The organism is Brevundimonas sp. D3-1P (genome assembly GCF_055809335.1).
The window spans coordinates 1,273,468-1,380,067 of the sequence record NZ_CM147908.1 but is presented as its reverse complement, the minus strand read 5'-3'; the positions used below and the strand labels follow the sequence as shown (position 1 = coordinate 1,380,067).

Sequence of the window (106,600 nt, the reverse complement as noted above, 5' to 3'; positions counted from 1 at the left end):
CGCCGTCGCCCTGGTGATCTTGGAGCCCGTCGGCTGCTCGAACTTGACCGGATAGCCCTTGAGCTTGTTCACCAGCGTCAGGACGTAGCCCTTACCGGCGGCGCCAGGATCCTGGGGCAGCCTGACCGTCACCTCTTGCGTGTCGGCGACCGCCGTCAGCCGGAGGTTGGCCTCGAACTGCGCCGGGCTCCACTGCCCGACCTTGGCGTCGGTGAAGTAGTAGGTCGCCTCTTCGCCGGTCCCGACCTGCGTGCAGCGAACCCCGGCGCTGGGGTCGCCTCCGCCTTCCGTGGCGCCCACGTCCCAGGCGCGAACGGTTCGCTTCGCTCCGGCGGGCAGGATCGACGCGGTCTTGAACCATTCCCGCTGGAAGATTCCGCCGTCGCGCGGGGAAGGGCGCTGCTGGTACTGACCGGCGTAGGCGTAGGAGCCGAGGCCTTTCTTCAGGTCGTCCACCACCTTGCGGGGGAAGCGGACAGGGTCTAGCAGTTCGCCATCTTCGGTGCGGGGGTCGGCCCAGCCAATCGATGTGGTGCAGCGACGCTGGGGTTCGAACTCCATCGGCAGCATCAGCAGGACGAAGCCGAGGCCCAACTTCATCAGGGCGCCGGTGACGTCCTGTTCATGGAGCCGCTGCATCACCACGACTATGGCATCGCGCTCCTGATCGTTCAGGCGGTTGAGGGAGCCTTCACGGAACTGACGGACAGTGCTGGCCCGTTCGGTGTCGCTCTCGGCTGTCTTGGTCGAGTGCGGGTCATCGATGATGAGGCGGTTGCCGCGTTTCGAGGTCAGCGACCCGAACGCCGTGCCCTCGCGCGTCCCGGTGTCCTGGTTGGCGAAGCTCATTTCGCCGGTACGGACGAGGACGACCTCGGGCCACAGCGACCGATACCACTCCGACAGGGTCAGGTCCCGGTGCTTCCGGGTGTCCCGCTTCACGCTGTCTTCGGCGAACGAGGTGGTGAGGTAGCGCATCGAGCGCAGGCCCCGTGGTCCCCATTCCCAGGCGGGCCACAGCACCGAGACGATCATCGACTTTGACGAACCGGGCGGGATGTTGACCGCCAAGCGATTGATTCGGCCGTCGGTCACGGCTTCGAGGTGAAGGCAGAGCGCGTCGAGGTGCCAGTTCCAGACCAGCGGCGTGTTCGGCTCCAGGACGCGCCAGGCCTCACGGACGAACCCGGCTAGGCTCTCGCAGCGCTCGCGGATGGCGAAGAAGTCGCGCTCCAGACGACGGCGCTCGGCTTCCCGGCCTTCCTCTGCCTCCCGATGCCTGACCAACTCGGCCCGGCGCTCCAGAAGGGCGAGAGCTTCAATCTTCTGGGGTAGGGGGAGCCGGCTCAGAGCCTCCGGCGAGAGCGGCGAGGCGAGCGTCAATCTCGGCCTCCGTCATGTTCGCGAACTGGACCGGACCGCCGTCGGGGCCGGTGTGTTTCAGGGTGGACGCGTCCCCGTAGACCTTGCGGTTCCACTTCCCGATCAGCCGAAGCCGGGTGTCGATGCGGATGCGCTTGTCGGCTGGGTCGCCTTGGCCATCCGCGATGTCGAGGCACTCGTCGGCCATGTAGTGGGTGCCGTCGACCTTGGCGCGTGCGGAAAGCGCCGAAAACGCCGGGTTCTCGCCTTCCCACTTCCTGACCGTCGAATAGGCCGGCATGTCATCGTCGAGACAAATCTTCGCCAGCGGCACGCCCATGGCCAGGCGGCGGCAGATTTCCTCAGCCAGGGCGTCGTTGAAGATGGTGGGGCGGGCCATTCGGGCTCCTAATCCACAGTTATGCGGAACTGTCCGCTGCCATCATCAACCAGCGTTCTCGAATCGTCCGACTATGACTGATCACAAAACCGAGGTAGCCGTGTACGAACTGAAAGACATCAACGACCTCATCCGCATCGCGAACGCCGGCGGCGGCTGGGAGATGGAGGCGGGTCTAAAATCGACGAACGACCTGATCCGATTGGCCAATGCAACTGGCGGGAAAGGGCGTCTGGTCCTGAGCGGGATGGCTATGCGCCCGACCGAGGATTTGATCCGCATCGCAAATGCCGGACAAGGGTCGGTATTCTTCAAGCCCTGAGCCTGAGCCAACCCTTGCCGCAGCGCCGGTATGGACGGGTTTCGGGCACGAAAAAGGGCTCCCGGCGGTGTGCTGGGAGCCACTTGGGGCGAAAAGCCCTATTTGCGCTCTGTCACGCAGTTACCGTTCCGTGTCAAGCGATCAGCCCGGAATGTCCTCGGCGCCCGGCAGGTCGGGAGCGATGCGCTGTCGATACTCGTCTATCCCCAGAAACGCCTGATGAGCCACCTCGGGATCAACCTTGTAGCCAAACACCAGCGTCTGCCAGTCGATGAACACCATGGCGATCTGCTGCCATTCAGGCATTTCACGACGCGCCACATAAGCGGCGCCGCCGGTCATGGTGAACCCTTGCGTCCAATCGGGCGTGTCAGCGTCCACGAGGGGGCCTACTCGAACCTGCCCTTTCGTCGGGTTGTCGTCCTCATGGTCAAAGTTCGGGGTCCAGGCGATCATCGCCTCAGATGCTTTCATGTCGATCACTCCAATCCGTAGGTGATAGCGCACGCGTCCAGCGCGAAGATCAAGTCCTCACGAATCCGCGCCTTCACCGATCCACTGGTGGTCATGTCGCCGAGGTTCGCTCCCTTTCCCGCGATCTCGACCAGCGCGTGGATCGCCCGCATCGCCGGGTGTCCGACCGGCAGACGAGGCATCGCCCTCCGCTCGGTCTCCGTCGGCGCATCGACGCCGCAGATCATGAGGTGGATGCCGAAGACGCGTTCCTCGATTTCCCGGCGCTTGTGGTCCCAGCCGTCGCCGCCTCTGACGACATTCAGCTTCTCCGGGTCCAGCTGGGGCGGGGTCAGCATCTTCTCCGGGTCGATCCGCTCATAGTCGGCGCGGTAGAGCAGGCCGGCGGCGTGCTGGGTCCGGCTGATTGAGTTGGCCGTCAGGAGGGTTTCGAGGCCGTCGCGGGCGATGCGCGGTGCGCCGACAGCGCCCTCGACGGTCGACTTTTCGATGACGATGCCGCGCAGGGCTTCGAGGCCCCGGCGCTCTTCCAGGGCGTCGCCGACACTATCCGCCAGCACCTTGGCGCCCAACTCGGAGTCCAGCAGTTCCAGAGCGCGGTGACCGGCACGGCGTGTCTCCAAGCTCTCGCTGGCCAGATCGTCCTGGGCCTTGGCGAAGCGATAGGCCTGGCCCTGTGTCAGCCGGACACCGCGGATCGTCACCGGCGCCGCATTGTCGTTCACCGCTGGGGGGTGGTTGTCGTTGGCCCCGATCATGCGGGGCTGGGATGGCTTGGCGTAGCGGCCCTTGCGGAGGCGCGATCTACTTTTTGAGAGCTTGCTCATGACTGTTTCCCCTATGTGCCGTGGCGGGCGGTAAACCCGTACTGATCATTGGCCGCTGACCTAGCGATCGCCGCTTCATCGACTGTCGCGAAGTAACCGAGACTGATGAGCTTGCCGTCGACGCTGATCATCGCTCGCCACTTGCAGTGGCGTTTGCTCCAGTAGACGCCGTTCACGCCGCTCGTGTTGTTCGCCTGCCGGCTCTTGTTCCGCAGATTTTGGCCGTGCGAGACCTCGCGGAGGTTTATCCAGCGATTGTCGCTGGTCACGCCGTTGATGTGGTCGATCTCGCCTTCGGGCCAATGTCCTGTTTGCATCAGCCAGATTATGCGGTGGGCCTTGCACCTGAGACCCAGCACCGTGCCGAATGGATACCCTCCACCTTCAACTGCCGTGAGCGCCTCCTTGCCTGCAAACCGCGTATTCCAACGCTGGCATTCTTGGTCGGATGCACAGTGCTCGCGACCACGCTCGCGCCAGAACAAAAGGCCGGTGTCGGCCTCGTAGCGAAGCAGATCTCGCGCCTGCTCGGCCGAAATGTGGTGCCTTGCGTTGGTCCGATTTCTCATGCCGCCGCTCCTTCTGCGAACAGGTCAGGCTTGGGGGTGTCGTTGGCTGGGGTCGGGCTGAACCCGAACTCAGCGAGGATGGCTTGCGGGACGCGGCAGCCGGGGGCACCGGGGCGGGGGCCGGCGTCATCCGTCGGCCAGAAGCGGTTCTGTCGGAACTCTCGGAGCCAGCGCCGCCAGCGGTCGGCTTCCGGCTGGGCTTGGGCTGTCCGGGCCGTCAGGGCAGCAACGGAGGTCTTCGGAGCCTTAGCGATGTCGCCCCTGCACCATTTCCGCCAGGCCGCTGGCCAATCGGCGTAGCGATGATCCTTGGCGATGCACTGGTCCCGGAAGTACGTGGCAAAGCGGCGGACGTCGAAGTTCGCCCCGGCTTCTCGGGCCTCGGTCTGCATGGCCTCGATCAGTTCCTCAGTCGGGAAGTCATCCGGCAGGGCGACCTTGGGCTTGCGTCTGCCCCCTTGGGGGGTAGGGGGGTTCTTCTCCTCTCCTCCTTCATCCTCCATCTGCGAGGACTTTCTTGTACCGGTACGCGACTGCTCTCCGACCGGTTTGGCATCGGTTGCAGACAAGCCCACATATTCCCCAATCTTTTCAGTGATGGGGTGGATGGCGTTCGGCTTTTGCGGGCGCTGGAACTTGCGGAAATCGCGGATCGCTCCGAACCGCTTTCCGTCAACTTCGTAGGGTTGGACGAGGTCCACGCCCTCGAGTTCGTTCAGCAGCGCGGCCGCGTCGGCGCCATCGCCGGGCAGTAGGCGCATCTTCAGCTGAAGCGGCTTCCACTCGAACAGGCCCTGGTCGTCGGCATCCGTCCAAAGGCCGATGTAGAGAATGCGAGCGAGCGGGCTGCACGAGACCCAAGCCTCATCCGTGAACAGGCTGGGGTGGACGGAACGGATTCTAGCCACGGTCGGCCTCGCGATTGATGGACACGACGGCGGGGAGAACCGGATCAGCGCAAATGCTGCCCTCCGGGTGGATCGCCAGATAGGTCAGGAAGCCGCCCGCCTTCAGTGCATGTAGCTCCGCGACGGCTTCCTCCTCGGAGCACATCCCGATCTCAGCCAAGCGGGACACGAAGGTCAGGCAAGGCACGTATTCGTCAGTTCCGGGGTAGTCGGTCGTGTCGGCTACGATCGCCGCCAGGAGCAGCTTCCCGAGCCGGGAGCGAGTGGGCGCTCGAAGCGCATAAGAGACAGCTTCCACCGGCATCAGCGGCTCTCCTTGTTGGTGATAAGGTCGATCTCGGCCCGATAGTCCTGGGGCTCGCTGCCCTCGGATCCGTGGCGGTTTTTGGCGATGATCACGTCCATGCGCGTGCGCAGGCCGGCGACCTCCATTTCCCATTCAAGATGGGCGTCGGTGTGTGCCTTCGGCTCAGCCTTCTGGAGGTAGTAGACCTCGCGGAAGGGGAAGAGGACGGCGTCGGCGTCCTGCTCGATGGAGCCGGATTCGCGAAGATCAGACAGCATCGGCCGCTTGTCGTCCCGGCTCTCGACGGAGCGGTTCAACTGGCTGAGCAGGATGATCGCGATTTTGGCTTCACGAGCCAGGGTCTTCAGGGCGCCGGTCATTTCAGCGATGGCGCTGGCCTCGTTGCGCCCGGCGAGGGCGGGGCGGCGCATCAGCTGGAGATAGTCGATGCCGATGGCCGCCAGATCGCCGCGGCGTTTCATGGCCCAGACGGCGCGGCTGACATCCTCGACGGACACGCCGGCGCGGTCGCGGAGCCAGAGGTTCTTGGGAATGGATTGTTTTGCGCGGTGAAGGGCTTGCAGGTCGAAGCTCGTCAACGGCTGGACCTTGGCGATGTCGGAGAAGCTGACTGGCTGGTCTTCCTCGACCGTCAGGCGCGACAGGGCGCGGTCGTTCAGCTGGTCGGTGTCCATTTCCAGCGAGAAGCCGGCGAAGAGCTTGCCCGGGTTCCGGAGGGCGGCGCCGTAGAGCACGTTGCCCAGCAGCGCCGTCTTGCCCATCCCGGGGCGCCCAGCCATGACGATGACCGAACCGGGCAGCAGGCCGCCGAGGCGCTTGTCGATCGACGACAGGCCGGTCTGTACGCCCTTGGGCTTGCCGGTGGCGACTTCCAGCTCCAGCCGGTCCATGCGGGCTTGGGCTGCGTCCCACGCGTTGACGAACAGAGCGTCTTCGGGGGCGGCTCCGCGCTCAGCCTCTTCAAGCTCAGCACGCGCCTTGGCGACAGCCGTATAGCCGCTGTGCTCCGGGTCACGGGCTGACGTCAGCGTCTCCGTCGCCATCTTGATCAGGCGGCGCCGCACAGCTGTGTCGGCGATCTGCTCGGCATAGGCGCGAATGGTGTTCGCGGGCGGGGCGGCGTCCCAGAGGCGACGCAGATAGGGCAGGCCGCCGAAGTGTTCAAAGGCAGGATCCGGCGCCAGATCGTTCTGGATCGTGGCGGGCTCAGCCAGCTTGCCGGCGGTGATCAGCCGACCGACCAGGGCGTAGATGCGCTGATGGTAAGGCTCAGAGAAATCCTCTGGCGTGACAAGGTCATGGACCTGCCTGTGCGCCTCGTTGCTGAAGAGCAGGATGCCCAGCAGCGCCTGTTCAGCCTCTAGGTTCAGAGGAAGGTTCGAACCCTCATCCTGGTCGCGCGGGTCCATCATGCCGCCTTCTCCGTGAAGAGAGGGCCGCAGCGGATGGTCTCAGCGCGGGCTACAGCAGCTTCGGCATGGCGAATGAGCAGCGCGGCCGCTTGCGGGTAGCGCTTGGCCCGAGCCTTGGCTTCTCGACGCAGGGTGTCGGCGTAGAACAGTTCGAACGCTACGAGGTCGCGCCTATTCATCGCGGCCCCCATCGTTGGCGGCCTTGGTCAGGCTGGCGAACGCCTGCTCAGCGGCGGCGCGCCGGATCGGCCCGGTGTAGATCGAGACATGGGCGAAGCGACCGAAAGTGGAGGCGGCGCCCTCGGCGTCCAGACGCGCGCACAGGGCGTCCTTCACGGCCGAGAGCACGCCCTCGCAATGCAGGACCAGATCGGCGTCGCTGATGCCTGCGATGGCGACGGCTGTGGCCATGCGCGCATCAGCCCTCACCTTGGCGTCACGCGCCTTCTGAGCGGCGGTGCGGCGGTCCTTGTCGATCTGGGTCAGGACGCGGTCGGAGAAGTCGCGGCGTTGGGGGCGAGACATCAGGCTGCCCACCGACGGTTTGCGCGCTCAAGGTTCTCCTTAGGCTTCGGCTGGGTGATGTCGCGGGCGAAGGCGCGCTGGGCGTGGTCGAGGCAATAAGAGCACTTCTCGATGCCCTGGTAGATTGGCGCCCCACAGGCCAGCTGGTCGGCCGCGCGGTCAGGCGTTCCAACGGGCCAGGCGCATTGACCGAAGCTGCGACCGATCATCGGGACCGAGTTGTCGTTCGCCGCGTCGATCGTCCGCTTGATGATCAGGCGGCCGGCGGCGGCTTTCTCGGCGCGCTGTTCGGCGGTGCTGTCGGTCTTGGACTTGGACAGGTCGAAGGGTTGGGGAGCGGCGGCCTTCGGCGGCTTTGGCGGCTTTGGCGGGCGAGGCTCGCGAACGGGCTTCACCTTCGCGGTCTTGGCAACGGCGCCGGGCTTTGCGTTCGTCTTCCGGCCTTCGCTCAAGCCGTGTCGGTGAACCATGCCGATCACCATGTTTCGGGTCCAAGTCGGACCCATCAGCCGGGCGATGTTGCTTGCCGACTTGTTCTCCAGCCACAGGCGTTTGACGTGCTCGACAGTCTCGGGCGTGTGGAGCGCATTGCCGCGCCGACGGTCCCCCAGGCCGAAACTCTTGCGGATGCTGCGGACGCTGGTCTCGGATATGCCGAGCCGGTCGCCGATCTGGGTGCCGCTCAGGCCGGCTTCCCACAGGCGGGTAAACTCGGCGCGGCTGACTTTGGCGAAGATGTTCATGCTGCGGCTCGGAGTTGGATGGGGTTGATCATGACGTCGACGCCGGGCGTCTCGGCGAAGGTCTTCTCGGCGACGAGGCGGACGACCAGGGCGTCATCGCGGAAGGCGACCTTGTTGCAGCCGTCGAGGATGGCCTTCACGACGTTGTCGAGGTCAGGCAGCTTCGTCGGCAGGATGGAGCCCGCGAGCTTCGCGGCGCGCTTCTTGCCGCTGTCGGAGGCTGCTGGCGTCATTCGAACCGTGACGATCATTGCCAGCGGCTCGTCGAAGGGCTGTCGCGAGCCCAGGGCCTGCGAAGCCGCCAGCTTTACAAGGTTCTCGTAGCTGGCGGTTTTGCTGTCGGTGAACATGCGGGCATGTCCGCCGATGGTGGTGGCGCGGGGCCGGCCCTTACCGCGAGGGTCGCCCGGAATGGTGAAGGCCAGCCCCGACATCAGGCCGCTTCCTGCGATTGGTCGCCATCGTCGTTGGCGGCGTTGACGGCATCCTCGATGTCGATCTGGTCGTCATCGTCCTCGGCACCCTCGCGCGCGGCGTCGGCGGTCGCCTTGGCCTGCTCCAGACGCGTTTGGAAGGCGCGGCGCACGGTCCCCTGACCTTCTTCGTGGCCTTCGCCATAGGATTGAGCGCAATCGAACGGGCAGTCTTCGGGCGGTTGGTTGGCCCAGCCGATGCCGGCGATGCCATGTTTGACGCCCAGCTGGCGCCACTTGAGCTGGATGCGAACCGGATCGGGCGTCGCGTCGGTGCCGTACAGTTCCAGCTGAGTTCCGACCGGCTGGGCCATGGCCTGGGCGTAGTGGTCGGAGGCTTCGCGGTCGGCCTTGTATTCCTCGGGAGTCCATTCGAGCTTGCGGACCTCGTCATCCAGCTTCCCGAGGATGTGGCCCTTGGCTTTCAGACCTTTGCGGAAGGCGCTGATCTGGTCGTTCAGCGCTTTGCGCTTCAGGTTCCACTGGACCTGGTCGTGCGCGGCCATGCGGATTTCGTCATGGCTTGGCAGGCCGTTGGTGTCCTGCGGTTCGTTCGGGATGCTCCCGACCGTGCCCTGGATGGGCTCGTACGCGTCGTTGTCGTTGGCCATCTGGCCCTCCATCAAGACCGCTCAACGGGGCGGTCTGTCCCGTTGGTCAGCGCTCTCGCGGGTGCGAGGCGAAGGTGTTGAGGGCGAGTTCGGCCCGAAGTTGAGCGGTGCGGGCACGGAAGACAGCGACCTCGGCCGCTGCCTGGGCCCGGGTGTCGCCACGGACCTTGGCGGCGCGGTAGGCGTCCTTGGCGTCAGAGACCGCTTGCAAGGCGGCGATGGCGCGGCGCTCGCGGAATGGGCGCGTCACAGCCTGGAAGGCGACGTGGGCGAGATAGAGGGCATCGCCGAACATCAGGCAGCCCTCCGGTCATCGGTGGCGTTCTCGGCGGCCCGGCGCACGGCGCGGACCCGCTCAAGCGCTTCCTCGGCATCTCGTTCGGCGCGGGCGATAGCGTCCAGATCGTTGGGGGACAGCCGGTCGTCAGCCAAGGCCTCACGAACGGCAGTGACTACGTCCATGCTTTCCTGGGCGAGGTCGAAGGCCAGTTCCTTGAGACAGCCCGTGACCTTCGTCGGGAACATCCGGCGTTCAGCGATGGCGCCGGAATAGACCGGGCCCTGACCCGCGTATTCCTCCAGCGCGTCCATGACGTCGGCCGGCATGGTCGAGGGGTCGGCGGCATTCTGATAGCCAGACAAGGCAGACTTGCGGACGCGGCAGGCCGTCGCCGCCTCTTCCAGCCCGCCGCAATGGTCGATCAGCTCGCGGGCGAGCCGGGCGTGTTCACGATGGCTGAGCTTGTTCATGTGCTGCGGATGTTCCGGGCGGGTTTCCAGATGACCGAGACGGCCGGTCAGGCGACGGATGGGCTTGGCTGTTCGGGAGAAGGCGATTGGGCTTCAGAATTCGCGGCGTGAGGATGTGGCTGGGCGACACCGATGCTCGCGAGGACACGGACTGTTGGCCTCTGCGTGAGATCGTAAGCCTGTGCGGCCTGACGCTCGGCGGCGAGGACGCCCCGGATGATGGGGCGGTGCGCCGCCATTCCCTCAGCAAGAAGCGCCAGCAAGGCCAGCGCGTCAGACTGGCGACCGTCGGTGGCCAGCCTCTGGATCTCGATCACGGTCCCATAGGCGGCGTCGGCAACGACCAGGGTTTCGACGACCAGAGGGAGGCGGGCCGGTGAGGGAGACACGTCAGGCCGCCTTCTCGGTGGCGGTGTCGTCGTTGGCGGCGCCTGGCACCGCGGGCATCGGCTCGGGGAAGAAGTCGTCCGGCCTGATGGTTACACCCATCGTCGGGCCGACGCGCATGATGCGGCGCATCTGGTCATGAGAGAGCGAGTTCGATTTCTTCCGCCCGGCGATGGTCGGCTGCGACACGCCTGCGGCTTCAGCCAGACGGGTCTGGTTTCCGAAGCGTCGGGTGAGATGGTCGATGACGTTGATATCGGGCATGAGGCGATAATATCGGATGATCCGATAATCGCAATCCCCGATTTACCGGGCGCGCATCGATATTCTCTGAGGCAGAAAATGGGGATGGCCGATTCCCTGACCCTCTCTGCCAAGCTGAAGAAGTCCCGCAAGGAAGTCGGGATGACCCAGGCCCAGCTGGGCGAACGCCTGGGCGTAGGGCAATCGACCGTCAGCGACTTGGAAAATGGCGGGCTGAAGAGCTGGCACGTCCATCGGGACGCGCTGGCCAAAATCTTCGGCAAGCCGCGCAGCTATTTTGAACCGGGGGAGGGTGAAACCTCCGAAGAGCCGGTCGAGATCGACGCAAACGCCGATGCGCCCGATTCTGTCGCGGTCCCTGAATACGATGTGAGGCTGTCCGCAGGAGGCGGCTTCGCGGTGGATCGAGAAACGACCCGTAGATACTGGACGCTGCCGCGCTTCTTAGTTGTGGACCGTCTCGGCGTGGCGCCGGCGCAGGCCACCGTTCAGGAGGTCATTGGCGACTCCATGGAGCCGACGCTTTCCAGTGGCGACTATGTCCTGATCGATCTATCCGACCAACGCCTAGGCCTGCCCGGAATCTTTGCGGTCTGGGACGGCGACGCCTTGGTCTGCAAGCGCTTGGAGCGCGTGCCCGGAAGCGAGCCAAGCGAAGTCCGGCTGAAGTCGGACAACCCGCTGCACGGCGAATATCGCGTGCCGGAAGATCGTGTGCGCATCATCGGCCGCGTTCGGTGGGTCACCCGAAGGATGTAATCGTATGGCCGGCCGGCTCGGTCTAGGTGACTGAGAGGTTGTTGCGGCGGCCTCGACGGAAGCCGCCGCTCACCCTGTTTTAGGCCGCTTTGCGGACGTTGGAGTTGTTCACCAGTTCAACCGTCTCGCGCGCGCGATCGACCAGGCGAAGCGTCAGATAGACATCGCCCTCAAGGCCATTGAGGATTGAACGGGGAACAGTCGCGGTGCTGCCAGTCCAGCGCGCGGGCATCGGCTCAAATTCGATGCCGTGGAAACCATTCTGCAGATCGTCATGATCGGCGCGAAGGATGTTCGTCTGGAACCCATCGGTTGCCTCGATGGCCAAAACCTTGACGCCAAGCTCCCGGCTATCGCGCACCCTCGGATCTAGAAGCGCCGGGATGAAGGTTCTAGCAGCGATGGCGATTTCAGATGCGTCTGCCGCGATGACGAATCGGACTGCCTCGCCCTTGTCCAGGCCAGTCACTCGATTGCCATCGACCATCAGGCATGGAGCTTCAGTAACGGCCTGACGTTGCCATCCCAGGGACAGGGCGCGCTCGTGTAGACGCTCTTTGATAGCCTCGACCAATGCACCTTCCGAAAGCCGTGGGAACGAGCCTTGCACATCCGACGGATCCAAAATGGTGTCGGATTGGTCGAGTTGAGCAATCTCGAAAGAGCCCCGATTTCCGACGTCGAGATAGCTTTCGCACGATAGGCCTTCAGCCTTGATCATGGCGTGACCCTCGACTTCGACATGCCAGTAGTCGATCCACTCAGGTGCCTCGGCCATGACAGTTGTGCCGTTCACCAGGACGCCGGCTGGCACCAAGACTGGGCCGAGAAGATCGAACCCAATCCCATGCCCGGGCGATACGACCAGATCGCGCGATGGAACAGCTTCGGCAATGGCGTTCGCCGAAATGCGAACAGGCGCCACGCTTGCTTCCCAAGGCGTATCAGCGCAGCGCAGGCGCATTGAGCCGGTCCACACGACTTTCGAGGTTCCTGCCGATGTCATCAGCTCATCGCCAACGGACAATAGCTCGATCGCGATTGGGCCGTTTGCCGTTTCGATCAGAGTGCCGGCAGCAAAGCAAACAGGCGTCGGCGTGGTGTAGGGGTTGTTGGTGTTGAAGTTTACGCTTCCGGCCGGAGCCGTGCCGCTGTTTGAGACAAGCAGGGCGGGGGACGTGGTCGTGAAACTCGAGCCACCGAAGGTTTCAGTCTTTGTGATGCCTAGCACCACGCTCTGTCCGTCGGTGGATGGCCCCATGATCTGGTAGTTCACGCCGCCGAAGGAGACGATGCCCTTCACGGAATCGATGATGGTGAAGACACCACCTTCCGCCTTTGCAGTGAACCCGGCGACCTGCCCAGAATAGATGATGTCATCGTTGACGCCGCTCGCGTTCGAGCTGGCCGCACCGATCCCATAGACGTAGTTTGCGGGGAAGGTCTTACCCGCCAAGGCTTCAGCGATCTTCGCGTAAGCGGGTATCGCTTGCGTGGAAATGTCTTCGTTCATTCGGCTCCCCGGAGTTGTCTTGGCCAATCGCATCACGCGAGGCTGTCGGGTGTCCTAACACAGCGCTGACGCAAGTCTAGGCGATGTCGTTGTTCTGGATGTTGAAACTGTGGGCGCGCTCGCCGCTCCCCGCCTGACGAGCCGAATATCGGGCGATATCGGAATATCCGATTGACAGTATCGGAGAGTCCGATAATATCACTCCATCGAAACGGAGTGACCCATGTCTATCCATCCCGCCAACCTCGACCGATCCGCCGCGCTTGAAACCGCGCGCTCGCTGATCGGTCGCGCCTACGTCTCGTCGCCGGTCCAGGCTGACTGCTTCAACGGCTGGTCCTTCATCGCCCAATGCTTCGGCGGCCGGGCTCCGTCGTTCGTGCCGGGCTGGGGTCCGCGTGATCGCTGGATGGCCATGGGCCAGTTCTTCAACCGAGGCATGAGGCTGACCACCCTCGCTACAGCTAAGCCCGGCGACGTGCTGGTCTTCGACATGGGCCGTGATGGCTTCCATGCCGGCGTCGTGTCCGAGACGGGCGGCGCCGAACCCAAGATGATCTCCTGCCAGTTCGGCAAGGCGGTCTCGCAATGCTGGGTCGGCCGGTTCTGGACGGATCGTTTGGTGGGCGTCTTCACCTATGTGATCCCGGCCGAGAACGACAACGCTCTCATCGAGGCTGCGGCCTGATGCGCCCGATCTCCGCAATCCTTCCCGGCGTCTTGGCGAACATCGCCGCCGCCGCCAATGTGGACCTGTCCTTGGTCCAACCCTCCCGCGTCCCTCTGTTCAAGGTCGAGGGGCCCAAGGTTCTGGACCGCCGCACCCGTCGCTGGATGACGGTCGATCAGGCGACCCAAGAACTTCTGCGCATGGCCGGTGAAATGGCCGTCGCGAAAGACCCTGGCCTGATCCTGCCGGTCGTCACCGAACTGACCTGGGCGATCCGCGACGCGCGGGAAAGCGAGAACGATCCGCTTCCTCCGGCGAGCATGGCGAGGGCGGCTTGATGGGAACTCCGATCACATTCCACGTTCCTGAGTTCTCGGACGTGCAGGTCGCATTCGGGGCAGACCACAGCGTCTACCTCACCCGCGAGCAGATGGGCGATGACTTTTACGGTGATCGCAACGAGTTCACCCGTCACGCCTCGGCCCTGTTCTTCCGTGGAGGCCAGGTCTTGCCCGCTGGACGCCGTTGGCGGTCTGACATCGACCGAGTGAAGGCGACCCGAGCCATCAAGGCGCTGCTCTGTTCGTTCGATCCCAAGCACGAGATCAAGATCGGAACGGTCGGATTTGCGTTGTCGCAATGGACCGAAGCCGGGGAGGCACCGGAAGCGCCCCGAACCGCCCATCAGGCCCAACGCAAGAAGCCGCGAAAGCCGAAGGGTAAGGGCCGCGCATTCGGACGGGCCGCATGATGGCCCTCCGTCACCCCATCACCGGCGCCTTATCCAATCCTGAATGGGATCGGGTCAGGGACCGCTGGAACGAGCGGTACTGCGCCGATGTGCTGGCCAAGGCGCGGCCCGCTCCCGCGCCCCGCCGCTACCTCGTCAACCTGATCCGCGCCTCGGCCGTCTTGCTGGTCGGCTGCGTCGTCCTCGGCGGCCTCTGGCTGCTGTGACGGCCTTTCAAATCCTCGCCGTGGCCGTGGGCCTGCTGGCGATCTTCTCCATCCCATTGAGGCGCAAGCCATGACCATCACCTATCACCCCGACGTCGTTCAAGGCTCCGATGAGTGGGTCTCGCTTCGCTGTGGTCGGCTGACGGCCTCCGAAATGAAGCTGATCCTGACGCCGACGCTGAAGGTTGCGTCGAACGATAAAGAGCGGGCGCACCTCTACACCCTGCTCGCCCAGCGCATGGCCGGTTATACGGAGATAGGCTTCCTCGGCGACGACATGCTCAGGGGCTATGAGGATGAAATCGACGCCAAGGCCGCCTACGCCGCGAACTATGCGCCGGTCGATGACTGCGGGTTCATCACGAATGACGACCTGGGCTTCACCATCGGATATTCGCCCGATGGCCTGGTCGGAGACGACGGCCTGATCGAGGTCAAGTCTCGCAAGCATAAGTTACAAATCGAGACAATCCTAGAGAACGTCGCGCACGGGACGGCGCCCTCTGACTTCGTGATCCAGATTCAGACCGGCCTGTGGGTCACGAAGCGGAAGTGGCTCGACTTCATCAGCTACAGCGCCGGCCTGCCGATGGCGACCGTCCGCATCTATCCCGACCCGGTTGTTCAGAAGGCCATTGTTGAGGCGGCGACCGCCTTTGAGGCCCGCATCAGCGAGAAGATGACCCAGCTTACCGGCGTCCTCCAGATGCCCGGCCTCCGCCTCCTCCGAACTGAACGCCGCGTCGATCAGGAGCTTGCCGCGTGACCAACCTTCTCCCCACCATCGCCCCGAAAAGCGATCAACTGAACGCTGACGACCTGATCGGCCGCTCGCTCACCGTCACGGTGACGAAGGTATCTCTCAGCGGCGACGCTGATCAGCCTATCGCCATCCACTACGAGGGCGACGACGGCAAACCGTACAAGCCCTGCAAGTCCATGCGGCGGGTCATGGTCCACGTGTGGGGGGCGGATGGCGCGAAGTTCGTCGGCAAGCGCATGACGCTCTACCGGGACGACTCCGTGCGGTTCGGCAATGCGCCGGTCGGCGGCATCCGCATCTCTCACATGTCGGGCATCGACCGCGAGGTGACGATGGCCCTGACGGCCACACGGGCCGCCCGAAAGCCCTACACAGTGAGCCCGCTTAAGGTGGAGCGCGGCGAGCCGGTCGAGAGCGTCGATCTTCTCTCCGTCTTGACTGAGGGACGCGCCGCCGCAGCGCGCGGTTCGGCCGCCTTGACCGCTTGGTGGTCTCGCTTGGACCGCGACGAGAAAGCCGCCGCAAAGCCGACCTTGGACGCCGAACTGAAGCCCGCAGCCGCGAAGGCGGATCAGGCGGCGCTCAATGAAGACACAGATTTCGAAGCGGAGCCCCCTCCCGCTTCGGAACAGCCCTCATCGGATGGGACTAGAGGCCCGCGTACCGATGAGGGCGACGATTTCCCTGGTGATGCCCCTCCGTTGACCAGGGAAGAGACGGCCGAACCCGCTGAGGCAGATCAAGCCAGCGAAGGGACGGGTTCGGCCGTCGATGTCGCTGATGGGGTTGATCGGTTCATTGCCGATCTGGCGTTCAAGTCCCTCGCCGAGCTGAAGACCGTCGAGGCCAGCAACAACTACAAGGCCCGCATCGCCCTGCTGAAGACCACGGCGCCGGAACAGGCCGAACGGGTCGAGAAGGCCATGCGGGATGCACTGGAGAGCTTCGGATGAAGACCCCCGATCTCTCCGAAGCCCTGTTCCGCCGTCGCATGGCGATGACCCAGGCCGACGCGCTGATACGTCAGGCAGAGGCAAACATCGTCACTCTGTTGACCGCCGACAAGAACCCGGACCTTCGCGGCTTCGGCGACCTGATCCGGGGCCAGTCGGTCACGCTGATGAGTGCCGCTGACCACATCCTCCGTCAGCAGGTGGTGGAGTCATGAAGCCCGATAAATCGATCATGCCCCAGCGCGCCCGTGTCGTCGTCCCGCCGCGCCCGAAGTTCACGGCGAAGCGGCGCCTCGCAATCTTCATGGCCCACGGCGGCCGGTGCGGCATCTGCGGGCTGAAGATCCACGGCGACGCCTATGACATCGAGCACCGCATAGCGCGGGCCATTAGCGCCAACGATGCGGACGACAACCTCTATCCCGCTCACCGGGGCTGTCACGCGACCAAGACGCCTCAGGACCGCAAGGACATCGCCAAGGCCCAGAGACTGGCCGGTGAGACTTGTACGGGCGAACCCGCCCGAAAGCTCAAGGGCCGGGGCTTCGGCTCCGTCTCTCGCGGCTTCGACGGCAAGATCAAGCTGACGAAGAAGGCCGCTCGGACCCAGGCTGCGAACGATGGCCCCGCCTCTTCCTCCAACAGGGAGGTCGGACAGTGAGCGACTACGGCGATATGTGCCGCGAAATCCGCGAGGCCCGCCGCGACGCGAGAGCCAAGCATGGCGTCCCTTGCCCGATCTGTGTGGAGAAGCTGCCCAAAGCGCAGCCATCCATCCTGCTGCCCGAACAGCGGTGCCGCATCCACGGCTACCGCGACCCCCGCCAGCGCACGCGCGACACCGAATATCTGTCTCGCGCCTCCAACAGGGAGGGCTAGAGGATGGGCGCCACCTATCAAGACCTGATCGCCGCGAAGAGGATTGCCTTCGTGCCGCGCGGCCTGGCGAATGTGCCGACGCTTAACCCGGCCATGAACCCGCACCAGGCGCACGTCGTGGACTTCGCGCTACGGGCTGGCTGCTCCGCGATGTTTCTGGACACGGGCCTCGGAAAGACGCTCTGCGCGCTGGAATGGGGCAGAGTGGTAGTCGAGTTCTCCAACCAACCCGTCCTGATGCTGGCACCGCTGGCTGTGGCTGCGCAGCACGAGCGCGAGGCCATCAAGTTCGGGATCGACGCCAAGGCGATCCGCGAGCCGTCAGAGATTACTGGCCCGCGCGTCTACATCACCAACTACGAGCGCCTCACCAAGTTCGATCTGTCGGTCTTCGCTGGCGTCGTGCTGGACGAAAGCTCCATCCTCAAGAGCTTCAACGGCAAGACGACTCGAGCGCTGATCGACTGCTTCGCGAAGACGCCGTTCCGTTTGGCCTGCACCGCGACGCCGGCGCCGAACGATCATGCGGAACTGGGGCAACACAGCGAGTTCCTGGGCGCCATGTCGCAAAGCCAGATGCTGACCCGCTGGTTCCTGCACGACAGCGCCGACACCGGCAACTGGCGAATGAAAGGCCATGCCGTGGAGGACTTCTGGAATTGGGTCGCCTCATGGGCGCGCTGCGTGTCCCGGCCCTCAGACCTAGGTTTCTCGGATGAAGGCTTCGTACTGCCGAAGCTGAACCTGCATCGCCATCTGGTCGCGGCGGATCGCTCCGTAGACACCGGCGCGGAGAAGGATGGCCAGGCCCGCCTGTTCCGCATGCCGGACACGTCCGCGACCGCGATCCACCGTGAGAAGCGTATGACGATCGAGGCGCGCGCGGATCTGATCGCCGAGAAGGTCGCCAGCGAAACGGGCGAGCCTTGGGTGATCTGGTGCGACACAGATTATGAGGCCGACGCCCTGACGGCGCGCATGCCGCATGCCGTCGAGGTTCGTGGGTCTATGACGCCGGACCAGAAGGAAGAGCGCCTGACAGCGTTTTCCGATGGCTCCGAGCGCATCATCATCACCAAGCCTTCGGTCGCCGGCTTTGGCCTGAACTGGCAGCACTGCGCCCGCATGGCTTTCGTCGGCCTCAGCTTCTCCTACGAGAGCTTCTACCAGGCCGTCCGCCGCTGCCATCGCTTCGGTCAGACCCGTTCCGTCAATGTCCATGTCGCCTGCGCCGACACCGAGGAAGCGATCTGGAACGTGGTGAGCCGAAAGGCCGGCGACCACGAGGGCATGAAGCGGGAGATGACCGCCGCCATGCGTCGCGCCGCCCTGATCGTCCACGAGCAGGCGCCCTACGCCCCCTCTGTTCCCCTCAATCTCCCATCATGGATCGCCGCATGACTGACGTGCTCGACACTGCCCAGGGCGAACGCTTCTACGCCGTCAATGCGGACTGCGTGGAGTTCGCCGCCAGCTTGCCGGACGCCTCGATCGGCTTCTCGGTCTACAGCCCGCCGTTCGCCAACCTGTTTGTCTATTCGGACAGCGAGCGCGACATGGGCAACGTCGCCGACGAGGCCGAGTTCGCAGCACTCTACGCCCATCTGGTTCGCGAGAAGCTTCGCATCACCAAGCCGGGCCGGCTGACTGCCGTCCATTGCTCCGACCTGCCCCGCACGAAGGGCAAGCATGGGACCGTCGGCCTCTATGATTTCCCGTCTGACATTCGCGCGGTCCATGAAGAGGCGGGCTGGACCTATCACAGCCGCATCACGGTCTGGAAAGACCCCGTCGTAGAGATGCAGCGGACGAAGGCCCTTGGCCTGCTCTACAAGCAGATCCAGACCGACAGCACCCGCAACCGCCAGGGCATGCCGGATTATGTGCTGGTATTCCGCAAGACGCCGGACGACGAGAGCCAGTCCGATAAGGTCGGGCAAGACCGCGAACTGTTCCCTGTCTCGATGTGGCAGCAGTGGGCGTCGCCGGTCTGGATGGACATCGACCAGACCAACGTCCTGAACGTGAAGGTCGCTCGCGAGGACAAGGACGAGCGCCACCTCTGCCCGCTGCAGCTCGACCTGATCGAGCGGTGCATCCGGCTCTGGACCAACCCCGGCGACACCGTGTTCTCGCCGTTCATGGGCATAGGGTCCGAAGGCTGGGCTGCGCTCAAGGCCGGCCGCCGCTTCACCGGGTCCGAGTTGAAGCCCGCCTATTTCCGCCAAGCCGTGAAGAACCTTTCGCAGATGGAGGCCGAAAGTAGCGCGCCCAATCTGCTCGCCCTCGCAGGAGCCGCCTGATGTCTGACCAGACCATCACATCGCTGATCGAGAAGCTGGAAGGGGCTGACCACAATGATGCGTGGGTCTTTGCCCGTGACGTGCATCTCGCCCTTTTTGGAGGATCGCTAGGCAAGGCGGCGAGGTGCCCGAAATACACCACCAGTCTAGACGCCGCTCTGGCGCTGGCCGCTCGCGTTCTTCCTCGTTGGGGCTGGGACATCGGTTATCCGGCGCGCCTTGGTGAGCATGGCGGTCGCCCTTGGGCTGATTGCTGGCCTCCGGTCGAGGATGGCGAAGTCGCTCCTTTCCGACTTGGCGGCCCGCGTCCGACGCCTCGTCACGTCAACGCAGCAACACCGGCTTTGGCTGTGGTCGCATCCTTGCTCCGCGCCCAATCGGAGGCCCGCGTCTGATGGGGGAGAAGCAGGGACATACGCCGGGGCTTCGCTATCGCTGGATTTCTGGCGGGGCGGCGTCTGCGGTCGCGGTCAAACTCGACCTCGCTCAATACGGGCCTGATGCTGGGCCGCTGATCTACATCGACACAGGTTCGGAGCACCCGGACACTGAGCGCTTCCTTGATGATTTGGAAGGCTGGTTTGGCGTCGCCATTCAGCGGGTGTTCTCGGCCCGCTATGCCGACACCTGGGCCGTGTGGGAGGGCGAGAGGTTTTTGCGCGGGCCTATGGGGGCCGCCTGCACAAAGATACTGAAGCGGCACGTCCGCGAAGGGCTGAAAATCCCGGCGTCAGCCCCTCAAATCTGGGGTTACACGGCTGAAGAGGGCAAGCGCGCAGAGACTTTCAGGAAGCACCATTTCGGCGAAGTCACCTGCGTGTTCCCGCTGATCGACCAACAGGTGAGCAAGGCTGATTGCTACGCGCTCATAACACGCGCCGGTATCAAACTGCCCGCGCCATACCTGCTGGGCTTCGACAACAACAACTGCCTGCCGTGCGTGAAGGCCGAGGGGGCGCGCTACTGGAACCGCATCCGCCGTCACTTCCCTGACCTGTTCAATCGGATGGCCGGTCTAGAGCGAGACCTGGGCTACGCCCTCGTTCGCATCAACAAAGTCGGCGTCTTCCTCGACGAACTGGACCCGGAAGCTGGCGCTGACGACGACACCCCCGAGCCGATCTCATGCGGGATCACCTGCTTCATCGCTGAGCAAAACATGGGAGAGGCGGCATGACCCTGACCGACTTCGCCTGGATCGTCTGCTCTGCAATCTTCTCCGCTGTCGCCGGGCTATTCATTGGCTCTGGGCTGGCCACCATCCGTGGGCCCGCCATTTCCCGCGCCACCGGAGAAGACAGCCCCGCAAACAGCAAAACACAGGATTCACGCGCATGACCGCGACCCAAGCCCCCACACCCGGCCCGCTGAGCGGGGATGACGTGAAGCTGCTCGTGAAGGGCGATTTGCTGCGCGTGCTTAAGGTCGGCCCTGGCATGGACGACAGCAACCTTTGCGTCGGTCAAATCGTCACGGTCCGGTCCCTCGACTTCGAAGGCGACCCGATCCTTGAGCATGAAAGCCCTAGCGAGACGCTGGGCTGGAGCAACACCCATTATGCCTTCATCGGCCGCCCTGACGCTGACAGCTGGGTCAAATGCCGGTTTGCCTCTGTGCCTGACTACCTTCGTGGCATCCAAGTCGAGGCCAAAACCTACAACGACCTGATCCGCAAGCCCCAGAAGGCTGAGAATGTCGCGTGGCCCAATATGATCGCCTTCCGCCTCGCCCCCACCGCTCCGGTCGAAGCGAGCGGGTCGGAGCTTCACCCAGCGACTGCCGATCTGGTTGACCGATTTGCCGCCGAACTGAAGTCGAAGCTGGCAAAGGCCGAGGCGAAATATGGCTATGCGGCGGATTGGCTGAATACCGACTGGCAAGACGAACTGAACGAAAGCCTAGCCGAGCACATTCAGAAAGGCGATCCGCGTGACGTTGCCGCTTATTGCGCCTTCGCGTGGCATCACGGCTGGTCGACCTCCGACGCGCTCGGGCATTTTGCGCCCAAACTCCACTTCCAATCGAGCCGGGAACGGATTGCGAAGTGCATTCGACGCGCTGTCGGTGACGCCTGGATCGGTGAGTGTCAGGCTGAGGTGGCGGCCGATGCGGTGCTGAACCTCCGCCCCCAACCGAGCGGAGAGACGCGGTGACTTGGTATCATGGCGCTCGCGGAGAAAAGACTATGTCGGATTTCGTCGCGGAGATTCCTCATCGCGTTCAGATGGAAGCTAACAGTGGGTGCTGGCTTTGGGAGGGGCAGAACTGCCGAGGCGGTTACGGCTCCGCCAAGATCAACGGGCGGAAAACCCTAGCCCATCGCCTGTCTTACATCGCGCACAACGGGCCTCTTCGCGACGACGAGCACGTTTTGCATTCCTGCGACACACCAGCCTGCATCAATCCAGATCATTTGCGTCCTGGAAGCAGAGGCGAGAACCAACAGGAAGCGCGGGAACGCGGGCGGTTCTCTGGTGAGGTGCGCCGCTACAGGCGGCTTAGCGAAACTGAGAACGAAGCAATCGTCGCTTTCGCCAAATCGGTCAGCGTCCGCGCCGCAGCGCGCAAGTTCGACATCGATCCAGCGACCGTCAGAAGGAAAATCAAAAATGCAAAATGACCTACGAGAGGCGCTAGACCGGCTGAAGATGGCGGCCCACGTCTATGAAGACGACGAAATGGCCGCCGACTGCGCGACACTGGAAGCCCTCCTATCCGCCCGCCCCCTCGCCTTGGGAGGCCAGCAGGGGGAGGATGCCGCGTGGTCTTGGCTCAATCAGCACGTTGAATGCGATCCGGCTGACAGGGACTATTCCGCTGACGAAATGGTCGATGCCTTCATGGCCGGCAATGGACGCTACGACCGCTTGGTGAAGGCGCTTGAGCGTATTGCTGGTGAGCATCAGTACCGCTCTGGCTACTGCCAAACCGACATCACCGTAGAGCCTGCTCTGACCGCCGAAGAGGCTCAAACAGTCGCGCGTGACGCCCTTTCCACCACCCCCGCCCGAGCCGAGGCCCAGGACGAAGGGGCGGCGGGGGAGCCTGTGGCGTGGCTGGTCCAGCGCGAAGGGAAGCGAGATCGTCTCGTCAACGCTCGCCAATACAACCCGACGAAGCCGGACTACTGGATCAGTACGGAGGCGATGGCCGAGCACAAGATCACCCCCCTCTACGCCCACCCATCCCCGACCCCCGCCGCCGATGCCGACAGGGTGCGGATCGCGGTGGAGGCGTTCAATGCCAAGATAAATGCGCCCCTCACCGGCCCGACGCATGGCGCGTGGGACCGAGGCCGCATTGCTGGCCTGAAAGAAGCCCTCGCCGCCCTGAAATCGACCGCCGCGAAGGAAGGGGGAGCGGCATGACGGACTTCACAAACGCGCAGCGCGAAATGATTCTCGCAAGCGACCCCGACGACCTGACTGGTGAGGAAGGGTGCGGCGTCGAGCTTTTTAACGGCGCGCATTACGCTACCGCCAAGAACCTTGAGCGGCGTGGATATGGTCACGTCCAAGGTCCGGGAGGCCCGCTTCCCGGCATGTATTGGAATAACTCGACCGGCCTGATCGCACGTCAAGACATTCTTGATGGTGACGCATGACCGACTCTAACGCGAACACGTCGGGGCTGGGAGACGTGGGTCTGAGCGAAACGTATCGCTTCGCCTACGAGAGCATCCGAAATGGCGCGCCCGGCCTGTCTGACGCGACCTGTGCGGCAATCGCGAGGTCGATCAACATGAAGGTGTCGCTCGCTGCCAACGACCGCGCCACCGCAGCCGAAGCCCGAGCGGATAGGCTGGCGAAGGCGTTGAAAGAAACCCGAAATCGAGTTCGGGAGTGGCCGATTGACGATCACGAAACGTGCATGTGCGGGTCTCCTGTCGCCTCGCACGGCATGGGCGATGGTCATTCGCCCGTCTCTCAGGGCGACCACGCCATTAGCATGATTGTCGAGGCCATAAATGAAGCCCTACAGCAGGAGACGCAGAAGTGAGTGATCCTGACGACTGCTTCGATTACGAGCCGAACGGCATTCCATGCCCGCGCTGCCATGGCGATGGAACGGTTGACTGCCACTGCGGTGGCGACCTGTGCGTCTGCGATAACTATGGCGAGCGCGATTGCCCGACCTGCCACGGCGAGGGTGAAGTTTCTGAAGAGCGTGAAGCCAAATACTTCGAAAATCAGCGCGCAGTTTTTGAAGCGATGCGGCGCGTTTTCAAGGACACGCCCCAATGACCCAGACCCCCACCGATGCGCTGCGCCTGGTGCCTGTGGAGCCGACGCGCGAACAGCAACTCGCCATGCAAAGCGCGCTCCTGAAAAACTACCCTGATGTCTTTGAGGGGGAGGCCTATGTGAACGGGAATATGTTGGGCGCGATCTATTCAGCAGCCCTAGCAGCCGCCCCCGCATCGCCGCTGCCGTTGCCGACAGAAAGCGACCCGATCCTGTCATCAACCGATCTTGCTGATAGTGGAGCATCGCCGCTGCCGGAAGGGGGCGGGTGGCGAACTGACTTTGAGAACGTGCCGAAAGACGGTTCCGTTTTCCTAATCGCCTATGACGACGAGGCCGCTCGCAAGGGTCGCCTGTATGACAACAGCGAGCGGGTTTACGAAGCGCGCTGGAACGAAGTGGGGGAAACGTGGTCAGCCCGAAACGGCTTCATCCGGCATCCCGCCGCGACCCACTGGATGCCGCTCCCCGCCGCCCCTACAGGTGACGCCCGCAATGGGAAGGGGGAGGGATGAGCGCCGTCGTCCTTATCTGCGCGACCCTGCTGATGTCCGATGGCGACAGCGGCCGTTGCGTCACGGCTGACGGCGAACGCCACCGCGTCCGCCTGGCCGGGATCGACGCCGGAGAAGTCGCACCGTTCACCCGCTGCCGCCAGCGGCCGGATGTCTGGGCCTGCTCGCCTGTCGCCCGCTCTTCGGGGCCGTCTTCGTCGGCCCGAGCCCGTCAGCTTGCCGTCCACGGCGCCCGCTGCACCATCACCAGTTCAGACCGTTATGGCCGGAACGTCGCCGTCCGCATGGCAGGCGGACGCGACATCGGCGCAACGCTCGTTCGCGAGGGGCTGGCCATCAGCGAGACCAACTTTGGCGATTCATACCGTCGCGAAGAGAACGCAGCCAGGAGAGAGCGAAGGGGGGTGTGGAGATGACGACGCAACGAACCTCCGTGAGCAAGATGGTGCGGTCGCTTCAGAAGTGCGGCCTGACCGTCACGGGCGTCGAGGTGGCGCCCGATGGGACTGTGAAGGTCTTGACCCAGGCCGCCAACGAGAGCGCAGATGACGAACTGGAACGGGCGAGGGAGCGCAGACGTGCGCGCAAGGCTGGTCGGACTGCACAAGGCGACGAAGCGGCTTAGCGACGGCCGTGTGGCCGTTTATGCCTATGCCTACCGTGGCGGCGACCTTATCGCCCGCGCCGCTGGCCGCGACTTGGCCGAAGCGAACCGGGCGCTGGAGGTGCTTCTCGGCAAGCGCGAGACCCTTGACCGCCTGGAGTCCGCGCGCCGTCCGGTGCGGGCGTCGGAGAGCAAGGCCTACATCAGGGGCCTGATCTCAGCGTTCAAGATGTCCCCGGAATGGGCGAAGCTGGGAGACACCAGCAAGGCCGAATACACCCGCTACCTGAACGCCTTTGACAACGAGTTTGGGGACTGGAAGGTCTCGCTATTCACTCGGCCGGAGACAAAGATCGACCTAATCGAGTGGCGCGACGAATGGGCTGATCGTCCTCGCGCCGCAGACTACGCGATGCAGACTGTCGGACGCCTGTTCAAATGGGCGCGGGGGCGGGGGCTGACCGATGCTCGACCCACCGATGATGTCGAACGGCTGCATGAGGTCGATCGGTCGGACATCATCTGGACCGAGGACGACATCGCCGCCCTGACGAAGGAGGCCACCACGGAAGTCGGATGGGCCGTCCGCTTGGCGGCTGAGACAGGTCTGCGCATGGGCGACCTGCTGGAACTTCCTAGGTCCGTCGTGACTGCGCACGCCATCATCTGGAAGACCAGTAAGCGAGGGCGGCAGGTCGTCGTCCCGCTGACGCCGGCGGCGAAGGCGCTGATCAAGCAGTTGCCGAAGCGCGCTCTCACGATCCTGACGAACAGTCGGGGCGACGCATGGACGCGGGACGGGTTCAAGACCATGTTCGCCAAGGCGAAGACAGCGGCCGGGATCACAGGGCTTCGCTTCCACGACCTGCGAGGAACAGCCGCCACGCGCCTGTTCCTGGCGGGCTCACCCAAGCGCGACATCGCCACTATCATGGGCTGGTCGGAGGCGGCCGTGGACGCCCTTCTGACGAAATATGTGTCCGGCGATGCGGTCGCCCTTGACCTCCTATCGCGAATGAACCAGAAACGCGCCTCGCAAACCGGCGACAAACCGGGTCTGGGGAATAACGACTAAGTAGTTGTTTTGAAAGTGTGCGTCCTTAGCTCAGTTGGTTAGAGCATCTGACTTTTAATCAGAGGGTCCTCGGTTCGAGCCCGAGAGGACGTACCATCTCGAGCCCGCTTCGGCGGGCTTCTTGCTGTCCGGGACGATACGCGGCCTTTGGCGCCCGTCGAAGGGCATGGTCTAAGGATCGGATGAGAACCGTTGTTTGCGTGATGTTGGCGATCGGCGGCCTGGCGGGTGGTCTGGCCGGGTGCAACGCCGGGCGTTCGGCCGTGGGCGGGGCCGAACAGGTCGGTGCGGGGTTCGCGGCGGCGGCGACTGCGCCGCTGGAGGATTTCAACCTGCGCCGCCAGATCATTCCGACCGTCCTGCTTCAGGCCGAGGCCAATCCCTACGACCTGCGCAACCTGAACCGGTGCTCCACCATCGGCGCAGAGGTCGCCCGGCTGGACGAGGCCCTGGGACCGGACACCGACGAGCCGCCGCGCCAGGACGGCCCCTATCTCAGCGAGCGCGCGGCCGATGCGGCGGCCAAGGCGACGCTGGACGCCATACGCGACACCGCCACGGACTTCATCCCCGGCCGCAGCTGGATTCGCCGCCTGAGCGGGGCCGACCAGCATTCCAAGCACGTCCAGTCCGCCATCCAGGCCGGCCGGATTCGCCGCGCCTTCCTGAAGGGCATGGGGATGCAGCGAAACTGTACGCCTCCGGCGGCCCCCAGCTGGTTCCGGCCGCACCGATAGGCGTCAGCCGTTCGACGCATGCCGGGCGTGGAAGTCGCGGCGGAACCGCTCGAATCGGCCTTCCGAAATCGCCGCCCGCATGGCCGCGGTCAGCGCCTGATAGAAGGCGATGTTGTGCCAGCTCAGCAGCACCTTGCCGAGGATTTCGTCCGCCCGGATCAGGTGGTGCAGATAGGCCTTCGAATAGCCGGAGGACGCCGGGCATCGGCTCGTCTCATCGAGCGGGTCCTGATCCTCTGCGAAGCGCGCGTTCTTCAGGTTCAGCGGCCCGTCCCATGTCCAGGCCTGGCCGTGGCGACCGGCCCGCGTCGGCAGGACGCAATCGAACATGTCCACCCCGCGCCACACCGCCTCGACCAGATCGACCGGCTTGCCCACCCCCATCAGATAGCGGGGACGGTCGGCGGGCAGGAATTCGGGGGCGTAGTCCAGCACCTCGCACATGGCCTGGTGGCCTTCGCCCACGGCCAGGCCGCCGATGGCGTAGCCGTCGAAGCCGATTTCCTGAAGCTGTTCCGACGACTGGCGGCGCAAATCCTCGAAGGTCGAGCCCTGCTGAATGCCGAACAGGGCCTGGGTTTCGCGTTCGCCGAACCGGGCCTTGGAGCGGGCGCCCCAGCGGATGGAAAGCTCCATCGCCTTTCTCGCGGCGTCCCTGTCGGCCGGATAGGCCACGCACTGGTCCAACTGCATGGAGATGTCGGCGCCGATGCGGTCGGCCTGGATCTCGATGGACCGTTCCGGCGTCAGGACATGTTTGGAACCGTCGATATGGGAGGCGAAGGTGACGGCCTCTTCCTTCACCTTGGAGATGCCGGCCAGGGACATGACCTGGAAGCCGCCGCTGTCGGTCAGGATCGGCTTGTCCCAGCCCATGAATTGGTGGAGCCCGCCCAGGCGCTCCATCCGCTCGGGTCCGGGGCGCAGCATCAGGTGATAGGTGTTGCCCAGGATGATGTCGGCGCCGGTCGCGGCGACCTGATCGACCGTCAGGGCCTTGACCGTGGCGGCGGTGCCGACGGGCATGAAGGCGGGGGTGCGGATCTCGCCGCGCGCGGTCTTCAGCACGCCGGCGCGGGCGCGGCCTTCAACAGCGGTGATCTGGTAGGGGAAGGGCATCAGGCGATCAGTCGTTCAAGCTGTTCGACCCGCGCCAGATCCTTGGGGCGGCCGAACAGGCGGTAAAGGGCGATGTGGTCCCGGATGTCGGGCACGAAGAGGGGCGTGTCCTCGACGAAGACCTGGCGGCGCGAAGAGAAGGCCGCCTCGGCCCAGTCGCCGCCGTCGCGCACCTCCAGCCCGGCCATGACCTCGATCAGGATCGGTTGGTCCGGCGCCCGGCCGAACACGGCCGAGCGGAACAGGCCCTCGCCCGGATCGGGCTCCACATGGCCGCCCAGCGCCGCCAGCAGGGCGCGGGCGTCGCGCGGCGCGCACAGCACGTCGACGTCGGGCACATGGAGGTCGGTCAGGCCGTAGAGCGCCATGGCCGCCCCGCCGAAGATCCACCACGGCGCCTTCAGATCGCGCGCGGCCTCGCCGACGGCGATCAGGCCGTCCTTGAGGTCGTCGGGCAGATGGTCGGCGGACACTGTTCGGGGCTCGTTTGTTGTCGGGGAGGCGGCATTTAGGGCGTCTGGCGGCGAATGACCACCCGGCTCACCACTCCAGCGCCGCCTCACCGCGCAGAATGGCCTCGGCCTGGGCGCTATGCTTGCCGCCCTCGCGGTCGTGCAGAACCAAGGGGGGCAACAGGCGCAGCGGCGCCCGGCCGGTCTTGACCGCATGGACCAGAACCCGCTTGGCCGGTTCGTCCGCGAAAGGATGAACGGGCCTGATGGCGAAGGACCCCGCCTTGTCGCCCAGCAAGGCCAGCAGGTCCGCCAGCCGGTCCGCCCGGTGGATCACGACGATCCGCCCCCCTTCGCGCACGGCCTTCAGCAGAAAGCCGGTCCAGGCCCGCAACCCGTCGTCGGCCATCCAGGCGCCCCGCTTGCCCTCGGACGGGGCGCGAAGCGCCTTGGCGTCGTCGAAGAAGGGCGGGTTCGACACCGCCCAGTCCGCAGGCGCCCTGCCCAGCGCGCGAAAGCCCGCCGCGACATCGCCCTGTCGGATCGTGGCCGTCGCCTCCATGCCGTTCAGCGCCGCGTTCTCCATCGCCAGGGCCGCCATGGCCGGATCGCGCTCGATCCCCGCCAGGATAGCGCCCGGCCGCCGCGCCGCGATCTGCATCAGCACCGCGCCCGCGCCGCATCCGGCCTCGATCACGGTCTGGCCCGGAAGGGCGGGAACGGCCGCCGCCAGCAGGGCCGCATCCATGCCGGCGCGATAGCCGCGCGCGGGCTGGCGCAGCCGCACCCGTCCGTTCAGCAGCCCGTTCTCCACGATCTGCGGCGGCGTCGTTTCGACCGCGTTCAAGCCTCAATCTCCTTGACCCTCAAGGGGGTGAACATCATTGTGCGCCGCAGTGCGCCGGGGCAAGCCGAACCGGCCGCCAAACCTTCGACGCGGTTCGCCGCGCCAGTGAAAGAGTATCTCTTGGAAGTCGCTCTCGCCGCCGCTCCCCGCCCCAAGGGGGACGTCAACGCCCTTGTCCGGCTGGCCGAGGGCGACATGGCCGCCGTGGACGCCCTGATCCTGGACCGGATGCAGTCGGACGTGCCGATCATTCCGAAGCTGGCCGAACATCTGGTGTCGGCGGGCGGCAAACGGCTACGTCCGCTGCTGACCGTCGCCGCCGCCCGGGCCGCAGGCGCGACCGGCGACATCGCCTCGCCCAAGAAACTGGCCGCGGCGGTCGAGTTCATCCACACCGCCACCCTGCTGCACGACGACATCGTCGATGCGTCCGAACTGCGCCGGGGCAAGGTCGCCGCCCATCTGATCTGGGGCGCGCCCACCAGCGTCCTGGTCGGCGACTTTTTGTTCGCGCGCGCCTTCGAACTGATGGTCGAGACCGATTCGATGCGGGCGCTGGGCATCCTCGCCGAGGCGTCGCGCGTGATCTCGGAAGGCGAGGTGTTGCAACTGACCCGCGCCCACGACCTGAACCTGGACCAGGCGACCTATCTGCAGATCATCTCGGCCAAGACCGCCGAACTGTTCGCCGCCGCCGCCGAGGCGGGCGCGGTCGGGGCCGGCGCGTCGACCGAGGCGGTCAAGGCGCTGCGCGACTATGGCATGGCCCTGGGGATCGCCTTCCAGTTGGCCGACGACGCCCTGGATTATGGCGCGACGGCCGAGGCCCTGGGCAAGAACGCCGGCGACGACTTCAACGAGGGCAAGGCCACCCTGCCGCTGCTGCTGGCCGTCGCCCGGACCCGGGGCCGCGAGGACGCCTTCTGGCAGCGGACCGTGACCAGGGGCGAGCGCACGCCCGACGACTTCGCCCGCGCCCGTGAACTGGTGGTCGGCTCCGGCGCCATCGGCGCGACCCTGGACCTGGCGGGCGATTACGCCGACGCCGCGAAGGCCGCCCTGGCGGTTCTGCCCGCTTCCGACTGGCGCGCGGCGCTGGAGGACTTGGCCGATTTCGCGGTGTCGCGCGCGGCCTGACCGTGACCGAGGCTGCGTCCCCGCTGGAAGCCCAGGTTCGCGGGGCCGACCTGGATCGCTGGCTGTCCAGCCGCCTGATCTCGGATCCGCAGGCGCGCGCCGATCTGATCGCCCTCTACGCCTTCGAGGCCGAACTGATGGCCATTCCGACGCGCGTCACCCAGCCCCTGCTGGCCGAGATGCGTTACACCTGGTGGGCGGAACAGATGGACGGGGTCTTCGCGGGCGTCCCCCGCAAGGGTCATCCGGTGCTGGAGGTCCTGACCGACCTGGTCGCGCGCCACGCCTTGGACCGTGCCCCCTTCGACGCCCTGATCGAGGCACATATCGGTCGCGTCCACGGCGAGGCTCACGACCTGGACGCCTTCTACGTCGGTCCGATGCAGGCGGCGGTGCAAGTGTTGGCCGGGCCGGGCCATGCGGACAGGGTGATCGAGGCCGGTCGGATGCGAGCCCTGGGCCAGGTTGGACGCGCCGACGAGGCGCGGGCGGCGCGGTCGGGCGCCAACGCCGCCCTGAAGGGACTTCCGATTTCCGCCTTTCCCGCCGTGGCCTCGGCGACCCTGATCCGTCAGGACGAGCCCGAGCCGCTCAAACGCCTGCGCCTGCTATGGGCGACGCTGCGGGGGCGGGTCTAGCCGGCGTCCCGCCACACCTTCAGGCTCTCCATCGCCCGCAGGCTCATCAGCCGCTTCTTGGCCCGGCCGCGTTCCTTGGGGTGGATGCGTTTGCCGTCTTCGTCGATCTTGGGCACCTCCAAAGGGGGCAAGAGGCCGTAGTTGATGTTCATCGGCTGGAACTTGGAGCCTTCCAGGTGTCCGCCGGTGATGTGTTCGACCAGCGCGCCCATGGCGGTCTCGGGCGGCGGGGCCGACAGATCGCGCCCCAGCGCCTGAGCCGCAGCCAGGCGGCCGGCCAGCAAACCCATGGACGCGCTCTCGACATAGCCTTCGACGCCCGTCACCTGACCGGCGAAGCGCAGGCGCGGCATGGCCTTCAGCCGCAACTGCTTGTCCAGCAACTTCGGACTGTTCAAAAAGGTGTTGCGGTGCAGACCGCCCAGGCGCGCGAACTGGGCGTTCTGCAAGCCGGGGATCATGCGGAAGGTCTCCGCCTGCGCCCCGTGCTTCAGCTTGGTCTGGAAGCCGACCAGGTTGAACAGCGTGCCCAGCGCATTGTCCTGGCGCAGTTGCACGACAGCGTAGGGCTTGACCGTCGGGTCGCGCGGATTTGTGAGGCCGACGGGCTTCATCGGGCCGTGCCGCAGGGTTTCGCGGCCCCGCTCGGCCATCACCTCGATGGGCAGGCAGCCGTCGAAATAGGGGACGTTTTCCCAGTCCTTGAACTCGGCCTTGGGGCCGTCCAGCAGGGCGTCGATGAAGGCGTCGTACTGGGCCTTGTCCATCGGGCAGTTGACGTAGGCGGCGGCGTCTCCGCCCGGCCCCTCCTTGTCGTAGCGCGACTGACGCCAGGCGATGTCGAAGTCGATCGAGTCGGCGTGGACGATGGGGGCGATGGCGTCGAAGAAGCTGAGGCTTTCCTCGCCGGTCGCCTTCAGCACGGCCTCGGCCAGGGCGGGCGACGTCAGGGGGCCGGTGGCGACGATGACGTTGTCCCAGTCTTCCGGCGGCAGGCCGGCGATCTCCTCGCGGACGACGGTGATCAGCGGATGGGCTTCCAGCCTGGCCGTGACCGCCTGGGAAAAACCCTCCCGATCCACAGCCAGGGCGCCGCCGGCCGGCACCTGATGGGCGTCGCCGCAGGCCATGATGATCGAATCCAGCGCCCGCATCTCGGCGTGCAGCAGGCCCACTGCATTGTATTCCCAGTCGTCCGACCGGAAGGAGTTGGAACAGACCAGTTCGGCCAGGCCGTCCGTGTGGTGGGCGTCGGTCTTTACGCCTGGCGCGCCGCGCATCTCGTGCAGGACGACGGGCACGCCGGCCTTTGCGATCTGCCAGGCGGCCTCTGAGCCGGCCAGGCCGCCGCCGATGACATGGACGGGCGAGGGGGATCGGGGGGAAGCGGTCATCGCGGCCTTCTAGCCATTGGCTGGCGCCGTGTCATGGTGCGCGGCTATATCGGACGATCGTATTTTGGGGGCGAGATGCGCGGACTGAGGCTGGGGGAGACGCTGACGGCGGCGGGGCGGACCTTGCCCCGGATGTGGCGGGGCGCCTGGGGCGCGATCCTGCTGGCGGCCGTGGCCTGGAGCGCGCAGCCGTTGGCGGCAGACGCGGCCGGGTTGATCTGGGCTATGTTGGCCTTGGCCGCGACGCTGGCGCTGGCCGGGGCGCTGGGACGGATCGCCATCACCGACGACCTGACACAGGCGCGCGGGTTGGGCCTGGGGCCGGTCGGGCTTCAGTTCGGACGGCCAGAACTGCTGCTGCTGGGGGCGGGCCTGCTGTGCGCGGTCTTCATGGCCATGATCCTGTCGGTTGTCGCCCTGGCGCTGCTGGCCGTCTTCGGCATGGCCGAACTGAACGCCCAGGCCATCGAACTGCGTCAGTGGAGCGCGGTCGGGCCGGCGTGGAAGCTGATCCTGCTGGCGGTCGTCACGGCCTTCGCCCTGTTCGCCGTCGTGGCCTTCAGCGTGCGGCTGTCCTTGTTCGCCCCGGCGACCTTGGGGCGCGGTCATATGGTGTCGCTGCACAGCATGGCCATCGCACGCGGCGCCTTCTGGCCTCTGCTGATCGGCCTGACCTTGACGGCGGCGCCGAAGATCGCCCTGGTGTTGCTGTGCGGCGCGGGGCTGCTGTCGGGAACGGTGGGCTGGGTGATCTCCGCGATCGTGCTGACGGGCCTTCAGGCGCCGCTGACGATGGCCTTTGTCGGCGGCGCCTATCGTAGGATGGACGTTCAAGACTGATCCTGGGGCCGCTTCTTCAACCCTTGACGGATCGGCAGGGATAAAGGCTAGCTGTAGCGCAACTGGAGATCGTCATGCTGTTTGCCGCCGTGATGGCCGGGATTCTTCTGCAGGACGCGCCGCTGGCGTATCCGCCAACCCCTCAACAGTTCGAAGGCCGGCGGTCCGGCTTTGTTCAAGGCACACTGAACGTCGCCGCAGGCGAGCGGGCGACCCTGCGGCGGAATGCGAATGGAACTTACGACCTGATCCAGGTGGACCGCATTGAGGTTCGCGATGTCCTGCCGCCTGCGGAAGGCTCGCGCGAGCCGCTTAACGAGGCGGCGCCTGGAACGATCCGGTTCGGACTGCACGCGCGCCGGGATGTGGGGTCGCTGTTGAAGGTCGAAAACAGCCAGGGCAAGGGGCTGAAGTATTCCGGCTTCATCGTGAGGTATGTAGGCGGACAGGCGCGCGGACCTGCCGAAACCTCGGTCTGCACGGTCCCCTCCGGGATGACGAGCTACGAGCATTGGAACGAGCCCGTCATTCAGATTGTGGTCGGCGGCCTGCAGACTTCGGCTGACACCGTGCCGACGTGCCCGCCTCATGTCGAGGGTTCATCAGGCACGCCGTCATCGTCGCCGACGGTCAGGCCGTCTTGAGATTCTCCGAAACCGTGTAGGCCGCCTCTGTCTTGGCCGCGACCTCGTCCAGGGCGACGCCGTCGGCGAGTTCAATCAGTTCGAGGCCCGCGCCGTCCGGCTTGACGTCGAAGGTCGCCAGGTCGGTGATGATGCGGCTGACCACGCCGGTGCCGGTCAGGGGCAGGGTGCAGGCTTTCAGCACCTTGGATTGGCCGTGCTTGTTGGCGTGTTCCATGACCACGACGACGCGCTTGACGCCCGCGACCAGGTCCATGGCGCCGCCCATGCCCTTCACCAGCTTGCCGGGGATCATCCAGTTGGCGATGTCGCCGTTCTGGGCCACTTCCATCGCGCCCAGGATCGACAGATTGATGTGGCCGCCGCGGATCATGGCGAAGCTGTCGGCGCTGCTGAAATAGCTGCTCTCGGGGATTTCGGTGATCGTCTGCTTGCCGGCGTTGATCAGGTCGGGATCTTCCTCGCCCTCATAGGGGAAGGGGCCCATGCCCAGCATGCCGTTCTCGGACTGAAGCGTGACGGTCATGCCTTCGGGGATGTAGTTGGCCACCAGGGTCGGAATGCCGATGCCCAGGTTCACGTAGAAACCGTCCTGAAGCTCTTGGGCGGCGCGTTCGGCCAGTTGTTCGCGATTACGAGCCATGATCACGCAGTCTCCCGCTTGCGGACGGTGCGCTGTTCGATGCGCTTTTCGGATACGGTCTGGACGATGCGATCCACGTAAATCCCCGGCGTGTGGATGTGGTCGGGATCGAGCGATCCGACGGGCACGATCTCTTCGACCTCCACCACCGTCACCTTGCCCGCCGTGGCCATCATCGGGTTGAAGTTGCGGGCCGTCTTGCGGAAGATCAGATTGCCGCGCTCGTCGCCCTTCCACGCCTTCACGATGGCCAGGTCCGCGACCAGGCCGGTCTCCATGATGTAGCGGCGGCCGTCGAACGTGCGCTCTTCCTTGCCCTCGGCGACCAGGGTGCCAACGCCGGTGGCGGTGAAGAAGGCGGGAATGCCCGCGCCGCCCGCGCGGATGCGCTCGGCTAGGGTGCCCTGGGGGTTGAACTCCAGCTCCAGCTCGCCGGCCAGGTACTGGCGCTCGAACTCCTTGTTCTCGCCGACGTAGGACGAGATCATCTTGGCGATCTGGCGCGTCTCCAGCAGCTGGCCCAGGCCGAAGCCGTCCACGCCCGCGTTGTTCGAGATGACGGTGAGACCCTTGACGCCGCTGTCGCGCAGGGCGGCGATCAGGTTCTCGGGAATGCCGCACAGGCCGAAGCCGCCGGACATGACCGTCATGCCGTCGAAGATCAGCCCCTCAAGCGCGGACCCGACGTCAGCGTAGATCTTTCCCATCGCTCTCCCTTTTCACCGTCTGATGAATATTGCGGCGTCGTCCCGCTCATAGTCGCCCCAAGACCTAGAAGGCAAGTCCGGTCCGGGCAATCGCCTTGCGCGCCGCAGGTTCGCGGCTTCGCGCCTTGCCGTTGCGCATACTGCGTGTGTAACGTCCCGCCCAGGTTGAGATGCGGGGGCGGCGAGTGGCGGATGATCGGCGGCGATTGCTGTCTGCGCCGGGCGTGGCCGCCGTCGGCTGGCTGTACGCGGCCCATGCCGCCCGCTACGCCGCGCCCCTGGTGCTCTATCCCGTTCTGACGCGCCGGCTGGGGGTCGACGGGTTCGGCGCCTATGCGGCCGGCCTTTCGCTGGCGCTGGCCGTCTCTGTGGTCGCGGATTACGGTCTGTCGGTTTCCGGGCCGCGCGACATCGCCGCGAACGTCTCGGCCAGGCCCGCCGTCGTCGGCCTGGCGGCGACCTCGCGGGCCTTGTTGGCCCTGCCCGCCATCGCGGTGGGGCTGAGCCTTTCGGTCATCACACCCGTTCTGCAGGGCCAGACGACGGTCACGGCGATGGCGATACTGCTGGGCATGGGGCAGGGCGCGGGCCTGCTATGGTATTTTCAGGGGATCGGACGACCGGCGCCGCTGGCGATGCTGGAAGTCGGCCTCATGCTGGCGGCGGCGGTCGCGATCGTGGCTTCGCCAGGGCTGGAGGTCGCCGGGGTCCTGGGGTGGCAGGCGGCGGGCGTCTGGGCCGGCGTGTTCGCAGGCGTGATCCTGCTTGGCCGAAACCAGCGGGTCCAGTGGCCGTCCCAGACATCTCTGGTCGGCGCCTTGAAGCAGGGGGCGCCCCTGTTGGTCAGCCGCGCGGTGATCGTCGCCTATACAGGGGCGGCGGTGCTGACGGTCGCCGCCCTGGCGGGACCGGCGCAGGCCGCGCTGTACGGCGCTGCGGATCGGCTGGTCGCCGCGGCCGGCTCGTCGATGCGGCCGCTGGCTGGCGTGATCGCGCCGAGAATCGCCGGACTTCTGGTTCATGACCCGGCCGCCGCCTTCCGCACCGCCCGCTGGACGCTGGCGAGCGCCTTTGTCGCGGCCGTCGCGGTCGCTGCGGTGATGGCGATCGGGGCGCCGACCATGGTGCGCGCCCTGTTCGGCCCGGCCTTCGCGGACGCCGAGGGGGTCTTGCGCCTGCTGGCCGCCATCCTGCCTCTCGTGGCGGTCAGCCAGGTTCTGGGACTGCATCTGATGACGTCGCTGCGCATGGACGGCCGGTTCGCCCTGATGACGGGCGCGGGATGCGCCGCGACCCTTTGCGCGGCCTGGATGCTGGCCCCCAGGTTCGGGGCCGTGGGCATGGCCTGGGCGCGGATCGTCGGCGAGGCGGCCGTCGTCCTGATCTGCCTCGTCAGCCTGAGAGGGCGTTGGGTTTCGCTGTTTCCGCCACGGAGCCGCCATGTCGCGGCGATGTGATGGATTGGTCGTCGGCGCAGGCTTCACCGGCGCCGTGGTCGCGGAAAGGCCGACGCCGGCCGAGCCGCGGTTTGCGGCATGAGGGCGCCCGTCGTCTTCGCCGTGGTCGTCACGTGGAACCGGCGCGCCCTGCTGGAACAGTGCCTGGCCCATCTGATGGCCCAGACGCGGCCGTGCGACGGCCTGATCGTGGTCGACAACGCCAGCGACGACGGCACCGCAGACATGCTGGCCGACGCCTGGGCGGGACGGGCGACAGTGGTGCGAATGGCGACCAACACCGGGGGCGCAGGCGGCTTCAACGCCGGGATCCGCGCCGCCGTCCAGGCTGGCGCAGAACGGCTGTGGCTGATGGACGACGACGTGCTGGCCGCGCCCGATGCGTTGCAGACCCTGCTGGCGGCCGATGACGGGCTGGCGTCGGAGGGCGTGACGTCCGCCTTTCTGTGCTCCAGCGTCCGTTCGCCGGACGGCCATCTGACCAATACGCCCGAGATCGACCGGCGCGAGAACGCCCTGGGCTATCCCGTCTGGGGGGAGCGGCTAGACCGGGGGCTGATCCCGGTGCGCCAGGCGACCTTCGTCTCCCTGATGGTCAGTCGGTCGGCGGTGACGCGGCACGGCCTGCCGCTGGCGCCGATGTTCGTCTGGGGCGACGATACGGAGTATACGCTGCGGCTTTCGCGGCAGGCGCCGGGGCATCTGGTCGCCGCCAGCCGTGTCGTGCATGTCCGCGCGACGCCCGGCCGTCTGAGCATCGAGACCGAGCCGGAGCCGGGACGCGAGCGGCTGCATCGCTATCTGACGCGCAACGTCATCCTGGCCAAACGGCGTCACGAGGGGAAGGGACCAGCGGCGCGTTACGCCCTGTCGCGACTGCGCATGGCGGTCGCCCTGGCCTTGAAGGGGCGGTGGCGCAAGGCCGGGGTGCTGGTCGCCGGCGTGATGGACGGGGCGCGGTTCAACCCCGAGGTCGAGCCTTGTCCGACGTCGTGACGGCGAGGCCGCGCGGCGGGCGGCGTGGACCGCATCTCGGCCGTCTCTATGGCCGGTCGGCGGTCGTGTTGCTGGGGCTGGGCGTGACCCTGCCGCTGTTCCTGACCCCGGGACGCCTCAGCGGTCCGCGCCTGGGCGATCTGGCCCTGGCGATCGCCGTGCCGATGATCGTCGTGGAATGGCGGCGGACGAGAGCCGCGTTTCGCCTTGTCGGCGCGGCGGCGGCCTTTTTCCTCATGGCTAGTCTGCTGGCGCAACAGTCGCGCGCAGGCGCGGATTTCGACGCTGGGGACGCCGTCTTCTGGTTTCGCTGGATCGCCGCGAGCCTGGTCGCGGCGTCTGTCGGCGACTTGCTGGCGCGCGACGAAACGGCCAGGCGTCTGTTCTTCGCAGCCATCCTGTTCGGATCGGCCGTCCATCTGGCGACTTCCGCCCTGTCCGTGTTGATCGGGCGCGAGGCCTTGCAGGCGGCGGGGCTGGCCTCGCCGCGCGCCATGGGCACGACAGTCGCGGCCCAGGTGCGGATCACGACCCTGGCCGAACATCCGAACGCCGCCATGGCCATGATCGGCTTGGCGGTTCCGGCCGGCGTCGCCCTGGCGCGGGGACGATGGTCTCGGCGTTTCACGACCTGGACCGGCGTCGGCCTGGCCCTGCTGGGCTTTGTCGGAACCCTGTCCCGCGCCGGCCTGATGGCGGCAGGCATGGCCTGGCTGGCGCGGATCGTGGTGGGCTGGCGATGGCGTGAGCGGTTCGACACGCCCGGCGCCCTGCTGGCGCTTTGCGTCGTCGTCGCCGGCGTCCTGATGCTCCAGATCGGCGGCGAATTCGACATCGAGCGCCTGGCCGCGCGTTTCGACTGGGCGGCCGCGGCGGACAATCTGGCGGGACGGATGGAGACCTGGCGGCGCACCCTTGCGCTGATTGCGGATCAGCCCCTGGGCGAAGGCTGGACCACCGCCCAGGACATGGGGGCCCATCGCGCCCGGTCTGTCAGCCACAACGGCTATCTGTTCACGGCGCGGACCGCGGGGCTGGCGGCGGCGACGGTCCTGCTTGTCCTGCATCTTATATCGGCCGCGCGGATGGACGTTTTCACGCCGCTTTCGGTCTATCTGCTCGCGGCGATGGGCAGCGAGGATCTGGCCCAGGGCACCGGGTTCGTCTTCCTGTCCTGCCTAGTCGCGGCCTTGGCCTGGCGCCGGCCGACGCCGCCATGAGGGTGCTGATCGTCAACACCCTCTATCCCCCGGCCGATGTCGGAGGGGCGGAACGCAGCGTGGCGCAACTGGCCGAGGGGCTGGCTGGGGCCGGGGTCGCGACGACGGTCTTGACCCTGGCGGGGGGCGCAGCCTCCGTCGAGCGGGCGGCGAACGGCGTTGTCGTCCATCGGCTGCCGTTGAGGAACCTCTATTGGCCCTACGACGGCCGGCGGCGCTCGGCCTTGCAACGCGCCGTCTGGCACGGGCTGGAGACGGCCAATCCGCTGATGGACCACATGGCGGATCGGGTGGTGGCGCAGGTCAGGCCCGATCTGATCCACCTGCATCTGACGACCGGCTTTTCCCTTTCGGTCTATCGGGCGGCGCGGCGGCGCGACCTGCCGCTGGTCCAGACGCTGCGCGACTGGTCGATGATGTGCGCGCGGGCGTCGATGTTTCGCCAGGGGCGCCGGTGCCTGCGTCGGTGCGCCGCCTGCGTTCTGCTGACGGCTGGCAAGCGGGCGCGGTCGCAGGCGGTGGAGCATGTGATCGGCCTGAGCCAGCCGTTGCTGGAAGCGCATCGCCGCTCGGGCTATTTCCGCGACAGCACGGCGTCGGTCGTAGGAAACGCCTCTGCGCCGACGCGGCAGCGGCCACGGCCGCCTGTGTCGCAGGAGTCGGCGCTGACGTTCGGTTTTATCGGCCGGATCGAGCCGGAAAAGGGGATCGAGACCCTGCTGCGGGCGACCGTCCGTCTGGCCGGGGACTGGCGGCTCAGGATCGCGGGACGCGGCGATCCGGCCTATGTCGCGCGTCTCCAGGCGGCGTTCCCCGATCCGCGCATCGTTTGGTTGGGCCAGGTTGCGCCCGGCGACTTCTGGCCGACGGCGGATGTGCTGGTTGCGCCCGCCTCGTGGGTGGAGCCGTTCGGCCGCGCGGTTGCGGAGGCGGTGCAGCATGGCCGAGGCGTGATCGCTTCGCGCATCGGCGGCCTGCCGGACGCCTCCCGGGGCGCGGGCGCCGCGGCGCTGATCGAACCTGGCGACGACACGGCTTTGGCGCAGGCGATGCAGGCGGCGATGGCGGACCCGGAACGGTGGCGGTTCGCCGCGCCCCAGCCGCCGGCCTGGACCCAGGCCGGCGTGATGGCGGCCCATCTGGATATCTACGATCAGATACTGGCCAACAGGTCGTCGAGAATCCTGGCCGACCGCGACCAGCGATATTCGGCGGCGCGCTGAATCCCCGCCGCGCGCCGCGCCGGATCGGCGCCGGCCATGACTCTCCGCATTCGGTCCGCCAGGGCCGCGTCGTCGGTCGGGTCGAAATAGAGGGCGGCGTCGCAGCACACCTCGCGCGTCGCTGCAATGTCGGAGACGATCACGGGGCAGCCCTGGGCCATGGCCTCGAGAGGCGGAAGGCCGAATCCTTCGTACAGGCTGGGAAAAATCAGGCTCTCGGCGTGCCGCAACAGGGCGGCGACCTCGGCGTCGGTGCGGCGGCCGGCGAGAAGGACGCGCGGGTCGTCGGCCAGGCTCGCCGTTTTCGCAACCTGGCCCAGGCGGGCTCCGACCACGACCAGCCTGAGGTCGGGGTCGGTAATTCGGGCCAGGGCGCGGACGGCCACGGCGAGGTTCTTGTTCGGCGTCTGATTGCCGACGGCCACGAAATACGGACGCCGCGACAGGTCCAATTCGGTCAGGACGGCCGCGTCGGGGACGACGTCGTGCACATGTTCGGCGCCGTTCGGGGCCACGGCGATGACGTCGGGCGGCAGGTTCAGCGCCTCCGCCAGCTCTCCCTGCGAGAAGCGCGAGACCGTGGCCAGGCGCGCGCGTCTGGCCAGTCGCCGACCCAGGAGTCGATGGCCCACGCCGTAGGCTGGCCGAAAAAGTTCGGGATGCCGGAAGACGGCGGCGTCATGGATGACCGCCAACTGCCGCGAATGACCGACCGGCCCGGCTCCGCACGGCGACAGGAGGCGACCGCCTCTCGCCGCGCGGGCCAGGTGCGTCTGTTCCCACAGATGACCGCCGACGCCGGGCAGCACGCGGACCGGAATGAGGGTGGCGGGCAGGGGGGCGCCCCTCGGAACGGCCAGCACATAGCGTCGCTCGGCGTCGGGCAGGCGGCCCAGCGCGCGGACGATCTCATGGGCGTAGCGTTGCACGCCGCTGAGGGGCCGGGTCAGGAAGCGGGCGTTGATCAGGATCGGCTCAACCATCCGGTCGACGCCTCCGAAAGGCCTGGCGATAGACCTCTAGGGTCTGGGCCGCCATCTCCGCCGCCGACGGCGTCGCGGGCGGCGCGCCGAGCTGTGGCGGACGACGCAGCGCCGCCAGCATCGCCTCGGCCAGCCGTTCGGGCGCGATATCCGCCGCCACGCGGTCGAGGCGTGCGCCGCAGGCCAGCAGCCGGTCCGTGCCCCCGACGTTGGTCGTCACGATGGGCAGGCCCAGGGCCGCCGCTTCGATAAGGGCGTAGGCGTCCGCCTCGTAACGGCTGGTCATGACGAAGAGGTCGAAACCGGCCATCAGGCGACGGGCGTCCGCCTCTCCGATCAATCGCACCGCCTCGCCGCCTGCTTCGGCGACCGCCGCCGCCAGCGGTCCGCCCCCGATCACGACGCCCAGGACGCGGGGATCGCCCTGTCGCGCCAGCCGAACGGCCCGGGCGAAACGCACCGGGTCCTTTTGCGGGCTCAGCCGGCCGACGAAGCCCACGATCAGGGCGCTGTCGGGGACGTCCATGAGCTGACGCGCGACGGCCCGATCGCGGTGCGGGGCGCGGGCCAGGCCGTTCGGCACGATATGCAGCCGATCTTTCGGCAAGCCCCAGCGACGGGCTACGGCGGCTTCTTCAGTCGAGACGGCGACGACCGCATCGGTTCGCGCCCGCGCCAGACCGAATTCCACCACGCCGGCCGCGGTCTTCGCAAGTCCGGCGGCGCCCATCATCGCCAGGGCGTGGGGCGTATAGACCCGCGCGGCGCCCGGCGCATGGGCCAGCCGCGCAAGGGCGCCGGCCTTGGCGCTGTGGCCGTGCAGGATTTCAAAAGGCCCCAGGCGGGCGATCAGCCTGTTCAACGCCCGAAGCGCGGCGAAATCCCACAGGCCGATCTCGCGGCGAAGCGGCAGACGTTCCAGAGCGGCCAGGGGCAAGGCGGCGACTTCGGTCTCGAAACGGGGTTCGGCGCGAAGCGGCGAATAGACCAAGGCGACCTGATGGCCGGCGCCGATCAGCGCCTCGGACAGGTCGACGACATGGCGTCCCGAACCGCCGCCCGACGGCTCGATGACCTGAAGAATACGCACGCCTGCCGTCCCCCGACGATGGTCCCGCTCCGCAACTGCCAGCCATCGTCGGAAAACGTCAAGATTGTGATCCTAGTTGACGGTCGCCTTGACGATCTTGCCGGGGTTGCGCGGCGGCTCCCCCTTGGGCAGGGCGTCCACGTGTTCCATGCCGGATTCGACCTGGCCCCACACGGTATACTGGCGATCCAGGAAGGTGGCGTCGTCGAAGACGATGAAGAACTGCGAATTGGCGCTGTTCGGGTCCGAGGTGCGGGCCATGGAGCAGACGCCGCGCACGTGCGGCTCGGCCGAGAATTCCTGCTTCAGATTCGGCTTGTTGGAACCGGAAGTCCCGGTGCCGGTGGGATCGCCGCCCTGGGCCATGAAGCCGGGGATGACGCGGTGGAAGACGACGCCGTCGTAAAAGCCTTCCTGGGCCAATTCGGTGATGCGTTCGACGTGGGCGGGGGCCAGGTCGGGACGCAGTTTGATGACCACGTCGCGGGCTTCGCCGTCGCCGGTGTCCAGGGTGAAGGTCAGGGTGTCGGCCATTTCGGTCGTCCTCTCGGGTTGATTTGAGGCGGGACATAGCCCGCAACGCCGGTCGGGGCTATGTGGGAACGATGAGCGAGGACGAAAAGCCCCAGAATCAGCCGAACGGAGAACGCCGCCGCATGGTGCGCCCCCCCACCGGCGGGACCGCCGCCGGGCGCGGCATGGGCGCGAAGATGAAGACGGCGGACACCAAGTCGATGTCCAGCCAGCAGTGGATCAAGCGCCAGCTGTCCGACAAATGGTCCGAAAAGGCTAGGGCCGAGGGCTGGCGCTCGCGCGCGGCCTTCAAACTGATCGAGATCGACGACAGGTTCCGGCTGATCAAGCGGGGGTCGAAAGTCATCGACCTGGGCGCGGCGCCCGGCGGCTGGGTGCAGGTGGCGCTGGATCGCGGCGCCGGCGCGGTTGCTGGCGTGGACCTGTTGATGATCGAACCGATTCCCGGCGCGACCCTGCTTCAGGCGGACTTCACCCATCCGGGCGTGGACCAGCAGTTGATCGACGCCATCGGCGGACGGCCCGACCTGGTGCTGTCGGACATGGCGCACAACACGGTGGGCCACCGCCAGACCGACCACCTGAAGATCATCGCCCTGATCGAGATCGCCGCCGACTTCGCCATCCGCACCCTGCGGCCGGGCGGGAACTTCGTGTCCAAGAACTTCCAGGGAGGGGACGCCGGCGGGGTGCTGGCGCGGCTGCGAGAAGAGTTCGAGACGGTGAAATACGTCAAGCCGGCGTCCAGCCGAAAGGACAGCGCCGAGGTCTTTCTGGTGGCGCTGAACAAGCGATGAAGCTCAGGCCGGCGCGATAGCGGCGCGCGCCCTGCGATCCTCGATACGCAACCAAATGCGGTCGTGCAGGGTGAAAAAGACCGTTTGCACCACCGGCTCGACTATGCCGATGGCCAGGGCCGTGCGGATGTCGTGGGTCAGAGCGAAGGCGACCGATACGGCGACGGTGAAATGCATCGCGCCATAGGTGATGGTCTTCAGTGCGATCTGCCGCAAGGAGCGGGGCAGGGCGTGCGAATGACCGGCGTGGTCGTGAACCCGGGCCTGCTCTTCGGGCGACATGACGTCAAGGCGCGCCGCGACCGCCTCGGTCGCCTCCTCCAGCCCGGACGCCCTGCGGCGACGTTCGATCCGGTGCCAGACTCGGTCGTGGATCGAATAGGCGATGGTCTGAAAAATCGGCTCGACCACGCCCACCGCCAGGGCGACGCGCCAGTCGCGGGTGATGGCGAACGCCGTCAGGATGGCGACCACCAGGTGCATGACGCCGTAGCTGGCGATCTTCAACGCCAGTTTGCGCGCGGTGCTGAGGATGACGCCGACCATGAACGGAGAATGGGAAACGGCCGCGACGGTTGCAAAGCAATAAATTCTATCGCCGCGATAGGCGCGCCCCTTGCCCCCGACCCCCGCATCCCGTTATACGCGGCCCGCAAAACGGAGACTCCCTATGGAGATACGCGAAGGACTGACCTTCGACGATGTTTTGCTGGAACCCGGCCCGTCCGAGTTCATGCCGGCGATGGTCGATGTCTCGACCCAGCTGACGCGCGACATCAAACTGAACATCCCGCTGCTGTCGTCCGCCATGGACACGGTGACGGAAAGCCGCCTGGCCATCGCCATGGCCCAGTCGGGCGGACTGGGCGTGCTGCATCGGAACATGACCATCGAGGAGCAGGCCGACGAGGTCCGCGCCGTCAAACGCTATGAGAGCGGCATGGTGGTCAATCCGGTGACGGTCGGTCCTCAGACGACCCTGGGCGAGGTTCGCCAGATCGTCGCCGCCAAGAAGATCACCGGCTTCCCCGTCGTCGATCCGGCCACGGGCAAGCTGGTGGGGATGCTGACCCATCGCGACATGCGCTTCGAGAGCGATCCGAACGTCACGGCGGCTTCGCTGATGACCACCGGCGACCTGATCACGGTGCGGGAGGGCGCCGGGCGCGACGAGGCCCGCGAACTGCTGCGCACCCGAAAGATCGAGCGGGTCATCGTGGTGGACGAGGATTATCGCGCCGTCGGCCTGATCACCATGAAGGACATCGAGAAGGCCCAGGCCTTCCCCCATGCGGCCAAGGACGAGCAGGGCCGGCTGCTGGTCGGCGCCGCCTCCACCGTCGGCGATGCGGGCTATGAACGGGCCATGGCCCTGGCGGATGCGGGCGTGGACGTGGTGGTGATCGACACCGCCCACGGCCATTCGGCCTCGGTCGCCCAGGTGGTCGAGCGCATCAAGCGCGAAAGCAACCGACTGCAGGTCATCGCCGGAAACGTCGCCACCTATGACGCGACGCGCGCCCTGATCGACGCCGGCGCCGATGCGGTCAAGGTCGGCATCGGTCCGGGCAGCATCTGCACCACCCGCGTCGTCGCCGGGGTGGGCGTGCCCCAGCTGACGGCGGTGATGGACGCGGCCCGCGCCGCCAAGGGCACGGGCGCCTCGGTCATCGCCGACGGCGGCATCAAATATTCGGGCGATCTGGCCAAGGCCATCGCGGCCGGAGCGAACGTGGCCATGATGGGCTCTATGTTCGCGGGCACCGACGAAAGCCCCGGCGAGGTCTTCCTGTACCAGGGCCGCAGCTACAAGTCGTATCGCGGCATGGGATCGGTCGGGGCGATGGCGCGCGGATCGGCGGACCGCTACTTCCAGAAGGAGGTCTCTTCCGAGAAGCTGGTGCCCGAGGGCATCGAGGGCCAGACGCCGTACAAGGGGCCGATCAGTCCGGTTCTGCACCAGCTGGTCGGCGGCCTTCGCGCATCGATGGGCTATGTCGGGGCCGGAACCATCCCGGAATTCCAGGAACGCGCCCGCTTCGTTCGCATCACTGGCGCTGGCCTGCGCGAGAGCCATGTCCATGACGTCATGATCACGCGCGAGGCGCCGAATTATCGGCAGGGGTAGTTTCGTTTTCCCGTCATCCTCGCCCTTGTGGCGAGGATCCAGACTCCCGGTGTTCGACGGCTGGTCCCAGGCGTCAGGCGGCTGTGTTTCTGGATCCAAGGCACAAGGCCTAGGATGACGCATCGAAGGATCAGGCCATGACGACCGAACTGACCTATCTGTCCCTGACGCTGATCCTGGCGCTGGTGCAGGTCTTTCTGCCCGCCGGGGCGCGAACGGCCGAGTTTGGCCTGAAGTGGAATGCGGGGGCGCGCGACCAAACGCTCGTTTCGACCCGGCCGTTGACCGGGCGCCTCGAACGCGCCCAGGCCAATCTCTACGAGACCCTGCCGCTGTTCATAGGCGCGGTGCTCATCGCCCATGCAGTCGGCGCGGACGGCCGCCTGACCCTGTGGGGGACGGCCCTCTATTTCTGGGCGCGCGTCGCCTATGTTCCGCTTTACGCCTTTGGCGTTCCCTATGTCCGGTCGCTGGTCTGGGTGGTCTCGCTTGCGGGACTGATCATGGTCCTGGCGTCTCTGTTTCTTCTGAAAGCCTAGATTGACCCCAGCCGCCCGCCTCGCCGCCGCCGCCTCTGTCTTGGACTCCATCGCTCAGGGCCGCCAACCGGCCGAGGCCGTCCTGAAAGCCTGGGGGACCGCCAACCGTTACGCCGGCTCCAAGGATCGCCGCGCCATCGCAGACCGCGTCTACAAGGTGCTGCGCGCGCGCGGCCGCCTGTCGTGGATCATGGGCGGACGCGAGGACGGGCGGGCCCTGGTGATCGGTTCGCTGCACGCCATCGACGGCCTGTCGCTGGAGGAGATCGAGGCGCTGCACTCGGGCGACGGCTATGGTCCCCGCCCGCTGTCGAAACAGGAACGGTCGCGCATCATGGCGGGGCAGGACGAGTTGCCGGGCTGGGTCGCGGCCGGCCTGCCCGATTTCGTGGTCGAGGATTTCAAGGCGACCTTCGGCGAGCGCTGGGCCGAGGAAGCCCATGCCCTGATGGCTCCCCGCGCGCCGATCGACCTGCGGGTCAATGATGCGGCTGCGACGGTGGACGAGGTCGAGGCCGAGCTGAAGGCCGCCGGTCTGGACGTTTCGCGCACGCCCTGGTCGGCCGTCGGCCTGCGCGTGCCGTCGGAACCGCCGCCCAACATCCAGGCGCTGGAAGGCTTCAAGGCCGGCCGGTTCGAAATCCAGGACGAAGGCAGTCAGGTCGTCTGCTGGCTGGCCGGGGCGCAACCCGGCACGACGGTGGTGGACTACTGCGCCGGAGGCGGCGGCAAGACCCTGGGTCTGGCCCAGGCGATGAAGGGCCAGGGCAAGCTGGTCGCGTCCGATGTCGTGAACAAGCGGCTGGAGAACATCCGTCCCCGCCTGCAACGCGCGGGCGTCGAGGCCGACCTGGTCTTGATCGGCCAGAACGGCGGCGGGCTGGAGGTCCTGAACGGCCAGGCCGATCTGGTCTTCGTCGATGCGCCCTGTTCGGGTTCGGGCACCTGGCGTCGCCGTCCCGAGGACGCCTGGCGCCTGACGGCCGAGGAGGCGGAGAAACTGCATGGATTGCAGGTCCGCATTCTGGGCCAGGCGACCAAGCTGGTGAAGCCGGGCGGCCGCCTGGTCTATGTCACCTGTTCGATGCTGGCGTGCGAGAACGAGGCCAGCGCCGACGCCTTCGAGGCGGCGCACCCGGAGTTTCGGCCTGTGCCGATCGGCGACGTCCTGGCCGCGCCGCAACTGACCAAGGCGGCCCGCGCCCGGTTTGCGGCAATGGGGCGGGGGGCCCGCCTTCGCCTGTCGCCCGCCTCGACCGCTACCGACGGCTTCTTCGCCGCGATCTACGAGCGCGCGGCGTGAGGCTGGATCGGCGCGGCGGGATTTCGATCCTCCATGTCATGGCCGCGCCCGCCGAATACGGGGGCCATCTTCAGGCCCGCATCCAGCCGCTGATGACCGGCGTCGGCCCGGTGGAGGCGGCCGTCGCCCTGACCGCCGTCCTGGCGCGGCTCGAAGCGGCGGGCGACCGGCCCGATCTGATCGTGTCCCTGGGCTCGTGCGGATCGCGCGAACTGGAACATGCGGCCGTCTATCAGGCGTCGTCGGTGGCCTATCGCGACATGGACGCCAGCGCCCTGGGCTTCCCCAAGGGCGTGACCCCGCTGCTGGACCAACCCGCCGTGATGCCCCTGCCGTGCCCCATTCCGGGCGTGCCGACCGCGCGTTTGTCGACCGGGGCGAATGTCGTTTCAGGCGACGCCTATAACGCCATCGACGCGGATATGGTGGATATGGAGACCTGGGCTTTGGTCCGGTCGGCCCAGACCTTCGGCGTTCCGCTGGTCGCCATGCGCGGCGTCTCGGACGGCCGGGCCGAGCTGAAGGCGCTGGAGGACTGGACCTCCACCCTGCATCATGTGGATCAAAACCTGGCGGTCGCCCTTGATCGCCTGACCGCCGTGCTGGAGACGCACGGTCTGTCCGCCCTTGAAATCCCGAACCTTGAAAAAATGGCCCCACAAGGCCAAGACCCCGCGCAACGTCCCGCCCCGGATTCGATCACGCTATGACCACGCCGCAAGACCACCAGAAGGTCCTCATCGTCGATTTCGGCAGCCAGGTGACGCAGCTGATCGCGCGCCGTCTGCGCGAGGCCAGCGTCTATTGCGAAATCCATCCGTTCCAGAAGGCGGACGCCGCCCTGGCGGCCATGAACCCGGCGGCCATCATCCTGTCGGGCGGCCCCGAGAGCGTGCACGAAGAAGGCAGCCCCCGCGCGCCGCAGGGCGTGTTCGAGGCCGGCGTGCCGGTTCTGGGCATCTGCTACGGCGAGATGACGATGTGCGAGCAACTGGGCGGCAAGGTCGAGGGCGGCCACACCCGCGAGTTCGGCCGCGCCGAGATCACCGTTCAGAAGGCCTCGCCCCTGCTGGCCGACCTGGCCCCCGTCGGCGAGAACGAAGAGGTCTGGATGAGCCACGGCGACAAGATCGTCGCCATCCCCGAGGGCTTCGACGTGGTCGCCTCGTCGGAGGGCTCGCCCTATGCGGTGATCGCCGACGAGACCCGCCGCTTCTATGGGGTGCAGTTCCACCCCGAAGTGATGCACACCCCGCGCGGCCATCAGATGCTGAAGAACTTCACCCATGGCATCGCGGGGCTGAAGGGCGACTGGACGATGGCCGCCTATCGCGACGAGAAGATCGCCCAGATCCGCGAACAGGTCGGCGACGCCAAGGTGATCTGCGGCCTGTCGGGGGGCGTGGACTCCTCGGTCGCCGCCGTTATGATCCACGAGGCCATCGGCGACCAACTGACCTGCGTCTTCGTCGACACCGGCTTGCTGAGGAAGGACGAGGCCACCCAGGTCACGACCCTGTTCCGCGAACACTACAATATCCCGCTGGTGCATGTTGATGCGTCGAAGGAATTCCTCGGCGAACTGGCTGGGATTTCCGACCCGGAGACCAAGCGCAAGACCATCGGCCGGCTGTTCATCGAGGTCTTCGACCGCGAATCCGCCAAGATCGAGGGCGCGGAATTCCTGGCCCAGGGCACCCTCTATCCCGACGTGATCGAGAGCGTCTCCTCGTCCAGCGGCAAGGCCCACGTCATCAAGAGCCACCACAACGTCGGCGGCCTGCCCGACTATATGAAGCTGAAGCTGGTCGAACCCCTGCGCGAACTGTTCAAGGACGAGGTTCGTGCGCTTGGCCGCGAACTGGGCCTGACCGACGCCTTTGTCGGCCGCCACCCCTTCCCCGGACCGGGCCTGGCCATCCGTATTCCCGGCGAAATCACGCCGGACGCCGTCGCCACGCTTCAGGACGCCGACGCCATCTATCTGGACGAAATCCGCAAGGCCGGCCTCTACGACGATATCTGGCAGGCTTTCGCCGTGTTGCTGCCGGTCAAGACTGTCGGCGTCATGGGCGACGCGCGCACCTACGAAAAGGTGCTGGCCCTACGCGCGGTCTCCTCCACCGACGGCATGACGGCCGACTTCTACCAATTCCCCTGGGATGTCCTTGGCAAGACCGCGACCCGCATCATCAATGAGGTGCGCGGCGTGAACCGCGTGGTCTACGACGTGACTTCCAAACCGCCCGGCACGATCGAGTGGGAATAGTCCCGACCCTTCGGCAGCATTCGGTATCGCTTCCGAAGCGGCCTCTAAAGGCCTGACAACATTGTGAATTCTGTCGAGACCCTTCGGAGCCATTCGGAGGGTCTTTTTTCGTTTTGTCGGACTGGCCGACGGTACGCCGCTGCATTGATCTGGCGGACTCGGGCTCATACCGTCCTGACATCGGGCCGCGGTCTGACGGTATTCATTTCCAGCAAGTCATTGAGATGAATGAGAAAAAGCCGTCTTGGCGGGACCGATTTCGAGGACCGACGGAGAGAGGCGATTATACCGTGCTTACCGACACTGCGCTGAAGAATTTGCGACCGAAAGCAAGGGCTTACAAGAGTACCGACAGGGACGGCATGTACGTCTATGTCTCGACGGGCGGCGCAATCTCATTCCGCTACGACTATCGGTTCAACGGCCGTCGAGAGACCTTGACGCTCGGGCGTTACGGCAGCGCCGGATTGACGCTGGCCCAAGCCCGTGAGCGGCTGATCGAGGTGAAGAAGGCGATCGCGGACGGGGTGTCGCCCGCGGTTGAAAAGCAGCGCGCCAAACGTCGCCTGAAGGAAGCTCACGATTTCGCACAGGTCGCCCAGGGCTGGATGGACCGCGCGCCGATGGCGGACAGCATCCGCGACATGCGCCGGGCGATTTTCAATCGGGACATCCTGCCGAAGTGGAAGAACCGCCTGCTGAGCGAGATCACACCCGACGATCTGCGGGCCCACTGCAAGGCGATTGTGGATCGCGGGGCGCCCGCCACGGCGATCCATGTCCGGGATATCGTCAAACAAATCTACGGCTGGGCCATCCTCCACGGCGAGAAGATCGACAATCCTGCGGATGACGTGGGTCCGGCTTCGATCGCCACCTTCCGGCCGCGCGATCGCTCACTCACCCCAGCCGAAATCCGGATCATGCTGATGCTCCTGGGTGAGGTCGCGACCCTGCCGACCATCAGGCTCGGCTTGAAGTTCATCCTCCTCAGCATGGTTCGGAAGAGCGAACTTCAGGACGGGGTGTGGACCGAGGTGGATTTCGACAATGCGGTCTGGTCGATCCCGGCTGCGCGCATGAAGCGCTCACGCCCTCACAACGTCTACCTCTCCACCCAGATGCTCGACATCCTGGTCGCTCTGAAGACCTGCGCCGGCAACTCGAAATACATCCTGCCGTCGCGCTATGACGCCGATGCGCCGATGTCGCGGGCGACTTTCAACCGCGTCACCAGTGCGATCGCTGAAAGGGCCGGAAAGGGTAACCTTCCGCTCGAGCCCTTCACCGTGCACGACCTGCGGCGGACGGCCTCGACCCTGCTGCACGAGATGGGCTTCAACTCGGACTGGATCGAGAAAGGGCTCGCTCACGAAGAGCGATCTTCGCGAGGCGTCTACAACAAGGCGGAGTTCGAGACCCAGCGCCGCCACATGGCGCAGGAATGGTCGAACGCCGTGGACGCCTGGGAAGCGGGCCGCGCCTACACGCCGGTTCTGACCGTGTCAGAGGTCAGCGCACCGCGTTTTGATCCGAAATTTTGAAATGCGTCGGGATGCCAGCAGAAAATGCAGGGACAAGGACATGATCGACGCGCGGGATAAGGCTGCCGCCACCAAGCGCACGGCCGTCCGGCCGGGACTGCGCAAGCGGTCGCCGGACCTGTTGGGACTGTAGGCCATGGCCGGGCCGTATTTTCCGCCGCTGGAAGTCGCGGGGCAGACGCTCGCGTTCGACCATCTCGAGCCCTTCGTGCTGGAGATGGCCACCCAGTCGCGTCCGAACGGCGTGAAGATCGATGTCCGGTTTAGCAACCACTGCTTCAGTGAAACCTTCGACGCCGCCCAGCACGACGAAACTGCGGTCGCGGTCTGGGATGGTCCGAGGCGGCGCGTCTTCTGTCCGATCCGCTATGGGCTGTCGCAGGCGCTCCCGCATATCCTGAAGGGTCTGCCGACGGCGCACGTCTATCAGACCCCGGAGGCGAACTTCCTGCGGATCGGTGTGCGCAACGACGGCGGAGCAGGGGACTACAGGGTTTTCTTCCGGGTCAAGCGCGGCGCCGACGCGGGCGTCGATCTCAAGCTCTTCGTGGAAAGCGCCTACAGCCCGGAGCCGGCGCAGGCGCTCGCTATTGCGCACATGAGCAAGGTTCGCTTCGCCGTTCTGATCGACAAGACGCTGAAGGGCGAAAAGCTGAAGTTCCACCGGAAAAGATAAGGGCGCCCGGAGGCGCCCTTATCAGAAGTCACTCGGTAGCCGCTTCCGGGATCGAAATCCCTATCTCGCTCACGCGTGGACCTCCGAAGAGGCGGGTGAGGCTGTTTCAACCGATCTGGCCTCGGGACGACATATAGCTCGCGGGGGTGAAGAAATCAATTATCGGCCCTGGAAGCCCGTGTCCCGTCCCCCTTGCCTCCGCCATCCCCGGCTGAAGCAGTCGATAATCCGCTCGCCGTTTTCTAAAGCGAGGCGCGGCTTACAGGTGCGGTCGGGAGGCGCCCGGCCCGTCGTGGACGGGGCGTGATCGGCGCAGGCGCACATCCGGAGCCTTGGCCGGCGTGACGGGGGTGCGGCGGCGTTTCTCCAGCCAGGTCTGCACCTCCGACAGATCCCAGACCACGCATCGCGGCGTCAGCCGGAAGCGTCTGGGGAACTCCCCGCGCTGCTCCATCTCCCAGATGGTGCTGTCTGCGAGCGGCACCATCTGGCGCAGTTCCGGTTTCTTGATCGTCCGTGGCAGGGGCGAATGGGTCTGTCCCATGATGCATCTCCTCGTTCGGGTCGATTCGAACCGAAAGATGCCGCAGGGAAAACACGCAGGCCCGCGGTGTTGGTCTTACGGTTCTCAGCACCGTCTGCGCAGACGTCGTCTGATGACGCCCGGTCGCTTAGTCGACGGGTCACCGATCCCAGTCACTCCGCCGCGGTCATCCCGCACCGCAGGATGGGCGCCGCCTTCTTCAGGCTCCTTCCTCGCTGCAACTGGGTATCGTGGCCAGTGACCGATAAGCTCCGGTTCTTAGCGGTCGACTTTGACGACGGAATGCACGGTTCGTCGGGCTTGCAGAGCTAAGTCCGTATGTCCTTGCCCTCGTTCGGCCTGGCGCCGGATGCTGCAGCCTTCAGCAGCGCCTAGGAGGAAGGAATGGACACGCTCTTTGTGGGGCTCGATGTTCACAAGCTGAGCATCAGCGTCACCACTGCAGAGGACGGACGCGACGGCGCCGTCAGGTTCTGCGGCGAGGTCGCCAACACGCCGGAACAGGTTCGCAAGCTGGCGGGTCGGCTGTCGCGGTCCGGTAGTCGGTTGGAGTTCTGTTACGAGGCCGGCGGCTGTGGCTACGGGATCTACCGCCAGCTGACGGAGATGGATCATGGCTGCCTGGTCGCGGCGCCGACGCTGATCGCTCGCAAGCCAGGCGATCGCATCAAGACCGACCGACGGGATTCACAGATGCTCGCGCTTCAACACCGCGCGGGTGGTCTGACGGCGGTCTGGGTCCCCGACGAAGTGCATGAGGCCATGCGCGATCTGGTCCGGGCCCGGGGAGACGCGATGATGGCCCTGATGCGGGCGCGACAGCAACTGCTGGCGTTTCTGCTGCGGCACGGCCGGACCTACCCGGTCGGCAAGCCATGGACCTTGAGGCACCGCCGCTGGCTGGCGGGTCAGGCGTTCGAGCAGGATGCGCACCGCATCGTCTTCCAAGATTACGTGGAGGCCGTCTGGGCGGCGCAGGACCGCCGGGAACAGCTCGAAGCGAGGATCTCCGCCATGCTGGCGGGCTGGTCGTTGTCGCCTCTGGTCGAGGCGCTTCGGGCGTTGCGCGGCCTCGACACCATCTCGGCCGTCAGCTTCGTCGCGGCCGTCGGCGATCTCGGCAGGTTTGAGAATCCACGACGGCTGATGGCCTATCTGGGTCTGGTCCCCTCGGAGCATTCCAGCGGCGACCGGATCCGGCGCGGAGGCATCACCAAGACCGGCAACCGCGAAGCGCGGCGGATGCTGGTGGAAGCGGCCTGGAGCTATCGCTACCCGCCGCGGGTCTCGACCGGCAAGACCGACGTCGTCTCTCGCCAGCCGAAGGTGGTGCGGGACGTGGCGTGGAAGGCCCAGGTGCGCCTGTGCGATAGATATCGCCGTCTCAGCGCCGGCGGCAAGCGGCCGACTGTCGTCATCGCCGCTATCGCTCGGGAGCTGTCGGGCTTCATCTGGGCGATCGGTCAGGAGGTGCGGCCAGCGGCGCCTTGAGCGCCGAGCCCTGGCCCGTCAGGCCGGGGGCGGAGCGGAAGGTCAGGGACATCCTCGAGAGCCCAGTGGGCAGGCCATGTGCCGACGCCCGACCTAAGTCAGAGGCCAGCCCGCGACGAAAAGCGTTCATGCGGTAACCAACACGCGAATGGAAGACTGATCGACCGTCGCCAACGCCGCTCCGCCCCCAACCTGACGAACCTCTCATCCTGCTCATCTCCGCGCCTGCGGCGCGGAAGGGTTTTGCACGTCCAGACACTTGAAAAAGGACATGGAAGGGCTCCGCCCTCGCGCGCGCCAGGGTGAAGCGGCTGCGCCGCCGGACCGGCCGGTCTCCCCGACCTTCCGCGCCGGCGAGGATCGTCATGATTGGCATTGGCGTCAGGCTTGTGCAGGTCGGGCGATCCCCCTCCGGCCGGTCCGCCCTGGCCCTTGCTACCCCGGTCTCGCCGACGGGCAGGGTTTCAGGCGCGCAGTTCGCGTGCCTGCAACCCTTGCCCAAAGGAGGCAGAGACATGACTGCTCAATCCATCGAAACCGTCGCGACCGAGGCGACCACCCCCGCCCATGGCGCGGAGATCACCGTGCCGCTGAACCGGCTCAAGGCTTCACCGAAGAATGCGAGGAAGACGCCCCACAGCCCGGCGACCATCGAGGCCTTCGCGGCCTCGATCAAGGCCAAGGGGGTGTTGCAGCCGCCCGTGGTCGAGATCGAGCGGGACGGGGAAGGCGTTCCGACCGGGAGCTACCTCGTCAGCATCGGCGAGGGGCGCCGTCAGGGGCTTCGGCTGCTGGCCAAGCGCAAGGCGATCAAGCGGACCCATCCGGTGCGGGTCATCGTGGACGCCGAGAACGACGCCCACGAGATCAGCCTCGATGAGAACATGACCCGCGAGGCCATGCATCCCGCCGACCAGTTCGAGGCCTTCCAGCGACTGGCTGTCGAGAAGGGCTACGGCCCCGAAGAGATCGGCGCCCGGTTCGGTGTGTCCGCCCATGTCGTGCGTCAGCGTCTCCGGCTCGGCTCAGCGGCTCCGGAGTTGATGGCGGCCTACCGGGCCGGGACGCTGGCGCTGGATCAGTTGAGCGCCTTCTGCGTCAGCGAGGATCAGGACCGGCAGCGGCAGGTGCTGGAGCAGGTCGGCCCCCATACCCCGGCCTACGCCATCCGGCGCGCCATGACCGAGGCCAAGGTGAGCGTCGGCGACCGGCGCGTCCGCTTCGTCGGCGTCGAAACCTATAAGGCCGAAGGCGGCGGAATCCTCCGGGATTTGTTCACCGAGGACGGCGGCGGCTGGCTGGAGGACGTGGTCCTGCTGGACCGGCTGGTCGGCGAGAAGCTGTCCGGGTTGGCCGACGAGGCGCGCGAACGGGAGGGCTGGAAGTGGGCGGAGCCCGCCCTGGACTATCCGGACGTCTCGGCCTTCGGGCGGGTCTATCCGGTGGCCGTCGAACGGTCGGAGGCGGACGCCGCCGAGATCACGGCCCTGTCGGAGGAATATGACCGGATCGTCTCCGAGGCGGGCGCGGAGGGGCTGTCGCCCGAAGAGGATGCGCGGCTGGAGGAGATCGACAAGAGCTTGCAGGCCTTCGGTCCGGACTTCGACTACGCCGCCGAGGCCAAGGCCCGGGCGGGGGTCGTGGTGATGCTCGGCCATGACGGTCTGGCCCGTTTCGAGCGCGGACTGGTCCGCGCCGAGGACGCGGTCGCGCCGCCGCCGGAAGCCGTCCCCGCCTGAGGCTCGCAACGTCGCTCACGGCAACGCCCTGCGGCAAGGCCGACGGTACGGAGTCTGACTCATGGCGCACGTAATCAGCGTCGGCCATGCGTCAAAGCCAGCCATTGGCCCCACATCGCCCTTCTGATCGGTTGCTTAAGCGTCGTCTTTAGAGGCTGCTTCAAGGAGTTCTGCGAGCCGCGCCTTGCAGACCTCCTCCGCGAGTACGCGAAGCACGTTCACTCGCTCCGAGAGCCAGGCGAGTTCGTCGCCACTGATCCTGTAGTGCTCGGAGTAGCGCGCCTTCACATAGGCCTCGCGCAGGAGTTCGAAACAGCGGCGTTCGAACTTGGTCTCGCGGGGCCAGGCCTCGGCTAGGCGAGGGTCGATAGCCTCGGCCTTCTTACGCAAGAAGGCTAGGTTGTGAGCCTTGCCGCTGTAGAGCGTCACGACCAGAAGCACCGCATGATAAAGATGTTCAGCTGTCTGGTGAAAATTGAAGGCGGCTAGGTTCGGCTCATCGTCCGACATGCAAAAGGCCGCCACTTTTCGAAAGCTGGCTGCGCTCGTCATCCATTTCTCATAGTGCCGCTCCGCCTCCTCCAGCGCCACGCGCGCCTTGAGGTCCGCCGGCTTGTGCAGCTTGGCGCCCGGCGTGTCGTAGAGCAGCACGCCTTCGCGCACGATGTCGGCGAAGAAATAGCGACCGCGATCCAGTTGCTCGTTCACGTCGTCGAGCGAATGGACGATGAGGCTGACGGGCGTGCGGATGTCAGGCCCGATGGGCATGGTCCGGTTTTCGGCCTCGTACCAGAATTCGCCGTCGGTCAGGTCTTCATGATCGACGACGATCAGCAGGTCGAAATCCGAGAAGTAGCGCCCGACGGGGTCATGGACCCAGTCGCCGCGCGCATAGCTGCCGTAGAGGATGACCTTGAGAATCCTGCCGTCCTTGAGCCGCGCGGCGCGACGGGTCGAGATCGCCTCCTCGAACGCCGCGCGCACAGTCTCGACCACCTGACGGAGTTCGGCCTGTTTGCGCAGCGGTAGATGATCGAGGCTCTTCTTCATGGCTGGAGTCTCCGCGATACGGCCGCACACGGCAAGGCTGAATACGCCGTCTTCGACCTGTCCGCCTCGCCGAGCGAGCGTCGTACCCAACGATGGTCTTCGCCGCCGCACGGCGGCGCCGATGAAAAAGCCGCGCGCCCCTAAAAGGGCGCGCGGCAAGTTTTCAGTCTCTCAGCGACGGCTATTCCGCCGCGAACGCATAGGCGTCGTCATCGCGCGGTTCGCTCGCGCTTTCGTCCTCCGGCTCCGCCGCATCGGACACCGTCCGCAGGACCGGGGGCAACCACCCCTTGCCCTCCACCAGCCGTTCCGCCGCCTCGGCCATGTCGCCCTTTTTGAACCCGGCGATCCGGCCCGCCTCCTCCGCGTTGACGGCCTCCGTCACCGCCTCCAGCACCCGCGTCTTTGGGACGCGCGTGAAGTAGCTGGCCGCCGTCGCCGACCACGTCCCGGCCATGTCGAGGCCGACCACCGTCGCCAGCGTCTCGGCCTGCGCCAAGGCGCCGGGTCGCCGGTCGTGGGGGTCACGCACGGCGTAGAGGCCGACCCCGGCGCAGCAGGCCATCAGGTCCAACTGGTCCGATGGAGCCAACCCGAACACCACGCCCCACAGGTCCTCGGCCCGCTCGGGCAGTCGCGCGCCCCAAGCCTCGCACCGGTCCCGAACCCGCCGACCGGCAGGACCGTCGTCCACCCCCGGCGCCAGCCGCTCCAGACCGCTGACAGACAGTCGAAGCTGCAGCGGCGTCCAGAGGCCATATCCCGGATAGAAGACCTGCAGCGCCAAGGCATGAACCACGGTCGCCAGCGCCGCGCCCACATCCGCCTGCACCGCGTCGCGCAGGCCCATGGTCTTGTGGGCCGTGAGGTCGATGACCAGCCGGTCGGACAGGGCGCTCCCGACCTCTTCCGGCTCCGGCGCGCGCCCGCCTCTCTCGGCGTCGGCGTCGCCACCGCAGTCCTCGACCGCCTCCTCTTCGCGAAGCGCCTTGGGCGAAGCTCGGCAATGAGTTCGAGGACCGGGTGGTCAATCGGCTGGCCGCCGAGGCCGCCGTCCTGCGCCCTGCGCCGGGGGAGAAGGTGCTCTCGGAACGACTGACGCTGGCGTTTCTGCGCGGCGAACGTTCGGAGACCTATGCCGCCCAGATCAACCTGAAGCCCACGGGCGTTCCGCGCTTTCTGGAAGGCACGGGGCTGGAACTCAACCGGAACATCGCCGACCTCGTCCGGCGGGAAATCCTGCCCGACGGTCGTGCCTGCTTCACCATCATCGACATCAAGGCCACCCGGCGGGCGACGGCCTTCCACAAGACTCAGATCGCCTTCTATGTGCGGGTGCTGGAAGAGCGGCTCGCCGAGATCCGCCTCTCCAGTCCGGTCACCCTGAACCGCGATGGGGAAGTCTGGCGCATCCCGGACAACGGCACGGCCCAGGGCGATCGGGCCGACGCCGAGGTGTTCGCGCTTCGACCCTATCTGCGCCAGGTCGATGACTTCTGTAGCCAGACCCTGCCAGCCATCGCGCAGAAGCGGATCGGCTTCGGTCCGTCCGACCAGACCTTCCACCACCTCTATTTCAAGTGCGAACAGTGCGCCTTCCTCGAGCACTGCGTCCAGTCAATCGCGCCGGCCCTCGCTGCGGGGCGCGACGTGTCCGCCGTCCCCGGCGTGACCCACGATTCCAAACGTGCCCTCAAGAGGATGGGGATTGAGACCGTTGGTGCGCTGTCAAAAGCCTACGGACTGGCGAAAACGCCCGGTGCCGGCTGGTCCCTGACCCGCAACGCCTCGCGGTTGGTTGCGCGCGCCGCCGCCCTGGCGACCAACGCGATCCAGCGGACCGAAGAGGAGCACACCTTCCTCATGCCGCCGAGAGCCGATCTGCGGTTCTTCGTCTCGGTAGACTACGATCCGGTCGATGACCGGATTGCCGCCGTCGGCTATCGGCGTGTCGGCCCGGACGGGTCGGCCAGTGATGATATCCGCGTGCCTCAAACGGCTGAGCTTAAAGACGAGGCCGATGCTCTGGTCGCCGTCATGGGGCGGCTGATCGGGGATCTGGCCGCTGTCGATCAGGCCAACCGAGAGGCGATGGATCGGGGGGACGACGCCGCTCTCAAATATGCGCACATCTTCTTCTACGAACCCTCCGAAGCTCTAAGCTTGCAGAAGGCCGTCGGCCGTCATCTGGACGATCCCCGCGTGCGTGGCGCGCTGTTGCATCTCGTGCGGCTGTTCCCGCCGGAGGACATCGTCCCGGAACCGGAGTTCAAAGGCGCGCACCATCTGGGGCAGTTCGCGCCCGAGGCGTTCGAGGTCCACTATCTCGGAGCAGCGCCGCCCGCTGGACTGTCCGATCGCATCAAACACCGTGCCTCTGTCGCCAAAGAGGAGGGGGAGGCGGCCTTTGCGGATCTGACCGCAGAAGCGGTCGTGGTCGGAGCGTCCGTCTGGCAACTTCACCGGTTGCTCTCACACAAGAAGGCGCCCGGCGACCTTCCGGCTCAACGCCCCGCTCACCGCCTTTCCGGAGAAGACCTTCTATCCCGGGAAGTATCGATCGGCAGACGCCGTCCGGGAGGCGCGCCTGACCCTGAAGCCGAACTGGCGCGACGGCCTTGAGCCGTGGGAAGCGCATGCGCTGGACCCCGATTGGCCCATCGCGGTTCTGGTCCACGACGGTCCGCCGGCCTCGAGCAGCAACCCCTTCGAAGCTTGGGCGAGTGCGCGTCTGCTGGAGAAACTGGCCGAGCGACTCGTGGATGTCACCGAAAGCGACGGCGCCTATAAGGGCGAACTTTGGCGCGAACGCATCGCGGCCGTCAGCCCCCACCGGGCGCAGAACGCCGCCATCCGCAACGCTCTGCCGCCCTTGCTGCGCGCCAACGCCTTCGTCGAGACCGTGGACCGGATCCAGGGCAAGGAGCGGGATGCGGTCGTTCTCTCATACTGCGTCGCAGATAGCCGCCGAAACTGTGCCCGATCAGGGCGGCGCGTTCAGCGTCACATCGGCCTGCCGCGCATGCCGCCTCAACGATCGCTGCGAGCTCCGGACCGAGCGCGCCCAGATCTGAGGATGGTGAGGCTCGCTCGGGCAAACTGGGCATGAGCACCGCGTAGCCTGCAGCGGACAGGATGGCCGGATTGACGTGCAGGTTCAGGGCGCCCGGTAGCAGCCGCGCAGGCGCGGCCGGGAAGACCCGGCCAGGGTAGGCGATCACCGCCACCGGGGGAGGTCTGGAGGTCGGGGCGGTGGGCAGAAGCAACCAACTGCGCAAGGGTTGACCCGTCGGTCCGATATGATCGACCGGGACAACAGTCCCCCAGTCGCGGTGGTCAAGATCGGCGTTCACAGTCGCCAGTTCGATCTCGTCCGCTTGGGTTCGCAGTCGGACTTGGGTCGCGCCGCCCGGGGATCGCCGGCGGGTCACCATGAAGGCGGTATCAGGGCTCGCGGCCGCTACGGTCTCGTCAGCGGGGAGCCGGCCGAAGCAGTGTGCCGAGCCGCTGGCGTGCCGCAGACACCCGTCAGGACCCATCAAGACGCCGCGGCCGAGGCGTTCCGCCGTGGGGTTCTGCGTCGCCCGTGCACCCAGATCGGACGATGTCCCGGCATCGACGAGACTGCCTTGGAGTCCGGCAGGTGTGCGACCGTCCCCGAAAGGGGTCAGACCGCTATTGCGGCTGATGAAGGTGGCGCCGCCGAAGCTCAAAAGGGCTTCTCCATCCTCGACTTGGGCCACGGTCCGGCGGCGTCCGCTACGGTCGGTTATCATCCACGCCTTCGATCCGTCCGCCAAGCGAACCTCGAAGACAGGGCGGTCGCCGTCCCAACTGGCCCGGGCGATCGGAATGGTCTGGCTGTCGCCATTGATCGCGGGCGAGGCGTCGCCCAGATCGACCGGCGTGGCAGGCCCGGCTCGACCCAAGAGCCAGAAACGCCCCGCCTCGAAGCGCCCGCCGACGGGGCGGGAAAAGGCGATCAATCGATCGGAACGCGGCGACCACGAAAGCAGGTGTGACGTGAAATCTTGATCGGGCAGGGGTTCGACCGTCGCCCCGGTTTCGAGATCGGCGAGAAGGATGCGGCGCACGCGTTTGGGCGTGCCGGTGAACAAGATCGTATCGAGGCCATATTGGATGTCGGGCCCGTCGAGCAGCGCGGCGGCCGAGCGGCCGTCGGGCGAGAGCGAGACGTCGATGATCGCGCCCTCGAGGAGGAGGGTCTCGCGGCCGGTCGCGAGATTGACCTGGAGAAGCTGGAGCGGCGTCCCCTTATCGCGGCTATCGCGCGCCGAACCACTCGGCGTGGAGATCGCCGACGGCGAATGTCCGCTTTCGGCGCGTCGCCAAAGGTCGCTCTGTTTTACGACCGATTGAGCATAGACGCCGAGCATATAGGGCAGCGCGCCGTTCCTGCGGGCGGCGACCAAAAGCTCCGTCTCGGAGCGCCAAACGACAGTCTCGCCAAAGCGCGCCAGTTCTGGGGAGAGATCGAGCCATCGCACGGATCCCGTCGCGAGCGTCATGACGCCCATGCTCCATCCCCCCTCCGATAGGCGATAGACGACCATCGAAGCACCGCTCGGCGAGAAGGGGCCCGAGGCGAACCCTGCGGAGTGACCTGGCTCCTCAATGGTGTGGCGACGGCCGCCGTCGGTTGCTGAGAACACCTCCAGCCGGCTCAGCAAGGTCTCGGTATACTGGTCGTATTTATAGGTGCTCGCGGTGTTCCACGGAGCCTGCCGCTCCACGACGACCCATCGGCTGTCCGGAGAAATGCGGATGTTGCCGACGCCCTCTTGGCTCAGCAGGTCGTCGATCGTGAAAGGATCAAGCGCTGGCGCAGACGCCGTCTGGCACAGAATTGGGCTCGCGGGGACCAGAATGGTCGCCGCGGCCATGAGGCCGATAAAGAGCTTCATCACCAGCTCCGGGTCAGCTGGATAGAGACAAGCCGGCCAACCACGCCGGTATTGGCGGCGTCGAAGGCGACGCCTTCAGGCGAGTCATAGAAGGGTGGATCGGTATCCAAGACGTTCTGGACATTCAGCGTCAGGGACGCGCCGTCGAAGATCCCATGCGTAGGTGCATAGCGGAACTGGACGTCCGCCGTCGTCCATGAGCCGATGGGGCGCCCGGTGGCGTCAGGGTAGCCATCCACGTAGTTGATGGCTGCGGAAGCCCCCCAGTCCGAATGGGTCCAGTTGGCGGATGCGCGCCCCCGGAAGTCCACCGGCAAGTTGGGACTATTGATGCCGGACTGAACGGGCGCGGTCGGGGTCGCCTGCGTATCGAACCGGTCCAGATAGGTCAGGTTGGCGTCGAGATCGAACGCGTGGTCGCCGATGTCGAAGGCGTAGCCGAGATTGGCGTCGATCCCTTTGAGCAGCACGCTGGACGTGTTCACAAACCGGGCATCGACGATGGCGCCATAGGCCTCGGCGGGGAACAGATCGGCAAGCGCTGTCGTCGGCAGATCCAGCAACGCCTGCATGTCGGCGCGGTCCTGCGCGTTGTTGATCGGATCGATGATGCGAACGAAGGCCGACAGGGCGGGATTGGCAAGGGCGGTGGTCAGGGCCGTGAAGGCGGGCTGACCGATCTGATTGTCGAAATCGATCCTGAACAAATTTAGGCCCACGCGAAGGCCGGGAAGGGCCGCTGGCCGATAGTCTCCGCCAAGCGTCCAGCTCTTGGCCTGCTCGGGCTCAAGGTCGGGATTGCCGCCGTAGAGAATTTCGGCCAGCACCTGTTGCGATCCGCGCGGGAGGAACGTTGGGCTCTGGTCCGCCGTCTCGTTCAACTCGCGCAGCGCCGGCGCGCGAAAGGACTCGCCGTAGTTGGCGCGCAGCACCAGTTCCGAATAGGGCTGCCACAGAACCCCGACCTTGGGGCTGGTCGTTTGACCGGCGTCGGAATAGTTCTCGAACCGTCCGGCAATCGATAGCTCAAGCCTCTCGAATCCAGCGCGGCGGTAGGCGGCACTGAAGAGGGGGATGCGGACTTCCGCGAAGGCGGATGCCACCTCCCGGTCGAAGGCGACGGGGACGCCGACCGACGGCGCTACGCCTGATGTGAAGCTTGTGTCCTGACGTTCGAAGGTCTCGCGGCGGAAGGCGACGCCCGCTGCCAGTTTGGCGTCCCCGGCAGGAAGGGTGAATAGGGACCCGTCCGCCAAGGCGTTGACGGACGAAACCGTCGTCTCCCCGACCCCGCGCGCCCAGCCGGAGCCGATGAAGGCCAAGGCTGCCGGCGAGCTGTTCGAGCCGTCGGCGAAGGGATTGAAGTAGCCATCGCGCGGTGCGCTGTAGTTGGTCGCCGGATTGTCAGCGATCGCGCCGAGCGCCTCGCGAAGGAAGGTGGAGTTCAGCTGATTGCTGCTCGAGTTTTCACCGTATTCGCGCGCGTAGGCGGCGTAAGTGTCCAGCCGCCAACTTCCTGCCAGATCGATCTTGGCCCCGATCGAACCGCCGAGGCTTTCGGCGCGGCCTTCGATCCTCGGATTGCCGAGATCGCGGCCGAAATTATAGGCGATGATGTGTGATGTCGCGCCTGTCGGAGCCACAAAATAGGGGTTAGCTGCGGTCACGGTGAAGGTCGTTGGAAACCCTTGAGACACCGCCTCAAACTCGCGCAGGCCATAGCGAACATCGGCGTTGACCGAGACGCGGTCGCCTAGGTCCTGATTGAGGACCAGATAGGCGCTGTGTCGGTTTTGCTCCGGCAGGACGTTCAGGCCCTCGCGGTGATTGTAGAGATTGCCCTGACCGACGATGAAGTCACTCGGGCTCAGGCCTTCGCCATTCTGCCCACTGGGGATGGCGTAGGTGGGGACATAGCCGCCGGCTGCGGCGTCGAAGACGACGATGTTGCCGGGGTTGCTGAAGATGCGACGCCGGTCGGATCCTCCGAACCGCCGCAAGTCCGCGTCGTTCGCCCGGTCCCGCTCGGATGCCGCCAGGCGGCTGCGGTCATTGTATTCATAGGTGCCCAGGACCGAGCCTGACGACCACCGGCTCCCTACGGTGTGGGCAATCTGGAGCTCATCGCTCGCCCCATCCGAGGTGACGCCGTACCGGACCCGCGTCTCGGCACCGTCATAGTCCTCACGCAGGATGATGTTGACCACGCCGCCCACGGCATCCGCTCCGTACAGCGCTGACGCACCATCGAGCAGCACGTCGATGCGGGCCACGGCGCTGGTCGGTATTGTGGAGACATCGGCGAAGTCGCCCTTGTTTCCTGTGCCCGCCATTCGTCGGCCGTTGACCAGAACGAGAGTCGCATCGCTGCCCAAGCCGCGCAGATTGACGCCCGAGGCGTAAAAGCTGTTCGTACCCGTCCGGTCGCCGCCGTTGCTCATTGCGGCATCGTTACCGGTGCCGCCAAAATTCTGGGGCAGGGCGGCAAGCGCTTGGGCAACTGTTCCATGCCCCTGTCGGTCGATATCGCCCCGGGTCACGGTGATGACTGGCGACGGGCCGTCAGCGACGCCGCGGATCAAACTGCCAGTGACGATCACCTCGTCGATCTCAATCGCCTCATCTGCTGCCTCCGCCCGGACGGAAGGATCAAAGACGACCAGAGTGTTCGGGCTCGTGCGCCGCGCCCTCAGGCCCGTGCCCTGCAGTAGCGCGGTCAGCGCCTGATCGGTCCGCAGCGCGCCGCTGACGCCCGGAGACTGACGGCCGGCTACGAGGTCGGTGGAATAGAGGATTTGCTCGCCGCTCTGCGCCGCGAACAGCGGAAGAGTGGTTTCTAGCGGGCCGGCCGGGACGCGGAACTGGACGGCAGGGGATTGCGCCTGGGCGACGACAGGCATTGCCGCCGCGACAGCGAGTGCTCCGAAAGCAGACGAACAGAGACCGATACGCATAATAATCCCCCGAAATGGATATCCGCACAGACGCGGTTCGGGGAAGAGACGAAGGGGCGCGGCAAAACCCCTCAGCGCGCGCTCATAATTTTCGCGGGGGCGTCACGAATGACGATCTGACCGGAAGCCGTGCGGTCGGCGACGACCGGATAGAGCTCGGTCAGCGCGGACACGAAGCCCTCGACATCGCCCGTGTTGAAAGCGCCGCTGACAGCGATATCGGCGATGGCGGGCGCATCCAGGACGACCTTGGACGCGGTGTAGCGATTGACCTCGGCCACAGCGGCTTCGACGGTGTCGCCGGCGAAGATGAGGCGGCCGGATGTCCAGCTGGTCTCCGACGCCGCATCCACCGACCGGACGGCTGGACGAGGCGAGGCGGTGACAATCTGCTGGCCCGGGGCGAGGGACCACCGCGGCGTGGCTTGCCCCCGGTCTACGACATCGACCTTGCCTTCGACGAGCGTCACCTGCGCGCCGCCGCCCGCGCGGCGGACGTCAAACCGGGTTCCTACGGCGGTGACGTCGGTCGCGCCGGCGCGAACAACGAAGGGGCGGGCGGGATCGCCCTCCACATCGAAGAAGGCCTGGCCGCTCGCCAGCTCTACAGCACGGCGACGGCCGGTGAGCCTGACGGTGATGCGAGACTCGGTGTCCAGGGTAACCTTTGACCCATCGGCCAGGACGACGATCCGCCGTTCGCCCAGCCCGGTTTCATAGGACAGAGGACGGGCAGACCACATTGTCACGCCGACAACCACTGCGGCGACGGCCGCCACGGCGCCGATCGGTATAAGGCCTTTGGCGAGGCGGCCCTGCAGTTTGCGCGAGGCGTCGGCGCGTGCGCGGGCCCCTGCAGTCAAGGCGGCGATATCGGCGTCGCCCTTGAGGCTCCCGGCCGCCTCCCACATCGTTTCGATCCGGGCATAGGCTTCCGCGTTCGCAGGGGTGCGGCGCCATTGACTGAAAGCAGTGATGTCCGAAGCCGCCACCCGCTTCTGGTTGAGGGTGGCGAACCACGACGCGGCCTCGCGTCGTCTTACGTCCAGGTCATTATCGGCAGTCATCGTTCGTGCCTTAGACGTCCAGTTGGGCCATGCAGTGCTCAACAGCCTTGGCCATCCGCCGTTCAACCGTAGCCAGGCTGATCCCGTGGGCCAGAGCAATCTCCGGATATGTCATACCGTCAAACCGGCTCAAGACGAAGACGTCCCGATACAGCGGCGGCATGGTCAGGAGAACCTGCTTGAGGTGCAGCCGGTCGACAGGCGCGTCGACCGCTGTGACCCATATTGGAATCGCCCCCTGCATCGCCCGGTCCCGGAGGGCCATCCGACGCCGTTCATCGCGAACGAGGTTGAGGGCCACGCGAAGGAGCAGAGCCTTGGGGTGACGGATGTCTTCGATGAGATAGGGAGCTAGGCGAAGGTAGGTTTCCTGCACCACATCGGCGGCTTCATCGACGCCCACACGTCCGCGCAGGCGCTTTCCAAGCCACCCCGAATAGCGTCGGTAAAGCCCGTTCAGGCTCGCCGCAGCGTCCGGGTTCATCTCCTTCACATCGCTCACGGCGGCCTCCAGCCGGTTTTCAGGAGGCAGGAATCCGAGAGCGCGCCCGCCACGACCGGGCGCACACAGGGGTGCGCCGCGGTCACCAGCGGACGGACGCCGCGCGTCGAGGCGCGGTCGTAAAGATTGAGCTTCGCACAGGGGATTCCCGGCCCCTGTCGACGCAAGCGCCGACGGCCGACAATGAATCAAAGCGAGTCCCGGTGCAAGGCGGAGGGGTCGGGCGAGGAATCCTCTGCGAAGAGGCCCGCTACTTCAGGGCGAAACGCCGCCTCCGCCACTGACGGACCCCGGCTCAAGTTGCGCCCGTATCTGACGGCGCCCGACGCCGGACTGTGTAAGCGGTCGCCAAAGCAGGGGCAATCAGTCTCTGGCGTTGGCTTTGATCCTAAGGGGCGGCGGGTCCGACGTCGATTCTCCGCAACTTTCTTGCGGAGAATGCGCAACTCCCCTGTGTTGCTCGTGGCTGCTGGTCCGTTCAGCCTTCACCGGTCAATCGCGAGTGAAATCATGGCTCCGAACCTCCAACCGAATGTCGGCTCTCGAGTTTTCGCCTTGAGCCCGCGAGAGCTGGAGTGCCTGTTGTGGGTCAGTCGCGGCAAGAGTTCGGGAGATATCGGCGCCATCCTCGGATTGTCGCCGCGCACGGTCGACAGCTACCTTGAGAAGGTGTGCTCGAAGCTGCGCGTGCGCACCCGGATAGAGGCCGTCGCGGTCGCGGTGGGGGCCGGGGTTATCGAACCGGAGTGACATCGTTGGTCACACGCGATACGCGAGTTTTTCGCTGAGAATCGGATCATGATTGCGCGCCTGAACGGTGATCATGTCGCTTATGCCCGGAGACGTCGTCCAAGCTTTCGCCGGGGAGATCGCATCACGCGATGTGCGTCGCCTCGAATCCTATCTGTCGGAGCAGGTCGCGGCCCAGTTCGACATCGCGGGCGAACTCGTCGGACGTACAGCGCTTCTCGGCTTCTGGCGTCGGCTCTTCCAAAGCTATTCGCTGTTCGAACTTCACATTCTCAAGTCCGTCACCCAGGGCGAGCTGGTCATCGCCGAAAGCCTCTATCTGCTGGCCGCGAACCGTGGCCTCGTCATGAACGTCCGCGCCATCAATGTTTTCGAGGTTGAGAAGGGCGTGATCACTCGGTGGCGCGATCACGCCGATCTGGCCGAGGTGCCTCTGGCGGAGAAGGATCGATGGCGCCGCCTCAGCGTCGCCCGTTGGTGAGGAGGGGAGGGGGCGGGCCGGGAACTTCTGTGTGAAGCTCGACGTCTTCACCCGTGATCGCCGCCGACGCAGAACGTCCCCTGGCTCAAGATCAAAGGCTATCCGGTCAAGGCCCGCCGGGGCCCATCTTAGCCGGAGTAGGAACCAAGCCAAACCCTCAAGTGCGGTGCGCGCGCCAGAGCTTACGGGCGTGCGCCGACGCCGCTCGAACGCCGCCAGTTGTTCGGTCCACCCTCTTGCCGCGGAACGCAGGACGAGGCTTGACAGCCGGGGCGGTCGCGCCCGTTAGGGGTGCAGTGCGAAGTCAGGATCCGGGATGAACACGTCTGAACTTCGCGACGGCCTCGAAGCCCGACAGGTCTGGATCTATTTCGCCGCCGTGATCGTCGCGACGGCCATCGGGTTCCTGATACCGCGCACGGAAGTGCTGGAATCAGCGATCAATCCGGCGCTGGCCTTGATGCTGTTCGTCACCTTCCTGCAGGTGCCGGTCGCCGCCCTCGGCCGGGCGCTTCAGGAGTTGCGGTTCCTGGGCGCCTTGCTGGCGGTGAACTTCATCGCTGTGCCCCTGTTCGTCCTGGGCCTGATGCAGTTCCTGCCGGCCGATCCCCTGATCCGTCTCGGCGTGCTGATGGTGCTGCTCTGTCCCTGCATCGACTATGTCGTGACCTTCGCTCATCTGGGTCGTGCGGACGCCCGGTTGCTCCTAGCCTCGACACCGATGCTGCTGATCGCCCAGATGGTGCTCTTGCCCATCTATCTGCGTCTGTTCCTCGGCGCCGAGGCGGCGGCCTATGTGCAGCCAGGTCCGTTCATCCACGCCTTCGTCTGGCTGATCGCCATCCCGTTCGTTCTGGCGGCGCTGGTCCAGACCTGGGCGGCCCGCAGCAAAATGGGCGAGCGAGTCTCGTCTGGTCTCGGCCTGGCGCCGGTGCCGGCCACGGCCTTGGTGCTCTTCATCGTCGTCGCCGCGGTCATGCCGCAACTCGGACAGACCCTCGACCGGACCCTGAGTGTCGTGCCGGTCTATGTCGCCTTCTCCGTGCTGGCGCCGCTCATCGGATGGGCCGTCTCGAGGCTCGCACGGCTGACGCCGGAAGCCGGCCGCGCCGTCGCCTTTAGCGCTGGGACCCGCAACTCGCTCGTGGTCCTGCCGCTGGCCCTGGTCGTGCCCGGCGCCATCCCCCTGGTCCCGGCCATTATCGTCACCCAGACTCTGATCGAGCTCTTGGCGGAGTTGGTTTACATCCGTGGCATCCACAGGCTGGGACGTCGGTCAGCCTGATCAAAAGAAAGCGAGAGCTTGATCGCTTCCATAGTTCGACTAATTCGGAACTATGGAAACGGAAGCCTCGATTCTCGCTCTCGCCGCCTTGGCGCAGTCTACGCGGCTGGAGGCGTTTCGTCTCCTCGTGCGCCACGAACCCGGCGGTTTGCCGGCCGGTGAGATCTCGAACCATCTGGCCATCCCGGCCAATACACTGTCGTCCCATCTCGGCGTTCTGACCCGCGCGGGGCTGATCAGGTCGGAGCGGCGCAGCCGCTCGATCATTTACCGGGCCGACCTGGACCGGTTCCGCGAGCTGGTCCTGTTCCTGCTTAAGGACTGCTGCGAGGGGAGGGCGGACCTGTGTCAGCCCTTACTGGCCGAACTCGCACCCTGCCGCCCCTGAGGATCCCATGGACGTCGTCATCTATCACAACCCCGCCTGCGGGACGTCGCGCAACGCGCTTGAGCTGATCCGCCATGTCGGCATGGAGCCGCACGTCGTCGAGTATCTGAAGACCCCGCCGTCGCGGGCCATGATCGCCTGGCTGGCCGAACGCACCAGCGCGCCGCTGCGCGACCTGTTACGCGAAAAGGGCACGCCCTTCGCCGAGCTGGGCCTCGGGGACCCGGGCCTGACGGACGATCAACTGCTCGACGCGATCGAGGCCCATCCGATTCTTCTCAACCGCCCGATCGTCGTCAGTCCCATGGGCGTTCGACTCTGCCGGCCATCGGAGGCCGTGCTAGATCTTCTGCCCGCCGATGATCTCAAGCCCTTCACCAAGGAGGACGGCGAGGTCGTCATCGACGCCGCCGGCCAGCGGGTGAAGCGATGATCGATACCCCGGTGGCGGACGCCTCGCCGCGTCGCCTGTCCTTCCTCGACCGCTGGCTGACACTGTGGATCTTCGTGGCCATGGGTCTCGGCGTGGCTCTGGGGACGCTGGCGCCGGACCTGCCCGCCTGGGTCAATAGCTTCTCGATCGGCACGACCAACATCCCAATCGCCATCGGTCTCATCTTGATGATGTACCCGCCGCTGGCCAAGGTTCGGTACGAGGAACTGCCGCGTGTCTTCGCCGACAAGCGGGTGCTGGCCCTGTCGCTGTTCCAGAATTGGGTGTTGGGCCCGGTGCTGATGTTCGCGCTGGCGGTGATCTTCCTGCGCGATCAGCCGGAATACATGACCGGCGTCATCCTGATCGGCCTGGCGCGCTGCATCGCCATGGTGCTGGTGTGGAACCAGCTGGCGCGGGGCGACAACCAGTATGTCGCTGGCCTCGTCGCCTTTAACTCGATCTTCCAGATCCTTTTCTTCAGCCTCTACGCCTGGATCTTCCTCACCGTCCTGCCGCCCCTGTTCGGCCTGCAGGGCAGTGTGGTGGACGTCAGCGTCTGGACCATCGCCGGGGCGGTGCTCGTCTACCTTGGTCTTCCCTTCCTGACCGGCTTCCTGACCCGTCGCAGCCTGATCGCCCGCCGGGGCGCCGATTGGTACGAGCGGCGCTTTCTGCCGCGCATCGGACCGATCACCCTGATCGCCCTGCTGTTCACCATCGTGGTCATGTTCAGCCTCAAGGGCGGGGAGGTGGTGGCCCTGCCGCTGGACGCCCTGCGCATCGCCATTCCGCTGACGATCTACTTCCTTGTGATGTTCGTGGTCAGTTTCCTGATGGGCAAGCTGATCGAGACCGACTATCCGCGCACCACCGCCCTGGCCTTCACCGCGGCCTCGAACAATTTCGAACTGGCCATTGCCGTCGCCATCGCGGCCTTCGGCCTGACCTCGCCGGTCGCCTTCGCGGCCGTCATCGGCCCGTTGGTCGAGGTGCCAGTGCTGATCCTGCTGGTGTCAGTTGCGCTGTGGATGGGCCGACGCTGGTTCCCGGATACGGCTCCGCCGGCGGACGCGGCCTGATGGTCGTCCTGCATCTCTTGGACGCGGATGACGTCGGCCTGATCGCGGCCCTGCGCGGCGCGGGTCTGCCCGAGCCTGGCGCTGGTCGATACTTCGCCGCCCACGAACACGGCGGCATCGCCGGCTATGTCGGCCTGGAAGGGGAAGGGCAGGATCTCCTGCTGCGCTCCCTGGTCGTGCTCGCCGACCTGAAGGCCCAAGGGATCGGGAGCCGCATACTGACCGCCGTCGAGGCCATGGCGAGCGATCTGCGTAGCGAACGGCTTCACCTGCTCACCACGACGGCCGAGCTTTTCTTCGCCCGGCACGGCTTCGTCGTCGCCGATCGGGCGTCTGCACCGCCCGCGATCCGGCGAACCCGCGAGTTCGCGGACGTCTGCCCGGCGTCGGCCGCCTATCTGATCAAGGACCTCTGATGACCCTCGCCCGCTTGCGTTCGCTGCCGGATCCGGATCACCTGCCGGCTCTGGACGCGGCCTATCTGTCCGCCGACCCCGCCCGTGGATTGGGCCCGACCGACCCGGCGCCGCGGATCCTTCTCTTGTACGGCTCGCTGCGCGAGCGGTCGTATTCGCGGCTCTGCGTCGAGGAGGCGGCCCGTCTGCTGCAGCGGATGGGATGCGAGACCCGCATCTTCGACCCCTCCGACCTGCCCCTGCCGGGCGCGCCCGGCGACGACGACCACCCGGCGGTGCGCGAGTTGCGCGAGCACGCCTTCTGGTCGGAGGGCATGGTCTGGTGCAGTCCGGAACGGCATGGCCAGGTCTCCGGCCTGATGAAGCTGCAGATCGACCATCTGCCGCTCAGCCTGGGCGGCCTGCGCCCGACCCAGGGCCGCACCCTGGCGGTGATGCAGGTGTCGGGCGGGTCGCAGAGCTTCAACGCCGTCAACACTCTGCGCCTGCTGGGCCGCTGGATGCGGATGATCACCATCCCCAACCAGTCCAGCGTGGCCAAGGCCTTCCAGGAGTTCGACGAGGCCGGCCGGATGAAGCCCTCGGCCTACTATGAGCGGATTGTTGATGTGATGGAGGAATTGGTGCGTTTCACCATCCTCACCCGGCCGCACGCGGCCCAGCTGGTGGACCGCTATTCCGAGCGCAAGGCGGCCAGGATTCCCCTCGACGCCGCTTCCGATCTGTCGGGGATCGCCATCGCGCGCCAGGCGTGACCTCTCCTCGACAACGCGAACACGCCTCGCATTCCTCCCCCTTAATACGGACCTTGACCCCATGGCCGCGGCGGCCGCCGAGCATCGCGATGGTCGTAACTCGCCAGAAGTGGCGAAAGGCAGTCTCCGGTTGACGTCCTCATCCTAACGAACCTCCAGGCCCTTGCCGCGCTAAGCAAGGGGGACCAGGCGCGGGCCGTCCGGCCGAAAACAGTAATGCCTGAAGCGGAATAGGAGCAGACGTGCCTCGCAACGCAGCCGATTTCCTGTCGATTTACCAGCAAGGCTTCGTGAGGGTCGCTGCGTGCCGTCCCGTCTGCAGGATCGCGGATCCGGCGTTCAACCTGGAGCAGACCCTGAGGCTCGCCCGTGAGGGAGACGAGGCAGGGATCGCGCTGATGGTTTTCCCGGAGCTGGGCCTCTCGGGCTATTCGATCGACGACCTGTTGCTGCAGCGGGCGTTGCTCGACGAGGTCGAGCGGCAACTCGTGAACCTCGTGGCCGAAAGCCGCGATCTCCATCCGGTCGTTCTGGTCGGCGCGCCCCTCCGTCGTGAGGGACGGCTCTATAATTGTGCGGTGGCTATCCACCGGGGGCGGGTCCTTGGCGTGGTGCCAAAGGGCCATCTGCCCAACTACCGCGAGTTCTATGAAAAGCGATGGTTCGCCTCCGGGCGGGATGTGGAAGGCGAGATTACGATCGGGGGCGAGACCGCTCCATTCGGAATGGATCTGCTGTTCCAGGCCGACGATGTCGACGGCCTGATCTTTCATGTCGAAATTTGCGAGGATGTTTGGGCGCCCGCGCCGCCCAGCGACTTCGCCGCGCTCGCCGGCGCGCTGATTCTGACGAACCTGTCCGCAAGCAATATCGTTGTCGGAAAGGCGGACACGCGGCGAAGACTCTGCGAGCTGCAGTCCGGCCGCTGTTGGGCGGCCTACATCTACTCCGCGGCCGGCTATGGAGAATCGACGACCGACCTGGCCTGGGACGGACAGGCCTGCATCTACGAGCTGGGGGCGCAGCTCGCGGAGACGGAGCGCTTCAGCCTGGGGTCCCAGATGGCCGTCGCGGACATAGACGTGGAACGGCTGCAGCTGGAACGTATGCGGACCGGCACCTTTAACGAGGCCGCGATCGCCAACGGGATGCCCGACCGGCGCTTTCGCCGGGTGACCTTCCATCTTGATCCGCCAGTTCGCAACCTCGGCCTGCAACGACGCATCGACCGTTTTCCCTTTGTGCCCAACGATCCCTCCCGTCTCGACCAGGATTGCTACGAGGCGTTCAACATACAGGTGAGCGGGCTGGCCAAGAGGCTTGAGGCGACCGGAACAGCCAAGATCTGCATCGGCGTGTCCGGAGGCCTGGATTCAGCGCACGCCTTGATCGTCGCGGCCAAGGTCTTCGATCTGCTTGGGCGTCCACGCACGGACATTCTCGGGTTCACAATGCCCGGCTTCGGCACGAGCGCGAGGACCAAGTCTAACGCCTACGCCTTGATGAACGGGCTCGGCGTGACCGTCGAGGAAATCGACATCAAGCCGCTCGCCCAGCAGATGCTGCAGGACTTGCGCCATCCGTTCGCGAGGGGCGAACCTGTGTACGACACGACGTTCGAGAATGTGCAGGCCGGGCTCCGGACAGACCTCCTGTTCAGGGCCGCCAATCAGCGGAACGGCATGGTGCTCGGCACCGGCAACATGTCCGAGCTCGCGCTCGGCTGGTGCACCTACGGCGTCGGCGACCAGATGAGCCACTACAACGTCAACGGCTCCCTCCCGAAAACCCTCATTCAACACCTGGTCCGTTGGACAGCGGCGAACCGCCTGTTCGACCCCGCGGTGTCCGACGTCCTGCTCGACATCCTGGCGACAACGATTTCGCCGGAGCTCATCCCGCAGACGGCCGAGGGCGAGTCGCAGAGCACCGAAGGCAAGATCGGCCCCTACGAGCTCCACGACTTCTGGATCTACTATCTCACCCGGTTCGGGCTGCGGCCCTCCAAGATCGCCTTCCTGGCCTTGCACGCCTGGCAGGACGCCGCCGCCGGGAATTGGCCGCCGGGCTTTCCGGACGAGCAAAAGCGGGCCTACCCCATCGGGTCTATTCGCAGCTGGCTGGAGGTGTTCCTGCAGCGCTTTTTCGCCAATCAGTTCAAGCGCTCGGCCCTGCCGAACGGACCCAAGGTCACGACAGGCGGTTCTCTGTCGCCGCGGGGCGACTGGCGCATGCCCTCGGACGCTCATGGCCAGGTCTGGATCGACGAGCTGCATCGCAACGTGCCGGAGGTTCTTGATCCCGCAAGCGACGACATTCCAACGAAAGAGCCCGATGTGCTGCCCGCCGGAGGCAAACCCATCGTCCGATAAGACCGTCTCCCCGGCCTGCGGACTCCGGGGGCGGAGGGCGGTTTCAGAACCGGAAGCCGGCGCCTGCCCATGCGGCCCCCGGCGGGGCGGAAGTTCGCTGAAGGGCTGGCGGCCCTAGCCGATGTCCGCCGGCCGCGCGCCCTTCGGTGCCGCATGCCGGGAGAAGCCGACCACGAGGATAGCGATCGTCAGCAGCTGAACGGCGACGCCTTCGACCGTCGGGTAGAGGCCGAGGATCTCGATACGGGGGATCCAGGCCAGCGGATGGACGTCGAGCCAGCCCGCCTCCTGCAGCGCCGCCACCCCCTTCCCGACGAGGACAACCGACAGGATGGCCATAAGGATCGAGCTCAGGGAGAAGAACCGGCCGATCGGCAGGCGCTTGCTGTAGGCCAGCAGGGCCCAGGCAACCACGGCCAGGATGACCACCGCCGTCAGGGCGCCGGCCAGCATGCCGAGGTGGCCGCCCTGGCTCCAGATCGCCGCATAGAACAGGATGGTCTCGAACACCTCCCGGTAGACCACCACGAAGGACAGCAGGAATAGGAACCAGGCCGACCGTTTCGACAGCGCATGGGAGAGCTTGTCGCGGATATAGGTCTGCCAGGCGTCGGCGTGCGACTTACCGTGCATCCAGATGCCCACCGAGACGAGCACGACGGCGGCCAGAAGCGAACCGAACCCTTCGGTCAGTTCCCGGCTGGCGCCGCTGATGGAGATGAAGAAGGTCGCGGCCGCCCAGGTAGCCCCGCCGGCGACCAGCGCGGCGACCCAGCCGCCGTGGACGTAGCGCAGCACCTCGGGCCGTTCGGCCTTCCTGAGGAAGGCGATCATCGCCACCACGATGAGCAGGGCCTCTAGGCCTTCGCGCAGCAGGATGGTGAAGGCGCCGAGGAAGCTGGCGAGATTGTCCGCCTCCTGGGGCGCGAGGGCCCGCTCGGCCGTGTCCAGCAGGGCGTTCGCACGAGCGACCCGACCGGCGACCTCCTGGGCGGGCGCACCCCGGCTGATAGAGACGCGCAGCTCGGTCATGGCGGTCTCGACCCGGCGCAGCAGGGCGCTGTCCCGGGCGCCGAGGGCCGGCTCGATCGGCTCGACGCCGTCGAGGTAGGCGGACAGCGCCGCGTCGGTGGCGGCCTTGCGATCGCCCCGTCGATAGGCGGCCTCGCTCTCCGCCAGGCGCGTCCGCGCCAGGGTCAGCGTCGATCCGGCCGGGCGCGCCGCGGCCTCGGGATGACGTCGCAGATAGGCGGTCAGGGCCCGCGCCCGGGGTTCGCCGAGGCGGGTGGCCAGCTCGGCCGGCGTGGTCTGGGTGAGGGCGGCCAGGTCGGGAAAGGCCGCGCGGACCGCCGGATCGCCGTCCCACAGGCGCTTGCCCTCGGCGGCTTCGGCGTCGGTGAAGGCGAAGCGGCCGACATAGAAGGCCAGCGCCCAGCGGTCCTCGGCCGGCAGGTGCGAGAAGCTGGCCATCGCCGTGCCCTCCAGCCCCTGGTCGATCACCTGATACAGCCCGAAGACGCTGCGCTGGCGCGCGCGCTCCACGTCGGCGAAGGCGATCGCCGGCGGATCGAGCCCTTCGGCGCCGGGGCCGTCGGCGCGCCCGGTCACGCCGTGGCAGACCGCGCACTGCTCGGCGTAGAGGGCGGCGCCGCGGGCCAGGTCGGGCGGGAACGAGGGCGCCAGCGGGCTCGGATAGGCCGTCAGCACCGCGCCGGCCAGGGCCTTGGCCCGGGCGCCGACGACGGCCGGATCCGCCTTGTCCCGGATGGCCGCCTGCAGGCCCTCTGCGTCGCGCATCAGGGCGGCCTTGGCCGGGTTGGCCGGCAGGGCGTCCAGACGCGTCCGGATCTGGGTGCTGAACTCGATCATCTCGCCGTATTCGGCCGGATTGACGATCTCGCCGTCGGCCACTGCGCCGGCGTAGTCGACCGCCACATAATCCAGCAGCCGCCAGGCGACCTGGGCCTCCGAGGCGGACGGCGCCTGGGCGAGGGCCGGGGCGGCCAACCCTAGGGCGAACAGCAGGGTGAGCAGACGGAGCAGAGGACGCATGGGAGACCTAGTTGTGAGCGGCTCGCAATAGCATTCAAGCGACGCCGCTGTCGCGTCTAAACTGCGGACGCGCCCGGGCCCGCAGAGGCGGCCGCGATCGCGGCTGCCGTCGGGTCAGACTTCGTAACGCGCGGCCGTCAGAGGTGGATCGTGCGCTCGGCTACCGCCAGGCAGGCTTCGCGCAGGGCTTCCGGCAGGGTCGGATGGGCGTGGCTTGTCCGCGCCAGATCCTCGGCCGCCGCGCCGAACTGCATGGCGGCGACCGCTTCATGGATCAACCCGCCGGCCTCAGGGCCCAGGATGTGCACGCCGAGGATCTTGTCCGTCGCGGCGTCGGCCAGAACCTTGACCAGACCGTTCTTCTCCAGACGCGCCTTGGCCATGGCGTTGGCGGAGAAGGGGAAGCGCCCCACGCGGTAGGCCACGCCGGCCGCCTTGAGGTCGTCCTCGGTGCGGCCGACCGAAGCCAGTTCCGGCCAGGTATAGACGACCGCCGGAATCGTTCCGTAGTCCACATGGCCCGCGCCCCCCGCCAGGCGTTCGGCCAGGGCGATCCCTTCCTCCTCCGCCTTGTGGGCCAGCATGGCGCCGCCGATGACGTCGCCGATGGCGTAGACCCCGTCGGCGCTGGTCCGGAACCCTTCGTCCACCGGAATAAAGCCCCTGCGGTCGGGCGCAATGCCGACCGTTTCCAGATCGAGCCTGGCGGTTGCGGGCCGTCGGCCGATGGAGACCAGCACGACATCGGCCTTGATGGTTCCTCGCGCGCCATCGCCCATGGGCTCGACGTCGAGGACGACGTCGTCGCCCTCCATCCGCGATCCGACCACCTTATGCCCAAGGCAGAACTGGAAGCCCTGGGCCTCGAGCACCTTGTGCAGCGCCGCCGACATCTCCGAGTCGACGCCGGAGGCGATCCGGTCGAGCACCTCGATGACCGTGACCTCGCTGCCGAGCCGACGCCAGACCGACCCCAGCTCCAGTCCGACGTAGCCGCCGCCGATCACCGCCAGATGGCGCGGCGCCGCCGTCAGGCTCAGGGCGCCGGCGGAGGTGACGATTCGCCGCTCGTCGATGGGCAGGTCGGGCAAGGTCGCCGCTTCCGATCCGCTGGCGATGACCACCGCCTTGCTGGCCTGCACCTCGAAAGCGCCGTCCGCGGCGCGCACCTCCACCCGGTCGCGCGCCAGCAGCCGCCCGCGGCCCTGGAAGCGGGCGACCTTGTGCTTGCGCAGGAGGTAGGCGACCCCTTCGCCAAGCTCGGTCACCACCTTGCCCTTGTGCCGCATGACACCGTCAAGATCGGCCCGCACATTGTCTACCATGACGCCGAACGCTTCGAGATTGCGCGCCATCTCCAGCCGCTCGGTGGCCTGGAGCAGCGCCTTGGACGGAATGCACCCGATGTTCAGGCAGGTCCCCCCGAGCAGTTCGCGGTCGTCGATGACCGCCACCGACAGGCCGAGCTGGCTCGCCCGGATCGCACACGGGTATCCGCCCGGCCCGCCGCCGATGATCACCAGGTCGTAGGAGGTCGTCGAACGGCTCATGGCGTCAGCCTTTGCTGCGAGTGGATGGGAGAGAAGGGCCCCGGCCAGCCCGAGGAAGCGGCATCAGGCGCCCCCCTCATTGAGGGCCGCGTCGCGCGTCTCCATTCGGAACCCGCTTCCGGGGAGGGCCGGCAGGCGGCGGAAGTCGATCTCCAGATCCTGATCCGGCAGCCGGTAGTTCAGGTCGGCGAGCAGGCCGACGGCGCGCTCCATCAGCTCCACGACGATCCCTTCGCCAGGGCAACGGTGACCGGTCGCCGCATCCCCACCGCCCTGGGGGATGAGACCGAACGGATCTCCGGAGCCGTCGCTGAACCGCTCCGGCCGGAACGCCTCGGGATCAGTCCAGTGTGCGGGATCGTGATTGGAGCCATAGAGGTCGAGGACCACCTGACGGCCCTCCGGGAAGACCAGGTCGCGCCAGCGAAACGGCGCGCGCACACGCCCGATCACTGCCGGGAAGAACGGATAGAAGCGTCGGACTTCCTGGACGAAGGCGCGGCGACGTCCGGCGTCGGCGTCGGCCAGACGGGCCGCATCCGGGTGAGCCTGCATCGCGTGCGCCACAAACACGATGTAGACCGAGGTCGCGACAGTCGGCCGCAATACATTGGCCAGTTCGACCGCCGCCGTGTGGATCGGCAACGGTTCGCCGTCCGCGGCGCGGGTCCAGGCCCAGGCGTGGGCGGCCGTGTCCGGATCCGGCGACAGACGGCCGGCGCGAATGTCTTCAATGATCGAGCCCAGCCAGGCGTCGACGCGGCGACGCGCGTGCCTCGACCACAGATGCCGGGGGCCCCGCGATCCCGCCGCGTCGAACAGCGCCCTCAGGTGACGGACCCGTTTCGCCTCTTCGTGCGGCTCGAGCGGCACGCCGGCCCAGGCGCAGACGGCCCGCGTTAGCACCGGCTGCAAGGCGTCATACAGCACGATGTCGTCCTCGCCGGCCCATTCGACGGCCGCGCGCCGCCACTCCGCTTCGAACAGTTCGCCCAGTCGCGCGACACGGGCTGGCGACATCAGGGACATGAACACGCCCTTGCGGGCGCGGTGGGCCTCGCCGTCCAGCCCCTGGACGCCGCCCTCGCCGAGCAGCGTGCGGCGGACCGGCGCCGGCATGGCGCCCGCCCGCACGATGCGGGTCTCGTCATAGAAGATCCGCGCCGCCTCGCGGCCTCTCAGACAGGTCGTCTCCTTCAGCGCCAGGCGGGTCTCGACGACGTCGGCGCCGGCCTGCTCGAACAGGTGGGAAAGGCGCCGATAAGGGTCTGTCAGCAGGGCCAGGGTCTGGTCGCCGTGTCGCGAGGTCGGCCGATGCGTCATCGAAATCCTCCAGAAGGACGGGCGGTCCGCGACGGGAGCCGCCAATCGCCTCCAAACGTCGCGGTGGGCTAATGGCTCCGGGGTCTTTGCGCCTTCCGGATCTTCCACAGGGTCAAAGCGGCGCGGATGGATCGTGCAACGCCTCGATCACCTTGCAGGCGGAGACCCGGCCCCCGGCGCATTCCGTCGTCATCCGCGACAGTTCGCGCTGGAGGGCGCGGAGCCGGGCGATCTTCTGTTTCACATCGGCGAGATGACGTTCGGCCAGGGTGCTGGCCTCGGCGCAGGGCCGATCGGGGTGATCCGACAGATCAAGCAAGGAGCGGATCGAATCCAGATCGAAGCCCAGCTGGCGGGCATGCCGGATGAATGACAGGCGGCGCTCCGCCGCGTCGTCATACATGCGCCGGTCGCTGGCGGTGCGCGGCGGCGGCGGAAGCAAGCCGATTTCTTCATAGAAGCGGATGGTCGGAACCTTGACGCCCGTGGCGGCGGCCAGTTTGCCGATGGGGCGCAACCCGGACGAGGCGGGAGAGGGGAGGGGCATCGCGTCAGCTCGTAACGGCGGGTGAAAGGCATCTGGGGCGGGGAGGGATCATCGGCCCAGCCCCATCAGGACGACGGCGATGCCGAAGGCGGCAATCGTGGAGGCGCCGGTGAGCGCCATGCCGAAGGCCGGGGCCGCCGCGCCCTGCGCGTAACCCAGGGCGAAGAAACCCCGACCAACCAGATAAAGAGGGACCAACACCGGCAGCAGGATCATCTCCTCGCCGCGCAGCACGGTGGCGAGCACCAGGTGGGCGCTCACCGCCAGAACGGTCTGTTCAAGCGAGTTCTGTAGCACGGCGGCGGGTAGGGCGAGCCTGGCGCCGGGCGCCGCATCGGCGGACCCGGCCGGTCGGCGTCGGACCGGAACCGGATGCTGGCCACCACCCTCAAACACCCCGCGAGCCACAGGAAGACCGGGAGATTCGCCTGCAGGGCATAGGCCAGCCTATCGGCCGTCGCCATGTCGCGCGCCGCGCCGAGAAGGGGCGGGGAAAGCCGCAGCCAGGCGGAGGCCGCCGCTGAGGCGGTGATGAGAATCGCCGGCGCCGAGCGGACGGCGATCGCCCTCTGTTCGGCGGGAAGCCTCATCGCGCCGCCCGTCCCAGGGTCGAGGACGCCGCGCGGCTGTCCGAGCCCCGGACGGTGAGGAGGAGCAGCGCGACGCCGCAGACAATGGCCGCATCGGCGAGGTTGAAGGTCGGCCAGTGCGCCGCCCCCCAATGAAGATCGATAAAATCGGTGACCGCGCCAAAGCGTAGCCGGTCGACGAGGTTCCCGATCGCTCCACCGGCGATGAGGCCTGCGGCGGCCGCCGTCACGGCGCTGCGCGTGCGCCAGATCCACGCCAGCAGGGCGCCGATGATCAGGGAGGCCACGGCGCTCAGCGCCCAGCGGCCGACGGCGCCTGAGCCGGCGAACAGGCCGAAGGTGACGCCGGGGTTGAACCCGAGACGCAGCGCGAGAAACGGCGTGAGGTTGATCGGAGCGTCCAGCTGAGCGCGCGCCGCGGCCTTGGCGGCCTGATCCACGACGGCGATCAGCGCCGCGAGCGCGAAGGCGATCGTCTGCAGGCGGCCGGGAACGCGTCGCGTCGGGTGCATGGTGATCATGAAGCCTCCAATGGATTTCAACTGATTTTGGGCCCTCTAGTTACTAGAGGATCAAGCTGGTTTTATCTGACAGGCGTTTCTTTCATGGAAGCCATGCATTCTCGGCATGATCGTCTAGCCATTGGGAGATGCATGCTTCTCGCGAAAGGGTAATCCGATGACTGAACCCCCTCTCGTCCTGTGCACTTCCTCGCCCGGCTGCAGTTGCGGCGTGGCCTCCAGGTTCGACAGCGCCACCCCGCCTACCGGCGCATCATGATCGCGGTGATCGCCGTCAACTGCGCCGCCTTTATGGCCATAGCCAGCGGCGTGTCCCTGCAAGGCTCGGCGCCCCCTGGGCGCCAATGTGCTCAACTTCCTGGCCGACGCGCCACCTACGGCATCAGCCTGGCCGTGATCGGACGTTCGGTCGCCGTGCAGTCCGGGGCGGCCAATGGCCAAGGCGCCAGCCTCGTTGCGTTGGTGCTGTTATTCCTCAGCTACGCGATCTCGCGAGCCACCTCCGGGGCGCCGTCCCGTGGCATCACCGGACTGGGCCCTCTGGGCTTCTTCGCCAACGCCCTGGCCGGCTTACTGCTGGTAAGCCACTGCGCAGGCGACGCCAACGTCCGCTCGCTCTGGCTATGCGCGCGCAACGACCTTACCCAGAGCCTGGCGTCGCGGCGACCGGCGGAGCGGTCTGGCTGACCGGTTCACGATGGCCCGACCTGATAGCGGGAGCGCTACTCAGGTGAAGATTGCGCATTCTGCAATCTCGATCCACCTGCAGACGCAGCGAAAGAATCGGACGCGATCAGCGTGCGCTCGCTTAAAGATCGCTCGACGTTGCTGAATAGGTCGAGATGGCCGACGACGCGCCACTCTCGGCCTTGCATGTCGACTTTCCCTCTCCCTCACCGCGGATTGGTGGTCACTCGAAACAGTCGCAGCCCCCGAACACTGTAACAGATTGCTTGATCGCCCGAATGAAAGTATCCACCACGCGATGGCGTGGCCAATTGCGACATGGGCAAGACTGATACTGGCGGTGACCCTGGTCTCCGCCGTGTTTTTCGTCGCCCCGATCGCTGACGCCGCGACCTGCGTCCCGGAGACGGCATCGGCTCACGCCATGGTCGTTGAAGATGCGGGCGATGGCGACCAGGTCGACCTTGGCGCTGGGCACGGAGTCTGCACCCACGGCCACTGCCACCACAACGGAACTGCCCGTGCGGATGTCGCCGACCACATCGCGATGCAGATCCACGCGCGGCCTGTTCACGCCTTCCCCTCGAGTGATTTTCCGTCGTCGATCTCTCCCGACGGCCTGAAGCGCCCTCCCAGAGTCTGACCGGACGTCTGCGCCGCCGTGCGCGCGAACTCGTGTCAAATTTCTGGAAGATGAATCATGCCTCCCTCATATCGCAGGCCGCCGCGTTTCGCGGTCGGCTGCGCGTTGGCCGCATTCGCGGCCGTGCTGGCCAGTCCCGCTTGGGCTGACCCCGCGCCGTCCTTCGCCGAGCTGCTCGCCCAGCTGGGTCAAACCCCGGCCACCCTTGAAGCCGGCGCCCTGTCGGACGCCGCCGAAGCACGTGTCCGCCAGGCCCGTGCGAGGCCTAATCCGACGATCGCTCTCGACGCCGAGAACGCTTTCGGCACGGGGCCCTTCTCGGGCTACGCCAATGCCGAAACCACCTTGTCGATCAGCCAGGACCTCGAGCTGTGGGGACGTCGGACCGCGCGGGTCAATGTCGCCCGCGCGGAAGCCGGAACCGCGGCGCTGCAGCGGGATCTCGCCATCATCGACGCCGCCGGAAGGCTCGCTCAGGTCTATGCCGATGCGGAAGCCGCCCAAAGGCGGGCTGCTCTCGCGGAGGAAAGCCTCACCCTGACCATCGCCGATGCGAGGGCCGCCCTTGTTCTTGTCGAGGAAGGCCGTGAGCCGCTGCTGCGCGGCATCCAGGGGGAAAGCGAAGCGGCTGCGGCGCGTGCCTCTCGCGATGAAGCCGTCGCGGAGCGCGACGCGGCCTTCGCGCGGCTGACCGCAGTCGCCATGCTGGCGGCTCCGGTCACGACGATCGACACCAGCCTGCTGGACCTCGCACCTGCCGCGACCTTCGCTCCCCCGGCGGAGGCGCCGGCCGTTCGCGTCGCCGAGGCTCAGCGCGCGGCCGCCGAACGCAGGATCGATGTGGAGCGGATCCGCTCGCGCCCGGACATCAACGCCAGCGTTGGTGTCCGTCGCTACGAGATGGAAGACGCGACGGCGCTGACTTTCGGCGTCAGCATGCCGCTGCCCCTGTTCGACCGCAACCGCGGGAACATCGACGCGGCGCAGGCCGACTTCCGGGCTGCGGATGCGCGGCTCCTGGGCGCCCGCCAGGAGGCCCAGGCCGATCGCGCCGCAGCGCGGGCGCGCCTCGCCGCCTCCGTGAGCCGGGTCTCCGCCGCCGATGCAGGGGTGGCGTCTGCCGAGGAGGCCTACCGTCTGTCGCGGATCGGATCCGAAGCGGGGCGCATCTCTCAACTCGAGCTGCGGGTCACCCGTGCAGCCCTGATCTCTGCCCGAACTTCGGCCGTCGATGCGCGCCTTGCACGCGTCCAGGCCGAGATTGAACTTGCGCGCCAGGACGGCCGCGCCCCCTTCCAAGGAGCCCAATGATGCGCAAGCGCACATCCAACAAGACGTTGCTGATCGGCGGCGCCGCCGCCGTCGTTCTGCTTGGCGGAGGCGGGCTGTTCCTGCTCACGCGCGGGCCGGACGCCGCTCCAGCCGCCGCCGAGGGTGAGGCGGGTCACGCTGAAGAAGAGGGCGCTCATGCCGAGGGCGAAGCCGGCCACGAAGGCGAGGCCGAAGCGCCGGAAGGCTTCGTCGCTCTGAGCGCGGCCCAGGCCCAGGCCGCCAACCTGATCGTGGTCGGCGTCGGTCGGGGAGGGGGCGCCGAAACCCGGCTCTCCGGGCGGGTCGAGCCCATGGTCGACGCGCGCGCCGCTGTGGCGGCGTCCGTCGGCGGGCGGGTCGAGCGGGTTCTCGTAGCTCCGGGCCAGTCGGTCCGGATCGGTCAGCCCCTGGCGAGCGTCGTCAGCGGTGAAGCGGCGACGTTCCGCGCGGACGCAGACGCGGCGGCCGCCGAAACTGAAGTGGCGCGCCAGGCTTATCAACGCAACCGCAATCTGGCGGACCAGGGCGTTGTCGCCCGACAGGAGGTCGAGGCGTCCCGCGCGCAACTGCTCAGCGCCGAAGCCGGCGCCCGCGCGGCTCGCGCGCGGTCCAGCGCGGCGGGCTCGCCCAACGCTTCGGGCCGCCTCAGCGTCACCAGCCCCATCACCGGAGTCGTGACCAGCGTCCAGGTCGGACCGGGCGGCTTCGTCGCCCCTGGCGGCGTTGTCGCCGAGGTCACCAACCCGGCCAGGGTTGAGCTCGTCTTCAACGCGCCGCCTGCTTTGGCCGCCAATGTAAGGGCCGGGGCGCCTCTGCGGGTCAGCAGCCCCAGCGGCGACTTCGACGCCATCGTCACCGGCGTTGCCGCAGGCGCGGGCGGCGAAAGCGGCGCCACGGTCATTCGGGCCCGGCCGACGGGCTCTGTCCTCCCGCCGGCCGGTTCCGCCGTCACGGGGGCGATCGTGACGGGCGAGACGACCGGCGGTCTCACCGTGCCGACCGAGTCCGTCCAGACCGTCGACGGCAACACCGTCGTCTTCGTTCAGGTCCCGAACGGCTTCCAGGCCCGTCCGGTGCTCGCCGGTCGTCAGGCCGGGGGGCGGACTGAAATCCTGCGTGGCCTCACCGGGGCTGAACGGGTCGCCGGCACGAACGCCTTCCTCCTCAAAGCCGAGCTCGCCAAGGGCGAGGCCGAGCACGGTCACTAGGGGCGCACCGCATGTTCAAATTCATCATCGAACTCTCGGTCAAATTCCGATGGTTCGTGGTTCTCGCCACGGCGCTTGTCGCGGCCTACGGACTCCTCGAGCTGACACGGCTTCCCATCGACGCCGTGCCGGATATCACCAATCGCCAGGTCCAGGTGACCACGGTCGCTCCGGCGCTCGCGCCTGAACAGATCGAACGACAGGTCACCTACCCGATTGAAACCGCCATGGCCGGCATTCCCGGCCTGACCACGACCCGATCCCTCAGCCGAAACGGCTTCAGCCAGGTCACGGTCATCTTTACCGACCAGACCGACATCTATTTCGCGCGCCAGCAGGTCGCCGAACGGCTCGCGGGCGCCCGGGAGGCCATGCCTGACGGGGTGGAGCCGACCATGGCCCCGATCACCACGGGCCTCGGTGAAGTGCTGATGTGGACGATCGACTACAAGCCATTCAACAGTCAGAACCTCGCCAAGCCTGGCGAGCCGGGCTGGCAGGCGGGCGGAGCCTATCTGACGCCCGAAGGCGATCTGCTTTCGACCCCGCAGCAGCGCGCCACCTATCTGCGCACCGTGCAGGACTGGATCGTCGCGCCGCAAATGCGGACCGCCCCCGGTCTCGCCGGCGTCGACACCGTCGGCGGCTATGTGAAGGAGTATGCGGTCCGTCCGGACGCGGCGCGCCTTTCCGCCTACGGCCTGGGCATGGGCGACCTTATCCAGGCCCTCGATCGCGCCAACACTCAGGCCGGCGCAGGCTATATCCAACGCGCTGGCGAAGCTCTGACGGTCCGCACCGACGCCTTGGCCTCCACCGTGGAAGATCTGGCTCAGGCGCCGGTCGTCAACCGGAACGGCCTGATCGTGCGGGTCGCCGATGTCGCCACGGTCGAGATCGGCCAGGCTCCGCGCCTGGGCGGCGCCAGCCGTGACGGCCACGAGGCCGTGCTCGGAACGGCGCTGATGATCGCGGGCGGCAACAGCCGCACCGTGGCCCAGGCGGCCGGGGAGCGACTCGATGAGGTTCGCAAGACTCTGCCCGCAGGGATCGAGGCGGTGACGGTCCTTGACCGTAGCGCCCTGGTCAACTCGACCATCTCGACCGTGGCCCGCAACCTCACCGAGGGCGCCCTTCTGGTCATCGTCGTGCTGTTCCTGCTGCTCGGAAACATTCGTGCGGCCAGCATCACGGCCTTGATGATCCCGATCAGCTTCCTGTTCGCCGTCATCGGCATGAATAGGTTTGGCATCAGTGGAAACCTGATGAGCTTGGGCGCGCTGGACTTCGGCCTTCTGGTCGATGGGGCGGTCATCGTCGTCGAAAGCACCCTGCTGATGCTATCGCAGCGGCGGATCGATCTGGGACGGGCCCTGACCCGTCGGGAACGCCTCGATGTCGCCGTGGCCGCAGCTCGCAAGATGGTCAAGCCGGCCGCCTTCGGTCAGCTGATTATCCTGCTGGTCTTCACGCCCCTGCTGATGCTTGAGGGGGTGGAGGGCAAGACCTTCGTCCCCATGGGGGCGACGGTGATGCTGGCCTTGGTCGGGGCCTTCATCTTCTCCTTCACCTTCGTTCCGGCCATGACGGCCCTGCTGGTGCGGGATCCCAAGAAGGTCGAGACCGACGAACACGGCCACGCCCACGAACACGAAACCTTCCTGCTCCGCCACGCGCGGCGTTGGATCCAGCCGGCCATCCGCGCCGCCGTCGATCGTCCGAAGATCGTCCTGATCTCGGCGCTCGGCGCGGTCGTCGTCGGTGGTCTGGCCTTTTCGTCCCTCGGGCGGGAGTTCATCCCTACCCTGGACGAAGGCGACATCGCCATGCAGGCGCTGCGTGTTCCCTCGGCGTCGCTGGAACAGTCGCTCGCCATGCAGATGGCGTTGGAACGGGTCATCACCGCCCAGCCGGAAGTCGAGACCATGTTCTCCAGGACCGGCACCGCCGAGGCGGCCGTCGACCCGATGCCGCCCAACATTTCGGACAGCGTCATCGTTCTGAAGGACCGCAAGGACTGGCCGGATTCAGGTCTCGAGAAGGAAGCCTTGCTCGAGCGGTTCGAAGAGCTCGCCAACCAACAGATCGGGAATAATTTCGAGTTCAGCCAACCCATCGAGCTCCGCTTCAACGAACTCATTTCCGGGGTCCGGACCGACCTCGCGGTCATGGTCTACGGCGATGACTTCGACACCATGCAGCGGGTCGCTGATGAGGTGGCCGGCGTACTGCGGCAGACCACCGGCTCCGCCGACGTTCGCGTCGAACAAGCGTCGGGCTTGCCGACGCTCACGGTCAGCGTCGATCGGTTCGCGGCGGCCAGCTACGGCCTGTCCGCAGCCGACGTTTCTGAAGCGGTCTCGGCCGCCATCGGCGGCGCGGAGGCCGGCCGGATTTTCGAGGGCGACCGTCGCTTCGACGTCGTCGTCCGTCTTCCGGACGATGCGCGCAACGATCCGGCGGCGCTCGCGGCCCTGCCGATCGTCTCTTCGACAGGCGTAACCGTGCCGCTGTCTTCGGTAGCCCGTATCCAAAGCGCCGAGGGGCCGAACCAGATCAGCCGCAACGACGGTAGCCGACGGATGGTGGTCCAGGCCAACGTTCGCGGCCGGGATCTGGGCGGCTTCGTCACCGACGCACAAACCAAGGTGGACCAAATCCAGCTCCCGCCGGGCGTCCGCCTGACCTGGGGCGGTCAGTTCGAGAACCTCAAACGGGCCGAACAACGGCTGGGCCTGGTTATTCCGATCGTCTTCGTCCTGATCGGTGTGCTGCTGTTTATGGCTCTGGGGTCGTTCTCCGAGGCTGGGCTGGTCTTCGCCTGCGTGCCCTTGGCCTTGATCGGCGGCGCCTTGGCGCTTCTCATGCGAGGGATGCCGTTCTCGGTGTCTGCGGCCGTTGGCTTCATCGCCGTCTCGGGTGTGGCGACCCTGAACGGACTTGTTTTGATGCAGGCCATTCGCGAGCGATTGCAGGCGGGGCTCGCGCCCCGGGACGCGGCGATCGAAGGGGCGTCCAGCCGATTGCGTGCGGTGTTGACGACAGCCTTGGTCGCCATTGTCGGCTTCATCCCGATGGCGCTCGCCCACGGCGCGGGGGCCGAGGTTCAGAAGCCTCTGGCGACGGTCGTCATCGGCGGCCTTCTGACCGCGACGGCCCTGACCCTGCTGGTCCTGCCGACCTTCGCGGCCAAGGCGGTGCGTCATCGCAAGGACGAGGGGGTTGAGGATTGATTGCTCGCACTCAGGATGACCGTCAGCAGCGACGCACGTTGCTGACGGTTCTCGCGCTCAACGCGGGCCTGGCATTAGCGCTCGGGATCGGCGGCTTGTCCGCCGATTCCAGCGCTCTGCTGGCCAATGCAGTGGACAACGCCTCGGACGCTGCTGTCTATCTGATCAGCTTTCTCGCGATCGGTCGGCCTGGTTCGTGGAAGCGGGGGGCGGCGCGCCTCTCGGGCGTCATGCTCCTTATCTTCGGCGCTGGCGTCCTTCTGGACGCGGGTCGTCGATTCCTCATCGGGACCGAACCGATCGGCCCGACCATGATGGGACTCTCGGTCGTCGCAGCGATCATCAACCTGATCTGCCTGCAGTTGATCCGCCGTCAGCACAGCGGCGACGTCAACATGAAGGCTGCCGAGACGTTCAGCTTTAACGACTTCGCCTCCAACGGGGGAATCCTCGTCGCCGGGGCCCTGGTGCTCTGGCTCGGCCAGGCGTGGCCGGACCTCGTCGTCGGCGTCCTCGTGGCCGCCATCGCGTTGAAGGGCGGCGTGGATATCCTGCGCGATGCGGCTAAGGATCGTCCGGCTGAGGGGGAGGGGCAATGATGCCGCTCGAGCCCTCCGACAGCGTCTCCAAGCCCGCAAGCCCCGCTTTGTCCGGCTCCTCGCCCCCTGATGACGCCTGTCGATCAGCGGTCGATATCCAATCCGTTCAACGATGGCGCAAGGCGGGCATTCTCGTCGGGGGCCTGCTTCTTGTCGTCTGCGCGGCGCTCGTCACATCCTGGCCCTTGCTCGAACATCCTGTCGAGCATCTGGGCCTGATCGCCATCATGGTTTGCATCATCGGTCGGGCTTGGTGTTCCCTTTACATCGGTGGCCGCAAGAAACAGGAGATCATATCCGCAGGACCGTATTCGGTCAGCCGCAATCCGCTGTACGTCTTCAGCTTCATCGGCGCGTTTGGCATCGGCGCCCAGTCCGGCAGCCTTAGCGTCGGTTTGGTCTTCGGATTAGCCTGCTGGGTGGTGTTTCGCATCGTGGTCGGCCGCGAAGAACGCTTCCTCTCCGACGCCTTTGGACACGACTACCAAGCTTACCGTGAGCGCACCCCTCGGTTCCTGCCCAAGCTCTCCCTATGGCGCGACGAGGCGGAAATCATGATCCGGCCGGTATTCTTCGTCCGCACGGTGCGCGACGGCTTCGTCTTTCTCCTAGCGCTTCCGCTTTTCGAAGCGATTGAGCAGCTCCAGCGGCTCGGGGGCTTTAATGCCGTCGTGCCCGTGCCCTGAGGTCGGGAGAACCGGGATGACCACCTGCGAGCGGATCGCGCTGGAACCCGCTGGCCCGGCGCGCCTTCGCCCGTGTCGCTATCCCGCCCCCTCGATCGCGGCGGTCGCCGCAAGCAGCCGCGATTCCCAACCCGCAACGGGACCCTATTTATGACCAGCACAACACTGCCGGACCATCTCCACACCAAGTCCGAGGAGCACGATCACGGTGGCGTTCTAGGCTCCAATACGGAGCTGATCTTCGCCCTGACAAGTGGCCTTGCTCTGGGCCTTGGATTCGCCCTCGAGAAACTCGCAACGGGCCTTCCCGCTTGGATTCCCCTCGCCCTCTTCCTGATCGCCTACATCTTCGGCGGCTTTTTTACGGTGCGAGAAGCGTTCGAGAACCTCCGCCAGAAGCGCTTCGAGATCGATACCTTGATGCTCGTCGCAGCCGCAGGTGCGGCGGCGCTCGGGGCCTGGGCCGAAGGCGCTCTCCTGCTGTTTCTGTTCAGCATCGGCCACGCGCTCGAACACTACGCCATGGGCCGCGCCAAACGCGCGATCGAGGCCCTGGCCGAGCTTGCCCCCCGGACAGCCCATGTGCGACGCGACGGGCAGGTCGTCGAATTGCCTGTCGAAGATTTGGTCGTCGGCGACACCGTGGTGGTGCGTCCAAACGAACGACTGCCCGCTGATGGCTTTGTCGTGGTCGGCACCACAAGCATCAACCAAGCCCCCGTGACCGGCGAAAGCATGCCTGTCGACAAGCAGCCCGTCGCGGACCCCGAGGCGGCGCGGGCGAGACCGGCCCAGGTCGGATCGCCGTCTCTCGTCTTCGCGGGCACCATCAATGGCTCAGGCGCCATCGAGATTGAGACGACCCGCACATCGAGCGACACCACCCTGGCCAAGGTGGTTCGGATGGTGAGTGAGGCCGAGACGCAGAAGTCGCCGACCCAGCGCTTCACGGACAGGTTCGAAAGCATCTTCGTGCCTGTGGTGCTGGCGCTCGCCTTTGTCCTGCTGTTCGCCTGGGTCGTCGTCGATGAGCCGTTCCGCGACAGCTTCTATCGCGCCATGGCCGTGCTGGTCGCCGCGAGTCCTTGCGCGCTCGCCATCGCCACCCCGAGCGCCGTCCTCTCGGGCGTCGCCCGTGCGGCGCGCGCCGGTGTCCTGATCAAGGGCGGCGCGCCGTTGGAGAACCTCGGCTCGCTCAACGCCATCGCCTTCGACAAGACCGGCACCCTGACCGAGGGACGGCCGCGGATCACCGACGTCATGACGGTGCGCGGGACGAAGGAGGGCGATCTTCTGGCGGTCGCTGTGGCGGTCGAACGGCTCAGCGACCACCCGTTGGCGGAGGCCATCGCGCGCGACGGTGGCGCACGCTTGCGCGATACGATCATCCCGGCCGCGATCGACCTCAAGAGCCTGACGGGCAAGGGCGTGACCGCCCAGCTGCACGGCGAGACGATCTGGATAGGGAAGCCGGAGATGTTCGGCGTCGACGGCGTAGCGCCGCTCGGCGACGAAACAACCTCTGTCGTCGCTCAATTGCGACTGCAGGGTCGAACCCTGATGGTGGTGCGACGCGGCACGCGCGATCTCGGTGTCATTGGGCTTCTTGATACGCCTCGCCCAGCGGCGCGGCCGACGCTGACCGCTCTTCGCGCCCTCGGCATCGGGCGAATGATCATGATCTCGGGCGATCACCAGAAGGCCGCACAGGCGATCGCCGGACAGGTCGGCCTGACAGAGGCTTGGGGCGACCTCATGCCCGAGGACAAGGTTGACGCCATCAAACGCCTTCGCGCTGACGGCAAGATCGCCATGGTCGGCGACGGGGTGAACGACGCCCCGGCCATGGCCACGGCGACCGTCGGTATCGCGATGGGCGCGGCTGGCTCCGATGTTGCGCTTGAGACCGCCGACGTCGCCCTGATGTCGGACGACCTGTCGCAGCTGCCCTTCACCGTCGGTCTCAGCCGACAGACGCGGCGCATCATTCTCCAGAATCTCTACGTCAGTCTCGGAATCGTCGCCTTCCTTGTGCCGGCGACGATCCTCGGCCTTGGCATCGGCCCTGCCGTGGCGCTCCACGAGGGGTCGACCCTGCTGGTGGTGTTCAACGCTCTGCGCCTGCTCGGCTACCACGACCGAACGGCGCCCATCCTTCCCAGTGCAATCCCGGCCGCCCCCGTGGCCCCGCCGGCTCTCTCGAGGACATCGTCATGAAGCGTTTCGGATGGATTTCCGTCATCGCCGTCTTTCTCGCCCTGTCGGCCTTCGCCTTCGGGATGATCTCGCGGCAAACCCGCGAGGTCCCTGCGGCGCCGTCGGCGGCTGACTCTCGCCCGAGCGACACCGAGGCAAGCCACGCTGGCGAGACCACGGACAGCCCATCGACTCGCGCCTATCGCGAGGCCAGCGCGAAGATGCACCAGGCCATGAGCATCAACTACACGGGCGACGCCGACATCGACTTCCTGCGCGGAATGATCGCCCACCACGAGGGTGCGCTCGCAATGGCCAAGGTCGCCGTCGAGCATGGCGAAGCCCGCGACGTGCGCAGTCTGGCCGATGAGATCATCGCGGCCCAGGAATTCGAAATTGTCCGGATGAGAATCCTTCTTGCGCGCCATGAGGACACGCCCGCGCCCAACGCAAGGCCCTGACGCATGGCCGGCAAACGCTTCACCGTGCGCGGCCGGAGCATTCGTTGGCGGGAAGGCCGCTATCGCCAACGAGGTAGGCGGCGGCTCCAGGCGCGCCCGCTGAAGCCACGGCCCGTGCTCGATACGCTCGTCGCCATCGGGGTCAGCCTGTTCGCAGGAGGCCTGGTCTTCTGCATGGCCCTTCTGCTGCTGGGCGCACACAAGGTGCCGCTGCATTTTGGGTACGGGGCCATTCTGGGCGGCGTGATCGGCTGCTCGTTTGTGTTTGGACCCCGCGATAGGCCAGGACTGATGGTCGTCGGAGGCTTGGTCGTCGTTTGGGTTTTGGGAACGGCCGTTCTCTACGCTTCGCGAGACCAGATCGTCCTGCGTCCACATGAGCACCGCAGCGCCGCCGCCAAGTCTGCGCCACGGAAGGCTGACTGAATGCCCGAAGCCGCGCTGACCGAGCCATCGCCTCGCCCCGTCCGGATCGCGCGCGGCGGCTGGCTGGACGCGCTGCGTTTTATCGTAGGGGCGCTGATCATCCTCTACCATTTCCGCGAGGCCGCGCCTGTGCCTCTCGGACAACTGCATCCAGTCTTCGAGCGCGGCTATCTGCTCACCGACTTCTTCATCATCGACTCCGGCTATGTCCTGGCCCGCATCTACGGTGATCGCCTCGCGTCCGGACAGGCCTCGCTGCGCGCCTATGCGCGCCAGCGCCTGCTGCGGGTCATTCCGGCCCACCTGGCGGTCAGCCTCGTTCTGGTGCTGCTCGTCGGCGGCGCCGCCCTGGCCGGGATCGCGCCCAGCAATCCGCGCTGGTTCGACTGGTCGCAACTGCCCGCGCAGGTGCTACTGGTCCAGGCCTATGGCGTGCCGGGCGGGCAGGGGTGGAACGCCCCGACCTGGACCCTCTCGGCCCTGATCGGCTGCTATCTCCTGCTGCCCTGGATCTGCCGCGCTCTGTGGCGCTGGCCGCCGGTCGCAGTGGTGATCGGCGCGACGCTCCTCGTCGTCGCCGCCGATATCGCCGCTTCGCTGTGGCTCGGCGATCCGATCTACCGCCTGCCGATGCGCTACGGCATCCTGCGCGCCCTGCCGCTCTTCCTGCTCGGGGTCGCGGCGGCCTTCTACGGTTCGCGGGTCTGTGTCGCGCCACACCGGGCCAGGGCGATCGGCCTCGCCGCCGCCTTCGCGCTCGTGGGGCTGCAGGCCTTCGGCGCCTTCAGCCTGCTGTCGCTGGGCCTGATGACCGTGATCATCTGGGCCGCCGGCGCCGTGCCGGTGCGCAGTCCTTCACGGATGATCGAGCATTTGGCCCTTATGTCTTTCTCGATGTTCCTCACCAATGAGGTGAGCCGCATCGTCTGGTTCGGCTTGCTCGACGCCTTGGGACAGGAGGCCTGGTCGTCCGACGTTCGCTGGGTCCTGTGGGCCATCGGCTTGGTCGGGGCGTTCGTGGCCGCCGCCGTGTTTCGCTACGGCTTCGACCGACCGGTCCAGACCTGGCTTAGTCCGTCCCGACGACCGGGGTCGACCCGAAGGTCGGCCGCCGCCACGGAACGGGCCGTGGAATTGGGCGGCCCCGGCGTCGCCGCGCCCGGGCGCCCGGGGCAGGCCGCCATCGACCCGCCCCGGGCTTGATCAGGGGCGCGGCTCAGTGCTTGTGGGCCCGGACCCCGCGGCCACCTCCGGCCCTGTCTGGGGGGCCAGATCCCGGGCCGCGCCGGGGCGCTGCGGGCGGCAGGCCGGACACAGACCCTGGCCTTCGAGCGTGATCCGTTCGATCTCGTAGCCCGCCGCTGTCGCGGCCGCGCCCAGCGACGCCATGCCGGACGAAGGGATCTGGCGACAGAAGCCGCAACAGTCGCACAGAAGAAAAACCGCAGGCGAACCGAGGCGTTCGGGATCGCAGGCCACATAGGCCTTGAGGCTGGAAAGACGATGGATCAGACCGTGAGTTTCGAGGAACTGCAGCGCCCGATAGACCGTAGCCGGCTTCGCGACGCGAGCATCCTGGTGATACGTCGCCACGAGATCATAGGCCTTGGCCGGAGCGCCCGCGACGAGCAGGAGCTCCAGCACCCTGCGCCGGGGGCGCGTCAGCTTATCCCCGGTGGCGGCGACGCTGGCGGCGGCAGCGTCCAGGGCGCGTTCCACCTGTGCGGCCGTTGGCGGCGCGGTCTCACGGTCGTGCGGACAAGGCGAGGTCATCGAGGGGCTGGGCCCGCCTCCAGGGTTCGTCGGACGGCGCTCTCCACTCCAAGGGAACGGCGGGCTCATTTTTTAGCTTGCACCTACAGTCGCTGGAGGAGGTAGCCTTGCCCTATAGAGATCACAAGGAACAGACATGACGGCGCAACCCCTCGAAAGCCGATACCGGGTCACCGGGATGGATTGCGCCAGCTGCGGCCGCAAGATCGACACGGCGATCCGCAGGCTGCCGGGCGTCGAGGACGTCTCGGTGGCGGTGCAGACCGGCGTGCTCAAGATCCGGCATGGCGGAGACCTCGCCGACGAGGCGGTCCTGCAGCAACTGCGCAACCTCGGCTACAGCGGAGAAGCGGCCGCGCCGACGTCCGGAGCCGTCGCTGCGGCGGCGGGCCCACCTCCGGCGGCCGCCCGGGCCGGGGGCGCCCCGTGGTGGTGGACCGGCAAGGCCCGCCTCACCGCGCTCTGCGGCCTGGCGCTGTTGTCCGCCTATGGACTGGGCACGCTGTTCCCCTCCCTCGAACGATACGCCTTCCTCGCCGCCCTGGCCGTGGGGCTGATTCCGATCGCGTCGCGCGCCTTTTCGGCGGCGCGCCACGGCACGCCCTTCTCCATCGAAATGCTGATGACCATCGCCGCCGTCGGCGCCGTCTTCATCGGGGCCGCGGAAGAGGCCGCCGCCGTCGTCCTGTTGTTCCTGGTCGGCGAGATGCTCGAAGGGGTGGCGGCCGGACGCGCGCGCAAGAGCATCCAGGGGCTCGCCGCCCTCGTGCCCAAGACCGCCTTCGTCGAGGCGGACGGGGTGACCACGGAGGTCGCCGCCGAGACCGTGGCGGTGGGCGCGATCATCCTGGTCCGGCCCGGAGACCGCGTTCCGGCGGACGGCGAGATCATCGAGGGCGCGGGAGACCTCGACGAGGCCCCGGTGACGGGCGAGAGCGTGCCCAGGCGCAAGGTCGTGGGCGATCCTGTGTTCGCCGGCACGATTAACGGCGGCAGCGTCCTGCGGGTGCGCGTGACGGCCTCGGCCTCGGACAACACCATCGCCCGGGTGGTGCGTCTCGTCGAGGAGGCGCAGGAATCGAAATCGCCGACCGAACGCTTCATCGACCGCTTCTCGAAAATCTACACGCCGGGCGTGCTCGTGTTCGCCGCCCTCGTCGCGGTCACGCCGCCGCTGCTGTTCGGCGGGACGTGGAGCGAATGGGTCTACAAGGGCCTCGCCGTGCTGCTGATCGGCTGCCCCTGCGCCCTCGTCATCTCCACGCCGGCCGCCATCGCCGCCGGCCTGTCGGCGGGGGCCCGGCGCGGCCTGCTCATGAAGGGCGGGGCCGTGCTGGAGACGCTGGGCAAGATCACGGCGATCGCCTTCGACAAGACGGGGACCCTGACCGCCGGCAAGCCCGTCGTCACCGACGTCGTCGCCGGAACGCGGGATGCCTCCGCCCTGCTGACCCTAGCGGCCGCGCTGGAAACGGGATCGAGCCATCCGCTCGCCCTCGCCATCCTCGCCCGAGCTGAGGCGGACAAGATCACGGCGCCGCCGGCCTCGGCCACCCAGGCCATTCCGGGGGAGGGCGTGGAAGGCGAGGTCGGCGGCGAACGCATATTCCTCGGCTCGCCGCAGGCCGCGGCCCGACGCGCCCCGATCACGCCGGCCCAGGACGCGGCCATCGCCGCCCTGAACGCCGAGGGCAAGACGGTTTCCGTCCTTGTCGTCGGGGATGGCGTCGCCGGGTTCCTCGCCATGCGCGACGAGGCGCGGCCCGACGCAGTCCAGGGTCTGGCCGACCTGAAGGCGCGGGGCATCCGGACCATCATGCTGACGGGCGACAACCGCCGCACGGCGGAGGCGGTCGCCGCCGGCCTGGGCATCGAGCCCCGGGCCGAACTGCTGCCGCAGGACAAGCTAGTCATCGTCAAGGCGCTGCAGGCCGAGGGGCTGGTGGTCGCCAAGGTCGGGGACGGCATCAACGACGCCCCGGCCCTGGCCCAGGCGGATGTCGGCATCGCCATGGGCGGCGGCACCGACGTGGCCCTGGAGACGGCGGACGCCGCCGTCCTGCACGGCCGGGTCAGGGACATTCCCGACATGATCGCCTTGTCCCGCGGAGTGATGGGCAATATCCGGCAGAACATCACCATCGCCTTAGGCTTGAAGGCGGTGTTCCTGGTCACCACCGTGATCGGGGTGACGGGCCTGTGGCCCGCCATCCTCGCTGACACCGGAGCCACGGTCCTGGTCACCGCCAACGCCATGCGCCTGCTGCGCTGGACGCCGCGTCGTCAACCGTCGTGACTGCCGGCGGTGCGCCTTCTCAGGCCCCGTTGTGGCGACCGAACACGCGGGTCGAACCGTCGTTGAGGATCAGGACGGTCGCATAGGGTTCGCGCCCGGCGGCCTCCATGCCCGGCGAGCCCGCCGGCATGCCGGGCGCGCTTAGTGCGCGGGCGGCGGGGCGTTCGCCGAGCAGCCGCTCGACATCGCTCGACGGAACATGGCCCTCGATGGCGTAGGCGCCGACCACCGCTGTGTGGCACGAGGCGAGGCGGTCCGGAATGCCATGCCGGGCCCGGATCGGGGCGAGATCCTCGCGCTCGACGACCTCGACGATCCAGCCCGCCTGGCGCATGTGGGCGATCCAGCCGCCGCAGCAGCCGCACCATGGCGTCTTGTAGGCGATCATCCGTTTCGGGGGCGCGGCGAGGGCCGGGCCGGGCACGGCGACCAGGGGCAGGCCGAACACGAGGGTCCGGCGGGACAAGCGCGGGCGAGTTTGAACCAAAGTGAGCGCTCCTTGGGAGTCCAAATCCCACCATGGCGGGCGCGGGCCGGTTTGGCGACGGGCGCAGTTGTCGCGCCCTGACCTGACGTCGCCCAGGCGTGGAGCGCCGGCTAAGCCCGCCCATATCGCAGCGGAACCTCTGGTAGAAGGCCCGCACCCGCCCGGGCAGGACACAGCCCCCTGCTCGGCCGGCGCGGCCAAGCGAATCCGTTCGCCTGAGGCGCCCGGGGTCTCGCAACCATGCCTTCGCTGACGTATCGCGACCGTACGAGGCCGGTCACGCAAGCGCTGATCCCCGCGGAATGGTCATGGGCGACGGGATTGAGGAGCCGGCGGAAGCCGGAGGCGAAGCGTCCGCTGCGGCGAACGTGGCGTCGAGAGCTAGCCCGCAGACGCTTGCGGGGCCCCGAAGGCGCCAAAAACTGCATGTGAGCGGCAACGGCCTCCGCCCGGCCGTATAAGGCGCAACACGGCGCGCGCGACCAACAGGCTGACTTTTCGCGCGGGCCCGCTCGCGAAGACGAGCCTTCGGCCCTCGAGGGCAGCGAGGACGAGGCCGGCCCGGCGCGCCCGGGCCGACGCATTACGTCCCTGGCTCAAGACCAGCGCCTCTCTGTTCCGGAGCCCGCCGACCCCACAATCTCGGTTGCGTCGCCGATTGTAGATGAACTCTCGCGGGCAAGTGCGGAGATCCAAATCGCAAGCGGTTCAGTGATCCGTGGTCGAATGCATGTGAGCTTGAGGTCGCCGGCCGGCCCCTGATGTCTGGTCCACCGCATTTCCACATGATCTCGGCTCGGCGAAGTACGGGTTTGACGAGGTCGGGAGGCGTCGCCGTTCGGAACATCTTCCCGGCGCCGGGGTTGGATCCAGATCACCCGAGAGAGCCTCCGATGCAAATCCAACCAATGATCAGCACCCACCCCGACGTACGCGGCAGCGTGAACGACAGCCTCATTCGCGCGATCGAAGCGGGCTACGGCTGCGCCGCCGTATGCCGCATCTGCGCTGACGCCTGCCTGGCCGAGGAGATGGTCAGGGACCTGACCCAGTGCATCCGGCTCGATCTCGACTGCGCCGATGTCTGTCTGGCTACGGCCGGGCTCGCCGTGCGGCGCGCCGGCAGCAACGAGGCCTTGATAAAGCGCATGCTCGAGACCTGCGCCGAGGCTTGCGCCGACTGCGCCATCGAGTGCGAGAAGCACGCCGAGATGCACGAGCATTGCCGTATCTGCGCCGAAGAATGCCGGCGTTGCGAAGATGCTTGCCGCGAGGCGGCCGCGTCGATCAGGCCTTCACGGCACTGAGGCTGACCGCTGTCATCGGCACAGGGTCGTATCTTCGACGCTAGCTCGAGCCCAGCTCATCAATCACCGGGCACCTAACCCGTCCGCCTTCACTGCAGTCGGCCACAGCCTGCCTCAGCACTTTCCGTAGCCTCTGCAGATCCTCGATCTTGGCGTCCACGCTGGCGATGTGGTCTTGGGCCATGTCGCGGACTTCGCAGCACGCCTGAACGCCCGGCTCGCTCAGCGCGATCAGGCGCCGAATGGCGTCGATGCCGAAGCCCAGTTCGCGCGACCGGCGGATGAAGCGCAGACGCTGGGCGTGTTCCGGCTCATAGCTGCGGTGGCCGCCCTCGGTCCGGGCCGGCGCGGGCATCAGCCCGATACGTTCGTAGTAGCGCACCGTTTCCAGGTTCACCCCGGCGCTGTCAGCGAGGCGCCCGATCGTCAAACTTCGTGCGGACATGGCTCTTGATCCCGTAGCGGCTACGGGTTGTAGCCTGTAGCAGAAATCGAACGGGAGGTCCCATGGCCATCGATTACGACCGGCCCCGCATGCCCGAGGTCGCCGTCAGCGCCTCGGCCGCCCTCGGCGGTGTCGCCTCGGTGTTCGCCTGGGCCGCGTGCTATGTGTTGCCTCTGGCTCTGTCCGTGGCGGGCGTATCCTTCGCCGGCGCCGCGGTCATCGCGGGTGCGCGGAACTGGCTGACGCTTCTGGCCGCCGTCATCCTGGCCGCGGGCTGGCTGCTGCATTGGCGTCGCCTGCGGATGTGTCGGAAAGACGGGGCCTGCCGCCACCCTTCGCGGCTCGCCTTCTGGCTGCTGGTGATCGCCAGTCTGCTGATCGTCCTGTCCATGGCCTGGCAGCCGTACATCGAGCCGTGGGCCATGACGCGACTGGCGGCCATGCGATGACCCGGGCCATCGTTCTAGACTCGACGCTGACCTGCCCGGATTGCGGTCATGTCGCGACGGAGACCATGCCCACCGACGCCTGCATCTGGTTTTACGATTGTCTCGGCTGCGGCGTGAAGCTGAAGCCCCTACCCGGCGACTGCTGCGTGTTCTGCTCCTATGCCGACGTGCCGTGTCCGCCGATCCAGGTAGATGGCAAGGGGTGTTGCAGCTAGGCTACGGCGGCATTGCTGCATTCCCGGAGTTCGCCGTGACCGACCACGCCACGCCCAACCTACCGTCGCGGGATTTCGAAGTTACGTCCCAGTTCTACACTCGACTGGGCTTCGAACAGGACTGGCGCGACAAAGGCTGGATGATCCTGAAAAGGGGCGGTTTGACGCTGGAGTTCTTCCCGCATCCGGACGTGGATCCGCTGACCAGCAACTTCAGCTGCTGCCTGCGGCTGGACGACCTGGACGGGTTTTACGCAGAGTGCGTCGTTTCAGGATTGCCGAAAACCTGCTGGGGCCACCCTCGCCTGCACGCGCCGAAGCTTGAGGAGTCGGGACTGCGGATCGGCGCGCTCATCGACCCGGACGGAAACTTGATCCGCCTTATCCAGAACTGAGGCGTCCGGCGGCTCCCCCACGGGAAACCGCCGGAAACCATCGATGCGACGATCAGTTGTGGTCGGCGTGGCCCTGAGGCGCGGGCGTATCCGACGGCGCCGGGGCGGGCGGCGTCGGCTCGGGCGGGGCGGGCTCGGTCTTCATCTCGTCGCAGCAGCTCATGGCGGCGTCCGCGGCCATGTCCTTGCAGCACTCGCAACCTTCGGCGGCGAGGGCCGCGCCGGCGCTCAGGGTTAGGATCGCGCCGGCGGCGGCCAGCAGGTTGGAACTTTCATCGTCGTTCTCCTAGTGAACCATAAAGCTGACCGAGCCGGACATCTTGTGGCCGTCCGGGCCCTCGGCGGTCCAGGCGGCAGTGTAGGTTCCTGGGGCCAGACGCGGAAGAGCCACGCCGACGGTCGCGGCGGCGGGCGCTGCGGGGACACTCACTTCGACCGGGGCCTGACCTTCGGCGGTGAGCGTGACCGTCTTGAGGACCATCGTATGCGGGAAGGTGACGCTGAAGCGTTCCGGCGAGCCCTGGGTCATCGCCCCGTTCGCGGGAGCCGTCGTGACTCCCGACTGGGTCGCGGCGGCCTGCGCCGGCATGCTGTGGCCGGCGTGCGGATCCTGGGCGGAGGCGGCGCCGGCGAAAGCCAGGGCCGCCGTGAGGGTGAGAATGCGGATCAAGGGGTGGTCTCCTTCGGTTAGAACCAGGCCTTGAGGCCGACGATGAACCGGATGTCCTCGGCCTCGCCGCCGCGGGCTTCGATGTAGCCGGCTGTGTCTCCGAGCGCGCGGCTCCACTCGACGCCGACATAGGGGGCGAACTCCTTGCGGAACTCGTAGCGCAGTCGCAGGCCCGCCTCGACCGAGGACACGCCCGAGCCAATCTCCAGTTCCGGAATGTCGCTGGCCGAAGCGTCGATTTCGAGGCGGGGCTGAAGGATCAGGCGCTGGGTGATGCGCAGGTCGTATTCGGCCTCGACGCGGGCGGTCAGGTCGCCGTCGGTCGACAGGAAGGCGGCGGCGTCGACTTCCCACCAATGGGGCGCCAGGCCCTGCAGGCCGAGGACCAGATGCGTCGTATCTTCGCCGTCGGGCCGGAAGTCCTGTCGCACGCCGGCCTGGAGGTCCCAGAAGGGCGTCACGGCGCGGCTGTAGAGAGCCTGGACTTCGGCGTCCTCGAGCGCGCCGTTGAAATCGCCTTCGCCCTCGGATTTCCACCAGAAGCGGTTGATGTCGCCGCCCGTCCAGCCCTGGACGTCCCAGAGGTAGGTCTCGCCGCCGTCGCCGAAGCCGGCTTCGAGGCGATCGAGAATGACGGCCGTGGTGCGGACGTCGCCGTTTTCGTGAATCAGGGTCCGGCGAGAGGCGGCCATGGCCTCGGCGCCGAAGACGAGATCGGCAGCGTGGACAGGGCCGGCCAGGGCGGCGGGCGGGAGCGGGTCCTCCGGAGGACGGCCGGGGTTGTCGGCGCTGGTCGCCACATTGGGCGGCCCCATGCTCATGGTCGACATGTCATGCCCGGCGTGAGGGTCGGTCTGCGCGGGTGACATGGCCGACATGTCGTGGCCCGCGTGTGGATCAGCCTGGCCGGGCGTCGCCGCCGGCATCTGGTGTCCCGCCTGCGGGTCTACGGGCGCGGGCTGCGCCGGCATCCGGTGGCCTGCATGCGGATCCGCGGCGGGCGGCGTCTGCGCGGGCGGCATGACGTGACCGGCGTGCGGATCCTGCGCCGGTCGGGCCGGCGCCGCGGTCGCCGGCATAGTGTGGCCCGTGTGAGTGTCCTGGGCCTGGGCGCTGAAGGCGCTGACGGCGAGCACCAGCGGGGCGAGGGCGACGGCGAGGCGGCTCATGACGCGGCTCCGTCCATGGGCCGCACCGTCACAACATTGAACATGCCGGCGTGCATGTGCATCAGCATGTGGCAGTGGAAGGCCCAGTCGCCGGGCGCGTCGGCGGTCAGATCGAAGGTCACCTTGCCGCCGGGCGCGACGTTGACCGTATGCTTGAGGGGCTGGTGACCGGTGGGTCCGCCGGTCACCAGTTCAAAGAAATGACCATGCAGATGGATCGGGTGGGCCATCATGGTGTCGTTGACCAGGGTCACCCGCACCCGCTCGTTGCGCTCGAAGCGGATCGGTTCGACCAGTTCGCTGAACTTTCGGCCGTCGAAGCCCCACATGAACCGCTCCATGTTGCCTGTCAGGTGGATCTCCATCGTCCGAGACGGGGGGCGCGGGTCCTTGTTCGGCTGGAGCGACACCAGGTCGGTGTAGACGAGGACGCGATGATCGACTGTAGTGAGACCGATCGGACGCTCACCCAGACGGTTGGCGGGATCCATGGCGATCGCATCGACGCCGACGCCCACCGCCATGTCGGGCGGAGCGTTCTCGGGATCGCGCATGTTCATGCCCGACATGGACATCCCGGCCATCTCGCCGGCCGCGGGCGCGTTCTGGGCCGGAGCCGCGTGGTCCATGCCGGCCATCGCGCCATGATCCATACCGGACATGTCGGCCATCGCGCCGTGATCCATTCCGCCCATGCCCATGTCGCGCATGGTGAGGTTCGGGACCTCTCGCAGGGGAGGGACCTCGGCGGTCATGCCCAGGCGCGGCGCCAGGGTCGCCCGGCCCATGCCGGACCGGTCGATGGCTTCGGAGACGATGGTGTAGGCGCGGTCCTCGGTCGGCTGGACGATGACGTCGTAGGTCTCGGCGACCGAAATCTGGAACTCGTCCGTCTCGACCGGGCGCACGTTCTCGCCGTCGGCCTGCACCACGGTCATCGGCAAGCCCGGGATGCGAACGTTGAAGATGGACATGGCCGACGCGTTGATGATGCGCAGCCGCACCCGCTCGCCGGGCCGGAACAGGCCGGTCCAGTTCTCCTGCGGTCCATGGCCGTTGATCAGATAGGTGTAGGTCGACCCGCTGACGTCGAGGATGTCGCGCGGGTCCATCCGCATCTGGCCCCACATGCGCCGTTCCTCCAGGCTCATGCGGTCGCTGCCGTCCATGAGCCCCGCCAGCGTGGTGCGCTGCTGGTTGAAGTAACCCGGGCTCTTCTTCAGCTTGGCCAGGATTTCGTGCGGATGCATGAAACTCCAGTCCGACAGGACCAGCACATGCTCGCGGTCGTAGGCGACCGGATCGGCGCCCGCCGGGTCGATCACGATTGGGCCGTAGTGACCCATCGCCTCCTGTAGGCCAGAGTGACTGTGATACCAGAAGGTGCCCGACTGCTTGATCGGGAACTCGTAGACGAAGGTCTCACGGGCCTTGATGCCGGGGAAGCTGATGCCAGGAACACCATCCATCTGGAACGGGACGAGCAGGCCGTGCCAGTGGATTGAGGTGTCCTCGTCCAGCGTATTGGTCACCGCTAGCCGGACGTTCTGGCCTTCTCTAAGGCGTAGCAGCGGCGCCGGCAGAACGCCGTTGATGGTCACCGCATGGCCGGTGCGGCCGCCCACGGTGAAGGGCGTGTGTCCGACGGTCAGGTCGATGTTCGGTCCCGTCAGCGTCGGAAGATCCGCCCGCAGTCCCGCCGATCCGGTTTGCGCCCAGGCGGGGAGCAGACCCTGCAGGCCCAGCAGCCCGCCGCCGGCGGCTGCGCCACGGAGAAGCGTTCGGCGATCGAGGCGGGGCGTGGACATAGGCGAGAAATTCCTTGGTCGGGCTATTCAGCCGTTCGTTCAGATACGCGGCCGGGCGGCGTATCCCTCGCGTCAGGATGCCGCAGACGTCGGGATTGCAGCTTGTGCATCTTCCCATCAGGGCAAGGTCAAGCGTTTCCGCCGGAAGCTTGGGCCAAAGCCGCCGTCAAGGTCTTGCGGGCGCGGGCGACGCGGGTCTCGACCGCCTTGGGCGTAATACCGAGGATCGAGGCGATCTCGGCGTGAGACCGTCCCTCGAGCGTGGCGAGCAGAAGCGGCCCCTTCAGGGCGTCGGGAAGGTCCCGCAAGGCGCGTTGCAGAGCTTCGGCCCTGCGCTGATCGTCCAGCCGTGTCTCGGGTGACGGCGCATCGTCGCCCACCGCCGCCGCCTCGGGCGCCTCCAGGCCCATGACGCCGCGCACAACCCGGCGGACCGCGCGCCGCCGGCCCCAGTCTCGACATTTGTTGAGGGCGATGGAGCGAAGCCAGACGTCGAACGGCCGCGCCGGATCATACCGCCGCAGGGCGAGCCAGGCGGACGCATAGCTTTCCTGAAGCACGTCATGCGCTTCGGACTCGTCGCCGACATAGCGGCGCACGAACCGGTAGAGATCGGCCTTTGTGGCGGCCATCAAGGCGGTGAAGGCGGCCCGGTCTCCGGTCGCCGCACGGGCCTCGATGCTCTGCTCAGCACACACGCGCGCCGCTTAGCCGGCGTCGTCGTGCAGGGCCTCGACGACCGCGGCGTCGAACACCTCGGCCTGCGCCGGGGTCAGGACGGATCGCATCTCGAACACATGGGTGATTGTCGCCTTCTGCAGATCGCCCATGGCGGCGTGGAAATGATCGACCGCGGCCTGGACCTGGGGCGTGTCGCCGTCACTGGCGGCGATGGCGGCCGCCAGTTCGCGATTGGCCGCGCGCACTTCCGCTTCGAGCGCCGGCCGCAGAGCGGCGAACCGGGCTTCGACCACGTCGAGCCGTCGATCCTGCTCAGGGCTCAGGTCGAGTTTCTCATGGACGACGCTGTGCAGGCTTGGCGGCTGCCGCTCCCGCATGACCCAGGTCGCGCTCGCCCAGGTCGCCGCGCCGCTGGCCAGCGCGGCCAGGATGGCCGTGATGACGATCGACTTCCAGGAGGCTCTCATCCCCGAACGTCCAGGCCGGAGAGAGGCGACAAGCCCGCCGAGACGGTGAAAATCCGCATCTCGGACGGCTCCGGCCGTGGAGCCATGAGCATCAGCCCTCCGTTCGCGACGCCGATCACCAGAGCGAGCGCAACGGCGGCGACCCGGACCTGACCCATGCGGGCGCGCTCCCTGCGTTCGCCGATCCGCACCCAGACCGCGTCTTCCATGCCGACCAGCCGGCCGGCGTCGCCCGGCCCGACCGCTGCGATCAGTTCATTCATGTCGTCAGTCATTGCGCACCTGCGTCACGCCCCATCTGCCATACGCGCCAGCCTTCCGGTCCCCTCACGAGGGGACGAGCCGTCGCCCGCGTAGATACCAGAGAACGACCGGGACGCGCCCTGTCGTCCGGGGAAAAGACGTGAGCGACAGATCAGGGCCCACGCGGGTTCCATTCCCCGACGTGCTCGATCAACTCACGGGCGTGAGGTTCTTTCTCGCCCTCGGCGTCGCGCTGTTTCACTTCCAGCTCTACTGGACGCTCCCGGCGGAGAGCGCGGGCTTGCTGAACCGCGCGCGCCTGGGCGTGGATGTCTTCTTCATCCTGTCGGGCTTCATCCTGACCCACGTCTACCTGCAGGGAGACCGGGCCCCGAACTACGGTCGATTCCTGGCGGCGCGCCTCGCCCGGATATATCCGGCTCACCTGTTCATCCTCCTGGCCATGCTTGGGCTGGTGCTGATCGCGCCTGTGTTCGGTGTCGGGCTGGAGCCTGGCCGGTTCAATCCCGTCGACTTCGCGGGCACCCTTCTGCTCGTCCAGGCGTGGTTCCCGCGAGAGAGCATGGCGCTCTGGAACGGACCGGCCTGGTCGCTGTCGGCGGAGTGGTTCGCCTATCTGGCCTTCCCCGCCTATGCCGCCCTCGCGCTCCGGCTGCGGGCCAGGCCGTGGGTCCTGATCGCCCTCGCCATGCTGTTGTTCGTTGCCCTTGACGCCTTCTACCGCGCCTGGTTCGGCCGGATGTTGCCTCGGGCTGAGGACAGCCTCGGGATCCTGCGCATCATTCCCGAATTCCTCTACGGCATTGGCCTCTACTATCTCGGTCAGCGCTGGACGCCTTCGCCGCGAATGTCCCTCATGGGCGCCCTGGTCGCCACGACCTTGCCGCTGGCGCTCATGCAGATCGGCGCCGACGACCGGGTCATCGTGGCGGCGGCCGGTCCCTTTATCCTGTCGCTCGCCCTGTTAGCCAAGGCTCCGGTCCGGACCATCCTGTCTCACCCCGTGCTTCTGTTCGCCGGCGAAGCCTCGTTCGCCCTTTATCTCGTCCACATCCCCATCCTGATGGTGTGGCGCAATGCGGCGCAGGCGTTCGCCGGCTGGGGTGCGGACTATCGAATGGGCCTGGTCGAACTGGCCGCCATGCTTGTGTTGACGCTCGCCGCCGCGGCGGCCATCCATGTCTTCGTCGAGCAGCCCGGCCGACGGTGGCTACGCAAACGAACGGCGCCGCAGGGCGCCGACCCCGTCGAAGCCAGACGATCCGTACACAGCGATCAGGGAGAACCCTTTTGAACCCCGCCAGCCTGAACCGCCGCCTGCTGCTCGGCGCGGCCGCCTTCATCGGCATCAGCGGAACCGCCTGCGCCCAGACGCGGCCGTCAAGAAGCCTCACGGTCTTCAAGACGCCGACCTGCGCCTGCTGCGATGCTTGGATCGCGCACATGTGCGAGGCGGGCTTCACCACAACCATCACCGTCCTTCCGAGCCTTGAATCGGTCCGGAGCAGCCGCGGCATGCCGGACGCGCTCGCTTCCTGTCATACCGGTCTGATCGATGGTTATCTGGTCGAGGGTCATGTGCCGGCCCCGGACGTCATCCGACTGCTGGCCGAGAGACCGGCGGCGGTGGGTGTCGCGGTCCCGGGCATGCCGCTCGGTTCGCCCGGCATGGAGACGCCGCAGGGGCACAAGGAGCCCTACGACACCCTGCTGGTGCTTCGCTCGGGCGCGACCCGCGTGTTCGCCCGCCACAACCCGCGGGCCTGACGCCGATCGCGCTCAGTCCGTTCAGATCACCCACAAACCGGAGTTCGCCATGTCCCGCACCTCTCTCGAACTCGTCCTGTCGCTCGCCGTGCTTTCGGCGACACCCGCCTTCGCCCAGGACCACGCCCACGGGCATGCCCGGGCCGCCGGCTCGGTCGCCGCGGAAGCTGCGGACGCGGCGGCGGCCGTCGATGCCTTTCACGTCGCTCTCAAGGCCGGCGACACGGCCGTCGCCCTGGCCCTGATGGCGCCGGATGTGATGATCTTCGAGGAGGGTGGCGCGGAGCGATCGCGCGACGAGTATGCGTCCCATCACCTGGGCTCGGACGCCGCCTTCGCCGCCGCCTCTGAAGCGACGGTGACGCGCAGATCGGGATGGGCCGATGGGGACATCGCCTGGATCGCCAGCGAAGGCCGCACCACGGGCCAATTCAACGGCCGTGCCGTGGACCGCCTGACGACCGAAACCATGGTCCTCAAACGCCATGCCGACGGCTGGCGCATCCACCACATTCACTGGTCGTCGCGCGCGCCCGGCTGACGCTCAGGCCCGCGCCAGCGGGTCGCCGGCCCTGCGACGTCGGTGAGGAACATCGAGAAGACGCCCGCCCTCGCGGGCGGGCGTCCCCGATCATACGATCAGCAGCAGGTGCA

At 66.8% G+C, this 106,600-nt stretch carries 124 protein-coding genes, 1 tRNA gene and 1 pseudogene (2 of these 126 running past the window's edge); 75 read left to right on the top strand and 51 right to left on the bottom strand.

Features of this window, described 5'->3' with window-relative positions; genetic code table 11:
- Positions 1–1,383 carry the 5' portion of a phage terminase large subunit gene (terL, locus tag AC0L6G_RS07105; RefSeq protein WP_473253076.1) on the bottom strand. It extends 204 nt beyond the left edge of the window, so only the first 1,383 of its 1,587 coding nucleotides appear in the window; its start codon is at positions 1,381–1,383; its stop codon lies beyond the left edge, outside the window.
- Positions 1,319–1,762 (bottom strand): terminase small subunit-like protein, encoded by a 444-nt coding sequence (locus AC0L6G_RS07100; RefSeq protein ID WP_473253075.1) that lies wholly within the window; start codon positions 1,760–1,762, stop codon positions 1,319–1,321. Before AC0L6G_RS07100 ends, terL begins: the two co-directional genes overlap by 65 nt.
- Positions 1,763–1,835: 73 nt before the next feature.
- On the opposite strand from AC0L6G_RS07100, the gene AC0L6G_RS07095 reads away from it, so the two are divergent.
- Entirely contained in the window at positions 1,836–2,084 is a 249-nt protein-coding gene (locus tag AC0L6G_RS07095; protein ID WP_473253074.1) for a hypothetical protein, read from the top strand.
- Between the two features lie 141 nt (positions 2,085–2,225).
- Here the strand turns inward: AC0L6G_RS07095 and AC0L6G_RS07090 are convergent, their stop codons facing one another.
- From AC0L6G_RS07090 to AC0L6G_RS07030, 13 genes are all read right to left on the bottom strand, one after another.
- Positions 2,226–2,558, bottom strand: a complete 333-nt coding sequence (locus AC0L6G_RS07090; RefSeq protein WP_473253073.1) for a hypothetical protein — start codon at positions 2,556–2,558, stop codon at positions 2,226–2,228.
- A gap of 5 nt (positions 2,559–2,563) precedes the next feature.
- The gene (locus AC0L6G_RS07085) at positions 2,564–3,316 is read right to left on the bottom strand and encodes a hypothetical protein (RefSeq protein ID WP_473253072.1); all 753 of its coding nucleotides are present in this window, start codon (positions 3,314–3,316) and stop codon (positions 2,564–2,566) included.
- A gap of 80 nt (positions 3,317–3,396) precedes the next feature.
- Positions 3,397–3,954: an HNH endonuclease signature motif containing protein gene (locus AC0L6G_RS07080; protein WP_473253071.1), complete on the bottom strand. Its 558-nt coding sequence runs from the start codon at positions 3,952–3,954 to the stop codon at positions 3,397–3,399.
- Positions 3,951–4,862, bottom strand: a complete 912-nt coding sequence (locus AC0L6G_RS07075; RefSeq protein WP_473253070.1) for a hypothetical protein — start codon at positions 4,860–4,862, stop codon at positions 3,951–3,953. The genes AC0L6G_RS07080 and AC0L6G_RS07075 overlap by 4 nt, the downstream gene beginning before the upstream one ends.
- The gene (locus AC0L6G_RS07070) at positions 4,855–5,166 is read right to left on the bottom strand and encodes a hypothetical protein (RefSeq protein ID WP_473253069.1); all 312 of its coding nucleotides are present in this window, start codon (positions 5,164–5,166) and stop codon (positions 4,855–4,857) included. Before AC0L6G_RS07070 ends, AC0L6G_RS07075 begins: the two co-directional genes overlap by 8 nt.
- A complete protein-coding gene (locus tag AC0L6G_RS07065; RefSeq protein WP_473253068.1) occupies positions 5,166–6,581 on the bottom strand; it encodes a DnaB-like helicase C-terminal domain-containing protein in 1,416 nt (471 codons plus the stop codon). The genes AC0L6G_RS07070 and AC0L6G_RS07065 overlap by 1 nt, the downstream gene beginning before the upstream one ends.
- Positions 6,578–6,760, bottom strand: coding sequence for a hypothetical protein (locus AC0L6G_RS07060; protein WP_473253067.1), 183 nt, complete (start codon positions 6,758–6,760; stop codon positions 6,578–6,580). Before AC0L6G_RS07060 ends, AC0L6G_RS07065 begins: the two co-directional genes overlap by 4 nt.
- Positions 6,753–7,106, bottom strand: coding sequence for a hypothetical protein (locus tag AC0L6G_RS07055; RefSeq protein WP_473253066.1), 354 nt, complete (start codon positions 7,104–7,106; stop codon positions 6,753–6,755). The genes AC0L6G_RS07060 and AC0L6G_RS07055 overlap by 8 nt, the downstream gene beginning before the upstream one ends.
- Entirely contained in the window at positions 7,106–7,849 is a 744-nt protein-coding gene (locus AC0L6G_RS07050) for a GcrA family cell cycle regulator (protein ID WP_473253065.1), read from the bottom strand. The genes AC0L6G_RS07055 and AC0L6G_RS07050 overlap by 1 nt, the downstream gene beginning before the upstream one ends.
- Entirely contained in the window at positions 7,846–8,283 is a 438-nt protein-coding gene (locus tag AC0L6G_RS07045; protein ID WP_473253064.1) for a RusA family crossover junction endodeoxyribonuclease, read from the bottom strand. Before AC0L6G_RS07045 ends, AC0L6G_RS07050 begins: the two co-directional genes overlap by 4 nt.
- A complete protein-coding gene (locus AC0L6G_RS07040) occupies positions 8,283–8,933 on the bottom strand; it encodes a hypothetical protein (protein WP_473253063.1) in 651 nt (216 codons plus the stop codon). Before AC0L6G_RS07040 ends, AC0L6G_RS07045 begins: the two co-directional genes overlap by 1 nt.
- A gap of 46 nt (positions 8,934–8,979) precedes the next feature.
- The gene (locus AC0L6G_RS07035) at positions 8,980–9,228 is read right to left on the bottom strand and encodes a hypothetical protein (RefSeq protein WP_473253062.1); all 249 of its coding nucleotides are present in this window, start codon (positions 9,226–9,228) and stop codon (positions 8,980–8,982) included.
- The gene (locus AC0L6G_RS07030) at positions 9,228–9,683 is read right to left on the bottom strand and encodes a hypothetical protein (protein ID WP_473253061.1); all 456 of its coding nucleotides are present in this window, start codon (positions 9,681–9,683) and stop codon (positions 9,228–9,230) included. Before AC0L6G_RS07030 ends, AC0L6G_RS07035 begins: the two co-directional genes overlap by 1 nt.
- Before the next feature lie 86 nt (positions 9,684–9,769).
- On the opposite strand from AC0L6G_RS07030, the gene AC0L6G_RS07025 reads away from it, so the two are divergent.
- A complete protein-coding gene (locus AC0L6G_RS07025) occupies positions 9,770–10,063 on the top strand; it encodes a hypothetical protein (protein ID WP_473253060.1) in 294 nt (97 codons plus the stop codon).
- Positions 10,064–10,073: 10 nt separating this feature from the next.
- On the opposite strand, the gene AC0L6G_RS07020 is transcribed toward AC0L6G_RS07025, so the two are convergent.
- Positions 10,074–10,334 (bottom strand): hypothetical protein, encoded by a 261-nt coding sequence (locus tag AC0L6G_RS07020; RefSeq protein WP_473253059.1) that lies wholly within the window; start codon positions 10,332–10,334, stop codon positions 10,074–10,076.
- Positions 10,335–10,418: 84 nt separating this feature from the next.
- On the opposite strand from AC0L6G_RS07020, the gene AC0L6G_RS07015 reads away from it, so the two are divergent.
- Positions 10,419–11,093, top strand: coding sequence for a S24 family peptidase (locus AC0L6G_RS07015; RefSeq protein ID WP_473253058.1), 675 nt, complete (start codon positions 10,419–10,421; stop codon positions 11,091–11,093).
- A gap of 79 nt (positions 11,094–11,172) precedes the next feature.
- On the opposite strand, the gene AC0L6G_RS07010 is transcribed toward AC0L6G_RS07015, so the two are convergent.
- On the bottom strand, positions 11,173–12,606 hold the full coding sequence (locus AC0L6G_RS07010; RefSeq protein ID WP_473253057.1) for a Hint domain-containing protein: 1,434 nt from the start codon (positions 12,604–12,606) through the stop codon (positions 11,173–11,175).
- Positions 12,607–12,829: 223 nt separating this feature from the next.
- Here AC0L6G_RS07010 and AC0L6G_RS07005 point away from each other — a divergent pair, with 223 nt between their 5' ends.
- The 25 genes from AC0L6G_RS07005 to AC0L6G_RS06885 all read left to right on the top strand — a co-directional run bounded on the left by AC0L6G_RS07005 (position 12,830) and on the right by AC0L6G_RS06885 (position 26,306).
- Positions 12,830–13,294, top strand: coding sequence for a C40 family peptidase (locus tag AC0L6G_RS07005; RefSeq protein ID WP_473253056.1), 465 nt, complete (start codon positions 12,830–12,832; stop codon positions 13,292–13,294).
- Positions 13,294–13,614: a hypothetical protein gene (locus tag AC0L6G_RS07000; RefSeq protein ID WP_473253055.1), complete on the top strand. Its 321-nt coding sequence runs from the start codon at positions 13,294–13,296 to the stop codon at positions 13,612–13,614. The genes AC0L6G_RS07005 and AC0L6G_RS07000 overlap by 1 nt, the downstream gene beginning before the upstream one ends.
- Positions 13,614–14,027, top strand: coding sequence for a hypothetical protein (locus tag AC0L6G_RS06995; RefSeq protein ID WP_473253054.1), 414 nt, complete (start codon positions 13,614–13,616; stop codon positions 14,025–14,027). The genes AC0L6G_RS07000 and AC0L6G_RS06995 overlap by 1 nt, the downstream gene beginning before the upstream one ends.
- The gene (locus AC0L6G_RS06990) at positions 14,024–14,233 is read left to right on the top strand and encodes a hypothetical protein (protein ID WP_473253053.1); all 210 of its coding nucleotides are present in this window, start codon (positions 14,024–14,026) and stop codon (positions 14,231–14,233) included. The genes AC0L6G_RS06995 and AC0L6G_RS06990 overlap by 4 nt, the downstream gene beginning before the upstream one ends.
- A gap of 70 nt (positions 14,234–14,303) precedes the next feature.
- Positions 14,304–14,999: a YqaJ viral recombinase family protein gene (locus AC0L6G_RS06985; RefSeq protein ID WP_473253052.1), complete on the top strand. Its 696-nt coding sequence runs from the start codon at positions 14,304–14,306 to the stop codon at positions 14,997–14,999.
- Positions 14,996–15,949, top strand: coding sequence for a hypothetical protein (locus AC0L6G_RS06980; RefSeq protein ID WP_473253051.1), 954 nt, complete (start codon positions 14,996–14,998; stop codon positions 15,947–15,949). Before AC0L6G_RS06985 ends, AC0L6G_RS06980 begins: the two co-directional genes overlap by 4 nt.
- Positions 15,946–16,164 carry a hypothetical protein gene (locus AC0L6G_RS06975; protein ID WP_473253050.1) on the top strand — a complete coding sequence of 73 codons (219 nt, stop codon included), beginning with the start codon at positions 15,946–15,948 and terminating at the stop codon, positions 16,162–16,164. Before AC0L6G_RS06980 ends, AC0L6G_RS06975 begins: the two co-directional genes overlap by 4 nt.
- Positions 16,161–16,610 carry an HNH endonuclease gene (locus AC0L6G_RS06970; protein WP_473253049.1) on the top strand — a complete coding sequence of 150 codons (450 nt, stop codon included), beginning with the start codon at positions 16,161–16,163 and terminating at the stop codon, positions 16,608–16,610. The genes AC0L6G_RS06975 and AC0L6G_RS06970 overlap by 4 nt, the downstream gene beginning before the upstream one ends.
- Positions 16,607–16,828: a hypothetical protein gene (locus AC0L6G_RS06965; protein WP_473253048.1), complete on the top strand. Its 222-nt coding sequence runs from the start codon at positions 16,607–16,609 to the stop codon at positions 16,826–16,828. Before AC0L6G_RS06970 ends, AC0L6G_RS06965 begins: the two co-directional genes overlap by 4 nt.
- Positions 16,829–16,831: 3 nt before the next feature.
- On the top strand, positions 16,832–18,229 hold the full coding sequence (locus AC0L6G_RS06960) for a helicase-related protein (protein ID WP_473253047.1): 1,398 nt from the start codon (positions 16,832–16,834) through the stop codon (positions 18,227–18,229).
- Positions 18,226–19,131 (top strand): DNA-methyltransferase, encoded by a 906-nt coding sequence (locus AC0L6G_RS06955; protein ID WP_473253046.1) that lies wholly within the window; start codon positions 18,226–18,228, stop codon positions 19,129–19,131. The genes AC0L6G_RS06960 and AC0L6G_RS06955 overlap by 4 nt, the downstream gene beginning before the upstream one ends.
- Positions 19,131–19,526, top strand: coding sequence for a hypothetical protein (locus tag AC0L6G_RS06950; RefSeq protein ID WP_473253045.1), 396 nt, complete (start codon positions 19,131–19,133; stop codon positions 19,524–19,526). Before AC0L6G_RS06955 ends, AC0L6G_RS06950 begins: the two co-directional genes overlap by 1 nt.
- On the top strand, positions 19,526–20,308 hold the full coding sequence (locus AC0L6G_RS06945; RefSeq protein WP_473253044.1) for a phosphoadenosine phosphosulfate reductase domain-containing protein: 783 nt from the start codon (positions 19,526–19,528) through the stop codon (positions 20,306–20,308). The genes AC0L6G_RS06950 and AC0L6G_RS06945 overlap by 1 nt, the downstream gene beginning before the upstream one ends.
- Positions 20,305–20,469, top strand: coding sequence for a hypothetical protein (locus AC0L6G_RS06940; RefSeq protein WP_473253043.1), 165 nt, complete (start codon positions 20,305–20,307; stop codon positions 20,467–20,469). Before AC0L6G_RS06945 ends, AC0L6G_RS06940 begins: the two co-directional genes overlap by 4 nt.
- Entirely contained in the window at positions 20,466–21,284 is an 819-nt protein-coding gene (locus AC0L6G_RS06935; RefSeq protein WP_473253042.1) for a hypothetical protein, read from the top strand. The genes AC0L6G_RS06940 and AC0L6G_RS06935 overlap by 4 nt, the downstream gene beginning before the upstream one ends.
- Positions 21,285–21,316: 32 nt before the next feature.
- Entirely contained in the window at positions 21,317–21,751 is a 435-nt protein-coding gene (locus AC0L6G_RS06930; RefSeq protein WP_473253041.1) for an HNH endonuclease, read from the top strand.
- On the top strand, positions 21,741–22,499 hold the full coding sequence (locus tag AC0L6G_RS06925) for a hypothetical protein (RefSeq protein WP_473253040.1): 759 nt from the start codon (positions 21,741–21,743) through the stop codon (positions 22,497–22,499). The genes AC0L6G_RS06930 and AC0L6G_RS06925 overlap by 11 nt, the downstream gene beginning before the upstream one ends.
- The gene (locus tag AC0L6G_RS06920; RefSeq protein WP_292079822.1) at positions 22,496–22,735 is read left to right on the top strand and encodes a hypothetical protein; all 240 of its coding nucleotides are present in this window, start codon (positions 22,496–22,498) and stop codon (positions 22,733–22,735) included. The genes AC0L6G_RS06925 and AC0L6G_RS06920 overlap by 4 nt, the downstream gene beginning before the upstream one ends.
- Complete coding sequence (locus AC0L6G_RS06915) at positions 22,732–23,130, top strand: hypothetical protein (protein ID WP_473253039.1); 399 nt, start codon at positions 22,732–22,734, stop codon at positions 23,128–23,130. The genes AC0L6G_RS06920 and AC0L6G_RS06915 overlap by 4 nt, the downstream gene beginning before the upstream one ends.
- Positions 23,127–23,375, top strand: a complete 249-nt coding sequence (locus AC0L6G_RS06910) for a hypothetical protein (protein ID WP_473253038.1) — start codon at positions 23,127–23,129, stop codon at positions 23,373–23,375. Before AC0L6G_RS06915 ends, AC0L6G_RS06910 begins: the two co-directional genes overlap by 4 nt.
- Positions 23,372–23,890 carry a DUF551 domain-containing protein gene (locus AC0L6G_RS06905; protein WP_473253037.1) on the top strand — a complete coding sequence of 173 codons (519 nt, stop codon included), beginning with the start codon at positions 23,372–23,374 and terminating at the stop codon, positions 23,888–23,890. The genes AC0L6G_RS06910 and AC0L6G_RS06905 overlap by 4 nt, the downstream gene beginning before the upstream one ends.
- The gene (locus AC0L6G_RS06900) at positions 23,887–24,306 is read left to right on the top strand and encodes a thermonuclease family protein (protein WP_473253036.1); all 420 of its coding nucleotides are present in this window, start codon (positions 23,887–23,889) and stop codon (positions 24,304–24,306) included. The genes AC0L6G_RS06905 and AC0L6G_RS06900 overlap by 4 nt, the downstream gene beginning before the upstream one ends.
- A 129-nt stretch (positions 24,307–24,435) precedes the next feature.
- On the top strand, positions 24,436–25,569 hold the full coding sequence (locus AC0L6G_RS06895; protein ID WP_473253035.1) for a tyrosine-type recombinase/integrase: 1,134 nt from the start codon (positions 24,436–24,438) through the stop codon (positions 25,567–25,569).
- Positions 25,570–25,588: 19 nt separating this feature from the next.
- Positions 25,589–25,665: transfer RNA gene (locus tag AC0L6G_RS06890), tRNA-Lys, on the top strand.
- A gap of 86 nt (positions 25,666–25,751) precedes the next feature.
- A complete protein-coding gene (locus tag AC0L6G_RS06885; RefSeq protein ID WP_293828510.1) occupies positions 25,752–26,306 on the top strand; it encodes a hypothetical protein in 555 nt (184 codons plus the stop codon).
- Positions 26,307–26,309: 3 nt separating this feature from the next.
- Here the strand turns inward: AC0L6G_RS06885 and tgt are convergent, their stop codons facing one another.
- The 3 genes from tgt to AC0L6G_RS06870 all read right to left on the bottom strand — a co-directional run bounded on the left by tgt (position 26,310) and on the right by AC0L6G_RS06870 (position 28,724).
- Positions 26,310–27,425: a tRNA guanosine(34) transglycosylase Tgt gene (gene tgt / locus AC0L6G_RS06880; RefSeq protein WP_473253034.1), complete on the bottom strand. Its 1,116-nt coding sequence runs from the start codon at positions 27,423–27,425 to the stop codon at positions 26,310–26,312.
- Positions 27,425–27,898, bottom strand: coding sequence for a hypothetical protein (locus AC0L6G_RS06875; RefSeq protein ID WP_293828512.1), 474 nt, complete (start codon positions 27,896–27,898; stop codon positions 27,425–27,427). The genes tgt and AC0L6G_RS06875 overlap by 1 nt, the downstream gene beginning before the upstream one ends.
- A gap of 67 nt (positions 27,899–27,965) precedes the next feature.
- Positions 27,966–28,724 carry a tRNA1(Val) (adenine(37)-N6)-methyltransferase gene (locus AC0L6G_RS06870; RefSeq protein ID WP_293828514.1) on the bottom strand — a complete coding sequence of 253 codons (759 nt, stop codon included), beginning with the start codon at positions 28,722–28,724 and terminating at the stop codon, positions 27,966–27,968.
- Between the two features lie 195 nt (positions 28,725–28,919).
- On the opposite strand from AC0L6G_RS06870, the gene AC0L6G_RS06865 reads away from it, so the two are divergent.
- A complete protein-coding gene (locus tag AC0L6G_RS06865; protein WP_473253220.1) occupies positions 28,920–29,861 on the top strand; it encodes a polyprenyl synthetase family protein in 942 nt (313 codons plus the stop codon).
- A gap of 2 nt (positions 29,862–29,863) precedes the next feature.
- A complete protein-coding gene (locus AC0L6G_RS06860) occupies positions 29,864–30,499 on the top strand; it encodes a squalene/phytoene synthase family protein (protein ID WP_473253033.1) in 636 nt (211 codons plus the stop codon).
- Here AC0L6G_RS06860 and trmFO read toward each other — a convergent pair.
- Positions 30,496–31,893, bottom strand: coding sequence for a methylenetetrahydrofolate--tRNA-(uracil(54)-C(5))-methyltransferase (FADH(2)-oxidizing) TrmFO (gene trmFO, locus AC0L6G_RS06855; protein ID WP_473253031.1), 1,398 nt, complete (start codon positions 31,891–31,893; stop codon positions 30,496–30,498). The genes AC0L6G_RS06860 and trmFO overlap by 4 nt on opposite strands.
- 33 nt (positions 31,894–31,926) lie before the next feature.
- Here trmFO and AC0L6G_RS06850 point away from each other — a divergent pair, with 33 nt between their 5' ends.
- Both AC0L6G_RS06850 and AC0L6G_RS06845 read left to right on the top strand, forming a co-directional pair.
- Entirely contained in the window at positions 31,927–32,733 is an 807-nt protein-coding gene (locus AC0L6G_RS06850) for a hypothetical protein (protein ID WP_473253030.1), read from the top strand.
- Positions 32,734–32,807: 74 nt separating this feature from the next.
- Entirely contained in the window at positions 32,808–33,377 is a 570-nt protein-coding gene (locus tag AC0L6G_RS06845; protein ID WP_473253029.1) for a hypothetical protein, read from the top strand.
- Here the strand turns inward: AC0L6G_RS06845 and AC0L6G_RS06840 are convergent.
- Positions 33,364–34,020, bottom strand: coding sequence for a 3-oxoacid CoA-transferase subunit B (locus AC0L6G_RS06840; protein WP_291535915.1), 657 nt, complete (start codon positions 34,018–34,020; stop codon positions 33,364–33,366). The two genes, AC0L6G_RS06845 and AC0L6G_RS06840, sit on opposite strands and share 14 nt — an antisense overlap.
- A 2-nt stretch (positions 34,021–34,022) precedes the next feature.
- A complete protein-coding gene (locus tag AC0L6G_RS06835; protein ID WP_473253028.1) occupies positions 34,023–34,727 on the bottom strand; it encodes a CoA transferase subunit A in 705 nt (234 codons plus the stop codon).
- Positions 34,728–34,933: 206 nt separating this feature from the next.
- On the opposite strand from AC0L6G_RS06835, the gene AC0L6G_RS06830 reads away from it, so the two are divergent.
- From AC0L6G_RS06830 to AC0L6G_RS06815, 4 genes are all read left to right on the top strand, one after another.
- Positions 34,934–36,184 (top strand): oligosaccharide flippase family protein, encoded by a 1,251-nt coding sequence (locus AC0L6G_RS06830; RefSeq protein WP_473253027.1) that lies wholly within the window; start codon positions 34,934–34,936, stop codon positions 36,182–36,184.
- A gap of 78 nt (positions 36,185–36,262) precedes the next feature.
- The gene (locus AC0L6G_RS06825) at positions 36,263–37,180 is read left to right on the top strand and encodes a glycosyltransferase family 2 protein (protein WP_473253026.1); all 918 of its coding nucleotides are present in this window, start codon (positions 36,263–36,265) and stop codon (positions 37,178–37,180) included.
- Complete coding sequence (locus AC0L6G_RS06820; protein WP_473253025.1) at positions 37,165–38,400, top strand: O-antigen ligase family protein; 1,236 nt, start codon at positions 37,165–37,167, stop codon at positions 38,398–38,400. The genes AC0L6G_RS06825 and AC0L6G_RS06820 overlap by 16 nt, the downstream gene beginning before the upstream one ends.
- Positions 38,397–39,623 carry a glycosyltransferase gene (locus AC0L6G_RS06815; protein ID WP_473253024.1) on the top strand — a complete coding sequence of 409 codons (1,227 nt, stop codon included), beginning with the start codon at positions 38,397–38,399 and terminating at the stop codon, positions 39,621–39,623. The genes AC0L6G_RS06820 and AC0L6G_RS06815 overlap by 4 nt, the downstream gene beginning before the upstream one ends.
- On the opposite strand, the gene AC0L6G_RS06810 is transcribed toward AC0L6G_RS06815, so the two are convergent.
- From AC0L6G_RS06810 to AC0L6G_RS06800, 3 genes are all read right to left on the bottom strand, one after another.
- Entirely contained in the window at positions 39,554–40,606 is a 1,053-nt protein-coding gene (locus AC0L6G_RS06810; RefSeq protein WP_473253023.1) for a glycosyltransferase family 4 protein, read from the bottom strand. The genes AC0L6G_RS06815 and AC0L6G_RS06810 overlap by 70 nt on opposite strands.
- On the bottom strand, positions 40,599–41,696 hold the full coding sequence (locus tag AC0L6G_RS06805; protein ID WP_473253022.1) for a glycosyltransferase: 1,098 nt from the start codon (positions 41,694–41,696) through the stop codon (positions 40,599–40,601). Before AC0L6G_RS06805 ends, AC0L6G_RS06810 begins: the two co-directional genes overlap by 8 nt.
- 72 nt (positions 41,697–41,768) lie before the next feature.
- Entirely contained in the window at positions 41,769–42,230 is a 462-nt protein-coding gene (locus AC0L6G_RS06800) for a peptidylprolyl isomerase (protein WP_293824766.1), read from the bottom strand.
- 71 nt (positions 42,231–42,301) lie between these two features.
- On the opposite strand from AC0L6G_RS06800, the gene AC0L6G_RS06795 reads away from it, so the two are divergent.
- Complete coding sequence (locus AC0L6G_RS06795) at positions 42,302–43,027, top strand: RlmE family RNA methyltransferase (RefSeq protein ID WP_473253021.1); 726 nt, start codon at positions 42,302–42,304, stop codon at positions 43,025–43,027.
- Between the two features lie 3 nt (positions 43,028–43,030).
- Here the strand turns inward: AC0L6G_RS06795 and AC0L6G_RS06790 are convergent, their stop codons facing one another.
- Entirely contained in the window at positions 43,031–43,573 is a 543-nt protein-coding gene (locus AC0L6G_RS06790) for a DUF2061 domain-containing protein (RefSeq protein ID WP_473253020.1), read from the bottom strand.
- Between the two features lie 124 nt (positions 43,574–43,697).
- Between AC0L6G_RS06790 and guaB the strand changes: the two genes are divergently transcribed.
- The 7 genes from guaB (at position 43,698) to AC0L6G_RS06755 (ending at position 51,486) form a co-directional block, all read left to right on the top strand.
- Positions 43,698–45,155: an IMP dehydrogenase gene (guaB, locus tag AC0L6G_RS06785; protein ID WP_293824771.1), complete on the top strand. Its 1,458-nt coding sequence runs from the start codon at positions 43,698–43,700 to the stop codon at positions 45,153–45,155.
- Positions 45,156–45,292: 137 nt separating this feature from the next.
- Positions 45,293–45,694 carry an MAPEG family protein gene (locus tag AC0L6G_RS06780; RefSeq protein WP_293824773.1) on the top strand — a complete coding sequence of 134 codons (402 nt, stop codon included), beginning with the start codon at positions 45,293–45,295 and terminating at the stop codon, positions 45,692–45,694.
- Between the two features lies 1 nt (position 45,695).
- Positions 45,696–46,997, top strand: coding sequence for an RsmB/NOP family class I SAM-dependent RNA methyltransferase (locus tag AC0L6G_RS06775; RefSeq protein ID WP_293824775.1), 1,302 nt, complete (start codon positions 45,696–45,698; stop codon positions 46,995–46,997).
- Positions 46,994–47,707, top strand: a complete 714-nt coding sequence (locus tag AC0L6G_RS06770; protein WP_293824777.1) for a 5'-methylthioadenosine/S-adenosylhomocysteine nucleosidase — start codon at positions 46,994–46,996, stop codon at positions 47,705–47,707. Before AC0L6G_RS06775 ends, AC0L6G_RS06770 begins: the two co-directional genes overlap by 4 nt.
- Positions 47,704–49,266, top strand: a complete 1,563-nt coding sequence (guaA, locus tag AC0L6G_RS06765) for a glutamine-hydrolyzing GMP synthase (protein ID WP_293824779.1) — start codon at positions 47,704–47,706, stop codon at positions 49,264–49,266. The genes AC0L6G_RS06770 and guaA overlap by 4 nt, the downstream gene beginning before the upstream one ends.
- A gap of 290 nt (positions 49,267–49,556) precedes the next feature.
- The gene (locus AC0L6G_RS06760) at positions 49,557–50,810 is read left to right on the top strand and encodes a tyrosine-type recombinase/integrase (protein WP_473253218.1); all 1,254 of its coding nucleotides are present in this window, start codon (positions 49,557–49,559) and stop codon (positions 50,808–50,810) included.
- 136 nt (positions 50,811–50,946) lie between these two features.
- The gene (locus tag AC0L6G_RS06755; protein WP_008260164.1) at positions 50,947–51,486 is read left to right on the top strand and encodes a hypothetical protein; all 540 of its coding nucleotides are present in this window, start codon (positions 50,947–50,949) and stop codon (positions 51,484–51,486) included.
- A gap of 259 nt (positions 51,487–51,745) precedes the next feature.
- On the opposite strand, the gene AC0L6G_RS06750 is transcribed toward AC0L6G_RS06755, so the two are convergent.
- Positions 51,746–52,030 (bottom strand): helix-turn-helix transcriptional regulator, encoded by a 285-nt coding sequence (locus AC0L6G_RS06750; RefSeq protein WP_008260373.1) that lies wholly within the window; start codon positions 52,028–52,030, stop codon positions 51,746–51,748.
- Between the two features lie 384 nt (positions 52,031–52,414).
- Between AC0L6G_RS06750 and AC0L6G_RS06745 the strand changes: the two genes are divergently transcribed.
- Entirely contained in the window at positions 52,415–53,521 is a 1,107-nt protein-coding gene (locus AC0L6G_RS06745) for an IS110 family RNA-guided transposase (RefSeq protein WP_313574059.1), read from the top strand.
- Between the two features lie 515 nt (positions 53,522–54,036).
- Complete coding sequence (locus AC0L6G_RS06740; protein WP_473253019.1) at positions 54,037–55,260, top strand: ParB/RepB/Spo0J family partition protein; 1,224 nt, start codon at positions 54,037–54,039, stop codon at positions 55,258–55,260.
- Positions 55,261–55,395: 135 nt separating this feature from the next.
- Here the strand turns inward: AC0L6G_RS06740 and AC0L6G_RS06735 are convergent, their stop codons facing one another.
- Positions 55,396–56,469, bottom strand: coding sequence for a HEPN domain-containing protein (locus AC0L6G_RS06735; protein ID WP_244999708.1), 1,074 nt, complete (start codon positions 56,467–56,469; stop codon positions 55,396–55,398).
- Between the two features lie 22 nt (positions 56,470–56,491).
- Positions 56,492–57,160, bottom strand: coding sequence for a hypothetical protein (locus AC0L6G_RS06730; protein ID WP_473253018.1), 669 nt, complete (start codon positions 57,158–57,160; stop codon positions 56,492–56,494).
- A gap of 173 nt (positions 57,161–57,333) precedes the next feature.
- Between AC0L6G_RS06730 and AC0L6G_RS06725 the strand changes: the two genes are divergently transcribed.
- Together AC0L6G_RS06725 and AC0L6G_RS06720 are read left to right on the top strand one after the other, a co-directional pair.
- Entirely contained in the window at positions 57,334–58,932 is a 1,599-nt protein-coding gene (locus tag AC0L6G_RS06725) for a hypothetical protein (protein ID WP_473253017.1), read from the top strand.
- A pseudogene (locus AC0L6G_RS06720) lies at positions 58,868–59,419 on the top strand (AAA domain-containing protein); the annotation flags it as partial. The gene AC0L6G_RS06725 and the pseudogene AC0L6G_RS06720, both read left to right, overlap by 65 nt.
- Before the next feature lie 1,815 nt (positions 59,420–61,234).
- Here AC0L6G_RS06720 and AC0L6G_RS06715 read toward each other — a convergent pair.
- The 3 genes from AC0L6G_RS06715 to AC0L6G_RS06705 form a co-directional block, all read right to left on the bottom strand.
- A complete protein-coding gene (locus tag AC0L6G_RS06715; protein ID WP_473253016.1) occupies positions 61,235–64,189 on the bottom strand; it encodes a TonB-dependent receptor in 2,955 nt (984 codons plus the stop codon).
- 71 nt (positions 64,190–64,260) lie between these two features.
- On the bottom strand, positions 64,261–65,256 hold the full coding sequence (locus AC0L6G_RS06710; RefSeq protein WP_008262673.1) for a FecR family protein: 996 nt from the start codon (positions 65,254–65,256) through the stop codon (positions 64,261–64,263).
- A gap of 10 nt (positions 65,257–65,266) precedes the next feature.
- Positions 65,267–65,758, bottom strand: a complete 492-nt coding sequence (locus AC0L6G_RS06705; protein ID WP_008261235.1) for an RNA polymerase sigma factor — start codon at positions 65,756–65,758, stop codon at positions 65,267–65,269.
- A gap of 510 nt (positions 65,759–66,268) precedes the next feature.
- On the opposite strand from AC0L6G_RS06705, the gene AC0L6G_RS06700 reads away from it, so the two are divergent.
- The 9 genes from AC0L6G_RS06700 to AC0L6G_RS06660 all read left to right on the top strand — a co-directional run bounded on the left by AC0L6G_RS06700 (position 66,269) and on the right by AC0L6G_RS06660 (position 73,720).
- Positions 66,269–66,508, top strand: coding sequence for a helix-turn-helix domain-containing protein (locus AC0L6G_RS06700; protein WP_083793413.1), 240 nt, complete (start codon positions 66,269–66,271; stop codon positions 66,506–66,508).
- 73 nt (positions 66,509–66,581) lie between these two features.
- Entirely contained in the window at positions 66,582–66,989 is a 408-nt protein-coding gene (locus tag AC0L6G_RS06695) for a nuclear transport factor 2 family protein (RefSeq protein WP_232216215.1), read from the top strand.
- 316 nt (positions 66,990–67,305) lie between these two features.
- Positions 67,306–68,274 carry an arsenic resistance protein gene (locus AC0L6G_RS06690; protein ID WP_008260487.1) on the top strand — a complete coding sequence of 323 codons (969 nt, stop codon included), beginning with the start codon at positions 67,306–67,308 and terminating at the stop codon, positions 68,272–68,274.
- 52 nt (positions 68,275–68,326) lie between these two features.
- On the top strand, positions 68,327–68,662 hold the full coding sequence (locus AC0L6G_RS06685; protein ID WP_008264065.1) for an ArsR/SmtB family transcription factor: 336 nt from the start codon (positions 68,327–68,329) through the stop codon (positions 68,660–68,662).
- A 7-nt stretch (positions 68,663–68,669) separates the two neighbouring features.
- On the top strand, positions 68,670–69,095 hold the full coding sequence (gene arsC, locus AC0L6G_RS06680) for an arsenate reductase (glutaredoxin) (protein ID WP_008260675.1): 426 nt from the start codon (positions 68,670–68,672) through the stop codon (positions 69,093–69,095).
- Positions 69,092–70,177 (top strand): ACR3 family arsenite efflux transporter, encoded by a 1,086-nt coding sequence (gene arsB / locus AC0L6G_RS06675; protein ID WP_008264093.1) that lies wholly within the window; start codon positions 69,092–69,094, stop codon positions 70,175–70,177. The genes arsC and arsB overlap by 4 nt, the downstream gene beginning before the upstream one ends.
- Positions 70,177–70,593, top strand: coding sequence for a GNAT family N-acetyltransferase (locus tag AC0L6G_RS06670; protein ID WP_008264023.1), 417 nt, complete (start codon positions 70,177–70,179; stop codon positions 70,591–70,593). Before arsB ends, AC0L6G_RS06670 begins: the two co-directional genes overlap by 1 nt.
- Positions 70,593–71,348, top strand: a complete 756-nt coding sequence (gene arsH / locus AC0L6G_RS06665) for an arsenical resistance protein ArsH (RefSeq protein ID WP_008259815.1) — start codon at positions 70,593–70,595, stop codon at positions 71,346–71,348. Before AC0L6G_RS06670 ends, arsH begins: the two co-directional genes overlap by 1 nt.
- A 242-nt stretch (positions 71,349–71,590) precedes the next feature.
- Positions 71,591–73,720: an NAD(+) synthase gene (locus tag AC0L6G_RS06660; protein ID WP_040349344.1), complete on the top strand. Its 2,130-nt coding sequence runs from the start codon at positions 71,591–71,593 to the stop codon at positions 73,718–73,720.
- A gap of 114 nt (positions 73,721–73,834) precedes the next feature.
- On the opposite strand, the gene AC0L6G_RS06655 is transcribed toward AC0L6G_RS06660, so the two are convergent.
- From AC0L6G_RS06655 to lspA, 6 genes are all read right to left on the bottom strand, one after another.
- Positions 73,835–75,772, bottom strand: a complete 1,938-nt coding sequence (locus AC0L6G_RS06655) for a cytochrome c/FTR1 family iron permease (RefSeq protein ID WP_153923204.1) — start codon at positions 75,770–75,772, stop codon at positions 73,835–73,837.
- Positions 75,773–75,909: 137 nt separating this feature from the next.
- Positions 75,910–77,322, bottom strand: coding sequence for a dihydrolipoyl dehydrogenase (gene lpdA / locus AC0L6G_RS06650; RefSeq protein WP_008259848.1), 1,413 nt, complete (start codon positions 77,320–77,322; stop codon positions 75,910–75,912).
- A 63-nt stretch (positions 77,323–77,385) separates the two neighbouring features.
- Positions 77,386–78,645, bottom strand: coding sequence for a cytochrome P450 (locus AC0L6G_RS06645; protein ID WP_008261169.1), 1,260 nt, complete (start codon positions 78,643–78,645; stop codon positions 77,386–77,388).
- A 112-nt stretch (positions 78,646–78,757) separates the two neighbouring features.
- Positions 78,758–79,192 (bottom strand): MerR family transcriptional regulator, encoded by a 435-nt coding sequence (locus AC0L6G_RS06640; RefSeq protein ID WP_040349346.1) that lies wholly within the window; start codon positions 79,190–79,192, stop codon positions 78,758–78,760.
- 48 nt (positions 79,193–79,240) lie between these two features.
- Positions 79,241–79,588, bottom strand: a complete 348-nt coding sequence (locus AC0L6G_RS06635) for an MAPEG family protein (RefSeq protein WP_153923203.1) — start codon at positions 79,586–79,588, stop codon at positions 79,241–79,243.
- 190 nt (positions 79,589–79,778) lie between these two features.
- A complete protein-coding gene (lspA, locus tag AC0L6G_RS06630) occupies positions 79,779–80,303 on the bottom strand; it encodes a signal peptidase II (protein ID WP_008258720.1) in 525 nt (174 codons plus the stop codon).
- Between the two features lie 180 nt (positions 80,304–80,483).
- On the opposite strand from lspA, the gene AC0L6G_RS06625 reads away from it, so the two are divergent.
- A complete protein-coding gene (locus AC0L6G_RS06625; protein WP_050771603.1) occupies positions 80,484–80,990 on the top strand; it encodes a hypothetical protein in 507 nt (168 codons plus the stop codon).
- Between the two features lie 223 nt (positions 80,991–81,213).
- Here the strand turns inward: AC0L6G_RS06625 and AC0L6G_RS06620 are convergent, their stop codons facing one another.
- Positions 81,214–81,549 carry a hypothetical protein gene (locus tag AC0L6G_RS06620; RefSeq protein ID WP_156796407.1) on the bottom strand — a complete coding sequence of 112 codons (336 nt, stop codon included), beginning with the start codon at positions 81,547–81,549 and terminating at the stop codon, positions 81,214–81,216.
- Between the two features lie 189 nt (positions 81,550–81,738).
- Between AC0L6G_RS06620 and AC0L6G_RS06615 the strand changes: the two genes are divergently transcribed.
- The 9 genes from AC0L6G_RS06615 to AC0L6G_RS06575 all read left to right on the top strand — a co-directional run bounded on the left by AC0L6G_RS06615 (position 81,739) and on the right by AC0L6G_RS06575 (position 92,956).
- Positions 81,739–82,944 (top strand): TolC family protein, encoded by a 1,206-nt coding sequence (locus tag AC0L6G_RS06615; protein WP_244304272.1) that lies wholly within the window; start codon positions 81,739–81,741, stop codon positions 82,942–82,944.
- The gene (locus tag AC0L6G_RS06610) at positions 82,944–84,152 is read left to right on the top strand and encodes an efflux RND transporter periplasmic adaptor subunit (protein WP_040349349.1); all 1,209 of its coding nucleotides are present in this window, start codon (positions 82,944–82,946) and stop codon (positions 84,150–84,152) included. Before AC0L6G_RS06615 ends, AC0L6G_RS06610 begins: the two co-directional genes overlap by 1 nt.
- A gap of 11 nt (positions 84,153–84,163) precedes the next feature.
- Positions 84,164–87,385, top strand: coding sequence for an efflux RND transporter permease subunit (locus AC0L6G_RS06605; protein ID WP_008263211.1), 3,222 nt, complete (start codon positions 84,164–84,166; stop codon positions 87,383–87,385).
- Between the two features lie 38 nt (positions 87,386–87,423).
- Positions 87,424–87,984 carry a cation efflux transmembrane domain-containing protein gene (locus tag AC0L6G_RS06600; protein WP_008261511.1) on the top strand — a complete coding sequence of 187 codons (561 nt, stop codon included), beginning with the start codon at positions 87,424–87,426 and terminating at the stop codon, positions 87,982–87,984.
- Complete coding sequence (locus tag AC0L6G_RS06595) at positions 87,981–88,670, top strand: methyltransferase family protein (protein ID WP_008264189.1); 690 nt, start codon at positions 87,981–87,983, stop codon at positions 88,668–88,670. The genes AC0L6G_RS06600 and AC0L6G_RS06595 overlap by 4 nt, the downstream gene beginning before the upstream one ends.
- Positions 88,671–88,820: 150 nt before the next feature.
- The gene (locus AC0L6G_RS06590; protein ID WP_008263530.1) at positions 88,821–90,887 is read left to right on the top strand and encodes a heavy metal translocating P-type ATPase; all 2,067 of its coding nucleotides are present in this window, start codon (positions 88,821–88,823) and stop codon (positions 90,885–90,887) included.
- Positions 90,884–91,327, top strand: coding sequence for a CopM family metallochaperone (gene copM, locus AC0L6G_RS06585; protein ID WP_473253015.1), 444 nt, complete (start codon positions 90,884–90,886; stop codon positions 91,325–91,327). The genes AC0L6G_RS06590 and copM overlap by 4 nt, the downstream gene beginning before the upstream one ends.
- 3 nt (positions 91,328–91,330) lie before the next feature.
- Positions 91,331–91,753 (top strand): hypothetical protein, encoded by a 423-nt coding sequence (locus AC0L6G_RS06580; protein WP_112863181.1) that lies wholly within the window; start codon positions 91,331–91,333, stop codon positions 91,751–91,753.
- On the top strand, positions 91,754–92,956 hold the full coding sequence (locus AC0L6G_RS06575; protein WP_008261134.1) for an acyltransferase family protein: 1,203 nt from the start codon (positions 91,754–91,756) through the stop codon (positions 92,954–92,956).
- Here the strand turns inward: AC0L6G_RS06575 and AC0L6G_RS06570 are convergent, their stop codons facing one another.
- Positions 92,957–93,472, bottom strand: coding sequence for a Fur family transcriptional regulator (locus AC0L6G_RS06570; RefSeq protein ID WP_232216216.1), 516 nt, complete (start codon positions 93,470–93,472; stop codon positions 92,957–92,959).
- 190 nt (positions 93,473–93,662) lie between these two features.
- Here AC0L6G_RS06570 and AC0L6G_RS06565 point away from each other — a divergent pair, with 190 nt between their 5' ends.
- Positions 93,663–95,822 carry a heavy metal translocating P-type ATPase gene (locus AC0L6G_RS06565; protein WP_040349352.1) on the top strand — a complete coding sequence of 720 codons (2,160 nt, stop codon included), beginning with the start codon at positions 93,663–93,665 and terminating at the stop codon, positions 95,820–95,822.
- Positions 95,823–95,841: 19 nt separating this feature from the next.
- On the opposite strand, the gene AC0L6G_RS06560 is transcribed toward AC0L6G_RS06565, so the two are convergent.
- Positions 95,842–96,270 carry a DUF411 domain-containing protein gene (locus AC0L6G_RS06560; RefSeq protein WP_008263799.1) on the bottom strand — a complete coding sequence of 143 codons (429 nt, stop codon included), beginning with the start codon at positions 96,268–96,270 and terminating at the stop codon, positions 95,842–95,844.
- 947 nt (positions 96,271–97,217) lie between these two features.
- Here AC0L6G_RS06560 and AC0L6G_RS06555 point away from each other — a divergent pair.
- Positions 97,218–97,616, top strand: a complete 399-nt coding sequence (locus AC0L6G_RS06555; RefSeq protein ID WP_008261099.1) for a four-helix bundle copper-binding protein — start codon at positions 97,218–97,220, stop codon at positions 97,614–97,616.
- 40 nt (positions 97,617–97,656) lie between these two features.
- Here AC0L6G_RS06555 and AC0L6G_RS06550 read toward each other — a convergent pair whose 3' ends face one another.
- Entirely contained in the window at positions 97,657–98,061 is a 405-nt protein-coding gene (locus tag AC0L6G_RS06550) for a MerR family transcriptional regulator (protein WP_040349355.1), read from the bottom strand.
- Positions 98,062–98,123: 62 nt separating this feature from the next.
- On the opposite strand from AC0L6G_RS06550, the gene AC0L6G_RS06545 reads away from it, so the two are divergent.
- Genes AC0L6G_RS06545 through AC0L6G_RS06535 form a run of 3 tightly spaced genes read left to right on the top strand, consistent with a single transcriptional unit; the run spans position 98,124 to position 99,120 of the window.
- On the top strand, positions 98,124–98,510 hold the full coding sequence (locus AC0L6G_RS06545) for an MFS transporter permease (RefSeq protein WP_473253014.1): 387 nt from the start codon (positions 98,124–98,126) through the stop codon (positions 98,508–98,510).
- The gene (locus AC0L6G_RS06540) at positions 98,507–98,725 is read left to right on the top strand and encodes a GDCCVxC domain-containing (seleno)protein (RefSeq protein WP_083793340.1); all 219 of its coding nucleotides are present in this window, start codon (positions 98,507–98,509) and stop codon (positions 98,723–98,725) included. The genes AC0L6G_RS06545 and AC0L6G_RS06540 overlap by 4 nt, the downstream gene beginning before the upstream one ends.
- Positions 98,726–98,760: 35 nt before the next feature.
- Positions 98,761–99,120: a bleomycin resistance protein gene (locus AC0L6G_RS06535; protein ID WP_040349972.1), complete on the top strand. Its 360-nt coding sequence runs from the start codon at positions 98,761–98,763 to the stop codon at positions 99,118–99,120.
- 52 nt (positions 99,121–99,172) lie between these two features.
- Here AC0L6G_RS06535 and AC0L6G_RS06530 read toward each other — a convergent pair whose 3' ends face one another.
- The 7 genes from AC0L6G_RS06530 to AC0L6G_RS06500 form a co-directional block, all read right to left on the bottom strand.
- Positions 99,173–99,301 carry a hypothetical protein gene (locus AC0L6G_RS06530; protein WP_473253013.1) on the bottom strand — a complete coding sequence of 43 codons (129 nt, stop codon included), beginning with the start codon at positions 99,299–99,301 and terminating at the stop codon, positions 99,173–99,175.
- 105 nt (positions 99,302–99,406) lie between these two features.
- On the bottom strand, positions 99,407–99,790 hold the full coding sequence (locus AC0L6G_RS06525) for a copper resistance CopC family protein (RefSeq protein WP_008261639.1): 384 nt from the start codon (positions 99,788–99,790) through the stop codon (positions 99,407–99,409).
- Positions 99,791–99,807: 17 nt separating this feature from the next.
- Positions 99,808–100,959, bottom strand: coding sequence for a copper resistance protein B (locus AC0L6G_RS06520; protein WP_040349356.1), 1,152 nt, complete (start codon positions 100,957–100,959; stop codon positions 99,808–99,810).
- Positions 100,956–102,767, bottom strand: a complete 1,812-nt coding sequence (locus AC0L6G_RS06515) for a copper resistance system multicopper oxidase (RefSeq protein ID WP_008264371.1) — start codon at positions 102,765–102,767, stop codon at positions 100,956–100,958. Before AC0L6G_RS06515 ends, AC0L6G_RS06520 begins: the two co-directional genes overlap by 4 nt.
- A gap of 128 nt (positions 102,768–102,895) precedes the next feature.
- Positions 102,896–103,465, bottom strand: a complete 570-nt coding sequence (locus AC0L6G_RS06510; RefSeq protein ID WP_008260971.1) for an RNA polymerase sigma factor — start codon at positions 103,463–103,465, stop codon at positions 102,896–102,898.
- A 9-nt stretch (positions 103,466–103,474) separates the two neighbouring features.
- Positions 103,475–103,915 carry a Spy/CpxP family protein refolding chaperone gene (locus AC0L6G_RS06505; RefSeq protein ID WP_008264166.1) on the bottom strand — a complete coding sequence of 147 codons (441 nt, stop codon included), beginning with the start codon at positions 103,913–103,915 and terminating at the stop codon, positions 103,475–103,477.
- A complete protein-coding gene (locus tag AC0L6G_RS06500; RefSeq protein WP_040349357.1) occupies positions 103,912–104,190 on the bottom strand; it encodes a hypothetical protein in 279 nt (92 codons plus the stop codon). Before AC0L6G_RS06500 ends, AC0L6G_RS06505 begins: the two co-directional genes overlap by 4 nt.
- Positions 104,191–104,318: 128 nt before the next feature.
- On the opposite strand from AC0L6G_RS06500, the gene AC0L6G_RS06495 reads away from it, so the two are divergent.
- Genes AC0L6G_RS06495 through AC0L6G_RS06485 form a run of 3 tightly spaced genes read left to right on the top strand, consistent with a single transcriptional unit; the run spans position 104,319 to position 106,487 of the window.
- Positions 104,319–105,473, top strand: a complete 1,155-nt coding sequence (locus tag AC0L6G_RS06495; RefSeq protein WP_473253012.1) for an acyltransferase family protein — start codon at positions 104,319–104,321, stop codon at positions 105,471–105,473.
- On the top strand, positions 105,470–105,946 hold the full coding sequence (locus AC0L6G_RS06490; protein WP_008259918.1) for a DUF411 domain-containing protein: 477 nt from the start codon (positions 105,470–105,472) through the stop codon (positions 105,944–105,946). Before AC0L6G_RS06495 ends, AC0L6G_RS06490 begins: the two co-directional genes overlap by 4 nt.
- Before the next feature lie 49 nt (positions 105,947–105,995).
- Positions 105,996–106,487: a YybH family protein gene (locus AC0L6G_RS06485; RefSeq protein WP_008260359.1), complete on the top strand. Its 492-nt coding sequence runs from the start codon at positions 105,996–105,998 to the stop codon at positions 106,485–106,487.
- Between the two features lie 98 nt (positions 106,488–106,585).
- Here the strand turns inward: AC0L6G_RS06485 and AC0L6G_RS06480 are convergent, their stop codons facing one another.
- On the bottom strand, positions 106,586–106,600 hold the end of the coding sequence (locus tag AC0L6G_RS06480; RefSeq protein WP_164952583.1) for a hypothetical protein. The gene runs 132 nt beyond the window's last position; only the last 15 of its 147 coding nucleotides appear in the window; its start codon lies off the right edge, out of view; the stop codon is at positions 106,586–106,588.

Coding starts and splice junctions, on each gene's coding strand:
- AC0L6G_RS06970 (WP_473253049.1), top strand. CDS start 16,161: ATGAAGCCCGATAAATCGATCATGCCCCAGCGCGCCCGTGTCGTCGTC.
- AC0L6G_RS06845 (WP_473253029.1), top strand. CDS start 32,808: ATGCTGTTTGCCGCCGTGATGGCCGGGATTCTTCTGCAGGACGCGCCG.
- AC0L6G_RS06690 (WP_008260487.1), top strand. CDS start 67,306: ATGAACACGTCTGAACTTCGCGACGGCCTCGAAGCCCGACAGGTCTGG.
- AC0L6G_RS06640 (WP_040349346.1), bottom strand. CDS start 79,192: ATGCCCCTCCCCTCTCCCGCCTCGTCCGGGTTGCGCCCCATCGGCAAA.
- guaA (WP_293824779.1), top strand. CDS start 47,704: ATGACCACGCCGCAAGACCACCAGAAGGTCCTCATCGTCGATTTCGGC.
- AC0L6G_RS07080 (WP_473253071.1), bottom strand. CDS start 3,954: ATGAGAAATCGGACCAACGCAAGGCACCACATTTCGGCCGAGCAGGCG.
- AC0L6G_RS07000 (WP_473253055.1), top strand. CDS start 13,294: ATGCGCCCGATCTCCGCAATCCTTCCCGGCGTCTTGGCGAACATCGCC.
- AC0L6G_RS06850 (WP_473253030.1), top strand. CDS start 31,927: ATGGTGCGCGGCTATATCGGACGATCGTATTTTGGGGGCGAGATGCGC.
- AC0L6G_RS06540 (WP_083793340.1), top strand. CDS start 98,507: ATGACCCGGGCCATCGTTCTAGACTCGACGCTGACCTGCCCGGATTGC.
- AC0L6G_RS06795 (WP_473253021.1), top strand. CDS start 42,302: ATGAGCGAGGACGAAAAGCCCCAGAATCAGCCGAACGGAGAACGCCGC.
- copM (WP_473253015.1), top strand. CDS start 90,884: ATGAAGCGTTTCGGATGGATTTCCGTCATCGCCGTCTTTCTCGCCCTG.
- AC0L6G_RS06685 (WP_008264065.1), top strand. CDS start 68,327: ATGGAAACGGAAGCCTCGATTCTCGCTCTCGCCGCCTTGGCGCAGTCT.
- AC0L6G_RS06610 (WP_040349349.1), top strand. CDS start 82,944: ATGCGCAAGCGCACATCCAACAAGACGTTGCTGATCGGCGGCGCCGCC.
- AC0L6G_RS07060 (WP_473253067.1), bottom strand. CDS start 6,760: ATGAATAGGCGCGACCTCGTAGCGTTCGAACTGTTCTACGCCGACACC.
- AC0L6G_RS06655 (WP_153923204.1), bottom strand. CDS start 75,772: ATGCGTCCTCTGCTCCGTCTGCTCACCCTGCTGTTCGCCCTAGGGTTG.
- AC0L6G_RS06825 (WP_473253026.1), top strand. CDS start 36,263: ATGAGGGCGCCCGTCGTCTTCGCCGTGGTCGTCACGTGGAACCGGCGC.
- AC0L6G_RS06545 (WP_473253014.1), top strand. CDS start 98,124: ATGGCCATCGATTACGACCGGCCCCGCATGCCCGAGGTCGCCGTCAGC.
- AC0L6G_RS06750 (WP_008260373.1), bottom strand. CDS start 52,030: ATGGGACAGACCCATTCGCCCCTGCCACGGACGATCAAGAAACCGGAA.
- AC0L6G_RS06915 (WP_473253039.1), top strand. CDS start 22,732: ATGACCGACTCTAACGCGAACACGTCGGGGCTGGGAGACGTGGGTCTG.
- AC0L6G_RS06925 (WP_473253040.1), top strand. CDS start 21,741: ATGCAAAATGACCTACGAGAGGCGCTAGACCGGCTGAAGATGGCGGCC.
- AC0L6G_RS06920 (WP_292079822.1), top strand. CDS start 22,496: ATGACGGACTTCACAAACGCGCAGCGCGAAATGATTCTCGCAAGCGAC.
- AC0L6G_RS07100 (WP_473253075.1), bottom strand. CDS start 1,762: ATGGCCCGCCCCACCATCTTCAACGACGCCCTGGCTGAGGAAATCTGC.
- guaB (WP_293824771.1), top strand. CDS start 43,698: ATGGAGATACGCGAAGGACTGACCTTCGACGATGTTTTGCTGGAACCC.
- AC0L6G_RS06955 (WP_473253046.1), top strand. CDS start 18,226: ATGACTGACGTGCTCGACACTGCCCAGGGCGAACGCTTCTACGCCGTC.
- AC0L6G_RS06740 (WP_473253019.1), top strand. CDS start 54,037: ATGACTGCTCAATCCATCGAAACCGTCGCGACCGAGGCGACCACCCCC.
- AC0L6G_RS07040 (WP_473253063.1), bottom strand. CDS start 8,933: ATGGCCAACGACAACGACGCGTACGAGCCCATCCAGGGCACGGTCGGG.
- arsC (WP_008260675.1), top strand. CDS start 68,670: ATGGACGTCGTCATCTATCACAACCCCGCCTGCGGGACGTCGCGCAAC.
- AC0L6G_RS06695 (WP_232216215.1), top strand. CDS start 66,582: ATGTCGCTTATGCCCGGAGACGTCGTCCAAGCTTTCGCCGGGGAGATC.
- AC0L6G_RS06990 (WP_473253053.1), top strand. CDS start 14,024: ATGATGGCCCTCCGTCACCCCATCACCGGCGCCTTATCCAATCCTGAA.
- AC0L6G_RS06895 (WP_473253035.1), top strand. CDS start 24,436: ATGACGAACTGGAACGGGCGAGGGAGCGCAGACGTGCGCGCAAGGCTG.
- AC0L6G_RS06645 (WP_008261169.1), bottom strand. CDS start 78,645: ATGACGCATCGGCCGACCTCGCGACACGGCGACCAGACCCTGGCCCTG.
- AC0L6G_RS07065 (WP_473253068.1), bottom strand. CDS start 6,581: ATGATGGACCCGCGCGACCAGGATGAGGGTTCGAACCTTCCTCTGAAC.
- AC0L6G_RS06755 (WP_008260164.1), top strand. CDS start 50,947: ATGGCCGGGCCGTATTTTCCGCCGCTGGAAGTCGCGGGGCAGACGCTC.
- AC0L6G_RS06780 (WP_293824773.1), top strand. CDS start 45,293: ATGACGACCGAACTGACCTATCTGTCCCTGACGCTGATCCTGGCGCTG.
- AC0L6G_RS06885 (WP_293828510.1), top strand. CDS start 25,752: ATGAGAACCGTTGTTTGCGTGATGTTGGCGATCGGCGGCCTGGCGGGT.
- AC0L6G_RS06505 (WP_008264166.1), bottom strand. CDS start 103,915: ATGAGAGCCTCCTGGAAGTCGATCGTCATCACGGCCATCCTGGCCGCG.
- AC0L6G_RS06550 (WP_040349355.1), bottom strand. CDS start 98,061: ATGTCCGCACGAAGTTTGACGATCGGGCGCCTCGCTGACAGCGCCGGG.
- AC0L6G_RS07020 (WP_473253059.1), bottom strand. CDS start 10,334: ATGCCCGATATCAACGTCATCGACCATCTCACCCGACGCTTCGGAAAC.
- AC0L6G_RS06580 (WP_112863181.1), top strand. CDS start 91,331: ATGGCCGGCAAACGCTTCACCGTGCGCGGCCGGAGCATTCGTTGGCGG.
- AC0L6G_RS06945 (WP_473253044.1), top strand. CDS start 19,526: ATGGGGGAGAAGCAGGGACATACGCCGGGGCTTCGCTATCGCTGGATT.
- AC0L6G_RS07095 (WP_473253074.1), top strand. CDS start 1,836: ATGACTGATCACAAAACCGAGGTAGCCGTGTACGAACTGAAAGACATC.
- lspA (WP_008258720.1), bottom strand. CDS start 80,303: ATGATCACCATGCACCCGACGCGACGCGTTCCCGGCCGCCTGCAGACG.
- AC0L6G_RS06485 (WP_008260359.1), top strand. CDS start 105,996: ATGTCCCGCACCTCTCTCGAACTCGTCCTGTCGCTCGCCGTGCTTTCG.
- AC0L6G_RS06905 (WP_473253037.1), top strand. CDS start 23,372: ATGACCCAGACCCCCACCGATGCGCTGCGCCTGGTGCCTGTGGAGCCG.
- AC0L6G_RS06815 (WP_473253024.1), top strand. CDS start 38,397: ATGAGGGTGCTGATCGTCAACACCCTCTATCCCCCGGCCGATGTCGGA.
- AC0L6G_RS06950 (WP_473253045.1), top strand. CDS start 19,131: ATGTCTGACCAGACCATCACATCGCTGATCGAGAAGCTGGAAGGGGCT.
- AC0L6G_RS06900 (WP_473253036.1), top strand. CDS start 23,887: ATGAGCGCCGTCGTCCTTATCTGCGCGACCCTGCTGATGTCCGATGGC.
- AC0L6G_RS06530 (WP_473253013.1), bottom strand. CDS start 99,301: ATGGCCGCGGACGCCGCCATGAGCTGCTGCGACGAGATGAAGACCGAG.
- tgt (WP_473253034.1), bottom strand. CDS start 27,425: ATGCCCTTCCCCTACCAGATCACCGCTGTTGAAGGCCGCGCCCGCGCC.
- AC0L6G_RS06555 (WP_008261099.1), top strand. CDS start 97,218: ATGATCAGCACCCACCCCGACGTACGCGGCAGCGTGAACGACAGCCTC.
- AC0L6G_RS07055 (WP_473253066.1), bottom strand. CDS start 7,106: ATGTCTCGCCCCCAACGCCGCGACTTCTCCGACCGCGTCCTGACCCAG.
- arsH (WP_008259815.1), top strand. CDS start 70,593: ATGACCCTCGCCCGCTTGCGTTCGCTGCCGGATCCGGATCACCTGCCG.
- trmFO (WP_473253031.1), bottom strand. CDS start 31,893: ATGACCGCTTCCCCCCGATCCCCCTCGCCCGTCCATGTCATCGGCGGC.
- AC0L6G_RS07035 (WP_473253062.1), bottom strand. CDS start 9,228: ATGTTCGGCGATGCCCTCTATCTCGCCCACGTCGCCTTCCAGGCTGTG.
- AC0L6G_RS07045 (WP_473253064.1), bottom strand. CDS start 8,283: ATGTCGGGGCTGGCCTTCACCATTCCGGGCGACCCTCGCGGTAAGGGC.
- AC0L6G_RS06835 (WP_473253028.1), bottom strand. CDS start 34,727: ATGGGAAAGATCTACGCTGACGTCGGGTCCGCGCTTGAGGGGCTGATC.
- arsB (WP_008264093.1), top strand. CDS start 69,092: ATGATCGATACCCCGGTGGCGGACGCCTCGCCGCGTCGCCTGTCCTTC.
- AC0L6G_RS07070 (WP_473253069.1), bottom strand. CDS start 5,166: ATGCCGGTGGAAGCTGTCTCTTATGCGCTTCGAGCGCCCACTCGCTCC.
- AC0L6G_RS07015 (WP_473253058.1), top strand. CDS start 10,419: ATGGCCGATTCCCTGACCCTCTCTGCCAAGCTGAAGAAGTCCCGCAAG.
- AC0L6G_RS06840 (WP_291535915.1), bottom strand. CDS start 34,020: ATGGCTCGTAATCGCGAACAACTGGCCGAACGCGCCGCCCAAGAGCTT.
- AC0L6G_RS07005 (WP_473253056.1), top strand. CDS start 12,830: ATGTCTATCCATCCCGCCAACCTCGACCGATCCGCCGCGCTTGAAACC.
- AC0L6G_RS06745 (WP_313574059.1), top strand. CDS start 52,415: ATGGACACGCTCTTTGTGGGGCTCGATGTTCACAAGCTGAGCATCAGC.
- AC0L6G_RS06520 (WP_040349356.1), bottom strand. CDS start 100,959: ATGAGCCGCCTCGCCGTCGCCCTCGCCCCGCTGGTGCTCGCCGTCAGC.
- AC0L6G_RS06710 (WP_008262673.1), bottom strand. CDS start 65,256: ATGACTGCCGATAATGACCTGGACGTAAGACGACGCGAGGCCGCGTCG.
- AC0L6G_RS06935 (WP_473253042.1), top strand. CDS start 20,466: ATGACCGCGACCCAAGCCCCCACACCCGGCCCGCTGAGCGGGGATGAC.
- AC0L6G_RS06930 (WP_473253041.1), top strand. CDS start 21,317: ATGTCGGATTTCGTCGCGGAGATTCCTCATCGCGTTCAGATGGAAGCT.
- AC0L6G_RS06800 (WP_293824766.1), bottom strand. CDS start 42,230: ATGGCCGACACCCTGACCTTCACCCTGGACACCGGCGACGGCGAAGCC.
- AC0L6G_RS06985 (WP_473253052.1), top strand. CDS start 14,304: ATGACCATCACCTATCACCCCGACGTCGTTCAAGGCTCCGATGAGTGG.
- AC0L6G_RS07085 (WP_473253072.1), bottom strand. CDS start 3,316: ATGATCGGGGCCAACGACAACCACCCCCCAGCGGTGAACGACAATGCG.
- AC0L6G_RS06700 (WP_083793413.1), top strand. CDS start 66,269: ATGGCTCCGAACCTCCAACCGAATGTCGGCTCTCGAGTTTTCGCCTTG.
- AC0L6G_RS07030 (WP_473253061.1), bottom strand. CDS start 9,683: ATGAACAAGCTCAGCCATCGTGAACACGCCCGGCTCGCCCGCGAGCTG.
- AC0L6G_RS06605 (WP_008263211.1), top strand. CDS start 84,164: ATGTTCAAATTCATCATCGAACTCTCGGTCAAATTCCGATGGTTCGTG.
- AC0L6G_RS06575 (WP_008261134.1), top strand. CDS start 91,754: ATGCCCGAAGCCGCGCTGACCGAGCCATCGCCTCGCCCCGTCCGGATC.
- AC0L6G_RS06995 (WP_473253054.1), top strand. CDS start 13,614: ATGGGAACTCCGATCACATTCCACGTTCCTGAGTTCTCGGACGTGCAG.
- AC0L6G_RS06730 (WP_473253018.1), bottom strand. CDS start 57,160: ATGGGCCTGCGCGACGCGGTGCAGGCGGATGTGGGCGCGGCGCTGGCG.
- AC0L6G_RS06975 (WP_473253050.1), top strand. CDS start 15,946: ATGAAGACCCCCGATCTCTCCGAAGCCCTGTTCCGCCGTCGCATGGCG.
- AC0L6G_RS06790 (WP_473253020.1), bottom strand. CDS start 43,573: ATGGTCGGCGTCATCCTCAGCACCGCGCGCAAACTGGCGTTGAAGATC.
- AC0L6G_RS07090 (WP_473253073.1), bottom strand. CDS start 2,558: ATGAAAGCATCTGAGGCGATGATCGCCTGGACCCCGAACTTTGACCAT.
- AC0L6G_RS06500 (WP_040349357.1), bottom strand. CDS start 104,190: ATGACTGACGACATGAATGAACTGATCGCAGCGGTCGGGCCGGGCGAC.
- lpdA (WP_008259848.1), bottom strand. CDS start 77,322: ATGAGCCGTTCGACGACCTCCTACGACCTGGTGATCATCGGCGGCGGG.
- AC0L6G_RS06810 (WP_473253023.1), bottom strand. CDS start 40,606: ATGGTTGAGCCGATCCTGATCAACGCCCGCTTCCTGACCCGGCCCCTC.
- AC0L6G_RS06515 (WP_008264371.1), bottom strand. CDS start 102,767: ATGTCCACGCCCCGCCTCGATCGCCGAACGCTTCTCCGTGGCGCAGCC.
- AC0L6G_RS06960 (WP_473253047.1), top strand. CDS start 16,832: ATGGGCGCCACCTATCAAGACCTGATCGCCGCGAAGAGGATTGCCTTC.
- AC0L6G_RS06595 (WP_008264189.1), top strand. CDS start 87,981: ATGATGCCGCTCGAGCCCTCCGACAGCGTCTCCAAGCCCGCAAGCCCC.
- AC0L6G_RS06865 (WP_473253220.1), top strand. CDS start 28,920: ATGGCCGCCGTGGACGCCCTGATCCTGGACCGGATGCAGTCGGACGTG.
- AC0L6G_RS06715 (WP_473253016.1), bottom strand. CDS start 64,189: ATGCGTATCGGTCTCTGTTCGTCTGCTTTCGGAGCACTCGCTGTCGCG.
- AC0L6G_RS06670 (WP_008264023.1), top strand. CDS start 70,177: ATGGTCGTCCTGCATCTCTTGGACGCGGATGACGTCGGCCTGATCGCG.
- AC0L6G_RS06565 (WP_040349352.1), top strand. CDS start 93,663: ATGACGGCGCAACCCCTCGAAAGCCGATACCGGGTCACCGGGATGGAT.
- AC0L6G_RS06940 (WP_473253043.1), top strand. CDS start 20,305: ATGACCCTGACCGACTTCGCCTGGATCGTCTGCTCTGCAATCTTCTCC.
- AC0L6G_RS07050 (WP_473253065.1), bottom strand. CDS start 7,849: ATGAACATCTTCGCCAAAGTCAGCCGCGCCGAGTTTACCCGCCTGTGG.
- AC0L6G_RS06590 (WP_008263530.1), top strand. CDS start 88,821: ATGACCAGCACAACACTGCCGGACCATCTCCACACCAAGTCCGAGGAG.
- AC0L6G_RS07010 (WP_473253057.1), bottom strand. CDS start 12,606: ATGAACGAAGACATTTCCACGCAAGCGATACCCGCTTACGCGAAGATC.